This window comes from Streptomyces xanthophaeus (assembly GCF_000725805.1).
GTDB lineage: Bacteria > Actinomycetota > Actinomycetes > Streptomycetales > Streptomycetaceae > Streptomyces > Streptomyces xanthophaeus.
Genome location: NZ_JOFT01000011.1, coordinates 1 through 115,343, shown reverse-complemented (window position 1 = coordinate 115,343; position 115,343 = coordinate 1). Strand labels below are relative to the sequence as shown.

The following is a 115,343-nucleotide window of genomic DNA, read 5'->3' as shown; positions in this document are numbered from 1 at the left end:
TCGTTGGGGCCCCACGAGTCAGTGCGGATGAATTCGATGGCAAGACCGTCATTGGTGTTGAACACGGGATCTGCAGCGTGCACAGCGGCCGGGGCCGTCAGGGCAGCTCCGGCGAGGACGACAGCGATGAAGAGGCGCTTGGTGTTGGTCATGCCTCGCCAACGATCTTGATCGGCTGGGGTCATGCGCGATCCGCCGCCCCTTCGACCCGCTCCGCCGACCCTCCGGAAGGACCACCAGCCGCTACGGCACCACGATTTCGGTCTCACTAGACTGCCGCCATGGGCGAGGGGAACGCAGACATCGGCGTGGACATCGACAGTCATGGCTGGGGTGCCACGCGCTCCTGGGTGGAGAAGGAGCTCTCCGCGGCGGAGCGCATAGAAGGGGTCGAGCGGCTGCGTGGCGGCTGGACGTCGGAGATGCGCTGCCTGGATCTCCGCGGCCCGGACGGCCGGCGCTCACTCGTCCTGCGGTCCTTCGTAAAGCCCTTCTTCGTTCGGCACGCAGAGGGCCTGTTGAACCGTGAGGCGGCCGTCCTGCGTCTGCTCGGTGACACGGACGTGCCCGCGGCCACGTTTGTCGCGGCGGATGCCACGGCGCAGTATTGCGATCACCCCTCGTTGTTGATGTCCCTGCTGCCGGGTACCGTGCGCCTGAGCGATCAGGGTGCTGATGACCGCGCGGAACTGCTGGCGCGGCAACTGGTTTGCATCCACCGGCTGCCGGTGAGCACGCAGCAACGGCCCCGTACCTACCAGGCCTGGGCCTCTCCCGAGCGAGTGACGCTGCCCGCAGCCACCGAGCGGCCCGAGCTCTGGCAGCGAGCGTCGAAGTCATCCGCCGCGAGCCCCCGGCCCATCAGGGGTGCTTTCTCCATCGGGACTTTCATCCGGGCAACGTCCTCTTCACGGGCACCGGCGATGACCTCCGGATCAGTGGGGTCGTCGACTGGGTGGAGACCTCGTGGGGGCCGGCCGATCTGGACGTGGCTCACTGTTCGACGGCTCTCGCCCTGCTGCACGGGGTTCCCGAGGGCATGCGCTTCGCCGATCGGTACCTCGCTGCGGGAGGAACCCTGGCCGAAGACGGCACCGCCCATCTCTACTGGCGGCTGCTGGACGCGCTGGGTTTCGCTCCGGACGCGGAGAAAGTCGCTGTTCCCTGGCGTGAACTGGGCCGCGTCGATCTGACCCCCAGTGTCCTGACCCGAAGGCTGGAGGGGTACATCGAAGCCCTGTTCGACAGATATGCCTGAAACGAGAGCAAGCAACGAGGGCGACGTCGACGTCACCCAGATGACGTTCGGGGCGGGATCATCGGGCTCTCACTACCGGTGCAGCAGCGCCGCCGGGATTCGGGACCGGTCCTACTGGCTCGACACCTTCGACGTCGCCTACGGACCCGTCGAATCGGACGTGTTCCTGTCGGAGCCGACCGTTCTGGTCGATGAGTGCGGCCCGGTCCGACAGCGGCGGAGGCGATCCCGGGCTGGTCAGGACGCCTTCCCGGCCAGGCTCGCGTCAGGCGGATCTTGCAGGGGCAGATCCGGCCCGGCCCTGCCCTGCCCCCCCCGTGCCCGACATCTTCAAGAGGGGGTGTCACACATTGCACCTGTCCAGGTACTAAGCAACAGCCATCCGAAGCCGGTGGCTGTGCGCTTCACTGGACGCGCAGGAGAGGAGACGGGATGGAAGCCTCGGTGATGGCCGCCGGAGTGTGTGTGGTGGCCTACGTGTCCCGGTGCTTGATGGTGTGGTTCCGGGCTCGACGTGACGCGGACTCGGCCGTGTCCCAGCACCGTGCCGGAATGCAGATGGTCAAGGCGCTCCCGACGGGCAGCCGGGTGCGGATGCGCTCGGCTGCGGGGGACGAGGTCACGATAGAAGTAGGGCGGAAGGCGGCCCCACGGGAGCGGGTCCCGCGTGGCCGATGACATGTCGAGGCCGCGGACGGGACCGGCTACACGGGTCAGAACCGACCCCGGCACCCACGACTTCCAAGACGCCTACCGGCGCGAGATGCCACTGCTGACCCGCTTCGTCATGAAGCACGGCGCCGACCCGCAGGAAGCCGCCGATGCCGCGCACGAGGCCTTCACCACGGCCTATCCGCAGTGGGACGGCATCCGCTTCCCGGCACGCTGGCTGCGCACCGTTGCGGTACGGGTCTACTTCCGGGCCAAACTGCGTGAAGAGCTCCCGGGGGAGCTCCCCGAACTCCCCACGACACGAGCCCGGTCGTACGTACCGACCGACATCCAGCTGAGCGACCAGGAGCGGGAGGTCTACACCGCCCTCGTCGCGTTGCCGTCCCGACAACGGCAGGTCATGGCGTGGCACTACGACGGGTACACCGTCGCGGAGATCGCCGAGGAACTGGAGATCACCAAGGAATCGGTCCGACAGAACCTGTGTCGGGCCCGAGCCACGCTCAAGGCTCGCCTGCCCCGGAGAGGAGGTGCCCGATGAACGAGCACGAGGTGGACGCATTCACGGCCGACGACGACTCCGAGTTGGACGGCTGGCTGAAGAGCGCCGACCAGGCGGTGCTGGCCTCGCTGGAGGGTGGGATGGACCTCTCGGCCGGTCTGGCCGCGATCACCGGGCAGGACGCCGTGGTGACGGAGGAGAGCCCTGCGGAACCCCGGCAGGCCGACGCGACCGGTCGGGCCGGCGAGCACCGCGATCGGAAACGACGCCGCGGAGGACACGAGGGACACGAGGGACACGGGGGACGCGCGGGACGCGGGGACGGATTGGCCGGCGCCGCGAGCGGAACCGTCTTCTTCGGCGACAGCGTCACTGTGCACGGCGGCTTCGCCGACACCGGCATGGCGATCGGCCGGTCGGGATCCGGGGGAGCTCTGCCGGAGGCCCTTGCGCAGCTGCGCCACGCCCTCCAAGAGCTCCGGGGCCAGGTTCCCCCTTCGGTGGCCGAGGACATCGATGCCGCTCTGCCACACCTGATGGACGAGGATCCGCCGGAAGCCGCCGTATTCGTCGAACGCGTGCGGGCCCTGATGACCGTCAGCGCAATCGCCGCCGCGCAAGCAGGAGCGGTCGGCCAGCCGGTCCTGGCCGCGGTCGAAAGGGTTCTCGCCCTGTGGAGGTGATGCGCGGGGGACCGCCGGCCCGCCGGCCGGCCGGCGTACGCATGAAGGCACTCTCCTCGAGGGTCGGCTGCCGGGGTGTTGTCTCAGCGAGGCTTGATCGAGATGTCCGACTGGAAGTCTGATGCCATGGATGACCTCGTAGGACAAGACCTTCGCGATGTGCTGGCCGGAGTCGACTCACCGGACTGGTCCGTCAGGGCCGCTGCCGGTCGGCGCCTGGCGGCGGTGCCTCGCATCGAGGAGGTCGCCGATGTCCTGCACCGCCTTCTCCTGGACCCTCACGACACGGGAGTGACCTCCGATACCGCGGTGGCTCTGCTGGCCCGGAGGGACGTGGCAGGCCTACGTGCCCTGCTCCGGGCACGTGCGGTCGCGTCGAGCGACGGAACTGCCGACCAGCTCGATGCCGAACTCGACTGTGACGCGGGCTGGATGACGGACGAGGGCGGCGATCAGCTGATCGCGCAGCTCCGTACGCTGACGTCGGACGCGGACCCGGACGTCCGCAGCGAAGCCCTCTTGCGGCTCGCGCGCCTCAACTGAGCCTGGAGACGTGCTGGTCGTGCCTTCGCTGCCGCAGCAACCTCCGGTTGCGGCCGGGTGCGCACGACCCGGCGGGCGAGGGACGGACCGCCCGTGGTGTGGCCCCCGGCCGACGGCCGGCACGTCGCTCGGCCTCAGGTCGGTACCGACCCCGCCCTACCGGGCCGTCAGGGGTGCGTTCCCGGGGGTGGTCCGTCAGGTACGGCGGGGGCGGGGGCGGGGGCCACCACCTCGTGGTAGGCCTTCCAGATCAAGGGCGGGAAGGCGCTGCCCCGTTCGGAGTCGGGGCCGCCCACGCCCTGCATGGGCAGCAGTTGCGTGACGTCGGGCTTCGTACGGAACATGGCGACCGAGGTGCTGAGTTCCTCGGTCACGCCGATGAACCAGGCCGAGTTCATGCGGTCGTTCGGGCCGGTCTTGCCCGCCCAGGACGGAACGAAGGTCCGCTGGTCCGTCGGTGGCCCGATGGCGTTCCACCCCACGTGGCGCAGCGCAGCGCCGACGATCGTGGCCGTGTCGGCGCTCATGGCCCGGCGCGGCTTGGGCCGGCCGAAGCCTTCCACCGCGGCGCCGTTGCGTTCGACCTTGGTCACCGAATAGGGGTCGGTGGCCTGGCCCTTGTTGATGAAGGTCGTATAGGCACTGGCCAGCCGGATGGCGCTGGGGGTGGAGGTGCCGATGGAGAAGGTCGGCTCCAGTTCGGCCATGCTCTCCTCGCGCAGTCCCGACGCGACCGCGAGGTCCTTGACCTTCTTCAGGCCGATCTTCTTGCCGGCCTCCACGAACGGTACGTGGTCGGAGTCGACCAGGGCCGTGCGGAAGCGCGAGGCCGCCACGGACGTCTCCGGCGTCGGCGGGTGCGGGGGGAGCGGGGCAGAGCTTTCGGTCGGGGGCTGGGTGCCCTCGAGCTGCTCTTCCAGAGCCGCGGCGTACACGAAGGGCTTGAACGCCGAGGCCGCCGGCACGCCCGCGGTGTCCGCGTTGTTGGTGAAGTGCTCGATCGCGTCGGAGCCCCCGTAGACCGCGACGACCGCTCCGTCCTTGGGGCGTATCGAGGCGGCGCCGACCTGCACGTGCTGGTCCTCCGCCCGGTTCTTCGGGTCCAGCCGGTCCGTGCGCACCTTCTCGACGGCCTTGGCCAGCGCGGACACCTTGTCCTTCTCGAAGGTGGTGTGGATCCTGTAGCCGCCGCCGGCCAGATCCTCGCCGGTGATCCCGCCGCGGCTCTTGAGGTACTTGTTGGCGATGTCGACGAGGTAGCCGGTCTGCCCGGCCTGGCTCGTCGGCTTGACGGGAGGCTTCGGCTCGGGGAATTCCGTGTACTTCGCGCGTTCCGCGGCGCTCATCGAACCCGTGGCGACCTGACGGTCCAGGATCCAGCTCCAGCGGTCCTCCGCGCGTTCGTGGTTGTCGGCGCTCAGGGACGGGTCGAAGCTCTCCGCGCCCTTGAGGACGGCGGCCAGCAGGGCGCCCTGACTGGGGTTCAGGTCCTTGGCGGGGATGCCGTAGTACGCGTGCGAGGCCGCCTGGACTCCGTACGCGTCGCGGCCGAACCACGAGGTGTTGAGGTACCCCTGGAGGATCTCCGTCTTGGGTAGCACGTTGCTGATCTTCACGGAGAGGAAGACTTCCTTGATCTTGCGCTGGACGGTCTGGTCCTGGCTCAGATAGGTGTTCTTCACGTACTGCTGGGTGAGGGTCGAGCCGCCCTGGGTCTCCTTGCCCTTGGCGATGTTGACGGCGGCGCGGCCGATGCCCGTCACCGAGATGCCCGAGTCGCTGTAGAAGTCCTCGTTCTCCGCGGCGATGACGGCGCGCTGGACGGATTCGGGCACCTCGGCGAGGGTCACGTCCTGTCGGTTCACATCGCCGATGCTCACCATCCGGCTGCCGTCGGCCCAGTAGTAGACGGTGGCCTGCCGGCGCGCGGAGTCGTGCGGGTCCGGGATCTCGATGCGCGTGTAGACGACGATGGCGAGGGCGGCGAGGGCGCCGGCGAAGAGCAGGAACAGGCCGGAGAGCAGTTTCCAGGAGGGCGTCCAGCGCCGCCAGCCCCGGCGGCCGCGACGCGGTAAGTCGATGCGGAGGCGACGGGCCTTTTGGCCGGCTCCCGCGGGGTCCTTCGCGCGGTCCCGCGCGCGGCCCTTCGCGCGGCGCCCGCGGCGCCGTGTGCGCTCCGGGCGGTCCTCCGTCGGGGGCGGGCTTGCAGTGTCGTCCGTCCTACCGGTGTGGTCCACGCGGCGTTTGCGAGGCAGCCTCATACGGGATGCGGACCTCCTTGATCGTGAGCCGTCACTTCGGGGCGGTGACGGAACTCGGCAAGGAGGATGATCATATTGCGGCCATGGTTGGCTCGTTCGTGAAAGTTTTTGCGCGCGGCACCCCGCGCGCGGCCTGCACCGCCCGCCGTTCGCAGCCCGGCCCGCAGGTTCCTCGACCGCGGCCCCGACCGCGGGAAGAAAAAAGCGGCCCGGCCCTCCCGAGTGGTCTCGGGAGGGCCGGGCCCGTGTCATGCGCGGCCGGTCGCCGCCGTTCTCACCAAGGGCTCCGCACCCTGACGCCGAGGGCCCGGACGCGGTTCTGGGCCTGCGGGTCGAGCTTCAGCAGCAGGTCCTCGCCGACGACCCCGTCGCGCCGCCAGATGGTGCACAGGCTCTCCAGGCCGGCCTCGGCGACCTCCGGGTCCGCGTCGGCCGAGGTCTGCACCAGGGCTTCGACGACCGGCCTTCCCTGCAGTCCCGCGACCGCCCGTGCCGTCCTGGCCCGCTGCTCCGCGGGGACGGCCGGGTCGGCGAGCGAGCGCAGCGCGTCCGCGGTGTCGCGGGCGTCCTGGCAGGGCAGCACCCACACCAGGTACACGAGCTGCGCGCCGAGCACGATCAGGTACTGCAGCGGCGCGAGCAGGGCCACGGGCAGCAGCAGGAGCAGGGGCAGCACGATCAGCCAGCCGCCCCGGATCCGCGAGGGACCGCCGGTCGGCGGCTCGAACCGCCGGCCGGCCAGCAGGGCGAGGACGACCATGGTCACGACCGTGAGGAGGGTCCCCGCGATCAGCCCCGCCACCAGCCCCGCGCCGAGCGCTCCCCAGAAGGGATCGTCGCCCAGGACGGGCAGCACCAGGGCCGCGGCCACCCCGCCCGGAACGACGGTCAGGACGTAGCGTCGCAGGCAGAGCCACAGCCACTTTCCCGTACTCATGACGGCTTCCTCATCTCAGCAGTCCCTCTTGCAGGTGCCGTTGACCCACGTCCGGTGGTCACGGTCGTTGTAGACCATGCCGCCGAAAAGTGGGGCGGCGTCGTAACCGCTGGTGTGGGCCATGGCGTCGAACGCGCCCCACCGCGGTTTCTGGCCCTTCTGGTACTGCACGACCTCCATGTCCGGATACGCGTTGCCCGTGCGGCTCACGGTCACGGAATCCTTGGTGGGCGTGACCTCCAGCCAGTTGTCGACCGATCCCACCCACATGACCGGCTGTACGCCGTGCACGCTCAACTTGAGGCTCTTCGGGGTGGAGCCGTCGTTTCGGAGGACGTTCTTGCCGGTGAGCGTCCGGAGGGCACTGTGGTCGAACAGGATGGGGAGGGCCGGGACCATCTCGGAGGCCACGTCCACCTCCATCGGGGCGCCGCCGGTCGCGTACGACGAGACGGTGCGCTTGCCCGGCATGGTGTGGGACGGCGCCACGTTGAAGACGATCTCACCGGTGGCCGTGTCCCACCAGAGGACCATCCGGTAGGAGGCGTGGGGGTCGTCGGTCGAACCACGGTTGTCACCCAGCAGCATGGGGAACCCCGGGACCATCGACATGGCGTCATAGGTGTGGATGTAGTAGCGGACCATGATGATGCCGCGGTCCTCACCCGGGTCCATCCACGCGGTGAAGGTCTGGCCCCCCTTCTCCGTGCCGCCGTGCATCGCGTCGTCGGCCTGGTCGTAGACGGAGTTCTCCTCGTAGTGCTCCCGGACCTCGTCCTCCGGCATGTCCTCGATGTGCTTGCCGTTGGTCCAGCCGCCGCCGCCGCAGTAGCCGGCGCTGCCGCAGCTCTCGAGACCGGTCGGATCGCTGAAGGTGACCGGGCTGTTGTTCGCGTAGCTGTAGCCGTTGAGGGACTGGTGCTGGTCGAGGCTCAGTACGGGGTCGACGCTGAGGAACTGGCCCAGAGCGGTGTCGTATTCACGGGCGCCGACATGGGTCAGTCCCCTGGCGGTGTCTTCGGACTTGTCGAGGAACCGCTTGTCGTCCGGCCAGTTGGCCGCGGCGGGACCGCGTGCCGAGCCGAAGGGGGTGGTGTACCGCTTGGACACCGCCTGGGTGTCGTCCGCGGAGACCGCGAGGGAGGTCGTGCCGTGGGCGTCGCCGGCCACGAACGACAGCTTGGCGGTGCCGGATTCGTTGGTCAGGACCGCGGCCTTGACGCCCGAGATGCTGTAGGAGCGCGTACCCCACTTCTTGGCGCCCTTGAGGTGTACCTCGGTGCTGGGGGTGTAGAGGACGGTCTCGCCCGCCGGGTCGCGGCGGATGAGGAGCTGACCGTCCGCGTCGTAGACGTAGTCGGTGGCGGAGGTGCCCTCGGTCAGCTTGCCGAGCTTGCCCTCGGCGCTCCAGACGAGGTCCTGGGAGGTGGCGCTGCCAGGGGTTTCGGTGCGCTTGGTGGTGTTGCCGGTGGCGTCGTAGGTGTACTGCGGGGCGACACCCGCGCAGGTGCCAGCGGTGGTGGTGGACGCCAGGGCGTGCGGGCGGGCGGGGTCGTAGCAGTAGGTGCGGGTCTGCGGGGTGCCGGTGTTGGTCTTCTCGGTGGCCCGCTGGCCGGAGGCGGTGTAGGTGTAGCTGTTCCAGTAGGGGGCGGCGCCGTCGAGGTTGGCGGCGGTGCGTCCGGAGGCGGCGCAGTCCGCGGTCTTCGGGGTCCAGGCTTCGGTCAGGCGGCGCTGGGCGTCGTAGGCGAAGCACTGGTTGTCGGCCTTGGTGAAGCCGCTGAGCGGGGCCGAGTCGAAGATCGACAGGACGTTGCCGGCCTGGTCGTACTTGTAGGTCAGTTCCTGCAGCATGCCGTTGTGGGTCTGGTCGTTGACCGTGGACTTCAGCAGACGGCGGGTGCCCTCCTCGTAGGTGTTGCCGATGAACGTCTTGCGGACCCCGGCTGCCGCGGAGCGGGCCAGCGTCAGCTGCTCGATGTCACCGAGGGGGGAGTAGGCCACGTTCTGGACGTAGTCGGTGGTGCCGGACAGCCCCTTCGGGAGGCCGAAGGAGTTGTAGTTCACCTGGAGGGTCTCGGCGGGCAGGCCGCCGGCCGCGGGGGACACGGTGGTGTTGGGCGTGCCGTCGAGCCGGTAGGTCTCCGTGTGGTCGGAGGTCGCCGTGACGGCCCCCGAGGTCACGAGCGGGTCGTCGGACGGGAGGGTGAGACGGGTCGTCGTCGGACGGCCGAGGACGTCGTAGGCGGTGACGGACTTGCTGTAGGCCTTGCCGGTCAGACCGCCCACGTAGCGGATGGACTCCGACGGGGAGCCCTTGCGGACGGTGTCGTAGGTCCATGCCGCGAGCTTGGTGGCGTCGGACTTCGGGGACGTCCACAGGCCGGTCTTGCGGCCCATCTCGTCGTAGCCGTACTCCAGGACCGTGTTGCGCGCGTCCTTGGCGGTCGCGATCTGGTCCAGGACGGTGTACGTGGTGGTGTTCTTCCCCTTGTCGGGGTCGGTGGCGGTGACGGTGCGCCCGAAGAGGTCGTAGGTGTACGTCCACTTCGCGCCGTCGGGGCCGGTGACCGCGGCCTGCTTGCCGTCCTTGGTGTAGCTCTGGCTCACGCTGGTGTACGCGGTGCCGGGCGTGGTGCCGCCGTACGCCGGGTCGTTGGGCGTGGTGCCGCCGTAGGTGCGGACCTCCGTCGTCCGGCCGAGCGCGTCGGTGATCGTACGGGTGGCCGTGCCGCCCTGGACCGCCGTCTTGGCGGTCGAGTCGCCGGTGTAGCCCGTGGTGGTGGTCTGCTTCTTCACGCCGTAGACCAGCAGGTCCACGGCCGTGGCCCGGCCGAGGCCGTCGAAGACGGTCTGGGTCTGGGCGGGGGTGCTGCCGTACTCGGCCCGGGCGTACGTGCCTTCCGGCGCCTTGTCCTTGTCCCAGATGTCTGCGTACGACTCGTAGATCAGACCGCGCGAGTCGTAGCGGGTGTCGGTCAGGATGCGGCCGCCGTTCGGCGACGCACTCTGGGTCTGGAGCGGGCGCAGCAGCGCGTCGGAGATCGAGTAGACGGTCTTGTAGCTGCCGTCGGCGGCCAGGTTGCCCTTCGAGGTCCACGGCTGCTTGCCGCGTTCCAGCAGGTACCCGTACTTCAGGTTCGGGGTCTGGGACTGGCCGCGGTTGGGCAGCCAGGTGGCCGTGATCCGGCCGAGACCGTCGTAGGTGTTGTAGGTGGAGGCCATGTTGGCGTCGATGGAGCGCACGATCGAGCCGCGCAGGTCCGTGTAGGTGTACGACTTGTACTGCTGCCCGTTGGCGGCGAGCTTGGGCGAGGTGACCACGGCGACCTGCAGCGGACCGGCCGCGGCGGGCGTGTACGCGGTGGTGGTCGTGTTCCCGGCCGCGTCGACGGTGGTCAGCGGGCGGCCGAGCTTGGCCGCCGCCGTGTCGTAGCCGGTCCGGGAGGTGGTCTGCCAGCCGGCGGCGCCGGCCGGGTTGCGGTCGGCGGTGCCGCTGGCCGCCGGGTAGGACTGGGCACGCCCGGTCCAGGTGGCCAGGCCCAGGGTCGGGGTCTGGTTCGCCGACCAGGCGGTCGCGGCGGTGTCGTCGTACACGGTGGCCGTGTCCGAGAGCACGTCGCCGCGGGTCGCTGAGGTGGCCGGCAGGCTCAGCTTGTCGTCGGTGACGGAGCACAGGGCGCCGACGGTCCGGGTCCGCGAGCTGAGGGACGTGATGCCCTTCGCGTCATTGCGGGCGTACCAGACGCGGGTGCAGGTCTCGTCGCCCGTCTTGGCCGTGTCACCGTGCGAGGAGGTCTGCGTCCTCATGCCGTAGAGGTCGTCGTACGCGGTGTCGGTGCGGGTGGTGCGCCAGGTGTTGGTGGCGGTGAGGAGGGTGTGCGCGTACTCGGTCGCCGTGCCGACGTAGTGAGCCTTGGCGTTCCCGTACGAGGCCTGCCGACTCGCGGTCTCCTTGCTCCAGGGGTCGGAGACGGTGACGGAGAGGGCGCTGGCACCGTTGTAGGTGATCTGCTGGCGCTGGACGCCTGCGTACTGGTCGTCGTCGTTGATGTCGGGGATCGTCAGCCCGGTGACCGGGACGGCGGAGACGACGGTGGTGCGGGTGTCGGTCGTGCCCTTGCGCTTGTCGCCGCGCATGCCCTGCATGAAGACCTTGACGGTCTTGGAGCGGGTCTTGTCGGTGGCGCCGGTGTAGGCGGTGACCTTGCCGTAGCCGCGCCAGTCGGACCAGGTGCGCTCGTCCTCGGGGGTCAGCGGGTCGTCGTTGTGGTGCCAGGCCGGGTTGGCGTACTCGTAGGCGTGCTCGACGAGGTCGTTCTGGCCGGCCGGGTCGGCGATGGTGACGGCGGTGACGTTGTACTTGTGGAACCAGTCGAGCTTGGGGTCACCGCCGTTGATCGGCCAGTACACCGGGTAGCAGGACAGGGAGTTGTCGTCCTCCGCCGTCGGCATCTTCGTGCCCCGCTTGCACTCGGGGTCGGAGAGCGTCACCGTGGTGATCGCGCCCGTCTCCGAGGTGATCGTGTTGATGCGCGGACGGTTCAGCGGAACGATGTCGTCCCCGTCCGCGTCCACCCGGTTCGGACGCATGTGGTACGTGAAGTCCACCGGCGGGACGTCGGTCGTACCGCCGTTCTTGCCCGTGCGCTTGATCGACTTCAGGACCAGGGTCTGGTCACTGGTGTCCCCGAGGTCGCCCGGGTCGAGGTACTCCTGGGCCAGGTCGAAGGTGTCGACGGGTGCGTAGCCGTCGGGCTCGAGCGCGGTGGACCAGGCGTACGTGCTGACGCTGCTCATGCGCTTGCGGGTGAAGAAGTCCGGGGCGAGAGCACGGCAGTCGGTCTCGGACGCCGAGCAGATCGCCTCGAAGGGGACGTCGGGCCAGTCGTCCGAGTTGTCCTTCGTCAGGTCGTTGCAACTCGCGGCGAAGCAGCGTTCCTTGTTCTCGAAGACGACCTTGTGCGAGGCCGTCCCGCTGAAGAGGGTGTCGGCGCGCTGGCCGTAGCGGATCTCGGAGAGGTGGCCGCCGCGGGTGTAGGCCGCGAGCTTGGTCTTGTCCCCGTTCTTCGCGTAGTGGTTGGTCTCGGCCCCGTACCAGTAGGTGGCGGCGTTGCCGTGGACGTCCTGGACGAGGTCGAGGTTCCAGCGCCAGGCCTGGACCTCGGAGCGGCCCGCGAACGTGGAGCCCTTGCCGTAGCCCGGCTCGCCGGCGTCGTCGCCGAAGACCGGGACCGTCCAGGTGGAGTCGGTGCGCTCGGAGCCCGCACCGGGGAGCTTGTTCAGACCGAAGGTGTACGTCGTACCGTCACCGGTGACGACCTTCCAGTACTCGCCGTCACCGTCGCCGTTGTCGGCGCCGGTGCCCCGGGTGACCTGGGAGGCGTCGTCGTTCTTCATGCGCCACTTGCCGCTCGCGTCGTCCTTGACGAGCTCGGTGGCCTTGCCGTTCAGGACCAGGACGGCGTTCTCGTACTTCCAGCAGAAATCGTGCTTGTCGGCCTGCCCGTCGTCTTCGCAGGAGCCGTACCTGCGCTCGACGTAGGAGGACGTCAGGTCGAAGCCCTCCCCGACCTGGGAGCCCTGGTTGTTGGAGTTCGCCGTCCGGCCGTCGATGTTGGCGGTGCTGTACGAGAAGGAGAGCGCGGGCACCGGACCGGCCGCCGCCGGCGGGACCGCCAGCGGGTAGGACCAGGTGAAGGCGCCCGAGGAGGCACCTGACTCCCAGCTGGAGGAAGCGGTGAGCGGGGTCGCCGCGAAGTCGCCCCCGCCCTTGGGCGAGGCCGATTCCGTCGCCATCAGCGCGAAGACGGCCGGGCCCTTTGCCGCGGGAGCGGCGCCCCCGGCGGCCGGCGCCGATGCGCCCGCGGGGCCGCCGGACAGCGAGGCCACGTCGGCCGTCACGGTCTGGTTCTTCAGGCTGTTGACCGAGGGCAGCGGGGTGGTCTTGCGGCACTCCTGCTTCTCGGGTGTGGTCAGGGCGCAATCGGGCAGGGCGACCAGGCCGAGGCGCTGGGACCAGCCGCCGCCGACGGCCGAGGCGAAGGACCCGTAGTCGATGCTGACCTGCGCCGGACCGGAGGTGTCGGCCGCGGCGGAGAACAGCACGCCGGTGATGCCGGCCCGTTCCGCTGCCTTCTGGTCGAGCACCTTGACGGTGGACTTCCCGCCCCGGCCGGCCTGCGCCGGTGCGGCGGGCGCGACCGGGCCGCCGGGGCCCCCGGGACGGATCAGCGGGCTGTTCACCCGCGCGACGGGCCGTACGTCGACCAGCGGTCGGGAGCCCTTCCGCGCGGCCGAGGAGTCCTGGACCAAGGTGGCGGCCTTCGGCCAGGCGGCCTTGGCCTCCCGGCGGGCCCGCTCCGCCTGGGCCGTGTTGGCGGCCTGGTTCTTGGCCACCAACTCACGTGCTTCCTTGGCACCTTGTGCCTTGACCGCCCGGACCTTGGCGTCCTTGTGCGGGGCGGTCTTCGGGGCACCGGGACGGTCGGCTGCGACCGCGACGGGTGCGAGGGCTCCGGGCACCGTGAGGGCCAGGGCCAGGGCGACTGCCAGGGGCAGCCTGCGGCGGATTCCTCCGCCTGGTGAACGGCTGGACATGAACGCTCCAAGGAAAAAGGGGTGCATGAGAGCCGTGGCCGCCCCGTCGGGGCGGCCACGGCACATCCGTGACTGGGTTCGGGGCTGTCAGCCGGTGGCGCCGAGGACGACGCTCGATACCTGAGCGGAGTCCTTCATCGCGCCGGCCCACAGGCGCATGCCCTTGACCGCGCCGGGCAGGAAGTTGCCCCACGCGCTGTTGGTGAAGCCCTTGCCGACGGCGAGCTCGCCGCTGCCGACACTGGCCGTGTAGGCCTTGGGCTGGGCCTGGCCGACCGCGCCCACGTAGAGGGTGATGGTGCCGTCCTGGGCGTTGTGGACGCCGGTCACCTGGACGCCCGCGCCCAGTGCGGCCGGGCTGTCGCTGGCCACGGTGGTGCCGGTGCCGTCGGCCGTGAGCCGGCCGAAGCGCCACGTGCCCTCGACGAAGTCCCGCTGCTTGGACGGGTCCTGCTCGTCCGGCTCCTGCCGGACTCCGGTCTTCTCGAACCACAGGCCCCAGGAGGAGCCCGTGGTGGTGCGCTGGCCGATGACCTGGGCCTTGTAGCCGATCGGCTTGGTGAGGAGGGCCGCGTTGTCGAGCTTGGCCTCCGCCGTCACCGTGAACGAACCCGTGTCGTCGACGACCGGACCCGCGACGGTGGCCGCCTGGGTGGAACCGTTCAGGACCAGGGCGCCGCCCGTGACGGGCGTACCGGCGGTCGCGGTCAGGGCGCGGCCGCTGCCGGAGGTGTCGGCGTAGGCGGGGCCGGCCGTGGTGAGGTCCCAGGCTCCGGCCAGGTCCACGTGGGGCTTGCCGGTCGCCGGGTCGAAGAGCGAGGCGTCCTGCTTGACCTCGACGGCGCTCTTCTCGTCCTGCCAGACCTTGACCTCGTCGATCCGGCCCGGGAGCTGCTCCGACCAGGCAGCGGACTGCTTGGCGGCGCCGATCGCCATGGCTCCGGTGGAGGCGATGGGGTTGGTGACGGTCATCTGGCCCTGGAGCCGCCCGTTGACGTACAGCTTCGCCAGGTTGGTGGACTCGTTGTAGGTGGCGGCGACATGGGTCCACACCCCGGCCTGCGCCGGGTTCAGACCGTTCAGCCGGCTGATCGCACCGGTACCGCCCGCCGTGTCGTCCGTGGCCATCTGCATCGACCACGGCTGGCCGGCGGCGGCGGTGAGGGCGACACCGCTGAAGTTCTTGCCGCTCTGGCCCAGCATCGAGAAGGTGCCGTCCGTGCGGTCCAGGCGGGCCCAGCCCGCCACGGTGAAGGAGCCGCGCGTGTCGAACACCGCAGCGGAGCTGTTCGCGTACTGGCCGTTCGTCAGCTGGAGCGCGCGGTCCTCGTGCGGGGCGGGCGTCTGCACCCAGCCCCTACGGCCGGCCTCGGGGCGCTGGGCCCCGGCGGCGAGGTACATGTTGTTCCGGAGCGCCGGGTCGGTCGTCGAGGTGTCGACGGCCTGGCCGGAGGCTTCGTCGAAGGTCCAGTAGCCGATCGGGTTGGGGCCCTCCTTGACCACGAAGTCGACGATCTTCGTCGCGCCCCAGCGGCCCACGGAGTCCTTGGCCTTCACGCTCAGCTTCATCGTCCCCGACAGCGGCGGAGTGATCGAGAGGGTCGGGTTCGCTCCGGCGATCTCGGTCCACGTGGTGTCGGTGGCCAGCTTGTACTGGTAGGCCGTGACGGTGTCGCCGCTCGCCGGGGCGAAGGTGAACTGACCTGCCTGGCCGGGCTTGCCGGCTGCCGTGCACGTGGTGCTGGTGCACTGGCTGTAGGGGGTTCCGAAGGTGACGGTCGGGGCCTTGGGGGCGCTGGAGTCGACCTTGAAGTAGCAGTCGTTGCTGGGGGCGCTGGTCCGTTCGTGGCCGTCCGCGTAGGAGCGGGTCCAGGTGCGGAAGCGGTAGTGGGTGCCGTCCGTCAGTGTGGCGGGCGGGTCGCTGGTGACCTTGACGTTGTCCCCGACGAATCCGGAGGAGGGCCGGCTCACGTAGTCGGCGTCGCCTGCGTTGGCTTTGACGGGGGTCCAGGAGCCGTTGGTCTCCTTCTTCTCGGTCTGCATGAGGATGCGCAGCTGGGCGCCGGATTCGCCGCCCCACACGGTTTCGGTGATGGCGGTGATGGCCGGTGTCGGGTCGGAGACGGTCGACGGAGTGGCCGGATCCTTGGAGCAGATCTCTCCCGTGCCCGTGACCAGGCCGACGTAGATGGGGGTGTTGGGCTTGCCGATGTAGTCGACGGACAGGACCGCGTCGTTGCGGAAGCGCTTCCACGAGGCGGTGTCCGACTCGTCCTCGGCCCTCAGCTCCAGGTTCAGACGGTTGTAGCGGCCGTTGGCGAAGTCACGGACGGTGGGGGTGAGGTTCTCGTCCGGCTCGTCGGGCAGGTTGTCGGAGAACTCAACCGGGGCGGCGGGTGAGTTGGGATCACAGGCGGAGCCGCGCCCCGCCGACAGCCAGCGGTCGCCCATGAGGTCGGCGTAGTTGGGCTTGTTGCCCCAGGTCGTGTTCGGCCCGATCTCCCCGTCCATGCGGACCAGCCAGACGTTGCGGACCTCGCACTGGAAGGCCCACGGCTCGGTGACCCGGAAGCGGGCGGTCAGGACCTCCTTGCCCACCAGCTTGCTCGGCGAGAACTCGAAGTACAGGCGCTGTACGTATCCCGGACCGCAGTAGTAGCCGCCCCAGGAACCGCACTTGCCCATGCCCTTGCCCATGTTGTCGCTGCCGTTGTCCCAGTTCCAGAAGGACACACCGTCATTGCGGAGCGCGGTGTGCTCGGTACCGTCGTCCAGGGCTACGGACGGGTCGATGTACAGGGGGAAGGCTGCCGGGTCGCTCTGCTTCAGCAGCGCGGAATCCGGTACGACGGCCAGCGAGTCGGCATCGAGCTGGACGGGCATGTTCGCCGCCCCGGAACCGAGGGCCGGACCGTCGGCGGGCCGCAGGCCCGGGTCGGCGGCGGCGTTCGCCTTGGGCAGCGTGCCGCCCTCGCTCTTCGCGGCGGCCACCTTCTCCTTCGGCGACATGGCCGGGACGGTGTTCACGCCCTTCGAGTCCCACATCAGGGCCGGGGGCGCCTTGAACACGGGCTTGCCGTTGGCGTCCGTGGCGGACAGCCCGCCGTCCTGGGCGGAGTTGAGCTGGACGTCCTTCGCCGCGAGGTCGAACTCGACGCGCTGGAGCCTCGGGTTCTTGGCCGCCTCCGGCGTCTTGACCACGAGGACCTCGCGGAACCCCTTCAGGGTCGCCGTCATCCGCAGGTCGACCCCGGGCAGCACCTCCGGGTACAGAGCGCTGTCACCCTCGAGCACCGGCTTGGGCAGCTTCCCGCCCTGCCAGCCCAGGGACATCGACCGTCCGCCGTGCTCGATGGTCACCAGGCTCGCATCGCCGCCGCCCGAGAACCCGACCGAGGCGACGGCGGCCTTCGGGCCCACGGTGCCGTCCGGTCGGACCTCCAGCGTGGCGTCGGGCGCGACCCAGCCGGCCCCGTCCTTCGCCTTGACCCGGACCGGAACGGCCGAGGTGTCCAGACGGAACGACTTGCCGTCCGGATTCGCGTACGTCGTCGTGGACTCGGTGCGCTCGCCCAGCACTTCGACCGGCTTGCCGGACTCGGCCGCGGCTTTGAGTGCCTTCTCGCCCTCGCTCGCCGGCGGCGCCTGGGCCGTCGAGGCAGTGGCAGCGGCAGCCGTCGGTGCGTACCCGGGTGAGACACCCACGACGACTACCGCGCCCAGGGCGGTCGCTACGGCACGACAAAGCCGCCGACCCCTGATTGCAGACATGATCCCCCATCACCAGCGTGGCGCGCAGGTATCCCCGCTGCCACGCCAACTCATGATCCAGATATTCAGGGCGCAAACCTAGGTGGCGCTTCAACGGTCAGACAAGGAATTTAAGTTGGGGCATCTCCGACTGGCGGGAACCCGCCAGATCGCAAACGGGACAGAGGGTGGCATGCCTTGCGATATCGAAAGCGGAACCGATCAAACGGACCCCATGCCCTCCGCTTATGCGTTACGGCAAGTCGGGAAAGCCGGACTCGAATGTGATGGGTATTCGGACAGAGTCTTGAGCCGGATTCGAGTCGGATTCGAGTCCGTATCTATTTGGAATAGAGCGATCCGGATATTGCGACACGCCCCCCCCGTGCGCCGGGCCCGGAGTCGGGGTAGCGGTGCCCCGGGGGGATCGGGGCGTCGGTGCATCGGGGGCATCGCCTCGTCCGGCCCACACGGGGGTGGCCCGACCAAGTCGCCCTCACCCGACCGGTGTTCTCCCAGTTGAGCGCATCCCTCCGGAAGGCTGCACCCATGCCGGAGCCGAGTCGACGCCACCCGCGCGGACGAGGCGCAAGCTCCCGGTGCGGTGCGTACCGATCACCCCAGGCCCGTCCGTCACCTCGGCCGTCAGGCCGGCGTCCGCCGCCCCGACGGGTCTTATCGCCTGGGAACTCAAAAGCCTGGCGCCCGCGAATTTCCGGGTGCCGAGGCAAGGCGCTGGCGGACTACTGAGGAGCAGGGACACTCGCCGGGTCGCCGGGTATGTTCGCATTCAGGCTGGACGGATCACTTTCGGACAGCAGACGCCCGAATGCGGCGCCCCAGAACGGGCGTCCCGGCTGTCGCCCCGCACGGGGGAACGGCATCGTAGGAGCCCCGGGAATAGGAGTCGAAGATTCCGTAGATGCGGTTCGTGGATTCGGTTCGTGGACGTAGCCGGTCACGATGACGGCACCACAGGGCCCGGGCGGCCGGTCGCCCTCCGACGAACCGTACGAGCCGGTTGCGGCGTCCGCCGGCCCGCCGGTGAGTTCGCACAACGAGTGGGAGCCATTGGAGGAGGGTCGTCGCGGGGCGGCTCGACGGCGCCGTGTTCTCCTCCCGGCACCCGGTCGTGGCCTGCAACGTCCCGCGCTGGGCGGCACACCTGCAAGGGCTGGCGGCGGGCTCATGGACTACTTCAGGCGAGGAGCCCGCTGGACCGCTGCGCCGAGACCGCAACTCACCGCGGCCCTGTACGAGCTGGACCATCGCGTGCCGAAGAGCGGACCGCCACCCGGCCTGGCGCAGGCCCGGGCCGCAGAAGGCGGGATCAGGTGCGGTCGAGTCCGTAACGCTGGCAGAGCTGGTCGCGGCGGGCTGCATCCCCGCGGTACTTGTACTGGCCGTTTTCCGGGGAGTCCTGATCCGGCGCTTGGGAAGGCAGGGACGGCGCGCAGTCCCGGGAACTCCGGCGGATGGCCAGAGGGTCCGGACGTTGTGAACATGCCCTTCGGCGTTTCAATACACGGCGCCTACCAGATCCAGGACGTGGACCTGCGCCCGGGCGACCGCCTCCTGCTCCACACGGACGGTATGCAGGAACGTGACGCCGAAGCGGTCGACCTGCCCGGGCTCCTGCGGAGGACGGCCGACGAACACCCGCGTCACCACCTGACGAACCAGCCGGGCGCAACCGCTGTTTGCGCGGTGCATGAGAAGGCCCCCTGGCCTTCTCATGCAGGTCTGGGCCGACTCAACCCAGCCGGGCGGTGCCGGGAAGGCGCGCCGTCTGACAGTCGCGTCCCCCAGACGGCCGCTCTGCAAGGGCGGCCCACCCCGAAGCCTGACGCGACAGGATCACGCTGGCCGCATCCACGCGCCGCACCTTCCCGGCCGGGGGGGGGCTATCGGGTGCCAGGCCCGGCGCGGCGGTCAAGGATGCCATCCCCGAGTGGTCGGCGATAGGCCCAGCCGCCAGAAGGCGCCCAGGCTGAGTATGAGGACGATGCCAGCGGTCTTGGGGGATCTCATGCGCTGAATGCCGCTGGGCCCCGACCCAGGGGGAGGGAGTCGGGGCCCAGCGGGTGACGGTGGTCCGTCGGGTGTGCGGCTAGTGGCGGAAGGTGTCCTTGACGTCTTCCTTGGCCTGGCGGGCGTTGCCCTTGGCCTGGTCGGCGTGGCCCTCGGCGGTCATTCGCTTGTTGCCGGCCATGCGGCCCATGGCCTCCTTGGCCTTGCCCTTGGCCTGCTCGGTCTGTGCCTTGGCCTTCTCCGTGCCCGACATCGGGACCTCCTCGTGTAGTACCGGATTGGTCGTGACGCTCTCGTGCTCGCGATCGCCGCCCGTAAACCCCTGGCGCTTACGCAGGCTTCTCCGAGGCCCGCCGGAGGGCTGCTGCAGGAAGCATGTCAGCGGGCGTGGTGGATGCCCCGCTGGTGGGGGGAGTCCGGTCGGCCGGGGGTGGTGGCCCGGCGGCGTCTGCCGGGGGAGGGGTTGCGCCGGGGTGGGGCGCTGGGGGACGCGGCCAGGAGGGGAGAAGCGAGGCGGGAGCGCATCTTGCCCGCGGCGGCGCGTACCTCTTCGCAGCGGGCCTCTAGGACTCATGACAGGTTGGCAAGCCCCCGGCCCAGGTGCCGCAGCTGCACCACCCTGTTCCGGCGAGACGAGAACAACCGGTTCATGCTCCGGTCCGCCTTCGACGGCCGTACCTGGACCGCATCCGCCCACATCCCCGGCAGCGAGAACCAGCACGCCGCCGGCGTCGTCGAACACAACGGGAACCTGCACATGCTCCATGGGTGCAGGCGTCAGTGCGCGGCCCCTCCGCCCCAAGGGCACGCCCCCGTGTTGCCGGGCCTTTCGTGTCCAGCAGGCTGCTTCGGGGAACGGAGCCCCAGGCAGGCCGCGTAACGTTTCGCGTTCTCAGAAGACGCCTCCGTGTTCTCCAGCCTTGCGTCCACGTTCGCCAGGGGCCGCAGCGGGCGTGTCTCCGTAGGTGTACGCGGTCCGGACGTGCCCGTCGAGGGCGTGGACGATGACCTGTGCGGGCTGGTGTTCCTTTGCGTGGCGCCGGGCGGCGCCGATGGCGTCCTTCTGGGTGCGGTGCGGCTCGTGCAGCAGCCGTCGTCCTTCTCGACCCTCGACCTGCCATTTCACGCCCGCTGCCGCCGCCCGCTCGCCGGACGGCGAGACGTGGTAGACGGTCAGTTTCGATGCCATGATCGTTCACCTCCGCTGCCGAGCGGATTCCCGACGGGCTCGAAAGCCGGAATTTGCCGCGCTCTCCTGGGGGCCTGCCCTCATCTGGGAGGGCCGGTGCAGGCCGGGCGTGCCGAGGCCGCGGGCTGTCCGCCTACAAGGCCTGTGCCCGCACAGGCAGCCCCGAACCAGACCTCGCGCTGCGCGCGGTCGGGAGGCGGGAGGGAGGGGGCCCCGGATCAGGGCTGCCCCGTACGCGCTGCGGTCGAGCCGACCGCGCCGGCGCCTGGACCCGGTACCGTCCGCCGGGTGCCTGGATGCTCGGGGTCGGGGCTCCAGACGGCCCGCCGCCGCGTCATTCGATCAGCAGCGGACCGTCCAGCCGGACGACGTCGAGGTCCAGGCCGGCCTGCCGTAGGAACTAGAGTCGATCACCGAGGCCGGGCTCAGCCCTCCACCCTGCCGGTACCCGCTCACTCCAGCACGCGTAGGGCGTCGGGGGGGGGGGGGGGGGCAGGCGGGCGTCGGGTCCGTCAGACGATGTGGATCGTGAAGCGCCTCACGACCTTGGGGTCCGTGGCGATCGTGTCGGAGTGGACCGAGCCGCGAGCGTTCTCGTACTTCCCGGTGCCGCCGGTGATCGCGTTGTCGAAGGGACCCTGGTCGAGGTAGTTGAAGTACATCCCCTGCACGGTGAGCTGGCCGTCCGGGAGGGTGTAGGTCACGACGCACTGCTCCGCCTCATCGGCGCCGCCCCGGGTGGTGGTGCAGGTGCCGTGGGTCTCGCCGACCTTGTTGTGCGCCTCGTCGAAGAGGTCCGAGCGGACGACGACCTCATCGCCCTGCGAGACGCTGCCGGGGGTGACGGGGAAGCGGGTCAGCTGCTGCACCTCGCCCAGGACCGTGATGATCCGGCCCTTATCCCCGGCCTGGGCAGAGCCGGTGTCCGTCGCGGCGGCCGCTACGGGGGTGCCGGCGAGGAGGGTGACCAGCGTGGCCGTGCCGAGGCAGGCCGCTCTGATGGGGCGCATCATGCGACTCCTGAGGTTGATGTTCAGGAATGACCGGATGGCGAACTTCCATCCGATTCGGTTCGATTCCCTTCATAACCCCTACTCCGCCGCCGCACGGAGCACCCCGGCACGAACCACCGGCACAACAGCCGGTCGGACCAAAGGACAGTGTGACTGAGCGGCGTGGTCGATCGTGCCGTGTGCGCGAGCGTGGGAAAGGGGGGTCCCGGCTCGGCACAGGCAGGATCTTCGGGCCGCCTATCTGGTCGCTCGGGCCGAGCGGGGTTGCGCGCGCAAGGCAGGCAGCCGGGCGGCCTCTTCGGCTCCGGCCAGGCTCTCGCCCAAGGTCAGCAGCGAGAGGAGCCGCACCGGCCGGCCAGCGGTGGCAGCGGCTTCCAGTTTGTGGTGGCCGTCGAGGAGGAAGTGGGTCAGGCCCCAGTGCACGAAGTAGTCGTCTCCCCGGTCGATGGCGGGCTGGCACACGTCCAGTGTGGAAATCGCCACCGCCGTGGGGACCGTTTCCCGCTCCATGAGCGCGGCATACTCCTCGACGCGCTCTCTCTCGTTCCACGTCGGGGGAACCATGGGAAAGTCAGGTCCGCCCGGGCCTTTCGTGCGATGCCGGACACGCTGATCCGGCCTCCGTACCGGGCCGCGGCGTGACCGCGTTGACGGCCCCCCGTACCCGCTGCTCCTGGAGCGCGCCGGGGGCGTCGGCCGGGCCGAGCTGGCGGAGTGGGGCCAGGCCTTCCCGCTCGATCGGCCCGCCCAGGAGCAGACCGTGGACTACAGCTCCTAGCTGCCGAGGACGAAGGACAGCGAGACAAGGGGCGCCGGGCAGGGCTCGAACCCCGCCAAGCCGGAGCCCGGCCCGCCCGTCGCGCCTCGTCGTCGGCGGCGCTCCCGCCTGGTCTGCTGGAGACCCCGGTCCGGTGAGCCGGCTTACGCATACCGACGGTGGGCAGGGGCAGGCGTTGACCGATCGGTGAACAGCACGACGAGGCGATGGGCTGCTGCATGCGAAGCGTGGGCGTGGAGGAAGAACTGCTGCTGGCTGACGCGGAGACGGGGGAGCCGCGAGCCGTGGCGGGAGCCGTTCTCGCCGCGGCCGACCGGGCCGGAGCCAGCCCGGACCGGGCCGCCGAGGAGGGAGAGGAGCCGAGCCACACCTTCGAGGCGGAGCTGCAGGAAGAGCAGGTGGAGTTCGCCACGAAGCCGGTCACGGAGATGGGCGAGCTCCACGAGGAGATCGTGCGGTGGCGAGCGGAGGCCGCCAGACACGCGGCGACGGCCGGCGCGGTCGTGGCGGCGCTCGGCACCTCCCCGCTGGCCGTCCGGCCGTCCCTCTCCCCGGGCCACCGCTACGACTGGGTGTCGCGGCAGTTCGGCATGACAGCCCAGGAGCAGCTGACCTGCGGCTGCCACGTCCACGTGTCGGTGGATTCGGACGAGGAGGGCGTCGCCGTGCTGGACCGCATCCGCCCCTGGCTCGCCGTGCTGACGGCGATGAGCGCGAATTCCCCCTTCTGGCAGGGCGAGGACACCCGCTACGGGAGCTATCGCAGCCGGGTGTGGAACAGGCTCCCCGCCGCCGGCCCCGTGGACGTCTTCGGTTCCGCGGACCGCTACCACGCCGAGGTGAAGGCCATGGTGGACTCCGGTGTGCTGCGCGACAAGGGCATGATCTGGTTCGATGCGCGGCTCTCCGCCTCCTACCCCACAGTGGAGGTCAGGGTGGCGGACGTCTGCCTCGACGCTTCCACGCCGGTCCTCCTGGCCGCCCTCGTACGGGGCCTGGTGGAGACGGCGGCGAGGTCTTGGAAGGCCGGGGAGCCCGCGCCGCGGGTGAGTACGGGACTGCTCCGGCTCGCCTCCTGGCAGGCCGGCCGCTCGGGGCTGGACGGCCCGCTGCTGCACCCCGAGACCATGCGGGAGACCGGGCCCGCGACGGCCGTCGAGGCGCTGTACCGGCACGTCGGCGACGCGCTGGCCGACGCCGGCGACGAGGAGTTCGTACGGGCCGGCATCGCGGGCCTCCTGGAGCGCGGCAACGGAGCGCGCGTCCAGCGGGCCCTGTTCGGCTCGGAGGGGGACCTGGCCTCGGTCGTCCGGCACTGTGCACGGCGGACCATGGAGGGGTGACGCGGGTCGGGCAGGAACGACAGGCCGAATACCAGGCGTCCGCGGTCAGGGGTGGAGGAATTCCGTCACGTACCTGCGGGCCGCCTTCTCGCTGGTGCCGAGCGCGACCGCGACCTCAGCGAACGGAACCCGGCCGCCGAGACGGCGGGGGAGTTCATGGTCTGGTCCGGGGAACTCGCCTCCACCCGCCGCGCGGGCGGACAGCGTCTCTTCGACCTCGCCGAGCGGTCCATTCCCGCCGAGTTCCTGAACGACGGCCTGACCGATGACGAATGCCTCACCCGCCTCCCCAGCCATGCAGGGACCGTCCTCGGTGTGGCCACAGCCGATGACCTCGCCGACTACCTGCGTTTCCCCGCCGCCGTCGCAGCCCGTCTCCTGCCCGCCACCGGCCTCACCGGCTACACCGGCCTCACGAGGCTCACCGGCCTGCAGACCTTCGAGCTGGATCCTGTTGGCCGGATCACGTCCGTCGACGCCTCCCAGTGGACCGAGCGGTACGCCTACGACGAGGTGGGCAACCAGACCGAGGTCTCCTGGCCAGCTGCCCACCCCGGACATGAAGCCACGGGCAGCCGCGCCTACAGCGGGACGTCCATCACCCGGGCGGGCCGCGTGCGCTACGAGCACGATGCACTGGGCCGTACCACCCTGCGGCAGCGGACGCGGCTCTCCCGCAAGCCTGAGACCTGGTCTGTATTTCGGTGCGCTGCAGTTCGATGGGCCGGGTGCGGATCTGCCGCGGACGAACGGATGGCTGTTCCCGCCGTGGTCCTCGCGACGCTGTTCGTGCCGCCCTTCGGGGCGGCACTCGCGTTCATGGCGCGCTGGGACAAGGCCGGCCGGGCCGTGACAGTCGTCTTGGCCTCGGTCTGGTTCATGCTGCTTCCCGCCGCCGTCAGCTCGGGACAAATGCCTGTGCAAGACGATGCCAAGCCGCAAGTTCAGCCGGTTGTCACCGTCACGGTCACCGCCGCACCCTCGCCCCCGCCCGCGCCGGTGGTTTCGTCCACGCCCCCGGTGGCTTCCCCGTCTCCTCCCACGCCGCCCGCCCCCACAGCGAGTGCGCTGGCGTCGGCTGCCGCTGTCGCGCCGCCGCCTGCTGAACGGCCGCCGCTGCCGCGGCCAGCCGCGGCCGACGACGGCAAGACCCCAAGCCGGGCCGACGCCCCCGCGATCACTCGACCCTCATCAAGCGGCGGTAGCTCCAGCAGCTCCGGCTCCGGCGGGGGTGTTTCGTACCGGAACTGCAGCGCCGCCCCCGAGGCTGGAGCAGCGCCGATCCGCCGTGGCGATGCGGGTATGGATCGCACCTCGACCGTGACGGCGACGGCATCGCCTGCGAGTAACCCGGAGATGGTGACGGATGGCCGAGCACCTCGTCGTTGACAACCTCGCCCAGCTGGACGAGCAGACCACCACGGGCCCGGTCGGCGATTCACGCCTGCCGGGTGCTGCGCCCTGGTTCAGCCGGTGGGGTGTTGGCGTTGTGGAGGGGGCGGGAGGCGATGAGGATGTCGGCAATGTGGTGGGGGCAGTTGCGGGTGTGCCAGGTCACCGTCAGGTGGTCTCCCGCGGAGCTCAGGGTTCGCACGCCGCCGGTCTCCACACTGGCTCTGCAGGTACGGCACGGCAGGGTGCGGATCAAGGATTTCAGCATGGCCGTGCCCTTTCCCCAGGTGGTGGTGCCACCGTATCCCCGGGTCTTGTCCGTGGCCTCGCTGTCCGCGCCTCCGAGCGCCACCTCAGCCAGACGCCTCACGGCACGGGGGTGTCTTGGTGGACTCCCTGGCTGCTCTCTCAGGGGGTCTGTCGGGTCATCACATGTAGCGGCTCTAAGGGATGAAGATGCTGCGCAGAAACCGTTGGCCACGTCTTGGGTGCTGCTACCAATTACCCTGCGTTCGGAACAGAGCTGGAAGTCCATCTCGAGTTCGGGCGTGAATCCCATTTCTTCAGCACGAACGGATTTCGCCCACATGACTGTCGCCCTCCGCAAGACGCTCGCCCTCACAGCGCTGGCGCTGACCGCGTCCCTCCTGCCTGCCACAGGGGCGCAGGCCGCGGCAACCGCCGCTCCGGCCCTGCGTGCTCCCGGGCTCTACTGCCTGGCGAATGCCTGGAGCACCCCCAACGTCTCCACGAAGCCGTGTGACCCGAAGGACCAGGGCCAGCACTGGACCGTCTCGGGCCACCAGATCTCCCTGACCGATGCTCCGGCCTACTGCCTCGCCAACACCTGGAACGCCGCGGACGTCTCGGTGAAGCCGTGCAACCCGAAGGACCAGGGGCAGTACTGGAATGTCTCGGGCCAGCAGATCGCCCTCAGCTACGCGCCGGCCTATTGCTTCGCCAACACGTGGAGCACCCCGAACGTTTCGACCAAGGTGTGCGACGTGAAGGACGCGGGCCAGCGCTGGGTGATCTTCAAGAACCAGATCAGCCTCGCCGCCGCCTGACCCCTTGCCGCATGAGGGACGTTCCCGGCCGGTACTCGTAAGCCGGCTGCATTGACGGTCCCGGCTGTCAGGGGTCTCAAGGAGTCCTGACAGCCGGGACCGTAGTCGCCACGCCCGCCGGGTGTTCCGGCCGCGTGCAGCGCCGAGTGCCCGCGGTCCGTGGACGTCGGCGCCCACCGGGCCGTGGACGCCCGCACCCGGGCCCGCTCCGGCTTTCGGGACGCCTTCCCGCTGTGTGTGGGATCGGCCGATGTCCGCGCACCATCTCGTTCTCCGGTGCCGGCAAGAAGCGGTCCTCAGTGGGTGGGGCGTAGGGTGGGGTTGAGGGTGAGGCGGTTGTCGGTGGGGTGGTGGCCTTCGGGGCTGAAGGGGGGTACCGCTGAGGGGAGGCAGTCGGCGATGAGCAGGCAGTCGTGGTGGCGGTCTTCGGCGGTGGCCGCTACCAGGGGTTCGCCGTCGGGCGCCCAGATGCCGGAGTTGCCCTGGTACTGCCAGGCGCCGGCGGGGACCTGTTCCCAGCCGCGGCGGTTGGCGTAGGCGATGAACAGGCGCCAGATGCTGGCCATGGCCGGGATGATGTGACGGGTGGCGTCCTGGTACGGGACCTGGCTCATGGTTCCGTCGGCCAGGCGGAAGTGCCCGTCCGCCGCGGTGGGGCCGAGGACGATCTTGGCGCCCTGTTCGGCGAGGTACTGGTAGAGCGGCGGGAACTCACACTCGTAGCAGTTCAGCACGCCCACGCCGATGCCGTTCAGGCTGACCACCGGGGGTAGTTCCTGGCCGAAAGAGTAGTTGCGCCGCTCGGCCGCCCCGTACAGGTGGGTCTTGCGGTAGTTCGCCGCCACCAGCCCATCGGAGGCGATCACGCTGATCGAGTCGTAGAACGCGTCCCCGTCCCGCTCGGGGTAGGGCAGGACCACGGCCAGGCCGTGCTCCTTGGCCACCAGCCGCGCCCGCTCGATAGAGGGCCCCTCACGGTGCTCTGCCAGCTCCCGGCACAGCTCGGGGCCGATCGCGTAACCGGTCGTGTACTTCTCCGGGAACACCACCGTCTGGCAGTCGTAGTCCGCTGCCAGCGCGGCCACCTCGGCGAGACGCTCCAGGTTCTGCTCAACTGCCTCCCGGCTCCCGACCGGGCCCTGCCCCTGGTACAGGGCCACCCGCAGCCCTTCACCTTCAGCTGGCGCAGCACGCCGGGCAGAGCGGAACACGACACGAACAGGCTGCGACATCGACAACGGGATCCTTCCGCGAATGCCGGTCCGGGCGACCGCCACCGCAGCCAGAACGATTCAGCACACCATCGGACACCACGACAGGGCCGTAAGCTTGTTCTTTTTCTTCTGACCTCGACGCCGAAGGTTGAGCGGACAGCCGCGTGACCGTTGACCTGTGACGCGCCACAGCGCGCTGACCTGGCAAGATGCTCCCATGGAAACTGGGTTCCCCTGGGGGTCTACACCAACCGTCGATCTCCGCCTGTGGCGTGCTGACGCGATCGTGCTGTTCGACTGGCTGATGAGCACCGACCTGAACACCGTGCCGATCACGCACCCGGCTCAGAAGCAGGCTCTCGCAGACCTGCTGGCACGCCTGGAGGAGGTGGACATCATCGAGTCCACTGGTGAAGAGATCGCTGCAGCCCAGGCCGAGGTGGCCAAGAGCATGGGTTGGTAGGGACTCGCTCGAGGTTCGGGTCCCCTCGAAGGGCGCCTCGAACCGCGTCGCTCACATGGAGAATCACCGGACATGGGGGCGGCCTTCGTCTGATCATGTGCTCCGACCAAGGTGCACGTGACCACGACGAAGGCCGTGAGGTGAGTCTGCTGCCTGATGCTGTTCGGAGGGAAGCGTTCGCGGAGGCGTCACGCTTCCGGGGCGAGTTCTACGAGTGTCTGGCCGCTCGGCGCGACGAACTGTTCGAGTTGGTGGACGCGGTGCTGTGTGCCGATGGTGCGGTGAAGTCCCCGGTGGACTTGACCCTTCTGCCCGAGCACCGTCGTGGGCACGGAGCGATGTACGGCGGCCTGAACCACGGCAGGATCGACGTCGACCGGCTCCGGACGCTGCTGGCAGGGCTGCCCCTGCCGCGGTTCGACGGCGGACGCCTGGTCTTGGCGGTCGATGTGTCACCGTGGCTCCGCTCGGACGCGCCGTGCTCAGCCGACCGACTGTTCTGTCACGTCTACGGCCGCGCGAAAACGGCCTCGCAGTTCATCCCGGGCTGGCCCTACTCCTTCGTGGCCGCACTGGAGCCGGGTGCCACATCCTGGACCGCGATCCTGGACGCGGTCCGGCTCGGACCGATCGACGACGCGACCGCGATCACCGCCGCCCAGCTCCGAGGAGTCGTTGAACGACTCATCACCGCGGGGCAGTGGCAGGCCGGGGACCCGGCCATCGTGATCGTCAGCGATGCCGGCTACGACGTCACCCGCCTGGCCTGGGTCCTGCGCGACCTGCCCGTCGAGCTGGTCGGCCGGGTCCGCTCCGACCGCGTCATGCGCCTGCCGAAACCACCGAGGATGCACGGCGTCAACGGCCGGCCGCCCAAGCACGGCCCAGAGTTCCGCTTCACCAAGCCGGAGACCTGGCCCGAACCCGCGATCACCACGGTCACCGACACCACCAACTACGGCAAGGCCGAGACCCAGGCGTGGGACCGCGTCCATCCAAGGCTCACCCACCGCTCTTCCTGGCTCGACCACGATGGTGAACTGCCCTTGGTCGAAGGAACGCTGATTCGGTTGAAGGTCGACCACCTGTCGAAAGACCGGGACGCCCCACCGGTGTGGTTATGGTCCTCGAAGACCAGCGCGACCCCGGACGATGTGGATCGTTTCTGGCAGTCGTTCCTCCGCCGCTTTGACCTGGAGCACACGTTCCGCTTCGTGAAGCAGACCCTGGGCTGGACCACCCCGAAACTCCGCACCCCCGAGGCTGCGGACCGCTGGACCTGGATCCTGATCGTCGCCCACACCCAGCTCCGACTGGCCCGCCCACTCGCCACGGACCTCCGTAGGCCGTGGGAGAAGCCCACCAGCCTCGACCGGCTCACCCCGGCCCGGGTCCGCCGAGGGTTTCGGAACATCCGCGCTCACCTCGCCTGCCCGGCCCGTGTTCCCAGACCCCGAGGCACCGGACCCGGTCGGCCACCCGGCGCCAAGAACAAACACCCGGCACCCCGCTACGACGTCGGCAAAACCGTCAAACGACCCGAGACCCTCAAGGCCATCGGCAAGCCTGGAAGATCTTGGTAGATAAAGAACAAGGTAAGTGCCTGTGTTCAATCTTCCGGGCAGTTTTTCCCCAGGTCGGGATTCGAACAGGGCTGATTCGCGGGGGCCAGCAGCGGAGCTCAGCCGACTGGTGAGGGCCGTTCGGGTCTGGCGAGATACGGGTCAAAAGGGCAACGGGATGATCTTGAAGCCACCGTGGAGCCTCTGGTCCAGAAGTGATGGCGCCCTGGCCAGTGCGGTACCGGCATCGGAGGGATCGTCCCCGCCAGCCTCATCGGCAGCGGCCGCGATCTCTGGTCTGCTGCTCCGGTCGGCAGTTTGTCTCACTGTGGAGGGTGATATGGCGGATTTTCCTGGTGTTTCGACCTCGTCCATTACGACGGATTCTTGGGAGCCGTTCGTCGAGGAGGGCCGGGAGATGGGGCAGGTCCATTTCCTGGTGCAGAAGGAAGGCGGCCTGATGGGTGGCCTGTGGAGGACCGACCCCCAGATCGGCGCGGAGATCCCCTACAACGTCACGGGTTCCGACACCTTCCATGTCCTGCAGGGTGAGGCGGAGCTGGAGACCCCCGACGGCCAGAAGATCGACCTCATCGCCGGGGGCATCTACTCCTTCCCGGACGGGTTCAGTGCGACCTGGCGCACCCGCTCGCCGTTCGTGAAGTTCTTCGTCATCGCCTGACCACGGTTGCGGCAATGGCCGGCGCTATCGGCGCCGACCGGACCGCCACAGCAACCGGACGGCCTGAACACCCCGGCCGACAGCACCATCCCGGAAGAGGGCACGTCGGCCGCTGTCACCGACCAACGACGGCGACCGTGTGCGCCTCGCGCCGGAAGACCGAAGGGATCCAGTAGTGAGCAAGGCAGAGTCTCGTCCGGATGTCGTGATCATCGGTGGTGGGTTCGCCGGTGTGACGGCCGCGCGTGAGCTGACGATGCGCGGACGTCGCGCGGTGCTGGTCGAATCACGTGACCGGCTGGGCGGCCGGACCTACACGAAGGACCACGACGGGCACGCCATGGAGTTCGGCGGCACCTGGGTGCATCCCCTGCAGCCGAATGTGTGGGCGGAGATGCAGCGCTACGGCATCGAGACCGAGCCGCTGCCGGTCGCGGAAGGGCTGCGGCAGGCGGTCGTGTCAGGCGGACGTGTCGTGGACCTCTCCGACGAGGACGTCGCACGCGCCATGGAGCTGCTCAACCAGTTCTGCTCGCCGGGCGCGGAACTGTTTCCGGAGCCGTTCACAGAGGCGTGGGGCCCGGATCCGCAAGGTATCGGCGACCGGTCGTTCCGCGAGCAGCTGGAGACGGTGAAGGCCGACCCGGTGCTCTACGACTGGCTGGAGTCGATGTGCTGCGCGGTCGCGCTCGGCCCGCTCGACAAGTCCGCCGTCACCGAATACCTGCGCACCTACGCCCTGTCGGGGTGGAGCGCCGAGCAGGCATCGGCCGCCCTGACGGCGACCAAGCTCGTGAAGGGCACGCGCGAGCTGATCGACGGCATTGCCGGGCACGCCACGCTCACCGACTTCCGCCTCAACTCGCACGTCACGCGTGTCGTCCAGAGCGACGGCGAAGTACGCGTCGAACTCGCGGGCGGCGACACGATCACCGCGCCCACGGCTGTGATCGCGCTGCCGGTGAACGTCCTGAACAGTGTGGAGTTCGAGCCCCGCCTGTCCGACACCAAGCGCAGGGCCGCTGAGGAGCGGCACGCCGGCGCCGGCCGCAAGAGCATCGTCAAGGTCAAGGGCGACATCGGGAACGTGAGCGTCCTCGCCCCGGAGGCCTACGCGGTCAACTGGGTGGTCACCTACGCGAAGGGAGGCCCGGAAGGCACCTGGGTCGTCGCGTTCTCCAGCGACCCGGACCGCCTGCCCATGTCCGCCTTCGACGACACCGCCGGCATGCAGGAAGCACTCCAGCCCCTGCTCCCCGGCGTCGAGGTCGAATCCATCGTCGGATGGGACTGGTCCAACGACCCGCTCTCCCTCGGCACCTGGTGCATCTACCGACCCGGACAGCTGGCCAGCATCCTGCCCGACCTGCGCACCACCGAGGGGCGGCTGTTCTTCGCGGGCGCCGACTCGGCCATCGGATGGCGCTCCTTCATCGACGGCGCGATCCAGAGCGGCTACCACACCGCCCGCCACATCGACGACTACCTGAACAACGGCAGCCGGTAGGCCAGAGCGCCGCTGGACCCCGACCTCCTCGGACTGGGGCCGCGCCGCCCAGGTCCGAGAGGCGAGTCACGGGGCTGGCGGCGCGCTGCCGCTCCCCCCACCGGGACCGGCAGGCTGATCACGGCGTTCGCGGCCTCGCTGGACCGCGTTGGCCAGGAGCCGGGCCGCCACGCCGAGCAGCAGCAGGTTCAGCGTGATCTGTCCCGTGGTCAGCAGCCGGGCGGTCTCGCTGCGTGCGGTGATGTCGCCGAACCCGACCGTGCTGAACACGGTCATCGCGAAGTACATCGCGTCGGTGCGCGACAGGGGTTCGCTGAAGCTTCCCGGGGTGGTGTGTTCCAGCAGGAAGCATGCGGTGGCATCGAGCAGGATGAACAGCGGCACGGTGATCGCCATGGCCTCCATGGCCTTCAGCCCGGGCTGCGGAGCGAGTGTGATCTGGTAGATCTGCCAGGCCAGGAGCCCCGCCACAGCCGCGATACCGCCGAGGAGCACCAGAACGGTGGTGGCCGTGAAGGCCGAGTCCATGGGCAGCAGGTAGTAGGCGGTCACGAGGAGCGCCGCGGTTACCAGCGAACGCACTGAGGCGAGCAGTACCTGCCGATGGTGACGACCCGAGTTTCCGTTCACGACTCCACCCCGACCGCAGCGCATGCCCTGCCCCCAACCTCCCTGGTGAGACGGGCCATGCGCGGCAGGCGCACCAGGAGTTCACCGGTTTGGCCGCTCGCGCGTCCGCGATGTCATTGCCGCAACAAGGGGGAGGGGCCACAAGGGTGGTCGGGAGCGGAAACCGCAGGGGCGCACGGTGCCGCCAACCGGGTCCGGGGTGATCAGTGTTCGATCATGAGATCGGCATGTACGGCCGCATCGTCCCGAGGAGTGGGTGATGACCGCTTCCGGCTCCGGCCGCGAGTCCGCCTCGACCAGTGGGTGGGACGTCCGCCTGTACTGGCGGTGGATCGGCTACAACACGCTCGCGTTCATCACCGTTCTGACCGTCGGGTTCCTGCTGATCCTGCTGGGCAACGACGTGCTTCACATGAACCTGGCCAGCCACAACGTGATTCTTGCGCTCCTGATCGCGACTCTGGGTGCCGCGCTGTTCGGCGGAGTCCTGGGAGCGCTGCAATGGCTGGTCGTCAAGGAGCGGGTCCCCATCCCGCGCAAGGTGTGGATCACTTCCAACGTCGGTCCGGCACTGCTCGCATGGCTGCTGGTGATCATGCCCGCCGTGATCGGCGCGCAGGACTCCCACGAGACGGTCTCGACGGCCTACCTGCTGGCCGCCAGCCAGAGCCTGGCCCTGGGACCCCTGCTCGGCCTGTCCCAGTCACTGGTCCTCCGCAAGCTCACCACACGCTGGAAATGGTGGATCGGAGCCAACCTCGCCTCCTGGCTCATCGTCGACGCCGTCATCTACCTGCTCTCCCGATGGACCGACGACCTCAACGTCCTCACCGGCGACGGATCCCTGATCGAGGTCTACCTGACCCTGATCGCCACCACGCCCCTGACCGGCAGAGCCTTGCTATGGGTACTGGCCCCCACCGCCCTGACCCCGGCCCGTTGACGCCGGATCACGTACAAGAGGGCAGGCCACTCCTTCACGGGCGGCTCTCGCGCCTGCTACGGGGCGGGGGCGAACCCCACCTCCGTGCCGCCACAGCCGGCCGCGATGTCGTACAACCGGTCTTGCTCGGCCTCATCCACCGCGAGCCCCCGCCGGAGCTTCGTCGCCGTCCACGCGGCGTGGTACCGGGCATAGGGGCACTCTGGCTCGCCCCGCGATCACCTCTCGGTAGAACTTCTGAAGGACAGACATCCTGGAACTCAATTCGCCCAAATGAGCCCAGGAAGGTGCAGTTAACACGTCACCGACAACACGGGCCAGTCTGCGAAGGGGGCCACGTGGCGACCTGCGATCTGACCGTGGGGGCGGGGCGGGGGAGGTCATGGCGCTGCTCCTCGGTGGGGGGATCCCTATATTCCGTCATCTGTTCGATTTTCTGCGCGAGTGGCACGCTCAGGTCAGTGGTAGGTCTTGCGACTGTGCGTGATAGGTGGTGCTTGAGCACGCTACTTGGTGCTGTGCGCGACAGATGGCCCGCGCTGGGCGGCAGGTGCACGCTGAGCTGGGTTTCGCAGTTCACGATGGTCTGCGGCGTGCAACCCCCTGATTGCTGCGCCCCTGCCTGGCCGGCCCTCGGCCACGTCGCCCGCGACTTGTACGCGCTCTGGGGGTCCAGCCAAGGTGAGCCCAAAAGGGGCAGTGAGATGATCTTGAAGCCGTGAGGTCCCGGCCCGCCACCCGTTCGGCTCGGTGTCGTTGGTGGTGATGTTGACCATCGTCTGGAGCCTGGGGTGGGTTGTGACCTCGATCGAACGGACCGCGTATCCGCGGTTCAAGCGGCTGATCACCGCGTACCCCTGGACGGCGCCACCCTCTAGCCGCTGATGACCGTCGCCGAGCAGTGGCCCGACCCGTGGTTCGAGCCCTGGGAGCCCGCCGCGCCCGCCGGCTGAGGGATACGGGCCGTCAGAAGTCGTGCCTCAACGGCCGAATGGGGTCGAGGCGCTCTTGCGGACCGGTCCTACGCTGGAGGCATGGCCACCGATCCCTTGCTGAGACAAGGCCCCGACTCGACGGATCTGGTCCTGCACGTCGGGCCGGCCGGGCCGGCGTGGAACGTGCTGACCTCGGCGGGGCCGGCGCTGTTCGCTCCGCTCGCTCTGGGCGTGCCGACCCTGCTCGTCGCCTTCTGGATGGCGCTGGCTGGGGCGCGGGCGTCGACTGTGTTCGTGGTGGTGGGGGTGATCGCCGGGCTGGAGTACCTGCTCGGCTGGCTGGCGCTGGCCTTTTCCCGGGCCCGGGACATCCTGCGGGTGGAGTTCGCGCCGGCCGGGGTGCCTGCGTCCCTGCGGTTGGTCCGCGGTGCCGGGCCGGACGACTGGCTGCCCGTCGACACCCTGCGCGAGGTCCAGCTGACGCACAAGGTGGTGGAGCCGTACCAGGGGGACCATAAGCCGGCCGTCTCCACGCTCGCGCTGGAACTCGTCCTGCGGGGCGGCCGGGAGCGGCTCGCCCCGCTCCCGTTCGGCGGCGACCCGCAGCGGCTCGCCGACGCACTGGAGGCCCTACTCGGCCCGGCTGCGGTCGTGGTGGAGCTGCGCACCGAGCGCAGCACGCGCGATGAGCCGCGGTCCCACTCGACCTGGTTCTCCGGAGGTTCGGCCTCGGCCAACTCGGGTGGCGGCTGACCCCGGGCTGCCCGTGGCGCTCCCCGGCCGGGGAGCGCCCGTCGATGCAGCCGGCGGCAGGCGGTGCGGGGCAGCCTGCCGCTGCTTGGGCGCGCTTGAGCCGCCGGGCCGGCTCGGCCGCAGTCGGGTCCTCCGGCCACGGGTGGAGGGGTAGCGGCCGCGGAGCCCTCAGGACTTCAAGATCATCCCATTGCCCCTTTGGCGCGTATCTCGGTCACACCCTTCTGTGCATCGCAGTTGTCCATCGGTGCCACCTGTCGCGCACAGTCACACACGACCGATACATCCCGCCGGTCCGAGGAGGACAAACCCGGCCTCGACCATCTGGGCCTCGTCCGTTCTCAGGACTGATCGGGACTTCGATCAGTCCGACAGGCGAACCGCGGCCTGGGGAAGACCCAGGAGGCCGGCCCCACGGAACCGGACGCCGCCCCGACCAGGTGCCAGGTTGCGGGCGGCGTGGCGTGCGAGCCCGCCCACTGAGCTCGGCTGCGGCTGGTCGGTGGATCGCGGGGCGGTGTGACGGTGTGTCCGGGCGGCAGGACCGGAAGGGTGTGGCTTGATCGGCGGGCGGTCCCGCGCAGGGGCCGGAGTACCAGCCGACGTCCGTGGCACGTCCTGGGTGCCGCGGCCCTTGCCGAGGAGCACCGATCGTGACACTGATCCTGCAACATCAGGCATTCCCACGCGGTGCCGGGGGTGGGCGGCCGCCGCGCCCGGTCCGGCGTGCCGCTCTCCTGCTCGCCACGGCGGTTCTGCCGGCAGCGCTACTGGTGGTGCCCACCGCCACCCCCGCCGCGGCTGCACCCGTGACCGTCACCTTCAACGCGGGCGCCGACCAGCCCTTCACCGTCCCTTCCGGCGTCACCCAACTGACCGTCTCCGCCACCGGCGCCGCAGGCCAGAACGCGCCTAACGGTGGCACGGGCGGGAGCGCCGCAACCGTCACCGGCACCCTGACCGCCACCCCGGGCACCACCCTGTTCGTGAACGTCAACACCGGCGGCGGACCGGTCACCGGAAACTTCCCGGGCGGCGTCGGCGGCGGCTCCAGCGACGTCCGCACCTGCAGCTCGGCCGCCGTCGGCTGCACCCTGACCGGCAGCCCCGGCATTGACCCCCGCCTCATCGTCGCCGGCGGCGGAGGCGGCGGCGGCTACGGTTCCGCCATCGGTGACTTCCAGGTCCCCGAGGCCACCGGCGGGGACGCCGGCAACACCGGAGGCGACGGCGGCGACAGACCGCAGGGCGGCGGCGGCGGTGGCGGAGGCACCCAGACCACCGGCGGCACCGGCGGAGCCGCATGCTCGCAGAACCCAACCACCGCCGGCACCGCCGGTACGTCCGGCACCGGCGGCACCGGCGGCACCGGCTTCGGGGGAGGCGGCGGAGGCGCCGGCTGGTTCGGAGGCGGCGGAGGCGGCGGCTGCGGCCAGATCAACAGCGATGCCACGGCAGGTCCGGGTGGTGGCGGTGGCGGGTCGAACCTCGTCCCGCTCGGTGGTACCCCCGGACCCGCCACCGGCCCGGCCCAGGTCACCATCACCTACGAACCGGCCCCGCCGACCTGCGCGACCGCCACGGCCACCATCACCGGCACCAACCGCAACGACGTCCTGACCGGCACCCCCGGCAACGACGTGATCTTCGCCCTCGCCGGGAACGACGTGGTCGACGGACGCGGCGGCAACGACCTGATCTGCGGCGCCGACGGCAACGACGCCCTCACCGGCGGTGACGGCAACGACCGCGTCGAGGGCGGGAACGGCAACGACGCTCTCACTGGCGGCAACGGCAACGACACGCTCATCGGCGCCAGCGGCAACGACTCCCTGTCCGGCGGCGCCGGCAACGACACCAACGACGGCGGCCCCGGCAACGACGCTCTCAACGGCGGTCCCGGTACCAACACCAACGACGGCGGACCCGGCCACAACAGCTGCACCAACCCCACCACCGGAACCGGCTGCAACAACTGACCAACGATCACTGGAAGCGGGCCCCGGCACGTCCCCCGCCACAACGGAGACCGACGCACGGGGCCCGCTTCAACGCTCCGCGACGCAGCTCCCGAACGCCCAGGGAGGCCCTGCCACCTATGGAAAGAGGTTCAGACGCAGCTTCCGAGAGGCCGTTTTGGCATGTATCGCCTCTGTTTGGGGTGATTCTCAGGGTGGGTGATCGCGGTGCGGGGTGGGTCTTGTTCCTGTCTCATCCCAGAACGTCCGGCCTTGGCCGGCTGCGCGCTTCCGGTGCTGCGGCTGTGCGCCTGGGCGCACTCGGTGCGGCGCGGTACGCCGGAACATGGCAAAGCGACGTCCGTATCCGAGCGATCTGTCCGATGCCCGCTGGGAATCATGGACGCGATCTTGTATGTCGACCGCACCGGGGTCCAGTGGCGCTACCTCCCGCACGACTTCCCGCACTGGAACACACTGCCTACGGGTATTTCGCCAAATGGGCCGACGAGGGTGTGTTCGCCCAGCTCCACGGCCCGCTCAGGCAGCTCCTGCGGGAGAAGGAAGGCCGGGACACAGAGCCTTCGGCCTGCGTGATCGATGCCCAGAGCGTCAAGACGTCGTCCACCAGCGTTCACGCCTCCGGCCAGGGCATCGACGCCGGGAAGAAGATCGTCGGCCGGAAGCGGAGCATCGTCACCGACACACTCGGCTTTCTCCTCACAGCCCTGGTCACCGCGGCCAGCGTGCAGGGCTCCGTAGTCGGCACCCAGCTCCTGGACCAGGTCGCCGCCCACCACCCCCGGGTCCGCAAGGCATGGGTCGACGGCGGCTACCGCCAGCACCTCGCCGAGCACGCCGCCACCCTCGGCATCGACATGGAGATCACCGCCCACACCCCCGGGACCAGGGGTTTCACCCCGATCCCGAAGCGGTGGGCAGTCGAGCGGACCTACGGCTGGCTCATGCTCCACCGCCGTCTGGCCCGCGACTACGAAACCCTGACCATCCGCTCCGAAGCCGTGATGCACATCGCCATGACCGGCCTCATGGCCCGCAGCCTCACCCGCGATAACGCCATCTCCTGGCGCGACCCGAAGAAGGCCGCCAAACGGACCATCCCGGAATGAAACTACGGACGAAAACGACCTCTCTGCGGGCTGCCTTCTCGCTGGTGCCCAGCGCGACCGCGACCTCCGGGAACGGGACCCGTCCCGCCGAGTATGCCGCGGGCTGCGTCCGCGTCTGCCTGAGCGATGACGTACTGCAGATCAGCGACTGCCCTCAGAGCGGCCAGAGGCTCCCGGACGGCATGCTCGGCAAGGCGGCCGCTCGCATCGGTGAGCAGCACCGGTCAGGTCCGTGGGGCGGACCGGCGGTGTGTTCTTCGCTGGCGAGGTTGCCACTCACTCCGAGGTCGTCCCGCGCTTCCTGATGGAAACGGTTGGTGGCCGCGAACGCATCCGCGTTCTGCTTGCGCCAGTCCTCCGAAGTTCCGTCCACGGCCGCCGGCGGGAGGTGAGGAGGTCAGCCGGTGCAGCCGGGGACGCTGCCGGGCGGGAAGCAGTTGTTCGGTTCGTTGTCGCGCACCGTGGAGTTGTTCAGCGTCACCGTGCCGCTGAAGTAGAAGATGCCGCCGCCTTGGTCTGTCGCGCTGTTGTCGCGCACCGTGGAGTCTGTCAGCGTCGCCGTGCCGCCGTTGAAGATGCCGCCGCCGTCGTTTGTCGCGGTGTTGTGCTTCACCGTGGATTCGGTCAGCGTCAGCGTGCCGGTGTCGAGGATGCCGCCGCCGTTGAAAGCCGTGTTGTGCTCCACCTCGGAGTTGTCCAGCGTCAGCGTGCCGCCGTCGTTGAGGATGCCGCCGCCGTTGTTTCTCGCGGTGTTGCGCTTCATCGTGGAGTTGTTCAGCGTCAGCGTGGCGACGCGGCCGCTGTTGAGGATGCCGCCGCCGTTGGTGGCCGTGTTGCGCTTCATCGTGGAGTCGTTCAGCGTCAGCATGCCGCCTTCATTGCGGATGCCGCCGCCGCTGTCGGCGGTGTTGCCCTCCACCGTGGAGTCGTTCAGCGTCACCGTGGAGTCGTTCAGCGTCAGCGTGGCGGCGCCGCTGTTGAAGATGCCGCCGCCGCGGTTTGTCGCGGTGTTGCGCTTCACCGTGGAGTCGTTCAGCGTCACCGTGCCGCCGGCGTTGTTGATGCCGCCGCCGTCGGAGGCGGTGCCGTTGGTGATGGTCAGCTTGTCCAGCCGTACCTGGACGGCTCCGGTGACCGTCACGGTGGAGCCGGCCTGGTTGCCGTCGAGGACCGTGCGCTTCTGGCCGATCAGGGTCAGGTCCTTGGTGATGCTGAAGGGGCCGGTGCAGGTTCCCTTCACCCGCAGCGTCGCCCCCGGGGCGGCGCTGGTGATCGCGGGCTGCAGGGCTCCGGGGTTGTCCTTGCAGTTCACCACGGTGTCGGCCGCAGCCGCAGCCGTGGCCGGCACCGCCCCGGCCAGGCCGACCGCCCCCGTCGTCACCACCATCGCCCCCGCCGCCCATTGGCGCCACTCAGCCCGGGTTGTTCGCATGAGCATCCGTCTCCTTCTGTTCGCTCTGTTCAGCGCGCGGGCACTTCCGCGCCCGGCTTGCGTCCTTCTGCAAGGAGCGCGGCCTGAAGCCCCACCGTCAGGCATGGGGTGCCCCGGGCGGGCGGAGGCCGCTCCGGAGACGGCCCCGTATCCTCTGAACGGCCGGGGACGATGACCGGCATGGCCCACGGGCGGCGGGAAGCGGGCCGAGCAGAGGGCGGATCGTGGAGACGGGCAAAGCAGCAGTCCGCACGACCCGGCACCGCACCCGACCCGCTCCGGCAACCCCCGGCCCATCCCGGCCAGCCGGCTGCGCCCCGGCACCCGGGCCAGGAAGCGGGGGAGCGGGGGATACCCCGCTCCCGCTGCAGTACGAGCGAGCCGTCCTCGCCGGCAGGGTGCTGGGGGAGAAGCTACGCACCGCCACCGCCGTTCGGGACCGGGCGTACGACATCGCTGCACACCAGCCGACGGTGATGCCCGAGGTACAAGTACTTCGTCGCGTCCACCGACGCCTCGGGCGAATTCTCCGTCCCCTCCGGCAGCACCACCGGAGGCGGCCATGCCGTACCTGAATGGGGTTCCAGCACCTCCTACGAGATCGGTGACGCAGTGCTCTATAGGGGCAACGTCTACCGGTGTCTCCAACGACACACCTCGAACGTCAGCTGGACCCCTACCGCTGCCGTGACCTTGTGGAAGCGCTCCTAAACCGAGGCGTTGGTCAAGGTCGACAGCTGCCTGCAAGCCGGGCATGAGTAACCGTCCAAAGGCTTCGCCCTCGATGTGTTGACCGAAGGCGGGGAACCGAACGCATTGGAATCGCTCTGAAGAACCCGGTAGGCAGGAGGCATCGGCGGGCAGTCTCCCGCGCGGCGCGACCGTGCGGGACCTGTTCTCCGAGCCCGGACACCGGGTACCCGCCAGGCCCTCTCGGAGTCGACTTCCACGAGGGCACCTGCGCCGTGTCCTTGCCATGGTTGTACGCGTTGGTGGGGTGACGCGTGCGCGGGGCTGGACCTCCACGTTGGGTCCTGTGCGGTCCGAGGCTTCGATTCCTGCGTGGCGTCGGAGCCGCGTCATTTTCCCCGGCGCCGAAGGTCCCTGGCCTCCCGAGCGGTCGGGGCCTTCGTGCTTTGGGCGCGGAGAGGTGCGGGCCGTCAGTGGTGGGCGCTGCCGGACCGGGGGCCCAACCACGGTGCCGGTCCGGCAGCGCCGGGAGCGCGTCGGCGGTGCCGTCGCGGGGGTCTTGGGGTGAGGTCAGCGGGTGGGCCAGGGGTAGCGGCAGGCAAGGATCGTCCACTCCTCGTCCGCGCGGCCCGGCACCGGGCGGCCGGCACTCTCCCATTGCCCGGCGAGCTCGCTGAAGATCGGCTCCAGCTCGGGGCGCAGAACCGTTTCGCTCCTAGGGTGGGCCACACCGCTGACGGGCGTGAGCCGCATCGTTGTGGCCATGCCGGGTTCAACGGCGCCGGGGCCGTTCGGGTTACCCCCGTGCCATGCCGGGGTTGAGGGAGCGCAGGGCGATGCGGGCCTGGTGGGCATCCAGCAGGATCCCGAACTCCTCGAAGGCGATCGCCATGACCTCCTTGTCGGTGGTGCGCTGTCCTTGTGGGGTGCGGCGGGCGGCGAGGTGGGCTGCGCCGCGGGCCAGGATGACCTCGCGTTCTGCGGTGTCGAGGCTCTGGTCGTTGAGCGCGGCCAGGACCTGGCGCCACAGCGTCACTGGGCCCCTCCCTGCCCGAGGGCGTGGCGCTCCAGGCGGTGCATCAGCTCCGGGTCGGTTTCGCTGCCCGGGCCCGTGATGCGGGCGGGCCTGGGGCGCCGCTGCTCGATCACCCGGGGTTCGGGGGCCGGCTCCTGCTGTTCCGCTTCGGCCAGGGCCCGGTAGAGGGAGGCTACGGAGGGGGAGGTACCGGCGTTCTTCCCGGTCTTGATGGTGAGCTTCTTGGCGATCTCGGGGAACGGCGACCCCGCCGACACGATGGGCCGGGCCGTCGAGATGCTCGGCACCACGTAGGGCTTCCTCCGGAAGCCCTAATGCCGGCATCCCCGTTGCGCGGCTGTGGCCAATTCCCTCGCTACCTGTCCCACTTGCCGACAAGCCACGCCTTGGCAACCCCTTGATGCCACCTGACCAAGTACTACGAGGGGGTGTCGATGATCGGACTGCTAAGGCTGACCAAGATCACTCAGCAGCCTTGGGTGCATCACGTATGCACCCACCTGCGTACGCGATTGTGAGGTCATCGTCGACGTGTGAAACGGCTCCAGAACCCGTCGACCGATATCTCTTCCGGTAGTGCGTGACACGCCCACGTTCACCCAGGGACGGATCCGATGGCGCCCCCGGCCGCCGCCGGACGCTAGGCGTGTCCGCCCTTGCTGGGAGGCTCGGGAATGCTTCTATACGCTGGTCGGATGGCGAATGCGGGTGTGCGAGAGTCCGGCGGTGTTCCGGACGGGTACGGTGAACCGAACCTTCATGCGTTTGCCGTGCAGTTGCGGCGCTTGAACGGGGAGATCAACCGCCTGGTCCATGGATTTGCTCACGGCCAGGGGCTGCACCCCACGGATGTGCAGGCCTTGTCCGTCATCCTCGACAGTGCCGATCCCCTCACTCCAGGCCGCCTGCGCGAGCACCTTGGCCTGACCTCGGGCGCTGTCACTGCCTGCCTTGACAGGCTCGAGCGGGCGGGGCACATCGTGCGCTCCAGGGAGAGTGAGGACCGCCGCGTCGTGCACATCCGCTACGCGGAAGCCGGCAGGGCAGCAGCCCGCTCCTCCTTCGCGCCGCTGGCAGCGGCGACCGACAACGCCCGGCAGCGGTTCACCGCGCAAGAGCTCGAGGCCGCGCTGCGGTTCCTTGCGGCGATCAATGAGGAACTCGGCGACCTGCAGGTGCCGGGCCGCTGATCCCGGCCGGGGCCTGGTACAGCCCGATCAGGGCCGGGTGCATCCTGATCGGTCACTTCCGGAGAAGAACGGTACGTGCGCACGGTTCCGCTGGATCCCAGGCGGAGGCGTGTCTTCCGCGTGATCTAATCTATTTCAATCATTGAGATACTTGATCAGTGAGTTAGATTCGGATCCCAGGAGCAGAGTCATGCCCACACGCTCAAAGCGGTTCACCCGATGGCTGGTCCCCGCCGTCCTGGTCGTCATCTGGCTGCTCGTCGGAGGCGGGCTGGGCCCGTACGCGGGCAAGCTCGGCGAGGTGGCCACCAACGACCAGGCCGCATTCCTGCCCCGCAGCGCGGAGTCCACCCAGGTCGTCGAGGCGCAGAAGGCCTTCCGGCAGGACGAGACCCTCCCGGCGGTCGTCGTCTGGACCGCCAAGAACGGACAGGGCAAGCTCACGGATCAGCAGGAGGAGCAGGCCACCCGGGCCCTGGCCGGTCTCGGCGGCACCGACACGGCGGCCGCACCCTCCACGCCCGCCGTACTCTCCGCCGACGGCGAGGCCTTGCAGGGCGTCGTCCAGCTGAAACCCGACCTCGGCGAAGAACTGCCCGCGGCCCTGCAAGAGATCGAAGACGCCGCGTCCCAGGTGCCCGGGACCCTCGCGCAGGTAGCGGGCCCCGCAGCCACCCAGGCCGACCTCACCGACGCGTTCGCAGGAATCGACGGCCTGCTGCTCGTCGTCGCCCTGATCACCGTCCTGCTCATTCTCCTCCTCGTCTACCGCAGCGTGCTCCTGCCCTTTGTGATCATCATCGGCGCGGTGTTCTCCCTGGGGCTCGCCTGCGCCATCGTCTACGTTCTGGCGGACCACGGCGTCGTCCGCGTCGACGGACAGGTCCAGGGGATCCTGTCGATCCTCGTCATCGGCGCCGCCACCGACTACGCGCTGCTGCTCACCGCGCGCTTCCGCGAGGAACTCTCGAACCGCGACGACCGCTTCGCCGCCATGCGTGCGGCCCTGCGGCAGTCGGCCGGCCCGATCGCCGCGAGTGCCGCCACCGTGGCCCTCGGCCTGCTGGCCCTGCTCCTGAGCGACCTCACGAACAACCGCGCCCTGGGACCCGTAGGAGCCATCGGCATCCTGTGCGCCGTCCTGAGCACCCTCACCTTCCTGCCCGCCGTCCTGATCCTCCTCGGCCGCGCCGCCTACTGGCCGGCCAAGATCCGCACGGCAGGCAACAAGGGCACCAGCCACGGCATCTGGGAAAGCGTCGCAAGCCTGGTCGACCGCGGCCCGCGCAAGGTCTGGGCGATCAGCCTCGCTGCGCTCCTGGCGTGCGCCGCTTTCGCGCCGACCCTCAATGCCAAGGGTGTGCCTCTGGACGAAATCTTCGTGAACGACGCCCCCTCCGTTGCCGCCCAGCAGACCCTGAGCCGACACTTCCCCGGAGGGTCCGGCAACCCCGCGGTCGTCATCGCGGACGAGGCCCAGCTGGCGAAGGTCACGCAAGCATCCAGGAGCACCAAGGGCGTCGCCTCGGCCGTCCCGGTCAGCGCCGCAGGGCCCGCGGGGGGAGCTCCTCTCGTGGTGGACGGACGCATCCGCCTCAACGCCACCCTCGAAGCTCCCGCGGACAGCGAAGAGGCCCAGGAAACCATCGTCCGGCTGCGCCAGGCCGTCCACGCGGTCCCGGACGCCAATGCGCTCGTCGGCGGCTACACCGCCCAGCAGTACGACACCCAGCGCACCGCCGAGCACGACCGCAGCCTCATCATCCCGGTCGTCCTCGTGATCATCCTGGTGATCCTCATCGGTCTGCTCCGCTCGCTGGTGATGCCCCTGCTCCTGGTCGCCACCGTCGCCCTCAGCTTCGTGGCGACCCTGGGCGTCTCCGCGCTCGTGTTCCAGCAGTTCCTGGGATTCAGCGGAACCGACTCCTCCGTGCCGCTCTACGGATTCGTCTTCCTGGTTGCACTAGGCGTCGACTACAACATCTTCCTGATGTCCCGTGTGCGGGAGGAGTCCCTGGTGCACGGCACCCGCAAGGGAGTACTGCGCGGGCTCGTCGCAACCGGCGGCGTGATCACTTCCGCAGGCGTCGTCCTGGCTGCCACGTTCGCTGCGCTGGGCGTCATCCCCCTGGCCTTCATGCTCCAGATCGCGTTCATCGTCGCCTTCGGCGTCCTCCTCGACACCCTCATCGTCCGCTCTCTCCTGGTACCTGCCCTCGTCCGGGACATCGGCCCGGCATCGTGGTGGCCCGGCAAGCTCAGCCGCACCTCGGAGGAGGCCGACGCACAGCTCTGAGCCGGTGGCGCCGGAGCGGAGGTCTCACGGCAGAGGAGCCGCGCCGGGGGAGAGGCCGCACGGAGGAGGAGCCGCGCCGGCGCATCACCCCCGGCGCCGGACGTTCACGGCAGTCGCAGCCAGGGTCGTGCAGACGTCCGTCAGCCAGCGGCTCACTCGGCCAACCGACATGAAACGGTCGTATGGTGGCCGGGTGAGGCTGCACCAGATCGCCACAGCCGCCGAGACGCCGCCCCCGTCGGACACCTCTGCCGACGTAGGGCTGAGCACCGGCGCCGTAGCCCTGCGACTCGGCGTTGCTCCGGCCACTCTGCGCTCGTGGGAACGCCGCTACGCCATCGGCCCCACTGCAGAACGCGTCACCGGCAAGCACCGCCGCTGGCTTCCGCAGGACATCGCCCGTCTGGAGGAAATGTGCCGCCTCACCTCGAGAGGCGTACCCCCGGCCGAGGCGGCGCGAGCCGCACGACTGGCCGGAACCCAAACTGTGAGCCGCACGCTCCCGGCCGAGACGGACTCCCAGCCGCGCACCCCCGGCGGCCGCGACGTGCTCCCGCTGGGGCAGGCGCGCACCGAAGCCCGAGGACTGGCGCGAGCAGCGGTCCGGCTGGATGCCGACGCCGTGGAGAGCCTCCTGCACGCCGCCCTCATCGAGCACGGCTGCATCACCGCATGGGAGGAGATCATCGGGCCGACCCTCCATGCCGTCGGCCGGAAATGGGCCTCGGCGGGGGAGCGCTACGTAGAGGTGGAACATCTCCTGTCCTGGCTCGTCGCCACCGCGCTGCGCCAAGTTCCCCGCAAGACCCCAACCCTCGAAGCGCCTCCGGTGCTCCTGGCCGGAGCGCCGGGTGAGCTGCACAGCTTGCCCCTGGAAGCGCTGTGGGCGGCGCTCGGTGAGAGCGGGCTACCTGTACTCATGTTCGGCCCCGCGGTCCCGGCGGACGCACTGGGGGAGGCCGTGCCAAGGGTGGGACCGTCGGTCGTAGTGGTGTGGGCCCAGAGCCGGTCAACGGCCACCCCCGACGTCCTGAGCACCGTGAAGGACATCGAATGGGGACTCATGGGCGCCCGGTCTCGCCCGAGGCTGTTGCTGGCAGGGCCGGGCTGGAGCATCCTCCCGGACACCGGTTCACGCCAGCTCACCGGCCTCAGGTCGGGACATGCCTGGATCGAGAGCCTGCTCTCGAAATGGAAGAGTACTGACGCTGCTTGAAGATGATCACGGAGCGGACGGTGTAGGCGCTACGGCCGTATGACGACTCCACACAGCCTGGGTTTCATGCCCGCAGGGCTGGACAGGTCCGCAACCCCGGGCGGCCGGATGTCCGCCCGCGTTCTCACCTTCCTCCGACCGCACCACTTGCCGGGCCTGCGGTTCTGTGGGGGAAGGCGCCGTGCCGAGCTCCCGTGCCGGCCAGCTGATCCACCATGCCGCTGACGGCCGGCAACGGGTCTGCCCCTGGAGGCAGGGTCGGCGGGTGCCCGCGCACCGGACGATCGGCGAAGCCCGTGTCGAGGTGTGGCGGGCGGAAGTCGAACACGCGCAGTCCGCTGTGCCGAACTTCCCGGCCGAGTACGCCCAGCCAGCAGCTCAGTGCCGTTTTGGACGCCGCGTAGTCGGCGGTTGCACGCATCGGCGTGTCCACGATCGCACCGGTCACCGCGGCCAGGAAGCCGTCCACGGCCACGAGACCGACTGCCGACCGCAGAACCGGCGCGGGGCACAGTACGTTGACCTGGAACAGATGCTCTGCCGCAGTGTCCGGCAGCTCCTGTACGAGACCGAAACCGGCTACTCCGACCGTGACCAGGACGCCGTCCAGTCCTCCGAGCTGTTCGTGCGCCCATGGAGCGAGCGCAGCGCATCCGTCCGTGTCGTACGCGTCCATCCGGCGTGCCGGTCGCGCTCCCAGCCGGGCAGCCCGCTGCGTGAGCAGCCCGGGATCTCTTCCGGCCAGGGCGACCAGGGCGCTGCGGGCGCACAGCTCCGGTGCAGCAAGGCCGCCGAGTACTGCCGTCGCCCCGACGGCGAGCACGCGGGCACCTGTCAGGTTTGTCCCCGTCATGGCCGGGCGGCGTCGCCCACGACGGACGCGCCTACCTCCCTCGGGTGCGGGGCTGAGGTTTCCCAGATGACGTGCCGTCGCCGCCTGCGGGGGAGCTCTGAGGGGCAATTGGCCGGAGAATCCAAGGATTCCGGCGGCGACGACGGTGGCGCCACGCACGAAGGCCCCGGCGGGGGATACGCCCTCCGCCCGATGGTCCACCGTTCGCTGCAATCAGAACCATGAGGTCGCTCCTCACCTTCGGATCCTGACAGCTCAGGATCGCTCTCACGCATCGTGAGGGAACCTCGCGCGTTAGTGCGCACATTCGCTTCATTCGAATATTGTGGTCGGCTGGATTCCGTTGGCCGTGTCGATCTGGCCCGAGGTGGCTGGTTCTGGGGGTTCTGCTCATTCGGGCTCTAGGGGGTATTCCATTGATTGAAAACGGCAGTCCCCTACGTGCGCCAATTCGTTCATCAGGTTTCGTGTGAATCTATCAAGTGTGAATCCCCTTCCCGGGTGGCCAACCGGATTCATGTGTGGTGACGAAGTGTCTGTGGAGGGTGCCCTACCCTCCACAGCTCCCTCGTCGGAGGAGGAAGTCATGACTGTTCAGCACGTGCGCCGTACGGCCGCACTGGCAGCAGCTGCATTCACTATCCCCGTCGCGCTGGGGGTGGCGGCCCCAGCCTTCGCCTATCAGGCCGACCCGTACGGCCCGGCCTGTGCATCCGTCCCCAAGGAAGGCTCGGGCAGCCTGGACGGAATGGCCAAGGACCCGGTCGCTACTGCGGCGTCCAACAACCCGGAACTGTCGACGTTGGTGGCAGCGGTCAAGAAGGCTGGTCTGGTCGACACGCTGAACAACGCCAAGGACATAACCGTGTTCGCGCCGACCAACGCGGCATTCGCGAAGATCCCGAAGGCGGAACTCGACAAGATCCTCGCCGACGAGACGCAGCTGACGAAGATCCTTACCTATCATGTCGTGGGCGAGAAGATCACACCTCAACAGCTCGACATGGGCTCCTTCAAGACCCTCGAAGGCGGATCCCTTACCACGGCTGGATCGGGTGAGAACTTCACCGTGAACGGTGAAGCGAAGATCGTCTGCGGTGATGTCCAGACCGCCAACGCCACGGTCAACGTCATCGACTCGGTCCTCACGCCGAAGTGAACACAGCCGTACGGTGCCGGAATCGGTCCCGGGCGCGCTGATGGGCTGCCCCCGGGACCGCTCATCGCGTGGTGTCAGCAGCTGGTGACGGGGGTGCCGTTGTACAGGTTGCTGTCGGTGACGCCGTTGGTGACGCTCCTGAGGTAGTAGCCGCAGGCGGGGCGGTTCTTGAAGTCGTAGTTCTGGCCGGAGGTCAGACGCCAGATTTTGAAGTTCGAGAAGGTGAGGGGCTGTCCGGAGACTGCCTTCTCGGGCTGGTGGTCGCCGAGGACGACGTAGGCATTGGCTCCGGAGAGAGTGGCCAGGCCGTTCTTGTCGATGTACAGGGAGCCGCCCTCCTCGACGCCCACGCCCCAGGCCTTTCCGCCCGGGGTGAGGCCGTCCTTGAGTGCGCGGGCGACGAAGGCCATGGTGCGGCCCATGCGGTCGCGGGTGACGAAGTGGGAGTCGTTGATGGTGCCCGCGTAGTTCGGCCAGTCGAACATGCCGGTGGTGAAGGTGGCGTACGAGTCGTAGGGGTTGGCCAGGGCCTCGCTGGAGGTGATGCTGCCCTGGCAGGCGTCATACACGACGGAGCTGTTGATGTGGTGACCGGCGCTGCCGCCGCCTGAGCCGCCACCCTTGGCCACGACCGACTGCACGGAGGCCCGGAGCGAGGTGGCCTTCCAGGCGGCGTACTTGCACTGGTCTCCGCCTGCGAAGTAGACGAACTCCGCTTTGCGGATGTCGGTGTTGGCCTGCGTGTTGTTGCCGTCGCTCGCCTTGGTGAGTGTCCACGTGGTGCAGGAGTTGATGCCGCTGAGGTCCATGACGTCATCGCACTCGGGTGTTCTGCTGCCTGAGCCCGGCGTCGACGCCGCGAGCACGACCACGTCCAGGGACCCGGTGCCGCCGCGGATGGCGTTGACGGCCTTGGCCATGGAGTCGGGGACGATGCCGCCGGATCCGTTCATGGTGAATGCGGGGCCCGACCAGCTGGTGCGGCTGACATCGGAGGAGCTGCCGAGCCGGATGCGGCTGGCTGCCGCTTGTGCAGGATCGGCCTGTACGAACCCGCTGGCGACAACGGCCAGCGCGGCAGTCAGACAGGTGGTGACGAGGTGGAGTCGTCGGCGCCGCGCCGGGGAGGCGGCACTGGGCGACGGAGAGGCGTGGTGCCTGAAGGGACTCATCGGTCCTCCGTGAGCAGAGGTGAGGGGATTCGCAGCGAGGCGGCGGGCCTGACGCTGCAGGTTGCAGAAACGGAAAGTACAGGCCAGTCGCGAGATGCGGTAGATGTAACGCGAGAACTGCCCTGCAGCGCGGGTGCTTCGTCGATCTGTCCAGATAGCGTGCGTGTGCGTGCCTGCCCGGCAAGGCCACACGCGCCGTTACCTTGATGAAACATGCGTTACATCTAGCCAGGCGATGGCTGTGCATGTAATTTCTTCGCTTGTCAGACGGCGACACGCACAGTCGTCGCCGCCCGGTCTTCCGAGAGGCTTATCAGTGATGCCAGCCCCGTCCTCCCGTCGCCTGGCGACGGCCTCCGCCCTCTCTGTGGCGATCCTCTTGACGGTCTCGGCCTGCGGGGACAGCGACTCTGACAGGGCCGCCAAGCTGCCCGCCACCGCATCCGTCGCCGGTGTGCAGATCACCAAGGACGCGGCGCTCCACGCCGCCCTGCCCGAGAGCATCAGGAAGTCGGGCGAGGTACGCGTGGCCACCGATGTGCCCTACGCACCCTTCGAAATGTTCGTGGCCGAAGGGAAGCCCGAACTGACCGGACTCGACTACGACCTGGGCCAGGCCCTGGGCGCGAAGCTGGGTGTGAAGTTCACCTTCACACCGCAGAAGTTCGACGGAATCGTGCCCGCCGTCCAGGCGGGGAAGTTCGACGCGGCGATGTCGGCGATGACCGACAACAAGGAGCGGCAGGCCGTGGTCGACTTCGTCGACTACTCCGTCTCCGGCTCCGGGATCATGGTGGTCAAGGGCAACCCGGAGAAGATCACGACCCTGAACGACCTCTGCGGCAAGAAGACCGCGGTGCAGGCGGCGACCAACCAGCTGGACCTGCTCAAGGAACACCAGTCGAAGTGCAAGGCCGCCGGCAAGGGCGAGATCGACATCCAGACCTTCCCCAAGGACTCCGACGCCCAGCTCGCCCTGCGCTCCGACAAGGTCGTCGCCCAGGTGCAGACCAAGCCCGCCGCGGGCTGGACCGCGAAGACCGCAGACAACGGCAATGCCTTCGAGGTGGTCGACGACCCGGCCGCCGCCGGCGGCTACGGAGCATCACCGAACGGGATCGCGGTCTCCAAGAAGCTTCCGGAGCTCAGCGACTCCATCCAGAAAGCACTCCAGGCACTGATCGACGACGGCACCGTCACCAGGATATTCGACAAGTACGGCGTAGCCTCCATCGCCCTCAAGGAGGCCACCAAGAACGCGGCGGTGGACTAAAGATGACCACCACCACCGCTCCCGCCGACATCGACCGTCCGGCACCCGAGCAGCTCACGATCGTTCCGCTGCGCCACTACGGACGCTGGATCGCCGCCCTCGCGGCCGTCACCGCTCTGGTGGGCGTGGCCGGCTCACTGGCGAAGAACGGCAACCTCCACTGGGAGATCGTCGGCCACTTCCTCTTCGCCGACCTCATCTTCTCCGGGCTCGTCACCACCCTGTGGCTCACCGTGGCAGCGATGGCCCTCGGGCTCGCCCTGGGCACCCTGGTCGCCGTGATGCGCCTTTCGACCAATCCGGTGCTGTACGGGATGTCGTCCCTCTTCGTCTGGTTCTTCCGCGGCACACCACTCCTGGTCCAGATCATCTTCTGGGGATACGCAGCAGCCCTCTACCAGTACGTGATGATCGGTATTCCGTTCACCGACATCACGTTCTTCCAGATCGAGACGAACTCACTGCTCACACCGGCCGTCGCCGCACTGCTGGCCCTCGGACTCAACGAGGCCGCTTACGCCTCGGAGATCGTCCGGGCCGGCATCCAGTCGGTCGACCCCGGCCAGACCGAGGCGGCCCATTCCCTCGGTATGCGGCCGGTCCTGACGATGCGCCGGATCGTGCTGCCCCAGGCGATGCGGGTCATCATCCCGCCGATGGGCAACGAGACGATCAACATGCTCAAGATGACAGCCCTGGTGTCGATCATCTCGGCTCACGACCTCATGTCCAACATCCAGGACGTATACGCACAGAACTACCAGGTCATCCCGATGCTCGTCGTGGCCAGCCTCTGGTACCTCGGGCTGGTCACCCTGCTCAGCATTCCCCAGGCATGGCTGGAGCGCCGTTACGGCCGAGGAACCGGGCGAGGCGGACACGTCTCCCCGCTGCGCCGCATGTTTGCCGGCGCCCTCACCCGACCCGCTCGTGCGAAGAAGGACACCAAGGAGGCGGTCCGGTGAACGTCCCCATGGTCCACGCCCAGGGCGTGCGCAAGCACTTCGGGAAGCTCGAGGTCCTCAAGGGCATAGACCTGACCGTCGGACGAGGCCAGGTGTGCTGTCTTCTGGGACCCTCCGGCTCGGGCAAATCCACCTTCCTGCGCTGCATCAACCACCTCGACAGGGTCGACGGAGGCAGGCTCGCCGTCGACGGGGAACTGGTCGGCTACCGCCAGAACGGCCTGCGGCTCCATGAACTGCGGGAGAAGGAAGTCGCCGCGAGACGCCGTGACATCGGTATGGTCTTTCAGCGGTTCAACCTCTTCCCCCACATGACCGCCCTCGAGAACGTCATGGAGGCCCCGGTCAACGTGTGCGGGGTCGACAAGACGCAGGCCAAGGCCGACGCACACGACCTGCTGGAGCGGGTGGGCCTCGGTGACCGGGCCGGGCACTACCCGGCACAGCTGTCCGGTGGACAGCAGCAACGCGTAGCCATCGCCCGCGCCCTGGCCATGAAGCCCAAGCTCATGCTCTTCGACGAACCCACTTCTGCGCTCGACCCCGAGCTCGTCGGGGACGTACTGGACGTGATGCGGCAGCTCGCGGCCGACGGCATGACGATGGTCGTCGTGACCCACGAGATCGGCTTCGCACGCGAGGTGGGTGACACCGCCGTCTTCATGGACGACGGAGTCGTGGTCGAATCCGGCGATCCCCGCCAAGTCCTCGTCGAGCCCGAGCAGGAGCGCACCCGCGCCTTCCTCTCCAAGGTCCTGTGACCGCCCCCTCACGGGAGCAGCTCCGCACCACCGCGCTGCTCCCGCACGCCCAAGCGCGCCTGGAAGGCTACCTGGCTGACCTGGCCCAGCTGGTCGCCATCGACTCGGGCTCGTACAGCCCCGCCGGCGTGAACCGGATGGCCGACTGGACCTGGGAACGGCTGAACAGGCTCGGATTCGACGTCGAGCGCATCGCTCCCGCCCCCACCCACGGTCACCCGGTCGGCGACGTGATCGTCGCTCGTAAGAGGGGCGACCTGCCGGTGAGCGAGGGAGGACGCCGCGTACTGCTCGTCGCGCACCTGGACACCGTGTTCGAAGAGGGCACCGCAGCCACACGGCCCTTCGAACTCGACGGCAACATGGCGCACGGGCCGGGCGTCAGCGACGACAAGGGCGGACTCCTCGCAGGGCTCACCGCGCTGGAGATCCTCCACGAGACTGGCGCACCGATGTACGCCGAACTCGTCTTCCTCGCCACCCCGGACGAGGAGATCGGCTCACCCGCGAGCCGCCCGGCCACCGAGGCGGCGGCGTGCGGAGCCCACTTCGCCCTCGCCCTGGAATGCGCGCGGGAGAACGGCGACGTGGTCATCGCCCGCAAGGGAGTCGCCGACTTCCGGGTGACGGTCACCGGCCGGGCCGCGCACGCCGGCATCGAGCCGGAACGCGGGGCGAACGCCGCCCTGGCTGCCGCCCACCTGGTCGTGGCCCTCCAAGCACTCAACGGCCACTGGGACGACGTCACGGTCAACGTAGGCGTCGTCCGCGCGGGGACCCGGGCGAACATCGTCTGCCCGGAAGCCGAACTGCGGGTCGAAGTACGTTCGGCCACAGCCGCCGGCATCGGAGCGGCCAGGTCCGCGATCCAGGCCGCCGCCGCACGACCCGCCGTGCCCGGCACCACCGCCACGGTGGAGCAGCTGGACCTGTGCCCGCCCATGGAGGACACACCCGCCTCGCGCCGCATGTTCGACCGGGCCAGGAAGATCGCCGCGGACCTCGGGGAACCGCTCGGCGGCGCGGCGACGGGCGGCGTGGGAGACGCCAACTTCATCGCGGGCATCGGAGTGCCCACCCTGGACGGGCTCGGTCCGGTCGGCGGAGCCGACCACACCCCCGAGGAATGGCTGGACACCTCCACCGTCCCCGTCCGGGTCGCGCTCCTCGCGTCCCTCATCGCCGAACTCGGAGACAGCCGCACCGGTTGACCCCACCTATCCGTCCCGTACCGGTTTGATCGCGCCATTGCCCGGTACGGGGCCCGCTCCCGGCAGCCCGGTCCACCACCACGCACCGGCTGCCGGACCGCGCCGGGACCGCGGCAGGCCCGCGCCGCCGCGGTCCCGGCCACCACCGACCCCCATCCACAGGAGGCACCACATGCGCGTCCCGACCGGAGCCCGCCGCACCACACTGGCGGCCGGCACCGCTCTCCTGCTCACCCTCGCCCTCGCCCCGTCGGCGGGCGCCGACAGCACCCGCCATCCGGGTGGCCGGGGTTCGCTCGTCCTCGTCGGAGGCGGACTGAAGGCCGACAACGCCCAGGTCTACGGCGAGATCATCAAACGGGCCGGCGGAGCCTCGGCCAGGATCGGAGTGATCACCGCCTCCTCAGTTCCCGCCAGCCAGGACCCGCACGCCGCCGACCCGGACAAGTGCAGCAACTCAGAGTGCAACGGCGCCTACTACGCCGGCCTGTTCGAACGGCACGGCGCCGCCGACGCCCAGTGGATACCCGTCGACCTCGACCACATCGCCGACGCCGACTCCGACGAGGTCGTCCGGCAGGTCAACTCCATGACCGGCTTCTTCTTCGGCGGCGGCGACCAGTACCGCTACGTCACCACCCTCCTCCACGGCTCCGCACACACCGACTCCAAGGTCCTCGCCGCGATCCGCGCCAAGCTCGCCGCCGGCGCGGTCGTATCCGGCTCCAGCGCCGGAGCGCAGATCGCCGCCGGAGCCGACATGGTGACCGGAGGCGACTCCTACGAAGCCCTGCGCGACGGCAGCAGCCCGGGCTACTTCGACGACGCGACACGGCTCGGCTACCTGCCCGCCGGAGGCTTCGGCTTCCTGAACTCCGGACTCATCGACACCCACACCGGCGCCTACGGCCGCGAAGGCAGAGCCCTGCGCCTCGCCGCCGACACCGGCCACGACCGCGTATACGCACTCGAGGAGAACACCGCACTGATCGTCGAGGATCCGAGTACGCCCCAAGAGCGCCTGCGCGTACTGGGCCCGCAAGGAGTCTCCATCCTCGACCTCCGGCAAGCCCGGACCCGCAGGAGCACCGATGGACACTGGTCCCTCACAGGTGCCCGCTACAACTACCTGACCGACGGCGACCGCTACGACCCCAACCGCTGGCACGTAAGGCCCGCCACCGGAAAGCGCCCCCTGAAACCGGCCTCCGGTGCACCCGTACCCGCCAACCCCGACGCCTTCTACTCCGTGGCCAATCCGGCGGGTGTCCCCTACTCCTTCCTGGGCACCGCCCGCGCCCTTGCGGCCACCAGCTCCCAGCGCACAGCGACCGCCAGCACCTTCGAGAGCGGACCGCAGTTCACCGTGACCCTCAGCAAGCAGCCCGGGTTCGCGGCCTGGACCAGCGACGGCGCCAGCGCGCGCACCGTAGCTGGCCTGCGCATAGCCGTCGCCCCGGAGTGACTCAGCCCTGACGCACCCCTGGTCGACAGGGTCCGGCCGGACAGACGGAGGGGGACGGCCGGGCCCCGCCCCCTGCATGGCGGCAGTAGGCTCGACCTGCCACCTTGCCCCGTCCCGAAACACTCGAAGGAAGATCCCGCGAATGGCCGCAGGCACGCTCGCCGACGAAATCCGCCTCAAGCTGGGCGATGTCAGCCCCGCCGAACGCAAGGTCGCACGCGTGCTCCTCGCCGGCTACCCGTCTGCTGGATTCGAGACCATGGCCGTCCTCGCGGAACGCGCCGCCGTCAGTGCCCCGACAGTCCTGCGCTTCATCAACCGGCTGGGCTACCGAGGGTTCCCTGACTTCCAGGCCGCACTGCGCGAGGAACTCGACGCGCGCAACGCCTCTCCCCTTTCCCTCTACGAGGCCACTGACTACGGGCGCATCAAGGGCGGACCGAACGAAGACGTCTCCCTTCTCCAGCGAGGCAGCAACGTGTTCAGCTCGGCAGTGGCGCAGACCCTCGCCGAACTGCCGCCGCACGATCTGGAGCACGCGACCAGACTGCTGTCCGACAGCAAACGCCGGATTACCCTGGCCGGCGGACGCTTCACGAACCTGTTCGCCCAGTACCTCGGCCTACATCTGATGCAACTGCGCGACGACGTGCGTTTCCTGCCCGACCGGGACGTCGAACGCACGGCAGTATTTACAGCTCTCCACCGGCGTGACATTTTCGTCGTCTTCGACTACCGGCGCTACGAGCAGGACAAGCTAGCGATGGCAGAACTCGTCCAGGCACAGGGCGGCAAGGTCATCCTCTTCACCGACACGTGGCTCTCACCAGCGGCTACCCATGCCGAGGTGGTTCTGCCAAGCCAGGTCGCTGCGCCCTCCCCCTACGACAGCCTGGTTCCCACCCTCGCAGTCATTGAGACAGTCGTCGCCGGAGTGCTCACTGCTCTTGGCGAAAACGCCCACCAGCGGATGCGGCAAGGAGAGGACACAGCTCGCCGAATGGGCCTCTATTAAACCTGCATCCCGTTTCAAAGGAGCGCCGCGGGGTTTCCTCCCGCACAGTGAGCTTCTTCGATGTGGCCACCGATCGTGTGACGGTCCGTGAAGCGAAACGAGCGAGGTCCCCGGGCTGTTGATCGAGATGTCTGACGTCTCGATTACGCCGATTCAGCGTCCTACGGACTCCCCAACCGGAACGGGCCACTTCCCCGGTTCCGGTTGGAGAGTTGTCGTGTATCAGGCGGCTGATTTCGCCCCGATGGCGCTAGCGTCGTGCGCGGCTCCGGTGTCTTTGAGCGGTGACACCGCTCGGCTGGCCCGGGCCTGCTCCTACGTACGTGTTCCGCACCCAGAACCGACGACGCAAGGGGAATCGATTCCATGACCGTCAAAGCAGCACGCCGCACCATGTCGCCGCGTCGCTCCGCCGCCCGCACGGCGGCCGTGGCGGCCCTGTCCGCCGCCGCGCTCCTCGGCGGTGGTCTCACGGCCCAGGCCGCCGCACCCACCCGCACGACGGGCGCGGCCGTGGAGCTCGCGCCGGCCGGTGCGCTCGCCACCCAGTGCTACTACAAGGTCAACGCCAGCGGCGGTCTGCTGATCCGCAGCGGTCCCGGCACCGGCTACTCGGTCGTCGGGTCCTACGCCAACGGCTCCACGATCCTCGCGTCGGCGTCCACCACCAACGGTTTCCGCAAGGTGGGCACCAACCGCTGGGTCTCCTCGGCGTACACCGTCCGCATCGTCAACCTTCCCTGCGAGTCCTGACAGGGACCGCGCCGAGGACACCGTTCCCCAGCCCCTCAACGGGCTGCCGGCCGCCGGAAAACTCCCCGGCGGCCGGCGGCCTGTGCGCTGCCTCCGACCGGCCCCCGACTTCATCACTGAGCTTCTTCAGCGTTGCAGCTCCAGTGTGAGGAGGGCCTTGGCGATTGACGTCATGCGGTTGGGACCACATCGGGACCTGCGGAAGATCCGCCAGGGCTTCAGGGCCGGGTCTGCTGAGGCCGCTGCGCGAGCATGGTCCCGACGCGCGGCGAGCAGGTCGACGACCGCGCTGATGACGGCGCCTTCGACCACAACTACGGCAAGATGTGGCCCGGAACCTACTTCTGGTGCCCCGCCCCCACTCTGCACGGCGGCTTCACCGCCGACGCGGAGAAGGGCTGCACCTGGATCGTGCGCCCCGACAGCGATCTCGTGGACTGGTCCACCTCCGAGGCCCGTGTCGTTGTGCAGGGCGAAGCCACCACCGGGATCCAGGCATCCGCACAGCGCCCTGCCGCGCTTCGTGGAACCGGTCCGCTCGCGCAGCACCGGACCTTGGGAGAATCCCTCCTACCAATGAGTTGGTGCAGCGGTTCAGGCCATCAGGTGGATCAGTCTGCTGGCCGCTTGGGCGGGACCGCGTGAGCGCACGTGCCGGCGCAGTTCATTGAGGGCGTGTCGGGGTGCGTTCAGGAGCGTGGAGACAGCACGGCCTGCGCTGCCGGCGTCCAACCCGTTCGGGTCGAGACACAAGCCCACCCCCGCCCTTTCGGCATCGTGAGCGATGGAGAACTGGTCGCTGGAGAAGGGGAGAAGGAGGGCGGGCACTCCGGCGGCCAGGCACTCGGTGAATGAGTTGTTGCCGCCGTGGTGGACCATCGCATCCACCCGTGCAAGCAGCGCCTGCTGCGGTACGGTCGCCGCGACCGAGACCCGCGGTCCGGCCAGTGCGGTCAGCGAGTCAGCACGGTCCCCGGCCGCAAGGATCACCGAGGTGTCCTGGCGCTCGGACAGGATCCCCCGGGCCACTGCCTCCAGTACGTCATGCCGGGCCGAGAGGAATGTGCCCAGCGCCACCAGCACCACACGTCGGCCCCCCAGCCGTAGCCTGCGCAGTTCGGATTCCCAGAAGGGTCCGGGCCCTTCTGGTTCGGCGCGAGTGAAGTGCCCGCTGAAAACGTACTCCGGTCCTTCGGGGCGCGAGGGGAGCCAGTCCAGGCGCGGATAGTGCAGAACGACTGCTCGGGGTGAACACAGCGTGAACGCCCGCCTCGGTACGGGTCGGTGTGGCGCGTGAAGGGAGACGAACCGTGCGAAGAACGCGGTGAAGGAGCGGTCGTTCAGCAGTGCTTCCTCGCGCAACGTGCGCAGGCCGGCGGTCGCCGGCCGTACGGCGTCCGGCCACGCATAGGGAACTCCGAACAGCGCGTCCGGCGCGGCCGACAGATAACTGGGATGCCCCGGGCAGAACGTCGCGTACTGCAGGTCCAGGCAGTGCAACGCGAGGGTGACGGAGTAACTCAGCTGGTCCACCACGTACCAGTCCGCCGGCCGGCGGGCGTGCAGTGACCGCAGGTCCTCCAGCACCCGCTCGGGTTCAGCGAGCATGTCGGCCCTCCGATGGCGAGCCTGAACCAGCAGTGCGGGAACAGCCCCGGCGAGCGTGGCATCGAGGAACTCCTCCAAGCGCCGCGATTCGTCTTGACCCTGCACCGTGCGCCGAGCGATTCCGGTATTCGCATTGCTCGTGACCGTCAGCGGGGTGAAATCCACCCCCGCGGCTGCAGCCAGAGGTGCGAAGGCTTCGGCGCAGGCGAAAGTGACCTCCGCCCCCGCTGTTTGGAGCTCTCCCGCCAGCACGGACAGCGGGGCCGCGTGCGAATGAAACGGTGGAGCGATCACGGTGACACGCGGCACGAAGGCCTCACTTCCGGCAGAGGACTGTCCTGCTGTCTTCGGTCGGAGGCGGGCATCCGGAGGCAGCACGGTGGCTGGTTGCCCCGTCCTTCGCATCCAAAGCTGTGAACGCGGCGGAATCAGCGGTGACCATCCGCCCAAGCGAGAGCAGCGCCCCATGGACGCAACCACCCCGCAGGAAGGGCTCGACCCCTTTGTAGCGGCCCGACAGGGCTTCTGGGACACCAAAGAAGCGCCGCGGACGCCCGCGACATTCGGAACACTGGCCTCCTTCCTCAACGCCGAGTACCGCCCGTGGGACGACGACCATCCGGCCGACCGCCTGCCAGATCCCGGCGACAGGAAGACAGCCCTACTACGTCGCACCCTGCGCCTGAGTGGGTCCGTCGACCCCGAAGAACTCCTGGCCGTCACCCTGAACGCAGACCAACGGCTGCGCAGCACCGTCATGGAAGCCTGGCCGCTGTCGCTACGTAGCCACGGGACTGAGTCCGTCCGCCGCACACTCACCCAGGAGATCCTGCACTGTACCGACCCCGAAACGTTGGCTCACCTGATCGACCTCGCCACCGCGGGTCGGCTCCACATCATGGATGCACCCAGGTGGGCTTCCCGCGCCAGACAAAGCCCCTTGAACGAAAGGCCGGCCAGGTTTGCCCTGTGGCGCCATCTCGCGAGCCAACCCGCGTGTCGGCACCTACTCCCGAAGCCCGATACCGCGACCGAGGACTATGAACGGCTGCTCCTTACGGCCGCCACAGGTGAGCACCTATTCGAACCTCCTGCACTGCCGCACGCAGCCGGCCTGCTGGTGGTCCAGTCGATGCTGCTCGGTGAGATGGACAACCCCGGAGAGGGGAGCAGCGGCGGTCTCGGAGTCCTCCTCGCCGGTCTGGGCGACGCGCTCGCGCGGACGGAGGGCATCGATGCCGTCATCACCCTCGTGACGAAGGATGCGGGTGAGCTCCTGGCCGAGCCCACCCTCCTGCGAGGTCGCGGACCGGGACACTGGACTCTCAGCCTGCCGACCGACCCACACGCCGGGATAGGGCCAGCGGGCGACGCAAGCGCGCTCACCTGGTGGACGCGCATGCTCCTCGACAGGCTCGGACGACGTCCCGACCTGGTCCATGTCAGGTACGCCGACGACAGATCCCTGGCAGTTGCCGAAGCCGCGCGCGAAATTGGCACCCGACTGGTCTTCACCGCCACCCCCGACCCGCACCGCCGCGTCAGCGAGCGGCACGCGGGACGAACGGTCACCGGCGACACCTCAATGGAGGACCTTTGCCAGGACCTGCACCGCGTCTTCGTGGCCGACAGGATCGTCGATCGTGCCGACGCCGTCGTCGGCATCCCGGGCCCCGGCGGAACAGCCGAGTTGGTCCGCTACTTTCCCCAACTTGCAGTCGCACGCGGTGGACGAGGACCGCTCGCGCCACCGGAGGGGATCACCGTCTATCAGCCCGCCGCCGGCGAGACCCAGAGATCCGAGCAACTGCTGGAAAGGCTCTTCGAGACCGGGCTGCCGTCTGCGCTCGACGCTGACGAGCGCAGCCAGCCCGTCATATTGACCGTGGGGCGCCTGCACCCGCTCAAACAGCAGCACGTTCTGGTGCATGCATGGATCGAGTCCGCACTCCATCTCCGCTCGACGCTCGTGATCGTGGGCGGATCCCCCCACGTGGATCGGGCGGATTCGGGAGAGCGGCAAGTGCGGAAGGCCATCGCAGATCTCGTAGCGGCGACCCCGGCTGCCTCTTCGCGGCTGGCCATGGTGGCAGCGATGCCCAACACCGAAATCCGCTGTCTGGAGCGGGCGCTGGCCCGCTCTGGAACTACGGGCAGGGCCTACTACGTCTGCCCGAGCGCGAAGGAGGAGTTCGGCATCGCCGTACTCGAAGCCATGGAAGCAGGCCTGCCGGTCGCAGCCACAAGCCGTGGCGGAATTCCTCACTACTTGGAGGACATGGCCAACGGTCTCCTCCTGGATACCTCGTCGTCCAGAGCCCTGGCCGAAGGGCTTGAGCGACTGCTGTCCCTGAAGCCCGAGATTCTCGATGCCATGGCGTGCCGGGCTCGGGCAACGGTTCGCGAGAGCTACTCGATCGACGCGGCGGCATCCGCCTTCGCCTCCGTCTACACGGACTTACCCGGGATCAAAACCACTGCTCCCAAGGCGTAACTGGTTGAGCGTGGCCGGACTCCCGGCTTTCCGGGGTGAGGAACGGGTCCGGCACTGGCGGGTGCGGGGCCCGTTCCCCACGGGCCGGCGGACGTGCTGGCCGGCGCGGGTAGAGGGGGAGAGCAATGTCGACGACCTGCCGGTTTTGCGCCAAGCCGCGGATGTCCTATGCGTATCAGTCAGCTGACTTGCCCCACCGCTCTGCGTGACGACGTGCAGTCGAGAGCGCGGCGCGCAGCCATTCCTGTCGGATGCATCCGGCGCCGGTCTGCAGAGCGAAGAGTAGATGCAGTCTCGGGACGCTCCGTGCAGAGACGGAGGCGCTAGAAGGGGCGAAATACAGTGATCACGGTACAGCGCAGCTTTATCGTCGGAATTCCGCTCGAAGACCTAGTCGCCTACCTTGCGGACTTCAGCCATGCCCGAGAATGGGACCCGGGCACCGTATGGTGCGTCCGGATCGGCGAAGGGCCAGTAAGGCCTGGTGCCACCTGGCAGAACACCTCCACTCGCGGCAGCAGCGTTCGCTCTTCCCACTAGCACTGGGCGTGGCAACCCAGGTATTTGCTGACTCTCATCAGACGGACCCGTATGGGGTGGCCCGCGCATCGTGTTCGCACCGACCGACGAGGCGATTCCGAAGATCCTGAAGGCTGATCTGGACAAGATCCTGGCCGACAAGCCGGAACTGACCAAGATCCTCACCCACCACGTGGTGGGCGAGCTCGACGAGGGTTTCCTTCAAGACCTGGAGGGTGGTTCCCTGACTACTGCCGGATCCGGAGAGAGCCTCACGGTCGACGGTACGGCGAAGATCGTCTGCGGCGGCGTCCAGGCGGCCAACGCCACGGTCAACAGCATCGACGCCACTGTTGAGCCGATGTGACAAGACCGCCTGACATTCGGTGCCCACCTGCCAGGCGGAAGCTCCTGCCTGAAAGCGGGGGAGTCCTACGAGAAGGGGCGGTGAGCGTGAGCATCCGAATGTGTGGAGCGGTCGCGTCGCTCCTCGTCGGCCTGGTCCGAGTTGGTTGGATGCGGGCATGAGTTCAGTGCACTGGCTGTTCGGAGACCAGCTCGGCCCCCACTTCACCGCCACCTCCGGGGGCGGGACGGCGAGGAACGTCCGGTGGCTGCTGATCGAGTCCCTCGCCGTTCTGCGGCGGCGCCGGTTCCACCGGGCCAAAGCCCATCTGGTGCTCAGCGCCATGCGCCACCGGGCGGCAGACCTGGGTGAGCGAGCCCAGTACGTCAAGGCGGAGACCTACCGGGAAGGTCTGATCCAGGCCGTCGGTGACGCACCCGTCTCCGTCCACCACCCCACGTCCCGTGCCGCCCTCGCCCTGGTGACGTCGCTCCCGCAGGTTACCGTCCACCCGGCCCGCGGCTTTCTGGTCGGACACCGGGAGTTCGCCGACTGGGCAGCGCGGCAGAAGGGCCGACGGCTTCTGCAGGAGAACCTCTACCAGCACACCCGACGCACCCACGACATCCTCATGGAAGGAGACGGGCCGGCGGGCGGACGGTGGAACCTGGACCACGACAACCGCGAGCCACCGCCCCGCGGCCGAACCACGCTCGGTGCGCCGCCTCCGTACCGGCCCAGGGAGGACGCGATCGACGAAGGGGTCCGGCGGGACCTGGACCGCTGGGAACGCGAGGAGGGCATCACCTTCGTGGGGCGCGACGGCCCCCGCCTCTTTCCCGCGAGCCGCCGCGAGGCACTGGCCGCGCTCGACCACTTCGTCACCCATAGGCTCGCCGACTTCGGCACGCACGAGGACGCCATGCTGGCCGCCGACCCCGTGATGAGCCACAGTCTGCTGTCCTCCTCCCTCAACCTCGGCCTCCTCGACCCGTGGGAGTGCGTGAGCCGGGCCGAGGAGGCCTTCAGGGCCGGGCTGGTACCGCTCAACAGCGCCGAGGGCTTCATCCGGCAGGTATGCGGCTGGCGCGAGTACGTGTGGAACCTCTACTGGCACCTCGGCGAGGACTACCGCCACCGCAACGAACTGCGCCACACCACGCCGGTCCCGGCATGGTTCGCCGAGCTGGACGCGGACGCCGTGGGGGCCCGCTGCCTGTCCACGGTGCTGGCGCAGGTACGGGACACAGGGTGGACGCACCACATCCCCCGCTTGATGGTCCTCGGCAGCCACGCCCTGCAGCGGGGGTGGGATCCGGAGGAGGTGACGGACTGGTTCCACCGGTGCTTCGTGGACGGCTACGACTGGGTGATGCTGCCCAATGTGGTGGGCATGTCCCAGTACGCGGACGGCGGGCGGATGACCACCAAGCCCTACACCTCGGGCGGCGCCTACATCCACCGGATGAGCGACCTGTGCGAGGGCTGCCGGTACCGGCCCACGGACCGCAGCGGCGAACGGGCATGCCCCTATACCGTCGGCTACTGGTCCTTCCTGAACCGGCATCGCGCACGACTGGAGGGCACCCCCCGCATGGCCCAGGCCGTGAAGGGCCTGGACCGGCTCCGCGACGTCGAGCAGGTAATCCGTGCACACCGCGCGGCCGACGACACACCACCCTGAGCCCAGTTCCTATCCCTCAGGCACGTGAACGAGAAAGACTTCGTCCACGAAACACCACGCCCAGGCCTCGTCGGGATCCATCGACAGGACCACAGGGTGTCCCGTCTGCGCATGATGGGCGTACGCGTGCCGCCCGCGCGAACTGTCACAGCAACCGACGTACTCGCACGTCGCACACCACCGCAGCCGGGCCCAGGTCCACCCGCGTTCGCGGCACCTCGTGCACACCCCCACCGGTGCCGCCGACTGTCCGGGCAGCGCGGTGAGGTGGGAGCACGTCAGGCCTCCTGGAGGGGTGAGCTGTGGTGCCGGAGGCCGCTCGGGGCCGGGGGCCGGCCAAACTGGCTTGGTATGTGAGAACACAGGGGCCTGGCATCGGTTCTTGATCTAGATGTCCGGAAACGTTGATGAGGAACTGGCAGCACCCCAGAGGGGTTGGCTCAGGCGTGTCAGCGCGGACGGACATGATTCGGCTGTGGAACTGAGACCGGAGTTGTCGCCCCCGCCGGTGAGTCGGCAGCGGCTGGATGAGCTGTGTGCCGAGGTGGAGCGGATCGCTGACCTGCTGGAAGCGCGCCCGGAGGCGGCGGGCGAGGCAATCGCGGCCTTCAACGCGATGACCGGGCACGACTGCGTGGCCCTCGACTTCGCCGAGTACTACGGCAGCAGGAGCCTGGAGGAGTTCGGGAGGGCGGCGGCCCGGCCGGCGCGCCCCACGGTTTCGGACATCACCAGGGACGAGCTCGTTGAGATCGTCCACAGACTCCTGGAAGCCGACGCGGAGAGTGACTACTATCTGCGGTTGCTGGAGGCGAATGTGTCGCATCCCCGGGTGAGTGACCTGGTCTTCCACCGCTCGGATAACCTTCAGGCCGCGTCTGCGGGTCAGATTGTCGATGAGGCTCTGAAGTACCGACCGATTGCGCTCTGAACGGCGTGGGAGGTCGGTCGGCCGTGGCCTGATCGATGACCTCACGGTTCGGACAACACCTTCGTTGTCATCCAGCTCGACGAGGACGACCCTGTCTGGTTCGCTTCGCGGTCCTGGACGAAGGCGGGGTCCGCCGCGACACCACCCGCCGCGAACAGGATGTCGCTACCGAGGCAAGCATCGACCAGATCGCCCGTGACCTCACCATCTGGATGGCCGCCCGCGACTTCCCCGGACGACCCACCCAGCAAGCCAGCAACTTCTAAAGCACGCCCTGGGCCGGGGATGGGGCGACTGGTCTCCGGCGTCGCTGTGGTGGGCTGTTCGGGTGACAGAGCATCCGTCATTTGGTGTGGGTGCGGGCTTTGGTGAGGAGTTGCTCGGCGGTACCGGGTGTTGACGCCGTAGCGGGCGGCGAACGCTGCCGCGGTGACCTCCTACCCCTGGCTGTTCCCGGAGGCGGTCAGGGTAGTGGCGCGGGTCCACCATTGTCGTCCTTACCGTTCGGTCCCTGAGCCGAGGATTCCGTTCACGGCGTCGGAGCGGACGCCGGAAGCGGTGAGGCCGGCTGTGGCGGCTACCTCGGCGTCGGTCAGCAGGCCGGTGTGGTGCGGGTTCTGGGGGAGGGAGGAACTGGTTTCCGGCGAGGTGGGCGTTTACGTGGGCGGTGTCTCAGCTGCGGGTGCGGGGCGTCCCAGATGCGGTCGCAGTGTTCCTCCTTGAGTAGAGGTTTACGGCCGCCGGCTCCCAGGCGAATCGGGCGATGCTGCCCCGGGATTGAAGCCGTCCTCGTTGCAGACGGGAAGATCCACATGACAGAATTCGAACAATGAACGACGACGGGGAGTACATACCTTCACCGCAAGGGCGCCTGAGACTTACTGATCTGGCAGCGCCGGACGGCCTGCGCGATCCGGTTGTGGGAGCGCCGCCGGCCAGGACCGAGATGCCGCTCGGGGACGAGGCGGTGCCCGCTCAGGCGTCCGCCCCGGCGGTGCGGGAAGCCGAAGACGACGGTGTGGCCGCAGCGCTCCGCCAATTCGCGGTACTGCTCGGTGAGTTTCGGCGTACGGCTGTTCTGGTGCCGTTCGACGATCAGGACAGTATGTGGACCGCGGACATGAACGGGGTGCGGTGGATCTGTGCTTTCTCGAACGAGGAGGCGCTGGCCGCGTTTGCGCGTGCACGGGGGGAGGCCGGTCGGGAGTGGGAGTACCGGACGGTGCTGGGTGCGCGGCTGCTGGATGCGATGGTGCCGATGCTGCCGGGTCCTGGCGGTGTCGCGCTGGACGCGGGTAGCGCTGACGGCATGTTGTTTCCGCCGGTCAGGGGCATCGTTCCTGATGCGGTCGCGGTGGACCTGGAGGGGGCAGCACAGTGAGTGGCGGGGAACCGGGTCTGGACGCGCCGGCGCAGGCGTTGGCGGAGATCGTGACGGGCATCAACCTGGCGCATTCCGAGCTCAAGGACCTCGGCATGACCGGCCAGGCGACGGCAGGACGGGGCTTCTCCGGCCTGGCCCTGTCGGGGCTGGAGTTGGGCGACGCCGGGCTGACGGCTGAGTTCAAGACGTTCTGCGACCGCTGGGAGTGGGGTGTGCGGGCGCTGACCATCCGCGGGAACGACTTCGCGCTGAAAGTGGGCCTGTCGGCCGGTGCGTACGCGGAGCAGGAGCAGTACGTCAAGGACTCGTTCAAGATCGCGGTGAACTCGGTGAACGGGAACCCGCACCTGACCGAGGACGAGGTCAAGCAGATGAGCTGGGACAAGATCAGCAAGCAGACCATGTTCGATGGCGCGGACTACAGTGCTGGATCGTTTTCCCAGGCCCACCAGGAGGTCAAGCAGACCTGGAAGGACACCGGGTACGACGTGATGGACGCGCAGTTGGACTCGATGCAGCGCAACGGGCTCATGGACCCGGCGACCCGGGCCAGGATGGACCAGGAGATGCTCGACACGTTCGACCCGTCCCAGGGCGTCGTCGAGCAGGCCGAGCAGCCGCGCTGGGGTGACAACTGATGGTCAGCTGGGACGACCTGGGCAGGCTCACCGACAAGGGCATCGATCTCGTCGACAAGGGGATCGACAAGGGCAAGGAACTCCTCGGCGAGGGCATCGACAAGGGCACCGATGCCCTCGGCGCGGGCCTGAAGAACGTCGGAGCCGAGGACTGGGCGGACTCCGTCGAGGACTGGGGCGACGAGACCGCCTCCTCCCTCGGGGCCGAGGTCGGCGAGCAGCAGCTCGGCCAGACCGAGGAGCCCAACGAGCTCATCCACGGGAACCCCGGGAAGATCGGCGAGTCGGTCAAGAACCTCCGCGACTTCCAGACGGCGTTCGACCTGGTCGGTGCCGGGATGAAGAAGCTCGACTCCGGGCAGTGGAAGGGCGAGGCGGCCAACAGCTTCCGCGAGAACATCCAGACCCTGCCCACCGACTGGCTGCACGCCGCCGACGCCTTCGAGAACGCCGCCCAGGCCCTGGAGACGTACGCGACCGCGGTCACGACCGCCCAGGGCAAGGCACGGGAGGCGATCGACCTCTACAAGGAGGGACAGGCGGACCGTCAGAAGGCCGCCGACGCCTACAACAAGAAGGTCGACGCCTACAACGACGCCCGCAACGGTGACAGCCCGCTGCCCCACCCCGGAGAGTTCTCCGACCCCGGCGAGAGTAAGCGGCAGCGCGCCCAGGAGATCCTCAAGGCCGCGCGCAGCGCCCGCAAGGAGGCCGCCGACGCGGCCAAGAGCGCGGTCACCGCCGCGATGGCCCACGCCCCGAAGGAGCCCACCGGCCGGGAGAAGGCCAAGCTGGAGCTGGCCGACTTCGCGCTCGGTCAGGGCGTGGAGATGATGCACTTCGGCGGCGGCATCGTCAAGGGCGCCGCCGGGCTGGTCAACTTCGTACGCGCCATCAACCCGGGCGACCCCTACAACATCACGCACCCGGCCGAGTACTACGAGAACATCAACATGACCCTGGCCGGGCTCGTGTCCACCGCCGCCAACCCCGACCGGGCCCTGAAGAACGCCTGGGACGCCGCCAAGGGCGACCCCGCTGAATTCCTCGGCCGGCTCGTCCCTGAACTCATCGGCACCAAGGGCGCCGGCGTACTGCGCACCGGCCTCAGAACCGGAATGAAGAACGGTCTCAAGCACGGGGTCGATGGGGAGACACCGGGTTCCGCGCGTAATGGAGTCGAGAACCCCGCCAATGCGTCCCGCACGGAAAGAGCGGCCGAGAACGACCCCTCGGACCCGATCGACCTGGCTACCGGCGCCATGTACTTGCCGCAGACGGACATTGCGCTCCCCGGCACGCTCCCTCTGGTCTTCCGTCGCAGAGTCGCGTCCGACTACGGTGCGGGGCGTTGGTTCGGCCCCTCCTGGTCCTCCACCGCCGACCAGCGCCTGGAGATCGACTCCGAGGGGGTCGTCTTCGTCTCCGATGACGGCCTGCTGCTCTGCTACCCGCACCCCGCCCCCGGTGTCCCCGTCCTGCCGAGCCACGGCCCGCGGTGGCCCCTCGAGCGCGACCAACACGGGGACTACACGGTCACGGACCAGGACACCGGCCGAGTACGGCACTTTGAGACCCGTCACCCGAACGAGGCCCTGCTCACCCAGATCGACGACCGCAACGGCAACTGGATCAGCTTCGATTACGATGCCTCCGGCACACCGAAGGCGGTCGTCCATCACGGCGGCTACCACCTGAAGCTGACTACCGGGCAGGGGCGCATCACCGCCCTGCACCTCGCCGGTGCAGCAGCTGACGGCAGTGACCAGGAGATACTCCGCTACGGCTACACCGAGGGCCAGCTCACCGAAGTGGTCAACTCGTGCGGGCTGCCGCTGCGGTTCACCTACGACGAACGCGGCCGGGTGACCTCATGGACCGACACCAACGACAGCCGCTATGAGTACGCCTACGACGAGAACGACCGGTGCGTCGCCGAGGGCGGTGCCGAGGGCCATGTCTCCCTCAGCCTGGAATACGGCAGCGACCCGGACACAGGGCAGCGCGTCACGAAGGCGACCACCAGCAGCGGCGCCGTTCATCGGTACCTCGTCAACGACGCCCTTCAGATATCAGCGGAGATCGACCCGCACGGTGCGGTCACGCACTTCGAGCGCGATCGGTACAACCGGCTGCTCTCCCATACGGATCCCCTCGGCCGCACGACACGCTTCACTTACGACGACTCAGGCCACCCCACCACGGTGGTACGGCCGGACGGCCGGGAGCTGTCAACCGACTACAACCCGATGGGGCGCCCGACACGGATCACCTATCCCGACCGGACGTCCGTCCGCCGGGAGTACGACGAACGCGGCAACGGAACCGCGGTCGTGGACACGACCGGCGCTGTCACCCGTTACATCTATGACCAGTCCGGCCACACCACTGCGATCGCTGACGCACTCGGCAACACCACGCACATCCAGAACAACAGAGCAGGTCTGCCCGTCCAGGTCATTGATCCCCTCGGTCACACGACTCGGATCGAGCGTGACGGGTTCGGCCGCCCCACCTGCGTCGTCGATCCGGCCGGCCATACCACTCGTCTCGTTTGGACTCCGGAGGGCAGGCTCGCTCGCCGTATCGATCGAGACGGCGCCGAGCAGACGTGGGCCTACGACGGCGAAGGGAACTGCCTCACGCACACAGATGCCATGGGTGCGGTTTCCCACTTCGAGTACACACACTTCGACCTCATGACGGCTCGCACCGGTCCCGACGGTGCGCGGTACGAATTCCACCACGACCATGAACTCCGCCTGACCCGGGTACGCAACCCGTCAGGTCTGACCTGGGACTACGAGTACGACGCCGTAGGCCGTCTGGTGTCCGAGAGCGACTTCGACGGACGGACCGTCAGGTACGCGCGCGACGTCGCCGGCCGCCTCACCACACGCACCGATTCAGCGGGCTGTGTGGTGCACTACGAGCGTGACGTGCTCGACAACGTGGTCTCCAAGAATGCCGACGGACGCTGGACGACGTTCGAGTACGACCTTTTCGACCAAATAACCCGAGCAGTGGGACCGGACGCGACGCTCACCTGTATCCGCGATCGACACGGACGGCTCAGGTCGGAGACGGTGAACGGTCGTACGATCAGGTATGAGTACGACGCTCTAGGTCGCCGCGTGGGCCGCATCACGCCCAGTGGTGTCGTCAGCAACTGGACCCACGACGCCGCGGGCAGGCGCGTCTCACTCACGACGTCGGACCGCTTGGTCACCTTCGAACATGATGCCGCGGGCCACGAGACCGCCCGCCACATCGGGGAGTCCCTCACTCTGACGTCGCAAGTCGATGCCATGGGCCGCCTCGTCGGTCAGCAGATAACGAGCCGCGGCCGCGGGATCCGGCGCCGCGACTACTCCTACCGGGCGGACGGGAATCTCGTCGCTCTTGTGGACCAGCAGTCGGGTGCGAAGAGGTTCGACCTCGACGCGTCCGGCCGTGTGACGGCCGTCCATGCCTCGGACTGGACCGAACGGTACGCCTACGACGAGGCCGGAAACCAGACCGCGGCAGACTGGCCGGCCTCCCATGCCTCACCGGAGGCAAACGGTCTCCGGTCGTACAGAGGCACCGCGCTCCTCGAAGCCGGAAACGTCCGATACGAACACGACGAACTCGGCCGGGTCACGGCCCGGCAGAAGAAACGTCTCTCACGCAAGCCGGAGACCTGGCGCTACACATGGGACGCGGAGGACCGGCTCTCGAGGGTCACGACACCGGACGGCGCGACCTGGCGATATCTCTACGATCCGCTCGGCCGTCGCGTCGCCAAACAGCGACTGGGCGATGACGCCTCCACGGTGCTGGAGCAGGTCACTTTCACCTGGGACGGAGCAAGCCTGTGCGAGCAGGTCGCTTCCGCACCTGACTTGCCCCATCCGGTGGCCATCACCTGGGACCACAACGGGGTGCGCCCCCTTGCCCAGACCGAGCGCCTCCTCACGGCGGACGATGAGCAGGACGTGGTTGACGAGCGCTTCTTCGCCCTGGTCACCGACCTCGTCGGCACTCCCAGCGAGATCATCGACGAATCGGGCCACGTGGTGTGGCAGTCCCGCAGCACCCTGTGGGGCATCACCGCCTGGCACGGTTCCAGTACGGCGTACACACCGCTCCGCTTCCCGGGCCAGTACTTCGACCCCGAATCCGGCCTCCATTACAACTACTTCCGTCACTATGATCCGGAAGCGGCGCGCTACCTCACCTCTGATCCACTCGGACTGACGGCGGCGCCCAATCCGTCCGCCTATGTACACAATCCCCTGACGTGGTCCGACCCTCTCGGTCTGGCACCTGAGTACCGGCCACTTCGAGAGGGTTACACGTCCCAACCGGGCTTCGACAAGGATCCGTACAGCAAAGAGGTTGTAGACAAGCGCATCCAGTTCATGCGCGATCTCTACGGCATCAAGGATCCTGACGCCAAGGGGATGATCGGAGCCAATGGCACCCAGATCACGAGCAAGACCCTCTGGAATCACGGACAGTATCGTATCGACGTAGAGAACCCGGATCCCGGCGGGCGGGCAGGTCAGCTGCACTTCCAGGACCAGGGCAACAAGGGCGCCAAGTATCAGTACGATTTCGAAACGGGGAAATTCGAGGGGCTGCCACGCTCCATCGAAAAGGCCGTGGGTAATACTCCAGGATTCATAGGAGCGATCAGAAAGGGCCTCTCCGCTCTCGGCGAGGGATAGCCATGAAAATCAATGACAAGATGACCCGGCTTCTGGCGGAGCACCCCCCAACGGGGCTGACCGACGCGGACATCCCATCCATGTTTCTTGAGGTCAGGGACGAAGGTTGGTCCTACACCCCCAACGGCGCACGCGTACTGACCGGACTGATCCCGGAAACCGTCACCTCGTACTTCGACGTGCTCCAGGAAGAAACGTCGATCAACGGGCGTGGCATGATCGACTACGATCTCCCGCCGGCGGAGTCCGAGCGGACGGGGCCCCTCCTCAGGAGGTGTCTCGCCTATGCGTTCGGATGTCTGGGCGAGGCGGAGAAGAAATTCGGGGACCAGGAAGTCCACTCCTACGTCATCCTCTCTATGGGTGGAGTCGACGACGATCTCCTTACTGCCACCGTGACCTTCTGCACATACGACCCGAACACCGCGCCCTACATTCGGGACATCGAGAACGTCCAGGACGCGGCTGTCGTCGAGCTCACGGTGACGGACCGCGAGATGTGGCACTGACTTACCGCCTGCCCACCTGAGCTGCCAGTCTGTTCCCTCATGTTGTGAGGCTGCAGTGATCTTGGCTGCCATGAGGTGACCGGTGCTGCCGTCAGGGGCCTGTCGCGAGCATTGCTGGCTGCCATGGGCGTGCCTGTTCACACGTACAGCGCCCGCCGCTCGGCCCTGCAGGCCTCGCACGGCGAGTTCTCCTTGGTGGCGGTGACGGTTTGCTTGAACCGCAGCAAGGCCGACCAGGACTCGGCGCAATAGCTGCCGCCGACGGAAGGGTGTCGGCGTACTCATGAATGTTCGCCCGTACGTCCTTGAGCCCATTCATGAGTACGCCGACAACTTCCGCCTCATATAGCGGCCGCTCGTCGCCGAGGAGCGCCCAGTTGAGCGGGTACTCGGCCGCCCCGCGCCATCCGCACGAGCATGCACCCCGCAGCGTCGCCGCCCTGGGCTGCCGGAACCACCCGTCATGGGCATGCCACAAGGTTGTCGCCGACACGTCCCCGCCACTACCGACGTCGAAGTAGACCGGACCCGGCTCACTCCCGTCCTCCAGGACCACACCCACTGAACTCGGAGCGGTCGCTTTGCCAGCCTGCCCAAGGTGAACGGTCCGTGTACGCCCGCACCGTCGTCGGCCGGCCAACAGCTGTTCTTGTTGCCTGCCGGCCTGGACCTGCCCTGGGCCTCCGGAGTCGTCGAAGGCCACGTCAACTGGATCCCCCCGGCTGTTCGCTCGTCCAGGCTGATTTTTGATGGTCTATCTGAAAGGGCCGGTATGCCGCACGATCGTGTTCAGGAGCTGTCCGACCAGCTGGTGGCTAAGAGGTCCTAACAGAAGCTGCTGACCATGTGACTTTCGGTCCGGCTGGTCGTTGGTCTGGCCGTGGGGAAGCGTCAGTCGCGACCGTGGATCGTGTCGGATGAACTGTGGTCGCTCATAGAGCCGTTGCTTCCGGATCCGGGACCGAAGCAGGTGGAGGGACGCCCTCGGGTGCCGGACCGGCAGGCACTGTGCGGGATCCTGTTCGTGCTGCATACCGGGATCCAGTGGGAGTACCTGCCGCAGGAGCTGGGCTTCGGATCAGGCATGACCTGCTGGCGGCGTCTGGCCGCCTGGAACGACGCCGGCGTGTGGGACCAACTGCACCTGGTACTGCTGAAGAAGCTGCGGGCCGCGAAGAAGCTGGACTGGTCACGGGCGGTGATCGACTCCTCCCACGTCAGGGCCGCTCGGCGGGGCCCAAAAGCGGTCCCAGCCCGGTCGACCGAGCACGTCCGGGCAGCAAGCACCACCTCATCGTCGACGGTCAGGGCATCCCACTCGCCGTCTCCCTGACCGGTGGAAAGGATTGCCCGGTCCCAACAGCTCACCGCGCCGCTGGCCGCCCAGGTCGCGCTCTTCCTTCGAGCAGCCGACCCAGCCGCTGGAGCCCGCACTCCTGATGGCGAGCCGTACCGGCGCACGGGTGAGGGCATGGTGGTGGAAGTCGCGGCCGGAACGACGCGGCACGCCGTAGTCACGGTGGTGCGCGTCCATGACTGACGCGCACCTATCGACCGGACCTTAGTGAGCCTGGGAAGGCAGGCTCCGGCTAGGGCTTCTGCTGGGCCTGTTGGACTGCGGTACGGCACGGGACGCAGAGCGAGTTCTCTGGGGGCGGTGGTGTGGCGCGAGGCGGTAGACAGTTGTTGTGCAGCTCAGCGCGCGAGATGCCAACGGTAGTTGCTGCAACAGGTGTGGTGCTATCGCCGGTTCGAGTGGTCCGTCAGGTCGGGTGTCGGCATACGTGGGCGAGTACCGATGGCTGTGACGGCGGCGATGATCGACAGGACTGAGAGCAGCGCGAAGAGCGCTGGATAGCCGCCGAGCGGCCCGGCCAGGACTGCGCCAGCGAACGGGGCGAGGGCTGCTGCGGCGCGGGCGGGTGCGCCGAGGAGTCCGGAGAGTCGGCCGTAGTGGGTGGTTCCCCAGCGGTCGGTGACCGAGGTGGCCTGGAGGAGGGTGAGGTTGCCTCGGACCACCCCGGCGACGACGGACACGGCGATGAGAAGGGCGTAGGGGCCGGCCGCGGTGGCGAAGGCGGCGGTGGTCAGTGCGCCGAGCCCGATGAGGGCGACGGTGCGGGTGGTCACGCCGAAGCGTCGGGAGAGGGGCGCGTAGAGGGTGCGGCCGAGGGTTTGACCTGCGCCGCCGAGACCGAGGACCCATGCGGTCTGGCTGGTGGTGTACCCGCGTTCGAGCAGGAGGGGGACGAGGCCCATGACGACCGCGTACATCGCGAACGAGGACAGGGTGAACGTAGCGGCCAGCAGCCAGAACGCCCTGCTGCGCACGACTGCTTCACTGCCCCCTGTGGCGTGCGGCGGGCTTGGAGGGGCTGGCGGCCAGGGGGCTTTCAGGGCGAATGCATGGGCCGGGACGGTCACAACGGCGAGGATGCCGGCGAGCACCACGTAGGTGGCGCGCCAGGACATGTGGGCGGCGAGGAGCGCGGTCAGGGGTGCGAAGACGGTGGAGGCGAGTCCGCCGGCGAGGGTGACGATGGTCAGCGCGCGGATGTGGTCGGGGGCCCACCAGCGGGTGAGGGCTGCGAAGGCGGGCTGGTAGAAGGTGGCGGCCATCGCCGCTCCGGCGAGCAGCCATCCGGTGAGGAAGACGGCCGGGTCGGGGGCGGCGGCCACGAGCAGCAGGCTCAGGGTGCCGAGGACGGATCCGGCCGTCATGACGGTGCGGGGTCCTCGGTGGTCCAGGATGCGGCCGACGTAGATCCCAGCGAGGGCGGAGACGAAGAGGGCGGCGGAGAAGGCGGCGGTGGTCGTGCCGGTGCTCCAGCCGGTGTCGGCGGTGATGGCCGGGTTCAGGACGGGGAAGGCGTAGTAGAGGATGCCCCAGCTGGTGACCTGGGTGAGGCACAGGGCGGGCAGGACGGCGCGGGGCCGCGACCGGTCCCCTGCGCCGGTCGCGGCCCCGCTGCTTTGAAGTTCGGTCACTTCGGTCAGCAGCCGCCGGAAGCGGGCACGCCGCCGATGGTGAGGGTGGCGGGGGCCGCGCAGCAGCCGCCACCGGTCTCCTCGGCGGCCTGGGGCTGGTCGAAGAGACCCATGGCCAGGAAGGTCGGGGCGCGGCCGTAGGACTTCATGCCGACGAGGTAGACGTCCTTCTCCGGGTGGGAGAGCTCGCCCACGCCGTGCGGGTAGACAGTGCCGCACGAGTGCTGATTGGGGTCGATCAGCGGGGCCAGCTCGACCGGGGCCTGGAGGCGTTCGTCCAAGCCCAGTCGCAGCTCAGCAGTGAACGACAGGTCGGGGCGCAGGCCGGTGAGGACGATGACCTCGTCGACCGCGTCCAGGCGGCGGCCGTCCTCGGCGACCAGGACCAGGCGGCCGTCGCTGTCGCGTTCGACGGCGTCGGTGCGGAAGCCGGTGACGGCGTCGGCGTAGCCCTCGTCGACTGCGGCCTTGGCGGCAAGGCCCAGGGCGCCGCGGGCGGGGAGCTGGTCGGCGCTGCCGCCGCCGAAGGTGGAGCCGGAGATGCCGCGGCGCAGGATCCAGGTGGCGTGCGTGCCCGTGCCGTCTTCGGCCTTGGCCAGGTCGGCCAGGTAGGCGAGAGCGGTGAAGGCGGAGGCGCCGGAGCCGATGACGGCGGTGCGCTTCCCGGCGTACCGGGCGCGGACGGCCGGGTCCTTGAGGTCGGGGATGCGGTAGGAGATCCGGTCGGAGGCAGCCTGCTCGCCGAGGGCGGGGAGGCCGTCGCCTCCGATCGGGCTGGGGGTGGACCAGGTGCCGGAGGCGTCGATGACGGCGCGGGCCAGGATCCGCTCCTCGGTGCCGTCAGCGTTGACGACGCGGACGGTGAACGGCTGCTGCTCGCGGTCGGCGTCGACGACACGGTCACGGCCGGCGCGGGAGACGCCGGTAACGGTGGCGCCGTACCGGACGCGGTCACCGAGGACGTCGGCGAGGGGCTGGAGGTAGAGCTCGGCCCAGTCGCCGCCGGAGGGGAAGGTGGCGCCGTCGGGGGCGGTCCAGCCGGTGGGGGCGAGGAGCTTCTCGGCCGCCGGGTCGACCACCTCGGACCAGGTGGAGAAGAGACGTACGTGGGCCCAGTCGCGGGTGGCGGTGCCCGCAGTGGGGCCGCCTTCGAGGACCAGGGGGGTCAGGCCGCGGGCGGTGAGGTGGGCGGCGGCGGCCAGGCCGACGGGTCCGGCGCCGATGACCACGGTGGGCAGGTCGGCGGTGGTGGCAGGCGCGTTCACGGCAGGCTCCTCGTTTGTTTCGACATCCGTCGATGGCTTGCGTTGCCAGCATGCCACCTACTTCGATGAGCGTCAACATAGACATTCATCAAATCGGGGGTTGTTGTGGAGCACGTGGACGTCGCGGTCATCGGAGGCGGCCAGTCGGGCCTGGCAGCCGCGTACGCACTCGCCCGGCAGGGCCTTGTGTCGGTGGTCCTGGAGGCGTCGGCGCAGGCGGCCGGGTCCTGGCCGCGCTACTACGACAGCCTGACCCTGTTCTCACCGGCCCGGTTCAGCGCGCTGCCCGGCATGGCGTTCGGCGGCGATCCGGACGGCTATCCGCACCGCGACGAGGTCGTCGCCTACCTGACCGCCTACGCCCACCGCCTCCAGGCCGACATCCGCACCCGCCATCGCGTCGTCGCGGTCAGGGTGAACGGCGACGGGTTCACCATCGCGCTCGAGAGCGGCGGGCACATCGCGGCGCGTGCGGTCATCGCAGCGAGCGGGAGCTTCGGCCGCCCCCGCCGTCCGGCACTGCCGGGCCTTGAATCGTTCACCGGTCAGGTGCTGCACGCGGCCGACTACCGGGGTCCTTCACCGTTCACCGGGCAGCGCGTCGTCGTGGTCGGGGCGGGCAACTCCGCGGTCCAGATCGCGGCCGAGCTCGCCCGGGTAGGCCGTACGACGCTGGCGACCCGGGCGCCTGTGAAGTTCGCCCGCCAGCACCTGCTCGGCCGGGACCTGCACTTCTGGCTCACCCGAACCGGCCTGGACACCGCACCGCTGGGGTGCCTGCTGCGTACCCCGCCGGCTCAGCCCGTCCTTGACGACGGCCGCTACCGCGCCACCTCGGACGCCGGCACCCCCGACCGCCGCCCGATATTCCAGCGTGTAGACGGCGAGAAGGTCACCTGGCCCGATGGAGCGGCAGAGACGGTGGACGCGATCATCCTTGCCACCGGCTACCGCCCCGACCTGCCCTACCTCGCCGGCCTCGACGGCGCCCTCGACACCGGGGGCCGGCCGCTCCACCGCAGCGGGCGCTCCTCGTGCCACCCGGGCCTGTACTTCGTCGGGCTGGAGTGGCAGCGCAGCCTGTCCTCGAATTCGCTGCGCGGCGTGGGCCGGGACGCCGAACGCGCGGCCCGGCAGCTGGCCGCCCACCTGCGGTCCCGCTGACACCGTCGCACCCTGGCTCCCTGCTTCGACATGTGTCAACATAGACGCATGTCGAATGTGAAGGTACTGCCGCTGCTGGAGTCCGAGAACGTCGCACCGTGCTGCCCGCCCCTGACGGAGCGCCCGCTGACGGCCGAGGAGGCAGAACGGGCCGCCCTCATGTTCAAGGCACTCGGCGACCCGGTGCGCCTGAGGCTCTTCTCCGCCGTCGCCTCCCACGAGGGCGGTGAGGCGTGCGTGTGCGACATCTCCGACGTCGGCGTCTCCCAGCCCACCGTCTCCCACCACCTCAAGAAGCTGCGCGAGGCAGGACTGCTGTCCTCCGAGCGGCGCGGCACCTGGGTCTACTACCGGGTCGAGCCCGCGGTGCTCGCCGCCATGGGCCAGCTCCTGACCCGCGCGGCCGCCGCATGAGCATCACCATCACGCCGATCACCGAAGCCCACGCGGACGAAGTCCTGGCGATCTACCAGGCCGGCATCGACGAAGGCAACGCCACCTTCGAGACCACCGCCCCGACCTGGGTCCAGTTCGACGCCGCGAAGACGCCCGAGCACCGCTTCGCCGCCCTCGATGCGGACGGCAAGGTCCTGGGCTGGGTCGCCGCCTCCAGGGTCTCCGACCGATGCGCGTACGCGGGCGTCGTCGAGCACTCCGTCTACGTTCACCCCGGCGCCCGTGGCCGCGGCGTTGCCCGCTCCCTGCTCCAGGCGCTCATCGCGTCGACGGAAACGGCCGGGATCTGGACGATCCAGTCAGGGATCTTCCCGGAGAACTCCGCCAGCCTCGCCGTCCACGCCCGAGTCGGCTTCCGGGTCATCGGCACCCGTGAGCGCATCGGCCGTCACCACGGCGTGTGGCGTGACGTGGTGCTGCTGGAGCGCCGCAGCCCAGCAGTGGACTGACGCCATCCGCACTGGCGTGCGGCAGCACCGCCCTAGCCTGTGTTGCTGCCCAGAAGTTGACGGATCTCGCGGGCGGCGTCGCGGGCTGTGCGGCCGACGCCGATGAGGGTGGCGGAGGCCGGGCCGGTCCAGTCGCCGTAGCCGAGCAGGTGCAGGCGCGGCTCATCCACGGCGCGGGTGCCGACGGTCGCGATGTGGCCTCGGGTGCCACGCAAGCGCAGGGAGGCGAAGTGCGCGAGGGCGGGGCGGAAGCCGGTGCACCAGATGACCGCGTCCGCTTCCCCGACGGTGCCGTCCGCCCATTCCGCGCCGGTTTCGGTGAGGCGGCTGAACATCGGCTTCGCGTGAAGGAGACCCGCGTCCCGGGCCGCCTGGACAGAGGGCACGGCGACGATGTCGCCGAGGGAGGCGACGCCGCCGGTGTCGGTGCGGCCAGCGTCCAGCGCCTGGCGGCGGGCGGTCGCGGCGTCGAAGAGCGCCCGGCCGTCGATGTCGTCCGCAAGGTAGCGGGGCGGGCGCTGGGTGACCCAGGTCAACTCCGCCGTCCCCGCAAGGTCGGCCGCGATCTGGGCGCCCGAGTTTCCGCCGCCGACCACGATTACCCGCTGTCCGGTGAACTCGGCGGGACTGCGGTACTGCACGGTGTGCAGCTGGCGGCCGGTGTACTCGCGTCGGCCGGGGACGGAGGGCAGGAAGGGGCGGGTCCAGGTGCCGGTGGCGCTGATGACCGCCCGGGCCTGCCAAGGACCGCAGTCAGTCTCCACCCGCAGGAAGGGGCCGTCGCGGTGTACGGCATCGACCCGCACGCCGCGCTGGACCGGCAGCGCGTACCGCTTCTCGTAGTCGGCGAGGTAGGAGACGACATGGGCCGCGTCTGGGTAGACCTCGCTTTCCTGTGCGGGCATGAAGCGGCCGGGCAGGGAGGAGTAGGCGGCCGGGGAGAACAGGTGCAGGGAGTCCCAGGTGTGCTGCCAGGCCCCGCCCGGCGCCGTCTGGGCGTCGAGGATGACGTGCTCGATGTCCAGGCGGCGCAGGTGATAGCCGGCGGCGAGCCCGGACTGGCCACCGCCGACCACCACCACATCCGCGTGCTGCGTCATGCCGCGGGCTGCCCCTGCTCGGTCTTGCCGCGCATGAAGATGACCGCCACCAGGGCCAGGCCCACGACCGCGCCCACGAGCTGGACCCCTATGAAGGCCGGCACGGAGGCGGGGGCGATGCCCGCGAACGTGTCGGTGAACGCGCGGCCGACGGTGACGGCCGGGTTCGCGAAGGAGGTGGAGGAGGTGAACCAGTACGCGGCGCCGATGTACGAGGCAACCGCGACGGGCGCGAAGCGCAGCCGGTCGGTGCGGGCCAGACCGAAGATCAGCAGGATCAGCCCGGCCGTCGCCACGACCTCGCCGAGGAGGAGGTTCCCGGCGGAGCGGTCGTGGGTCGACCACTTGACCAGCGGCTCGCCGAACATCGCGTCCGCCAGGATTGCCCCCGCGATGGCGCCGACGATCTGGGACGGCACGTACACGGCCAGCTCGCGGCCGTTCACGCCTGGGCCGCCGCGGTGGGCGGTCCACCACTCGGCCAGGGTGACGGCCGGGTTGAAGTGCGCGCCGGAGACCGGGCCGAGGAGAGTGATGAGGACGCCGAGGCCGAAGACGGTGGCGGTGGAGTTGGCCAGCAGCTGCAGCGCCACGTCGTCGGTGAGCTCGGTGGCCTGGATTCCGGAGCCGACCACGACCGCGACCAGGGCGGCGGTGCCGACCAGCTCGGCGGCGGCGCGGGCGATCAGCGGGGTGCGGGGCGGGGTCGCGCCGGGCGCCGGCTGGGGAGCGTCGGCGGCTATGGCGCTCTCCGCTGCGGGGGCGGCGACGGGCTCGGTGGCGGTCAAGACAGGTTCTCCTCGGGCAGGTGAGGCAAGACGCGGAAGGCTATGGGCAGGACCGCTTGAGGTTCGCTTCGGCGGTGGCACGCGCGGTCTGGGCGAGGTCGGCGAACTGACCGGCGAGCTGGGCGATGACCTCCGGGCGCAGGCGGTAGTAGATGAACCGTCCGCATGGCTCCGTCTCGACGACTCCGGCCTCTCTGAGCACCTTCAGGTGGTTGGAGAGGTTGGTCTGCTTGGCACCCGTCTCCTCCACGAGGTGGGTGGTGCACAGGGTTTCCTTGGCGAGGAGGGTCACGATCTGGAACCTGAGCGGGTCGGCCAGTACCCGGATCAGTTCAGTGTCGACTGACGTCATCATGTGCTGATACTGTCACATCATTCCGGCCTGATACCAGTCCGGGCTGAGTCATGGGTCGGGCCGGCGGCCGGCAGACCCTGGTTGATGAAGGAAGAGAAGATGTCCTCCACCCCGCTCGCGTCCGTACTGTTCGTCTGCATCCACAACGCAGGCCGCTCCCAGATGGCAGCCGGCTTCCTGCGTCACCTCGCCGGCGACCGCGTCGAGGTCCGCTCCGCCGGTTCCGTGCCCGGCGAGCAGATCAACCCCTCCGCCGTGGCCGCGATGGCCGAGCTGGGCATCGACATCTCCGACCAGAAGCCGAAGGTGCTCACCCCCGAGGCCGCCCAGGCGTCCGACTACATCATCACCATGGGCTGCGGCGACGCCTGCCCGTACTTCCCCGGCAAGACCTACCTCGACTGGCAGCTCGAGGACCCGGCCGGCCAGGGTGTCGAGGCCGTGCGCCCGATCCGCGACGAGATCAAGGGCCTCATCGAGGGCCTGATCGCCGAGATCGACGCCAAGAAGCAGGGCTGATCCCGTGACCGACGCGACCACCGCCGACGATGGCATACGCGACGTCATCATCATCGGCTCCGGCCCCGCCGGATACACCGCAGCCCTCTACACCGCCCGCGCGCAGCTCAAGCCGCTACTGTTCGGCAGCTCCATCTTCGTCGGCGGGTCGCTGACCACGACCACCGAGGTAGAGAACTTCCCCGGCTTCCCCCAGGGCGTCGACGGCCCGGACCTCATGGACAACATGCGGGCCCAGGCGGAGAAGTTCGGCGCCGAGATGATCGACGACGACATCGTCTCCGTCGACCTCACCGGCCCCATCAAGGAAGTCACCGACTCCGAAGGCACCGTCCACCGCGCGAAGACGGTGATCGTCGCGACCGGCTCCGGCTACCGCAAGCTCGGCCTGCCCAAGGAGGACGAGCTGTCGGGCCGCGGCGTGTCCTGGTGCGCCACCTGCGACGGGTTCTTCTTTCGCGACCGCGACATCGTCGTGGTCGGCGGCGGCGACACCGCCATGGAGGAAGCCACCTTCCTCACCCGCTTCGCCAAGTCCGTCACCGTCGTCCACCGCCGCAGCACCCTGCGCGCCTCCAAGGTCATGCAGAACCGGGCCTTCACCGACGACAAGATCTCCTTCGCCTTCGACAGCGAAATCGCCGAGATCAAGGACAAGGACGGCATGCTGACGGGCGTCGTGCTGCGCGACACCTTCACCGGCAAACTCCGCGATCTGGACGTGACCGGGTTGTTCATCGCGATCGGGCACGACCCGCGCACCGAACTGTTCACCGGCCAGCTCGACCTCGACGACGAGGGCTACCTGAAGGTCCAAGCACCCTCCGCCCGCACGAGCCTCCCCGGCGTCTTCGCCGCCGGCGACGTCGTCGACCACACCTACCGCCAAGCCATCACCGCAGCCGCCTCCGGCTGCGCAGCGGCCCTCGACGCCGAGCGCTACCTCGCCGCCCTCAGCGACCAGGTACAGGACGCGGCCGACGTCCTGGCCTGAACCGTCAGGCCAGCCTGGGAACCCGGGCACGGACCGTCGGTCGACAGGATGCGGCGGACCGTGCCCGGGTTCGCCCGTGCCGGACGTGGTCGGGCTATCCGCGCTGATTCAGGGCGCGGGTCAGGTCCCGGTTCGCGGCCCGCGCGGCGTCGAGTTCGCCCTGGCAATCTTCCAGCGTCCGCTTCAGTTCGGTGTTGGTCTGTTCCAGCCGGGTGATCGTCATCTGGAGCTCGGCCACGCCCGTAGGAGGACCCAGCATCACCACGGGGAACGCCCGCATCCGCAACTCCCGCATCGAGTCGTGCAATAACCCGCCGCAGAGCCACACCCTCCGAGAACGAGTCCCAGGGGCTCAACGAACCCACCTCACTCCACGTCACGCCACAGCTGACCCACCCCAAGAGAAAAGAGCGACGCTCCCACCCCGTAACGGCAGGTCGCAGCGTGGCACCGACAACACGGGCCAGTCTGCGAAGGGGGCCACGTGGCGACCTGCGGTCTGACTGTGGGGGACGGGGCGGGGGAGGTCATGGCGCTGCTCCTCGGTACGGGATCCTCCTACTCCATCACCTGTTCGATTTTGTTGGCGAGTGGCGCGCCGGTAGCGGCTTCGGGGGCTGCCCCGGGGAGCCTTCGAGGGGGAGGGTATGCGGGGTGCGCATGTGACCCGTTGCGTCCCCGGGGGCCCGCTCGTTGGAGCGATCATGAACTACAAGCGCATTCTTCCGGTTTTGGCGGTCACGGTTGGGTGGCCGCCATCGCCCTGCTGACGGGCACCGGAAGCGTCTTCACCGCCCAGGGACTGTTCTTCTCCGGCGCCGCGCTGATCACCTTCGGCGGCGCCTGCGCGGTGCTGGCCTTCGTCGCCCAGCAGGCCGTGCAAACCTACGGCTGGCTCAGCGTCAAAGAGATGGTCAGCGGTCTCGCTCTGGCCGAGACGACGCCGGGACCACTGATCATGGTGGTGCAATTCGTCGCGTTCATCGGCGCCTACCGCGACCCCGGCGGCCTCGACCCGTGGGCCGCGGCTCTGCTCGGCGCCCTGCTCACCACCTGGGTGACCTTCGTGCCGTGCTTCCTGTTCATCTTCCTCGGCGCCCCCTACATCGAGCGCCTGCGCGGCAACCGCAAGATCTCCGCCGCCCTGACCGGCATCACCGCAGCCGTCGTCGGCGTCATCGCCAACCTCGCTCTCTACTTCGCCGAACACGCCCTCTTCACCGGCGTGAAGGCCAAGACCTTCGGCCCTGTGCGCATCGCCCTGCCCGACCTGACCATCCTGCGCCCCGCCGCCCTGGCGATCACCGTGATCGCGGTGCTGCTGATCTTCAAGCTCCGCTGGAGCGTCCTGCGCACCCTTGGCATCTGTGCCGCCCTCGGGCTGGGCGCGGCCCTGGCCGGCCTTCCCGGTATCTGAGCCGTGCCGGCGGCGAAACCGCTACAGGGCGGCGGCGGGGACCGTTGCCGTGGAGGAAGCGTCGCGCATGCCCATGCGCAGGTGCTCGACGTGGAAGAGGGCCTGGTCCAGGAGCTGGGCGACGTGGTGGTCATAGAGGGTGTAGACAATCGAGCGCCCCTGCCGCTCACCCGCCACCAGTCCGAGGTTGCGCAGCAGGCGGAGCTGGTGGGAGCAGGCCGAGGGCTCCATCTCCACGGCTTCGGCGAGCGCGGCCACCGCGCAGGGCCCTTCCTGGAGCCGGGCGAGGATCCGCAGCCGGGACGGGGTCGCCAGCGCCTGGAGAGTGGCGGCGACGTCGGCGGCCCCCGCCGCGTCGAGGCGTTCGCGGGTGGTGGCGCGGTGTCCGCCATCGATGTCGTGGCCCATGGGAGCCATCTTACCCCCTACATATGAAGACCTGTTCATGTGTTCCGGTATGGTGGTGTGACCGGCCCGGCCCTGACACGGTTCCGCGCCGTGCTGCCCCGCACCCTCTCCCGGAAGGCGCCTTCGCCGTGAGTACCCACCACGACCACAACCAGGATCACGGCCCGGCCGCCGGCCCCGGGCACCCCCACGACCACAGCCATGGAAGTGCGGGTTCTCGCTGGTCCCGGCTGCGCCATCAGGTCACTCATCTGGTGGCCCCGCACAGCCACGAGGCGGCCGACAAGGTCGACTCCGCGATGGAGACCTCCAAGGAGGGCATGCGCACCTTGTGGCTGTCGTTGGGCATCCTGGGCGTGACCACGGTCATCCAGGCTGCGGTGGTCGCCCTGTCGGGGTCGGTGGCCCTGCTCGGCGACACCATCCACAACGCCGCCGACGCGCTGACCGCCGTTCCGCTGGGCATCGCGTTCGTACTCGGGCGGCGGGCGGCGAACCGCCGCTACACCTACGGCTACGGCCGTGCCGAGGACCTCGCCGGCATCGCCATCGTGCTGACCATCGCCGCGTCCTCCGCCCTGGCCGCCTACACGGCCATCGACCGGCTCCTCAACCCGCGCGACGTCACCCACCTGTGGGCCGTGGCCGCCGCCGCGCTCAGCGGGTTCATCGGCAACGAGTGGGTGGCCCGCTACCGCATCCGCACCGGCCGCAAGATCGGCTCCGCCGCCCTGGTCGCCGACGGACTGCACGCCCGCACCGACGGCTTCACCTCCCTCGCCGTCCTCCTCGGCGCCGGCGGAGCGGCCATCGGCTGGAAGTACGCCGACCCCATCGTCGGCCTCCTCATCACCCTCGCCATCCTCGCCGTGCTCCGCGGCGCGGCCCGCGAGGTCTACCGCCGGCTCATGGACTCCGTCGACCCCGCACTCGTCGACCAGGCCGAACACGCCTTGCGTGCCGTGGACGGCGTCCGCGACCTGGGCCAGGTACGGATGCGGTGGATCGGCCACGCCCTGCGCGCCGAAGCCGACATCGTCGTCGACCCCCGGCTGAACGTCGTCCAGGCCCACGAACTCGCCGTCGCCGCCGAACACGCCTGATCCACGCGGTACCGCGGCTGACCGCCGCGACTGGCCACACCGACCACACCGGCAGCGCCGACCAGCACGCGGTACTCGCGCACCACGGCGCCGGCTGACCCGCTCGAAGTCCACCACGGACCCGTCCCCGGTGGCCCACGAAGGTCACCGGAGCCGCCAGGGCCGACTGGACCCGGGATCCCCTCGTCTGCTCGCTCAGCGGCGGTGTGGCGCATGCCGTCTCGGGGCGCCGGTGCTCGTGGGCCGCTTGCAGCGCACGTGACCGGATTCGAGCCGCTCCTCAGGATCGACGTTCGCGCATCTTGCCGACCGTTTCCATGGTGTGTACGGCCGCGGCCTTGAGCTGAGGCCGCTCCCGCACGAAACGGCGGACAGCACGGGACGGTTCGCGGCTGAGCCAGTGAAGGGCCGCGCCGGGCCTGGGCCGTAGAAGAGCCCCTTCGTGAACCGTCAGCTCCCGTGTCTTGAGTGCATCCTTGTAGGCGGCATCACCCCTGCCGAGGTCGAGCATCCCGATCCCCGCGGAAGCGGCCGCTTCGATCATGCGGAGATGCAGAACCAGACCGGGGGAGAACTTCGCGAAGCTCCGGTCGTAGGAGGGGAACCAGCACGACAGGACGGTGCGTGAGCGCAGGCCGAAGTGCGCGGCGACGGGCCTGTCACCCGCGTACAGCACCGACAACACGCCCGAGCAGGCGGGCGCGGCGGTGTCCGCGAGGATCCGCACCAGGTTGGTGATCCAGGTCTGGGCGAACCGGTCGCGGCGGCCTGTTCGACGGTACTGAGCGGACTTCCACGCCATCAGCGTCCGCAAGGCCTCAGGGTTTCGTTCGTCGAAGACGAACTTCAGCGGCCCGACGTGCCGTCCCAGACGGCGATCCTGCGCCAGCGTCGACTTGAGAAACTTGCGGGACCGTGTTCGAAGCACTGTCTCGTACTGCGCGTAGCCGGCGCTGAGGTCGATGACGGGTGAGGCGAACCGCCCGGTCACGAAGGGCAGGAACAAGTCCTGACCGCTTTCGAGATGGTTGAACTCCCAGACATCCAGGGCACTGGCCCGCAGCAGTTCGCGCGGATCCACCTGCAGGCCCGACCGTAGGACAGCGCCTTGGCAGTCGGAGACGCCCAGGCCGATCGCACGACCACGACCCCACCGGCCCCGCTCGAAAGGGAAGAAGCCGGCGGACTCGCCGTCCTGGCGCACCACCGCAACCCTGGCACCCCGCCGGACACGGCCGACCGCCCGGCAGAACTCCGAGCTCATGAAGGGATTGGCCACGGGCGCCGTCCCGGCCCGCACCTCGCCCCACAGCTCCACGTCGGTCGGGCTCATGTCGTCAGGGTGAATCACTTCAATGCGTTGGGTGGTCACGTCGGCTCCTGCTGCTCGGACTACTCACGGGGGCCGTGACCGATCTGCCGCGACGGCTTCCGGCCAGGCCGAGAACAACGGGCGCACAGGCATGGCCCGGCGTCTTCGGTGAGCCGGGCAAGGTCGTCCCCCCCCCCGCAGACCCCGCGTGACGGGGAAGCGGAGCCAGGATGCGTGGGCGCCTACGGCCTCATGCCTGCCGAATCGCCGGCAAGCGTGGGCGAAAACGGCAAGGGGGACCGCGGCGCACGACCGAATCGGCCAGAAGAATCTCGTGAGGGGATTCACCCCTCTTGCCGCGCGTCGGGCCGGTGAACGGTCGCAGGCCCCGCACATCTGTCTGGGTGGCCCAGGGGGCGAACAGAGCGCGCAGGCATTCAGCCACGGAGCCCAGCGTCTCGTGCACCGCGCTCACAAGCCACGAGCAAGAGTCGTCGGCGGCGTGCAGGGCCCAGCCGACGGCCAGAGTCAGGGCGAGGTAGGACATGCCCCACAGACCGTCGTGAAGAGAAACCGGCGCGGACCCAGGATGATCCCCCCAGTGAGCGAACCACCAGCAGGTGACCGCTTGCGCAACGGCCATGGCGCCCAGACCGGAGCTCAGCGAGCCCGGCCTTCCGGCTCGCGGCAACGCCACAGCGAACAGCCCCAGGAGAGCAATCAGACATGCGCTGACCGACGGAGTGCCGCCGAACATCAAGTGATGCCCTGCGGCTGACAGGACCGTTGCCAGCACGGCAAAAGAGGCAGCCCTCGTCACCCCTCTTCCGGACGCCGAAGCGAGAGGAGGAAGGAGAGACGAGGAGAACAGGAACGAGCAAGCCGTCATCAGGTCCCATACTCGGTGAGCGGCTACCCCCTCGCCGGGGAACGAGACGACTGCCGTACCCGAACGTGCGACCTACGGCACCTCCGAAAGGGTTCCCTCAGATACAGGTCCTGCCAACTGGTCCGCTCTCTGCGTGACGGCGCCGGTTCCTGTCCGCGGCCCTGGTAGGCAACTTCGTGGTGGTGCAACTGGTCATCGCCGCGATGTTCGCCTTCCTGCCCGCCGCCCAAACCGTGCGGATCGGTGTCCTGCTGGCTCTGCTGTGACCGTGCGTGGACTACGTGATCATCTTCTTGGCTGGCCGGCGGCTCCAGCCGCCGCCTGCTCGCCACGACCCCGCCGCTGCTCGTCGCGCAGATGCTCCAGCTGCCCGGCTTCCTGCACCCGCCCACGCACTCGCAGCGATCTCCCTTGGCTCAGCTCCCCGAACCATGCCGAATACCGCGCACTTCGAATAGCGCGCCCCGCCAGCTGGGGCTTCGGCGTGGACCACACCGAGGCGTGAGGCGTACGCGAACGACCAGGGCCAGGCCGCCTCCCTGGTCGCGGTGACGGCCCGCTCGAACCGGCAGAAGGCCGACCAGGACCCGGCCCAGTGGCTGTCCTCGTCACCGGAGGCGCTGTGCCGGTACGGCGCGGAGTGGACGGCGACGAAGCCGCGCTGGGGCCTGGCCGTCGACGAGGCGGAGCGGGAGCGGCTGTGGGACATCGCGGCCGGCTGCGGCGGCACGGATGTGGAGTTCACACCCGCTCCATAGCAAGGCCTGCAGCGCTGAGGGCCGTCACCAGGTGTGGGTGGCGGCCCTGCTGGCCAGAGGCGGCGGCTTTTCCGCTGGTGTGCTGTTGAGAAGAGGCCTGGGGCGAAGGAGGCGGATCAGGTCCGTGTCGGAGGAAGGCCTGAGGGGCTGTCGGAGGCGGACGGGACCTCTGCAAGAAGGCTGCCGTCGGCGCCCCCAGGGGCGTTCGCACATGACCCGCGACGACCGGGGTGTTCAGCGTCCTGTGCGGACCTGCAGAAGGGTTATGGCCCAGGGCTCAGTTGCCGTGACCACTCTGGCTGACGACTTGGTAGATGCTAGGGCGGCGGCGCCGAGTGCGACGGGGACGAGCACCCCGGCTGGTGAAGCGGTGGCTGCGGCCATGGCGATCGGGACGGCGGCCATACCGGCTGCGACCACTGCAGCGCACTTGCCTACCGTGCTGATCCCTGTATCGCGGGGCTTGGGGCGCGAGAGTTCTGCGAGTTGCCGGTTCAGCCTGGCCATCCGGCTCGGCCTGGAGGTGGCATAGGCAGGGACCGCCGGGGTCGCACGCGGCCCGACCGTGACGGGGTACTGCGTCTTGCTCGCCACGCGGGAGTCGGGACGGGCTTCGGGCATTGTGATGTCCACGGCCCTGGATACCTTCTCCCACGTCTTCTGCCACGCCGCGTCATGGTCGAAGGCCCCGCATCCGTGGAGGAAGGCGAGGAGCTGACGCTCGTCGACCGGGAGGCTCTGACGGGTGACGATGCGGCCCACGGTGCTCACCGACAGCGCGAACGGGTCGCCGCTCTGGTCGCGGATTTCCCGGTAGGAGGGTGCGCCCGCCGCCTCGTAGACGTACTGGAGCGCGATGCTGAGGTCTCGCCGGTCGCCGATGAGGTCGATCCGCGGTGGCCGCAGGGTCTTCAGGACCCCGCGTTCCTGGATGCGTGCTTCCACGCGGAGTGCCAGCATCAGGACGAGGACCTCGTGCCCGGCTCCGCACGCAGTGACGAACTCGGTGATCGTCTTGGCTTCCGGGATTGTGTTGCCGGATGCAGCCCGCTTGAGCGTGGCTGACGAGACCTGTCCGCTGGTCTTAGCGAGCTGGTCGAAGGTGAGGCCGGTGGACTCGCGCAGAGCGCGGAGCCGCTGCGCGAGCTCGGCCAGGGCGGGAAGGGTGGTTGCGATCGGCTTCGATGTGCGTCCCACTGTCCTGCCCCTTTCAGCTCTTGCCGGCGGCGCCGAGCACGCCGCGGACGAAGGCCTTGGTGATGCGGGTGACCCGGCGTCCGCCGGTGATCACCGCGATGTAGGTGGCGCCGAGCGCGGTACAGCCGCCGAGGAGCTGGAGGACCTCGACGACGGGGGCCTGGCCCAGGAGGAGCAAAACCGTGCCGCATACCGTCAAGACGATCATGGGCAGTACGTAGGCGAGGGTGACGCCAGGGCCGCAGTCGTCGGTAACGGCGGGCGGCTGGTGTGTGGAGCCGGTGTCCAGGACACCGCTGGTGTTCGACATCGGATGATCCCTTCAGGAGCCTGAAGGAGGGTGCCGACGCTCGGCGCCGGCACTCTCGTGCGACCGGATGCAACCCGGGCGGCCACGGCAGTTGACGCTGCCGTGTACGGGTACAGCCAGTGTCCAGCACGAACCGTGAGGACGGTAATACAGAGCGAGACGGCTAAATCTCATATGCCCGACTAGTCGGAATATTGGCTCACCTGCGGATAAGCCCGCAGAGGAATAGGCGAGTTGGGGCCAGTGGAGGCCATCCAGGGGGTGCCGGTGCGGGCCTTGACCGGGGAAGTCCGCAGGCCGCACGGCAGCCAGTGAATTGGCTCATGAGCGTCCCAGCTCGGCTTGCCGTCCCGGCGTCCCGGCAGGCATGGTGGGACGCAGATGAGTCCTTGCGGGACTTGCAGGCCCTGAGCGACCGGATGCAACCAGCCGACCAGGCCTTTCGGTGAGACCGTGTTGACGCGCGGCTCCCCGCCGTCGTGGGCCGGCGTCTTCTACGCCGGCCCCGACTCGTCCCCCGCTGAAACCGAAGGCCGCCCGCGACCTTGCCCACCACCTCAACCGGGCCGCCGCCGGCCATCCCGTGGGCCGCCCTGCGATCTACCATCCCCTGGGACGGCCGCGAATCACCGACCCGATGCGCGTTCTTCGAGCTGGCCGCGGAAGCCAGCACGGACACCCTCCATTACGGCCGGAAGGTGAAGAGGGGCGGCAGGGTTGCCGCCCCTCTTGTATGGCTAAGGGCTGTTCCGTGCCTACTGACCGGGGTGGTTGCCTCTGACTGATGCGATCAGGTCTGGTTCGCTCAGGTGGGCGCGGTTGATCCGCCCACGGCCTCGGATGATGCCTTGTGCGGCGAGTCGCTTCCGAAGTGGGCGGGGTGCGAGGGCGTCGTTGAAGCTCTCGATGAGGCCTCGGCCCGTATCGGCGAACTCGTAGCGCGTCGCGTACGTTTTGCCCGCGTGCTGCCATTCGCAGCGGACCAGCGGGCGCGCAAGGATGGCCTCGAACCAAGCAGCTGTCCGTTCTGCCAGTTCTCCTGGGCTTCCGGCGGCTGTGAAGGTGAACTCAGTCGCCTCCTCCGGCAGCGAGAAGAGCTGATTGTGGAGCTTGTCTGCATGGACGGCGGTCCCGTTGAAGTGGGCGCCCACGGTCAGGATCCCCTGGTTGCGCTGCGGATCGACGATGTCCAGCCAGACGATCAGCTCGTGATCGTAGGCGTGGGCCGGAGGCACCACGGCTGTGTCATCCGGGTAGACCAGCCAGGAGCGAGCACGTTCGGCGAGAACGTCCGCGAACGCGCGTTGTGCGACGTTCAGATCGTCTTCGTCGTACTCGAACCAGGGGTTCTCTTTCATGGCCGCACTCTATGTGCGGCCCAGGCCCGCGGTCAGGGCGAGCTGCTGCGTGGTGAGGTTGTTGCGGTGCTGCTCCTGGCTGACGATCCATGACCCGGCCCGGTGCTCCACGCCGTTGGCGGCTGTTTGGCGTGCCCGCGTTCCGGCATGCAGCCTTCGGGCTTCCGGTACCGCGTGAGGGGTTTGGGTAGCCGTCTGGGCGCTTGTTCATGCCGTGCCTGTCGGGGAGGCGCCTTCGAGGCGGCCTTGTGTGCCTCTAGGCACTGTTTCTCGGATCTCCTGACGTGAGTGGGGTGTTGGGGTCAGGCTTGCCGTATGGGCCGTGGGGATCTGACGAATGCGGAGTGGGAACGGCTTGAGTCGTTCCTGCCTCCTGGTGGTGCTCGTGGGGGCCGGTGGAGTGATCACCGCCGGGTGATCAACGGGGTGCTCTACCGGGTCCGGACGGGTGTGCAGTGGAGGGATCTGCCGGAGCGGTTCGGGCCCTGGGAGACCGTCTACAAGCGACATCGCCGCTGGTCAGCGGATGGAACGTGGACGATGCTGCTCTCTCGGATCCAGGCTGCCGAGGATGCCGCGGGCCGGATCGACTGGGAGGTGCCGGTGGACTCGACTGCGGTGCGGGCCCACCAGCACGCCGCCGGCGCGAGGAGGACACCGGCGGCCACCGATCCTCAAATGGGGCACGCTCGGGGGACGAACCAGGTCGATCCGGTGCTGCGGAAATTGGCGGTACGGCTCGAGGAAGTGGTCAGATCGGCGAGTGCCCGGGACGCTCCCGCGGCGGATTCACCACCAGAATCCACCTCGCCGCGGACGGACGGTGCCGGCCTCTCGCCCTCGTCCTGACACCCGGACACTACGGCGACGGCCCCCAGCTCGAGCGCGTCCTCGAGCAGGTCTCCGTACCCCGTCCCGGAGCTGGCCGGCCCCGTACCCGACCCGGCCATGTCCTGGCGGACGAGGCCTACACGTCCGTCCTGGAAGAACGCCGTCACCTGCGACGACGAGGAATCCGGCACACCATCCCCGAACGCCTCGACCAGCAAAGACACCGCAAGAACCGCGGTTCACGCGGCGGCCGCCCCACCGGTTTCGACAGCGAGCGATACAAGAAGCGCAACACCGTCGAACGAGCCATCAACCGCCTCAAGGGCTTCCGCGCCGTCGCCACCCGCTACGAGAAGCGTGCCTACATCTACCTCGGCACCGTCACCCTCGCAGCCCTCCTCATCTGGCTTCGAACATGATCCAAGAAGCAGTGCCTAGGCTACCCGCAGCAGCAGGAAGGCCAGTTCCGGGTCGGCGTCCGCGCGGCCGGCGACATGGGACCCGCCGCCCGTCTGCAGGGCAAGCAGGTAGTCGAAGGCGCGCTCTACCTGCTTGGGGGTGAGTGGCGTACGGGGCGGGATCAGGTAGGGCATGGAGGAACAGGGTGGCCGCCGTGTCGATCAAGGCGGCTCCCCTGCAGGGTGGAGTCGCGGGCCTGTGGATGCGGGACGATGCTCTCTCCCTCCTCCGTAACGGGCGAAGCATCTGGTCAAGGGGCCACAACGGATGGTCAAGGGTCATACCGGCCCCCCTTGTCCGGGTGTTGTTCCGGGGGGTCGACGGGGAGGTGGACCCCCTTGTCCGGGTCGGCGGGCACGGTGTTTCCCCTGGACACGCTTCGCTGCCGGGCACCGTCAGACCGCGGTCAAGGGGTCGTTTTGCACGCTCTCCTTCCACGGCCCCGGTGTGGGGCGGTGAAGGAGAGCGAAGGAGAAGTGACGATGGCGACCATCCACTGCCGTCCAGGAGGCGGCCCGCGGCCGTCGGCCCGGCCGCGTGCCGAGCTGGGCGCCGGCAGGCCCCGCGTCGGCTGGGCATGCCGAAGGGGGCTCCTTGAGGGGAAACTTCGGATCCTCCTTCGGAATCCCCTTGGGTACCGGACCCCCGGCGGGGTGGGAAACATGCTGGTCAGTGTGCGAATCGGCGAGAAATTGGCAGCGTCACATCCCTCTCCTCTACTCCTGATGTCAGTAGTAGAGGAGAGCGTCGGGTTCCGGGAGGCCCGCACGCCTTCCCCGGCATCGCACGGCCGGCAGCGGCCGGCTCGCCGCCGGTCGCGAGCAACGAGGGAGCACAGTTGATGGCGGGGAAGCGGAAGACCAACCCGGCGGGGTCTACGAACAGTTTCCGCGGCGATGTGCTGCGCGTGCTCGGAGTGCTGAAGGTGGCCATGGCCGATCAGATCCAGCGGATCGGCGCCCCGCACCTGAACTACCGGCACACCGAAAGGAAGACCCCGTCCGAGCAGAAGACCCCCGTACCGCCTCGCACACCGGCGCGCTCTCCGACATGCGCAAGCACGGCCTGTCCGAGACGGGCGGCTCGACCGAGACGGGGGAGAGGCTGCGAAACCTGACCCTCAAGGGCTTGGAGGCTGCCTCCCACGAGCTGCGGCGCCCGGTGAGCGAGATGGGCTCCACCGCCCGCGGCGCGGGCTCCAGCGGCGGCTCCCACCCGATGGCCGTCAACGAGACCGTAATCGCGATGCTGCGCCCGAAGCCGGACATGGCCAAGCTCGCCGAGGATCCGCCCGAAGTGCGGGCGGCGGCCCAGGCCGCCTTCGACGCACCTGGTGGCATCGGCACGATCGCCTCGTACTGGACCGAGGTCCCGCTGCCCGCCACCGGTACGTGGAACGCGCCCGGCAAGGGCGGCGCCCAGGCCGACATCGTCCTCACCGCCCCGCAGGTCAAGGTGCCGCTGCTGTTCATCGAAGTCGACAACTGCCACGAGACCGCGGAGGAGCTCGCCCTCAAGTTGGAGAAGTACGCCCGGTTCTTCCGGCGGAAGGTGAAGGACACCGACGGCAAGGAACGCCCGATGTGGCTCACCCGCTGGACGGCCCCGGCCACCTGGTCCGGCGACATGATCCATCCACCTGTGCTGCTGGTGTTCAACCGCGTCGGCGAGCGCAACCCCAACCGCACGATTCCACGCTTGCAAGAGCTCACCCGGCATCTGTGGGAGGGCGAGCGGCAGCAGGACGGACACCACGACTACGACGGGAGGATTCCGATCATCGCGGTCGGGCTGCGCAATCGCCGCGAGCACGGACCGACCGGCGCCGTGTTCGCCCGCTTCGGCCGTGCACACCCGCAGTCGCTCCTGGAGGCGATCGGCAATCCCCGTCGTGAGGCGGCCGAAGCCCGGGCCCGGGACGAGGCCAGGGCACGCCAGGAGAAGCACCAGGCACAGCTGCGGCGGGTGGCCACGGCGCAGGCTGAGAAGAAGGCAGCCGAGCGTGAGGCACGTCGTCCCGTCTGCGCCGACTGCGGGGCGCAGTTCACCAACGAACGGTGGGAGGTGGCCGGCGCGACGGACTGGCGAGTTCTGACGGACACCCACCCGCACCTGTGTGAAGGCTGCAAGCAACGGGCCGTCGTCGCCGACGGTCAAGCGGCCGGCAAGCAGGAGCAGCCTGAGCCGATGAGTCGCGGTACAGAGCAGTACGACTTCCAGCGTTGGACCAGCCGCCCTGTCTGCATCGAGTGCGGTGCCCAGTTCACCGACGAACGGTGGAAGGCGGTCGAACGCGGCGGCTGGGGTGTCCTTTCCCAAGAGGCCAACCCGACCTTGTGTGAGGACTGCGACGAGCGGTACGAGGCCGACATACGCCAAGCCTGGTCGGACTGGCCCCAGCAGGAGCAGCAGGAGCAGCGGGAGCGGGCCCTGCCTGAGCAGAAGGCCGGCGGATGGCTCTCCCACTTCCGCCCCGGGCAAGCCTCCTGACCGTCGGGCAAGCTTCCTGGTGGCCGGGTGGGCAAGCCCCGGGGATCGTGGGCAAGCCACCCTCGAACGGGGGGCTTGCCCGCGGCTGCCGCAGGGCGCTGCGCTGGAACTGCGCCCCGGTGATTTCCGGCGGTGCGGCTGCGGTGGGAGCCGGCTTGGCCCGCGCCGCCCCTTCCGCACCGTGTGCCGGTCGGGAGGGTTGCACCGGAGGTTGCCTGTACAGGGGGCTGGACGGTTGCTCTCAGCGGGGGACCGGGGAGTAGGTCCGGAGGTGTGAACCCCCGAAACCGCCTGACCTCTGTTCTCCCAGGTCAGCCCCTGTGGGCAAGTCGGTTTCGTTAAACGACACCTGTTTCCACGCGTAGCCGTGGAAACAGGGAATGGTTCATTGCCCGGCCCGGCGGCGAGGACGAGACGCTAACGACGCCCATGCTCTACGTTCCCGCTCGCCTGGTCCCGTGACCGCGTCTCCATCCGGGAGACGGCACACGCCCAGGCAGGAAGTATGAGCACCATGACGTATCTCGAGGATGGCCTGCGCGTACGGAACGGCTTCGCCGAAGGGCCGCTGGCCGACTCGACGCTGCGCCGCGCAGCTCATGCCGGGCAGTTCCTGGACGGACTGCAGGAGCGGGCGGAGTCGATGACGGACGCGGAGCTCCGCGACGGGGGACCACGCACTGCGGTACTTCATACATCTCAGCGCAGCTTACGGCTGCGGCGGCCGGAGCGCCGAAGGTGCATCCCCAGGCCGATCAGGGCCGCGGCGAACACGGCGATGCCGATGATGAGCAGGTAGAACAGCCCATCGGCGACGGCGCCGATGATGCCCAGCACAATTGCCACGATGACCAGGAGCAGGAAGAGCGTCATGACCGGGTACCTCCTCGATGGGCTGGTCAGCGCCGGGCGAGCTGCCGCTCACCTTTCGCGCCCGGCTGGTAGGGCAGACCGTAGTGGGCGAACACCGCCGCCTCGTCCTCGGTGGGCAGAACGTCGTCCGTCCCGATCGCCGGACACTTCTTCACCAGCGACCGGTCGTAGTCGACCTTGACGTAGCCCGGCCCGACGATCGCGCCGTTCAGCGGGACGAAGACCAGGTGGCGGGGGGTGGGCAGTCCGACCAGGACGGTGGCCATGGCCGGCTCGTCGGTGCTGGTGTCCACGGAGACGGCCTCCAGCGTGCCGATCTTGGTGCCGCCGGCGTCGACGACGTCGTGGGTGCGCCAGTCACGGATATCCGCGATTCGGATCATCCCGGGTTCCCTTCGCAAAACGGCGGTGTACCCGAAGAGGGCACTTCTCCGGGTGCCCCCGCAGAGCCCGCCCAGACCAGCCTGAGCACTTCGCCGCGTCATTGCGGGCTGCCGGTCACGGCTTCCGGGCCGCCACCTGCCCCGCTTCACCGCCGACCTGGACCGCCTCGGGTCGGGCAGGGCGCGGGTGACGTCGCCCTGGGCGGCCATGCTGACCAGGCCCCCGTCCGTCGATCTTTGGTGTGCTCGGGAGTACGCGACTGGAAGGTGAGGGAGTTGGCTGTCCGGCGGAGCAGCGGATAGGTTCTGCGGCACGAACAGATGCGGGTACGCCGGTATCTCCACGCGGATCGCGCGTGGTGAGCGGGGCGTGCTGCCCGGGGTGACGTACGAACGGCTCGTCGGGGAAGCCTGCCCGGCTAGAGCCGGACGACGGCACCTGGCACGAGGGGAAGGCGCCCGCCTGATGAGCAGCCCGCCAGCACCCGCGTCCGAGCCGGGCGGCGGCGACCGCACACCGCTGCCCAGCTGCGCGACAGAGCACCCTCCACACCACGTGCGGACACGCCAGGCAATCACACCGCCCGCGCCGCCCGCGCGTGACCTGCCGGGCTGGCACCACATCGCCACCGCTCTGCGGCGGACACCTGCCTCGGTGTGGAACGACAACGTGACCGACTTCGCTGCCGCACTCACCTATTACGCGGTGCTCGCGCTCTTCCCGACACTCCTTGTCACGGTCTCACTGCTGGGAATCGTCGGCGCCTCGACCACCGACAACCTGATCAGTAACGTGATCGCTGTCGTGCCGACCGAGTCCCGCCCCGTCATGCAGAGCACGCTGCAGGGCATGGCGGAACAGCACACAGCTGCTTGGACGCTGGCCGTCTTCGGCATGATCGGCGCCCTGTGGTCCGCCTCCAGCTATCTGGGGGTCTTCCGCCGAGCCCTGCACGTCATGCACGGCACCGAAGACCTGCGACCGGCGTGGCGGACGGCACCACGGCTGGTCATGACCGCCCTGGTGCTGCTGATGCTCCTGGTGTCCAGTGCCCTGGTGCTCATCCTGACTGGCGAAGCGGCCCGCACCGTCGGCCGGCTCGTGGGCATGGGCAGCATGGCCGGCACCGCATGGAACGCGCTGAAATGGCCGCTCCTGCTGTGCCTGGTCGCCATCTTGGTGCTGGTGCTGTTCCGATCGGGCCCGGCCGGGACTCGTGGCGTGCGGCAGAGGCTTCTGGGAGACGCTCTGGCCGTGGCCCTGTGGCTCGTCGCCTCCGCGGGCTTCGCCCTCTATGTCTCACACGTCGGTACTTACAACCGGTTGTACGGATCGCTCGCCGGAATCATCGTCTTCCTGGTGTGGCTGTGGCTGTCCAACCTGGCACTCCTCACCGGTGCCCAGTTCAATGCCGAACTGGCCAAACTCCGCCGTCGGTGACCGACAGGGCATGAGCCCACTCGCCTTCCGGGCCACATCTGGCAGGAGATCGCACCCCTGATGCATGGTGCTCGACGAGCGGGCTGCTCCGTTCGGCCTCACAGTTCGGAGTGACCCTCAAGTCCAGGGAGTCCGGGCAGAAAGTCGGCACTCCCTGGGGGAGGCACCGTTGTCTTGATAGCCCTGTCTGTGCCCGTGTCCATGATGGTCCTGATGCTCGGGATGGACGTGTTCGAGAACTTCATGTCTCAACCGCCCGCGCAGGGCACCGACCGGCGGCAACCATCCGCTGCTGGGGAGCCAGAACGTCGGGTGGAGGCAGGGCCGTCACGAGCCCTCGCAAGGGCTGGGCCTTCTTCGTCCAGTTGTCGGTGCGGGGGCCGTAGCGGCTCAAGCGCCGGGTCATGAGGGTGACAGCCGCCGGGAACGGTCTCGCGTGCGGTGCGCCCGTTTCAACGATGTCGGCGCTTTGCGGCAATGCCGCCAGGCGGGGGAAGCGCTGCGGGGGCTTTATCGGGCCAGGAGGGCGTGTACGGTCTTGCCGCCGGACGGCCGGCGGGTTACCGCGGTGGTGCGGGCGAGGCGGTTGACCATGGGCCAGCCGAAGCCTCCGGCGCCGCCGTTCAGATCGGGGGTGCGCATGCGCGGCACCCGCGGGCTGCGGTCGTGGACGGCCACCTCGATGCGGTCCGGGTGCGCGGTCAGGTCCAGGGTGCAGGTGCCGCCGCCGTGGCGCAGGGCGTTGGTGACGAGCTCCGAGACGACCAGGACTACGGTGTCTGCGGCCTCGGCCGCGATCGGGTGCACGAGGAGGTCGAGGAAGTCCCTGGTGCTCTCGCGGGCGTCGGCGACGGAGGGCGTGGATCGGGCGGTTGCGACGTCGATGCTGATCGTGTCCATCAGGTCACCCTGGTCTCTGGATCGTCCCTGCCCGGTCCTGCCTGTGCGGTGCTTGTGCCCCGGCTTGTGGTGAATAACCCGGCGGCGTCCCGCCCTGGCGTCCGCCGCTGTTCGAGATCGATTACCTCATCGTCGAACGCATGGAAATCTATGCTGGCCGGAGTAGACATTGGGTGGTGGTGTGGTTATGGTTTCTCTCGTAACGCAGAGAGACAGCAGGGCCTGGCAGAGACGAACTGCCGGGCAGCAGGACCCGCAGTACAAGTAATTGCAGTTCAGCAGGGCGGTGTGGTCGTGGAGTGTCGAAGCCGGAGCTTGTGCAGGATGGCGACGGGACTGGCGGCCGGACCGGGTGGCCCGCGGTGATCAGGGGCCGCCGTGAGCAGTACCGCGGTTAACGCAGGTGGCAGTACCCGCAAGTGCAGTTCGCAGTACCAGCAGTTCAGGTAGTTCGCAGTACAGCAGCAGTGAGAAGTACCAGCGGTATGCAGTACCCAGCAGTGAAGTACAGGAGCAGTACCTCGGTGAAGGCGTCGGCTGCGGGCGCGCGCACCGGGAGGTTCGGCAGTGGGGTTCTAAGCCAGAGCAGACGCAGGACGGGCGACGGGGCTGGCTGCCGGAGGGCGGCGCTGTGACAGGCCGCCAGCAGTACAAGCAGTTCGCAGTAACAGCAGTGCGTATCACCAGCAGTATCAGTAGGTGCAGTACCGCAGTGAGAGCAGTACCCAGCAGTACCGGTTGTGAGTGAAGTGATCCCAGAGGGATGAACGGAGGAGTTGAGGCGCCATCAGGATCGCCCGGACGCCACGCGAGTCCGGGTGCCGCAGGACATCGATAGTGAGGTGGTCTCCGGTCACGCATCCGCGATCCCTGCATTCCCGGCGAAGCTCAGGTCGGGTCGGCGGAAACAGAAGGCCGGCGCAGTATGAGGGCCGGCAGATGGTGTAGCAGTTCCTTCGGGGCCCGGGTGCCAACAGGCACCCGGGCCCCTCCACGCGTTGCCCAGAGAGGTGCAATGACCGCAGACGACACCTTCGGCCGTCTCGATGACGACTTCCCCGCCTACACCATGGGCCGGGCCGCCGAGATGCTCGGCACCACCCAGGGCTTCCTCCGCGCCATCGGCGAAGCCCGACTCATCACCCCGCTGCGCTCCGCCGGCGGACACCGCCGCTACTCCCGCTACCAGCTGCGCATCGCCGCCCGCGCCCGGGAGCTCGTCGACCAGGGAACCCCGGTCGAGGCCGCCTGCCGGATTGTCATCCTCGAGGACCAGCTCGAAGAAGCCCAGCGCCTCAACGCCGAGTACCGCCGCGCCGCCGGTCCGGCGAACCCGGCGGCCGCGGCCTGACACCGCACCCACGCCCGCCGGACACCGGCGGCCCCGGGCCGGCCCACACCCGGGTGTACCGAGGCCGAACTGCCGGACATCACCCCGCCGCTCGCATTACAGGTCGCCTTACTGCAGTAGTTTCAGGGCTGCAGTCGCCAGTCTTTCGGCGGTGAGATGTCGTTTGTCGGCCGGCAGGATGAGATGGCTGATGGTCATGCGGACGATGACGTCGGCGGCCATCTCCACCGACTCTGTGTGCTGGTGGGGGTATCGCGCGGCCAGCCAGCTCTGGACGAGGGTTTGGCCGGCGTCGAAGATTGGGTCTGCCCGGGCGGTGAGGTAGGGCAGGAGGCTGTCGGAGCCTTTTCGGGCGGCTGTGATGACGGCCCGTATGAGGGGCTGACTCTCGGCCTCCTGGAGTACGTAGAGGATGGCCGCCCGGAGGCAGTCATGGGAATCGGGTACACCGGGATAGAGGGCATCGGCCACACCCGTCAGAAACTGCTGGGTTTCGAGGACTACCAGCGCACGACCCAGGCCGGCGCGGTTGCCGAACTCCTTGTACACCGAAGGGCGCGACACTTCGGCGCGGGCGGCGACGGCCGAGAGGCTGACCTGATCCCAGCCGGCTTCGCACGTGAGGTCGCGGGCGGCTTCCAGTACGCGCTGCCTCATCTGTTTGCGCCAGGTAACGCGCGGGGGGTCTGGTACCGGCCCACCTGTGCGTGTCGCCGCTTCGATCCGGTGCATTGCCGCCGCCATGGTGGCCAGTCTGCCAGGGGCCGCAGCCCGTTCGGCGAACCGGGCTCGGGAGCGCGGGTCCGGCGGGTTCGGCGGGCGCGCGGTGGAGCCGGCCCTTGGAGAGGGGGCGGGGCCGGCACCACGTCTTTAAGGTCCACAAGTGATGCGAAGGGATCAGGAGCGCTTGCGCCGCACCGCGAAGAGGAGGCCGCCGCCGAGGGCGAGGACCCCCGCAGCGATGCCGAGCGGGAGCGCCGGGTGGGACCCGCCTGTCTCTGCGAGGGGACCGCTTCCGCTGTGCGGCTTCACCCCCGAACCGCCATCGCTGCCGGCGGTGGCTTGCGCGCCCGTTGAGCTGGCGAGGTCACTTCCGGCGGACTGGTCGCCCCCGGCGGGGGCGACATTTTGCCGGCCGGGGGAGGACGCCTCGGAGGCACTCCCTGCACCGCTGCTGCTCTTGGCGCCGAAGCCGTAGGCGCCCCGGTCGGGCGTGCCGCCGGCGCGGCGGGCTCCGGTGAAGTCGGTGGTGACGGCGGCGAACGGCGTACCCGAGCCGGCGGCGGGGGAGCCTTCGCGCAGTCGGAAGTCCGCGTCCGCTCCGGTGCCAGTCTTGGCGAGCTCCGGATCGGCGATGACATCGTTCGTGCCCTGGACCTCGGGGGCCTTACCGCCGAAGTAGACGTTGTAGTCGTAGGTGACGTCCACATTGCGGGACTTGCTGTTCGTCGCCTGCCCCGGCCGGCCGTACGCGATGTTGTTGAGCAGCCGCACATCGGTACTGTCATGCGCGAAGATGTTGGCGTAACTCTCCATGCGGGTGCTGCGCCCGTTTGCGTAGGCCGTGTTGTGGACGATGTCGACGTGCTGGCTCTTGTAGGAGTGGATGCCGGAGCCGCCGTTGTCGTAGGAGAGGTTGTTGGCGACCAGTACGCGTCCGCTGTAGGCGGGGTGGTCGGCGTCGCCCTTGAGGGTGTCGATGATGATGCCGTTGCCGTCGGAGTAGCAGCCGCACTTCTCCCATTTGATCTTGGTCTCGTTGTCGTGGACGCGGTTGCCGGTAACGCGGATCTTGTACGTCCCGGCGTCGCCGCCACCCACGTCACGCGGGGTGAGGACGGAGATGCCGCTGGTTGCGTACACCGCGTACCAGGAGGTCCCGTACACGTGGTTGCCCGAGATGGTCACGTGGTCGGAGTCGATGGCTGATATGCCGCCGCCGGCGCAGTCGTGCACCTCGTTGCTGGTCACCTCGATGTGGTGCGACAGCGCGCCCGTGGACCGGTTCTTTTCCACGGCGATGCAGTTCGTGTTGTAGGTGGGGTCACCCTTCTTCGACTCGCGCTCTGCTCCGGCCAGGGTGAGGGCTGCGTTGTTGCCCTTGACCTCGAGGTTCTTGATGGAGATGTAGGAGGCGCCGTAGACGCTGATGCCGTTCCACGCCTTCACCGGGTGGATCACCGGATGGTGGCCGGGATGAGCGGTGAAGGTGATGGGGGCTCCGGGGAGGCCGGAGCGCTTGATGGTCAGTACGTTCGAGCTCTCCGAACGCTCGGAGTACGTGCCGTTCATGATCGAGACGGTGTCGCCCGGCTCGACGCTGTCCGCGGCCTTCTGGAGGGTGCGGAAGGGAGCCTGGGTGGAGGTGCCCGCGTTGCTGTCGTTGCCGCTGGGGCTGACGAAGTACGTGCGGGCCGCGGCATGCGCAGTACCGGCTCCCACGGTGGCGAGGCCGAGCGGGGCGGATGAAGCGAGCAGTGCTGCGGTCAGGGCGAGGGTGCTCGTGCGTTTCATTGTTGCCTGGTCTCCCAGTTTGTCCTGGCGAAGCGGATGGTGCCCTCCGTAAGCCGTAGCCGAGCACGAGGGGCGCGCGCAAAGGATGCATGTAGTCCGTATCGCCGCGCCGGGGCAAGGCGCCGGGCAGTGGGGCCCGGAGGCGATGCGCTCCGAAGTCCGCTGTATGGGGGGGGAGTTACTCGAGTGACAGTCCCAGACTCGAAAAATGAACACAACCCCGGACTATGTGTAAACGTTCTGACGGTACGTCATTTCACTGCTTTGGCCGGGCCGACGCTGTTTAGGGCAGCGGGGTGCCGGCCTGCCGACCGAGGCTCGGAATCCGGGATGGGCTGGGAGCCGTCCGGGAGGCTCCAGGGAGCGCCCGAGCTCCGCGCCGTCCTGTTCCTGGACTGGCACGGTGACGGCCGCGGGTACGGACAGCACGACTGCACCGGCTCACCCGTCGTCTGACCGGACGCAGTGCGGGCCGCCACCCTCGCCGGATGGCGGCCCGCACTGCTGCGCTCACTGTTCGCCGGGGTCGGGGCTCCAGACGGCCGCCCGCCGGCGCGCCACTCGACGAGCAGAGGGTCGTCCAGGCGGACGACGTCGGGGTCCAGGCTGGCCCGGCGGAGGAATTCCAGGAGGTCGGCGGGGCCGAGGGCGCGGCCGAGGATCTCGCCGTCGCAGCGGACGCGGCGCCCGCCCTGGTTGTCGGGCGGGTAGACGACCACGCGCAGGGCAGGGCTCATCCCTCCACCCTGCTGGTACCCGGTCACTCCAGCACGCTCAAGGCTGTGTCCGGGCGGCAGTGGGTGCATGCGGGTATCCCTGCGGCCAGCAGGTCTCGGATTTGCTCGGGGGTGGCGGGAGCAGACAGACACCGTTCTCAGCTTCCGTACGGAGCCTGCCGCAGAGCCTTGCACACCGCGCACAAGGGGTTCTCTGGGGGAGCAGATGTGGCACGAGGCAGAGGACGGAGAGTCTGTGCAGCTCAGCGCGCGGAGTGCTCACCGTAGTAGCTGCAGCAGGTGTGGTGCTATCGCCAGTTCGGGTGAGTCGTTCTTTCCCGCTGTGGGGGTGGCCCCAAGGGCTGCGGCAGTGGGTAAGAACTCTCCCGCAACTGGGCGGCGACGCCCCCGTACCCGCTCCAGGATCGGACCATGTCAGTGGCTGGTGACAGGATCCAGGGGGTGCTGATCGAGTCACTGCCGGTCCGCCCGGGCTTCTGGTGGGCCTGACGGCTTCGTCACCGGGCGCTACTCCTGGGGCACGCTCAGCACGTACCACATCCGCATGGAGGGGCGGTTGCGCACGTAGAGGTGGGGTCCGCGGCCGACAGGGCGGGTGTACCGGCGCACCGGATCGCCGTTAGGCCAGGTCAGCTCGCCCCTTCCGGTGATCACCGCCCCGCCGTCGGTCAGCCGGCAGTGGTGGACCTGTCGCAGGTGGGTGTGGGCCGTGCCGCGCTCGGAGCCTCCGAGCAGCAGCAGGCGGTCGCCCCGGACGGCGAGGCCCCACGCATCGGCGACGGGCAGCCTCCGGAACCGTACCGGCTCCCCGGCCCGCAGCTCGGCCAGGGGCGAGCCGGGGCCGTAGACGGCCCGGACGACCGAGTCCGTGACGTTGAGCCCGTCGATCTCGACCACGACGTGGTGGGGCTCCGGCGGGTGGAAGCCGTGTTGGCGGTTGCCATCGGTGTCCCACCGGACCAGGGCGCCCGCGCCGATGGGGTCCCCGTAGACGCCCTCGTCGTTGTAGCCGGTCCAGAGGGACGCCCGGCCGTCCGCCACCATGTGCTGGATGCCGGAGCCCAGCGAGAAGCGCCGGCGGGAGCGGCCCCGCGGGCCGAAGATCTGAGCGTTGTGCCGGTCCCGGCCCACCGGGCCGAAGCCGTACAGGACGAACTCGTCCCGGGTCAGCGCGTCGATCTCCCACGGTACCGAGGCCACGCCGTACAAGGTCTTCTCGCAGACGAGGTCCCCGTCACGGACGACGAGGAGTGCGTCGAAGGGCAATTGCGGTGGCTCGACGGAGCGCCAGCCATGGGGCCCGAGCTGGAATCGGGCGTCATCACACATCAGCCAGAGGGCCCTTCCCCACGCGTCGATCGTGGAGGCCAGCACCTTCTGTTCGTCGTACTGCCGAGGCAACAGTGCGTAAGGCCGCAGCGCCACCTTGGTCAAAAAATCACCTCGCGGGCGAAGGAACAAGTAAGCCCATGATCACATACGCCGTGTCGGGGCCGCGCCGGGCCCGGTGCCGGTCACGGCACAGCAATGTGCAGGGACGGGGAGTGTGCCGAGCGGCCGATCCCGGAGTGGTTCGGCGAGGACGATGCCGATGCCCTGTCCGAGATTTCTTCGATCCCGAACACTGGCCGGTGTCCAGGATGCTGGCCGAAGACAGTCCCGGAACTGTCGTGATCTGCCGCAACCTGGTCGGCGACTACGGCACCGACTACCTCGGGCCTCCTCGCCGGTGGCCTCCATCTGGCAGATCCCGGCTGTTCGCGAGCTCGTAGATCTGCCCCAGCACACCACGTGGCGCCGCACCAGCAGTGACCGCGTACGACAGCAGCCCCCGCACCGCGACCAGCACACCCGATTGATACGCCGCTCGCCCCGCACCGGCGCCGCTCCGGGACCGGGCTGCACCACCGGCACCACCCCGTCCCGGCGGGCGGCGTGTACTTCAGCCAGGCCATGAACAGGCGCATATCTCGACCTGCCGCGGGCCGCTGCCGGCCCGTCGCCTTGCACCACCTCAGGTACAGGGTGACCCCGCCGGCGTACGACGTCGTCAGCTCGGCCCGGTCCCGCCCGAACCGAAGGTTCCGCAGCCAGTGATCGGCCACGGGGACGACCTCCAGGCCGTCATCAAGGACTGTCCAGTACCTCTGCCCAGACGGCATCACCACGGGAAATGCCCGCATCAGCAACTCCAGCATCGAGTCGTGCAACAACCCGTCGCAGAGCCACACCCCCCCGAGAACGAGTCTCAGGAGATCCACGAACCCACCTCACCCCACGTCACACCACAGCCGATCCACCCCGAGAGAAAAGGGGCTCGGTCCCACCCCGTAACGGCAGGTCGGAGCGTGGCTTCGCTGCACCAGTCAAGGCGAGCCGATCTGAACGGCATCAATAGCCGGCGTGCACCAACGGGTGGGCGGCGGTCACCAGTCGCGGCTGGAGTTCGCGCCTTCGAAGGCGCCGGTGCGGGCCGCCGCCGCGGAGGCCGCGGCGGCGCGGCGCGGCAGCGTCGGGTCCGGGGCGGTCCGGAGCAGCAGCAGTTCGTGGTAGAGCGGGGCGGTCGCGGCGACCAGCAGCGCCCGGCTGTCGGCCGGGCCGGGCAGCTCGCCCCGGGCGGCCGCGCGGGTGACGACCACCGCACAGCGCGCGTAGCGGTCCTCCCAGAACCGCGACAGTGCCGCTGCCGCTTCCGCCGACCGGAACCCGGCGGCGATCAGGGCCGTGGTCACGTTCGGCCCGCCACCCGCCAGCGCCTCGTACACCTCCTGGTTGAGGGCGGTCAGGTCGTTCTCCAGCGACCCGGTGTCCGGTGGGCTCCACGTGTCGTCGGACGCGGCGTCGAGTACGTCGGCCAGCAGGCGACCGACGTCGCCCCAGCGCCGGTAGACGGTCGTGCGGTGGACGCCGGCGCGTTCCGCGACCGCGTCGACCGTGAGCCCGTCGTACCCGGCCTCCAGGAGCAGCGCGCTCACCGCCTCCAGCACCTGGGCGCGGACGCGGGCGCTCCGGCCGCCCGCCCGGCGCCGTGTCGTGGCCGGTTCCTGTCGGCCGGAACCTTCGCTTGCCTGCGCAGGGGAATTCATGTCAGCATTTTAACGCAACATTCGTCGCTTTAAAGGAGAACTCCCGTGCTCATCCACCACGCCACCGCCCACCACACCGCCGCCGCGACTACCCCCGAACCCCTGGAGCCGCCCCATGACTGCACAGCTCTCCGCATCTGACCTCACTAAGTCCTACAACGGCCGCCTGGTCCTCGACTCCGTCGACTGCTCCGTCCCCGTCGGCGAACGCCTCGGCATCGTCGGCGAGAACGGCTCCGGCAAGTCCACCCTGCTCCGGCTGCTGGCCGGGTCCGAGCGCCCCGACCGCGGCGAGGTCGTCCTGCACGCCGAAGGCGGCGTCGGCTACCTCGCACAAGAAGAGGACCTCACCCCGCACCTGACCGTCCAGCAGGTGGTCGACCGCGCCCTCGCCGAGCTGCGTGCCCTGGAGCGGGACCTGCGCCGGATGGAGGCCCGTATGGCCGACGGCGACGCCACCGCCGAGACCCTCAGCGCGTACGCCGACACCCTCACCGCCTTCGAACTGCGCGGCGGGTACGACGCCGACGCCCGCGTGGAGCGCTCCCTGCACGGCCTCGGCCTGCCCGCCCTGCCTCGCGAGTCCACCGTCGGCAGCCTGTCCGTCGGCGAGGTCGTACGTCTGCGCCTCGCCGTGCTGCTTGCCGCCGCCCCCGAGGTGCTGCTCCTGGACGAGCCCACCAACCACCTCGACGGCGCCGCCCTGACCTGGCTGGAGGACCACCTGCGCGCCCGATGCGGCATCACGGTCGCCGTCTCCCACGACCGGGCCTTCCTGGAACGCGTCGCCACCTCCCTCCTGGAGGTCGACGGCGACCTGCACCGGACCGTGCGGTACGGCAACGGCTACGCCGGCTACCTCGCCGAGCGCGCCGCCGACCGGCGCCGCCGCGCCGAGGCCCACACCGCCTGGCGGGCCGAGGCGGCCCGGCTGCGCGAGTCCGCTGCCGTCACCGCCCACCGGGTGGCGCCGGGGCGGGCCATGAAGGACGGCAACAAGATGGCGTACGACCGCGCTGCCGGCCGGGTGCAGCAGTCCCTCGCGAGCCGGGTCCGCAACGCCGAGGAACGCCTTGCACGGCTGCTGGCCCGGCCGGTGCCGGCCCCCGCGGACCCGCTGCGGTTCACCGCGGTACCGCGCAACGCTGCCACGGCTGCCGCCGACCCCGGAACGCCCGCCGGTTCCGGGGACGCGCGACGGGTGCTGCTGGCCGCGGCGGGCGTCGCGGTCGAGGGGCGGCTCGCGCTGGTGGACGTGAACGTGCCGGTCGGCGGCCGACTGCTGGTCACGGGCCCGAACGGGGCGGGCAAGAGCACCCTGCTGCACGTACTGGCCGGCACCCTGGCCCCCGACCGCGGGCAGGTCGTACGGCACGGCCGGATCGGACTGCTGGGCCAGCACACCGATGCCGGCACGGGCCGCGGAACGCTGCTCGCGGCCTACGCCGAGGGCCGCCCCGGGACCCCCGAGGAGCACGCCGAACTACTCCTCTCACTGGGCCTGTTCGCCCGCGACCGGCTGTCCGCTCCCGTCGGCTCCCTGTCCGTCGGACAGCGGCAGCGGCTGGCCCTGGCCCGCCTGGTCACCGAACCGGCCGACGTCCTGCTGCTGGACGAGCCCACGAACCACCTCTCTCCCGCGCTGGCGGAGGAGCTGGAGGAGGCCTTGGCCCGGTTCGCCGGCGCGGTGGTCGTGGTCAGCCACGACCGACGGCTGTGCGCCCGCTGGTCGGGCGACCGGCTGGCCCTGCACGCCCCGGCACCGGAACCAGCCGCAGCCGCCACCTGCCCGTGACAACGGCCCCGCCCCTCCCTGCCCTGCCGATAGGACGCCCCCACTTGACCACCTCCGTAAGCCCGCTGGGCACCCTCGCCCTCCCCACCCCGGACTCCGGCCCGTACGCGCTCGCCGTCGGACCGGACGGCCGGCTGTGGTGCACCCTCGTCCGCACCGGGCGCATCGCCCGCCTCACCCCGTCGACCGGCAGCGTCGAGGAGTTCGTACTGGACTCCGCCGACTGCGGCCCCACCCTGATCACCGCCGGACCGGACGGCGCGCTGTGGTTCACCCGGTACCGCGACCACCGGATCGGCCGGATCGCGGTGGACGGCGAGAGCCGCTCGTACGAGTTGCCCGGCGGCGCGGGCGGCCCGTACGGGATCGCGGCCGGCCCCGACGGTGCCTTGTGGTTCACCTGCACGAAATCCGACCGCATCGGCCGGATCGGCATAGACGGCCGGATCGTGGAGTTCCCGCTGCCGTGCGAGGGGGGATTCCCGTCTTTCCTCACTGCGGGACGCGACGGGGCCCTGTGGTTCACCCTCAACCAGGCGAACGCCATCGGCCGGATCACCGTCTCCGGCGAGGTTCGGCTCCACCCCCTGCCCACGCCTGGCGCCGCCCCGGTCGGGCTCGCGGTCGGCCCGGACGGGAGCCTGTGGTTCGCCGAGATCGGCGTCGGCCGGATCGGGCGGCTCACGACCGGTGAGACAGCAGGCGTGGAGTTCGCCGAGTTCGCGCTGCCGGAGGCCGACTGCCGCCCCCACGCCGTCGCGGTCGCCCCGGACGGGACCTGCTGGTTCACCGAGTGGGGCACCGGCCGGATCGGCTCCGTCACCCCGGACGGCAAGCTCACCGAGCACCCGCTAGCGGCCCCCGACCGCGAACCCCACGGTCTGGCCTTCGCCCCGGACGGCACGCTGTACGTCGCCGAGGAGCACGGCGGCATCTCCCGCTGGGAGGTGCGCCGCCCTGGAAGCGTGCCAGAAGGACCCGGTTGAGCCGACCGGTTCAGCCAGGCACACTCGCCCGATGAGCCACAGCACACAGCCGGGCCGCTGGGACCGGCCCCGGTGATGCTTCGCTCGAGGGTGTTCGTGTGCACGGCGTCAATGCGAGCCCACCGGACGGCCGGGCTCCCGCGCTGACTGTCTCCACCCCTGTACGCAGTCCGGCGAGGAGATGCTCATGTGACGCAACGGGCAGACACCGCGCCGGGTACCTGCCTGCCGACCTAGTCGACGTGCTTGCGGAGGTCCTGAACACGAACGATCCGGTGGATGTCGCACTCCGAAGACAATCCCGTACCTCAGCGTCCAAGGGCGCTGCACATGCGGGTGCGGTACCGCCTACTTCGAACTCGACACCAGCGAGGTGGAGCCTGCACCCACCGGCCCCGGCACTGTCGTGGCGGCCGAAGCGCAGCTCGTCACCGAGGCCGGCGAGTGCCCCGGTGAGGTCCTGGTCTTCACACAGGGCGGCTACATGTCGTGGCTGGAAGTCTGTTCATGGAGTGACGACATCGAGGTGACACTGGCGGGCGCGCGTCACTGGCTGCAGTTGCAGACACGCTCTTGATCCGAACGGCCGGCGTCCAGCGTCAGACCGCATGGCCCCGAGCCTTGAGCCGCTCTGCGGGACAGCCCTCAGGAGTGGGATGGATCGGGTTGCAGCCCGCGGCGGTCTGGGAAGGGCCGCGCAGTGGGGCGGGTGGCGGTGACCAGGCTCGGTGAGAGCCAGGCGGGGCAGCCCGAAGCGCAGGAAGGGTGCTCATGCAACCGTGGCATGGCCGGGTCCTCCCGGCTCAGAGGTGGGACCTTCCACCCAAGTTGCCAGCAGAACAAAGCCACGCAGATTTTGCCGGGCGGACGTTGGCGGTCCCAGACGAGAACGGTCAGGGCTATGTAGAGCTGAACATCGCCCCGGCGCGCACCTACCGCGTCGCGATGAACGAGTTCCTCGCGGGCGGCTGCGACGGCTTCGCGGCCCTCGGCCAGGGCGCGAACAAGCTGGTCGGCGCCTTCGACCTGGACCTGTCCAACTCCTACCTGGCGGCCCACTCCACGGCCGCCGCACCGCTGACCCCGCCGGCGACGGAACGGATCACGATCATCCAGTAACTTCCCCTGGACGAAGGGGCGGTGGGCCTGCGGCCTGCCGCCCCCTTCTCATCGGCTCCCGCACGGGCCAGCCGATCCGGCCGACCGACCAGGTCCAGCCCATAGAGTAGGCAGCTGGTAGCTGGACGCACCCCCTTAGCAGCCCTTGAGGAGCCCGCCGGGTGAGCAACGTACTGAGTATGAACAGCGTCCGGGGAAGGGTCCAGGACCCGGGGACGGTCAGGGATTCGATCGACTTCACCGACGGTTCGGGACCGGCCCGCGTGGTCGCGTACCCGGAGCGCGAGCTGCCGCCGGGCGGCATACCCGCCTATCTTGCGGCCCGCAAGAGCGGCGCCCGCGCCTTCGTATTGTGGGCCGACGAACACCGCCGGGAGCGGGTGGCCACGGTGGTGACCCAGTCCGCCGCCGGCGGTGTCGCCACCTTCCAGGTCCTCGGTGCGCACGGTGAGCACATCGGCACGATCGTGCGCGAGAAGACGTTCCGAGGCAGGGGCCTTCGCACGCGCTGGACCGTGACCCCGCCCGGCGGCCCCGATGCGGTGGGCTACAAGGGCCGGATCGTGTGGTGGTTCGTGTGGTGGCTGTGTCTGCCCCTGATGGTGCTGATCGTCCTCTTCTCCATCCTCGACAGCTCCCCGAGCGTGGGCGGTGCCGCGCGCGGCCCCCGGCGCATCCGATGACGTGCGGGCGGCAGGATGCCCCTGGAGTTCAGGTCCGGCGGCGACAAGCTGCACCTGCACGAACCGGACCTGGACTGGCGGCTCGGGGCCGCGCTGGTCGCCCTGGTACGCAGCTTCAGCTCCATCAGGTGGGACGCCATGAAGAAGTGAAGGGTGGTGTTCCGGGGCCGCGCACAGGAGAACTGGTCCCATGGCCGACCAGCAGCCTCCCTCCCACTGGCCCTGGCCGCCCGGTGCGCCCGGCGTGTACGCGCCACCTCAGGCCCGTGATGCCACCGCTTCCTACCGGCGGTGGGCGGGCGTTCTCACCTGGACCGTCGTCGTCGCCCTCATGGCGGTCGCGCTCGTGGTGAGCATCGTCTTCCTCGTATGGGCGGACCAGGACACGCGGAACGCCGCCCGCGGCTACCTCGCGCTCGTTCTCTGGGTCGGAATCGCCGCAGGGGTCCCGGTCCTGATCGGGGTCGCGGTCCCCGCCCGAGGCATGAGGCGTCGGGTGCTCGCCGAAATCTTCCTGCCGTGTGGACACACCGCGACCCGGTTTCCCCTCGCGCCCTTGGCACGCCGGGGCGTTGTCCGACCCGGACCGTACTCTGGCCGTCGTCCGCACCCCTCAGGAGGTACGCCCCGTGGATCCCGCAACCGCAGGCTTCATCGCGTCCGCCACGGCCCTGCCGTCCGCCGCACTCGCGGTGCTGTGCGAGGAGTTCTTGGAGCGGTGGCCTCAAGGAGGTCGTGAGGGCAGCCTGGCGGCGCGGGTGTCCGCCTCGGAGCACTCTGCGATCGACCACGCCGTCAGATCGGCGCTCCTTCCCCGGGTTGTCGAGCTGGAGCAGGTCCACAAGAGCCTTCACTCGGACAGCAAGTCCGCCTGCGTCATCGCCGCACGGGCTGTGCACAAGCGGACGAAACTGACCGAGGCCCAGTACCGTGCGCTCCTCGACCCGTTCACGTCGGCCGGCCTCCCTGTACCCGACAGGGACACGCTCCCGCACCGGGGCGGCACCCCGTGACGGCCCCCGGCGCAACGCGCAGCTACCGGCTACTGCGCGGTGAACGTGTCGTTTTGGAGATCCGTGGTGAGCCGGGGCTCTTGGTCAGCACCTCTCTTCCGCCGCCTGTTGCGGGGGATCCCCCGGTGATGCATGCGTTCGCGACCGCCAGCTTCCACATGGCTGAAGCCGAGGGGGAACTCGGTGCGCTTCTGCGCGAGTCACCCGACCTCGATGCTTTCCTCGAGGCGGCCGACCGTACCGGCTACCGGGTCGAGTCGATCGACACAGCGCGTACCGAAGCACGTTGGTGTCTTCCTGCTGGCTGAGGACGTCCTGGGGCTGGACCTCTTCCAGGCCGGGGGCCCTTGGCGGGGGCTGCTGACCTGGCCCTGGTTGCTCTCATTCGTTGGCACGCTCACCATCGCCTGGCGCGCCATCCGGCCGCACGCGCGGCTTCGTGCCCTCAGGGTCGTGGGTCTTCTGTGCGCCGTCATTTTTCCGCTGGTGCTGCTAGGGAACGACGTGGTCTCGGCGGGCCGCGTCAGCAGCTTCGAACGTGGTTGGTGGGTGCTGCACCTTGCTGCGCTTCTGGGGTTGGGGGCGTTCGTCGCCATGGACCTGGCGCTCACCCGGGGCCGTGTCGGCAAGTTCTGACCGTCGGCCGCCGGCAATCCTTTCGATCACCAACACAGGGGGAATCTTGAACAGCCGTACCGTATTCGCTGTCCTCACCGCCACGGCCGGCGCACTCGTACTCGCCGGCTGCTCCGACACCCAGGAGCTCTCGTACGGCGCCAAGGCGAAGAAGGACAATCTGGAGGTCAGCGTGGAGCGCGTGGTCGCCGGGACCTCCGACGACTTGTCCGTGCTCAAGGACGCAGCCCAGTACCAAGGCCGTACGCCGTACTACGTCCACTACCGCGTGACCAAGACCGACGCCGACGACGTCAGCGGACCCTCCTTCGACGTCACAGCGGACGGCGACCTGCTGACCCGGCTGAACATCATGAGCGCCTTCCCGCAACCCATCGTGGGTGCGGACGGCAAGCTCAGCTATAAGGACGCCCCGAAGTTCGACAAGTGCCTCGACGAGCACGACCCCAGCAAGTTCAAGCAGGCCCCGGCTGGCGAGAGCTACGAGGCCTGCTCCGTCTACCTCGCCGCATCGGGCTCCAGCACGGCGCCCGAGAAGGTCGAGTGGGTCAAGGGTGGCCTGCTGCGGCGCAGCGACGACGAGGCGTTTGCAGTCTGGAAATGAGCCCGCCCCAGTGACTTTGGAGGTGACCACCGACGGTTGTCACCTCCAAAGCCACCTGTACTTCCCCTGCGTGGCCTCTCCACCTTCCAGAACCCATTTCTGAGCTGGGTGACGCGGTGCGCGGTGACCTCGCTGCGCAGGAGGCAGCCGTCGGCGGGCCTGTGGTTCACGCGCTGGGCGCCGGGCACGTCGAGGGCGTCGAGGTCGCTGCTGCTGGGGTGGAACTGCAGGAGTCCGCCGTTGGTGCGGCCGCGGGTGAGGTCGTACGGAGATGACCTTGTCCGTCAGCACGGCCGTGAGCACCGCAGTGCTCACGGCCGTGCCGACGGGTGCCGCGCGTGCGGTACCCAACAAGGGCGGCCTGCAGTTCGCCGCGCTGCAGTTCGACGAGCGGTCATGTCGTAGGCCGCCCTTAGCCTGTCGCCATGCAGACCACTTTGATGATCTACGACGGCACCGCTCCGGCAGACTCCGACGTCTCGCGTACCGGGGGCGTGCCGCTGGCTCCTGCAGGATTCACCTGGCCCATGTGCGGTTGTTTCTGCGGAGGGCCGCTGCAGTTCTTCGCCCATCTCCCCGTCGAGGACGCTGTCCTGTCGGTGTTCGTTTGCCAGAACGATCCTGGCGCGTGTGCAGTCTGGGACGCGGCTTCCGGAGCGAATCGCGTCTACTTGTTTCCCCGGTCGGAACTGCAGCCGGTAGCCGTGCCCGGGACGGGAGTGACGCTGCTGCCCGCGACCTCGGCCATCCGCACCCACGTCGTGACGGTCCAGCCCGAAGACACCAACGACCACGATGACGAAGACGAACTCGAGCCTGACGCGTACGACCTTGCCCGCTCGGGATGGAAGTGGGAACCCGAAGAACGGTTCGGGAAGCAGCGCGAAGTCCTCGGGTCGCTCGGAGGGAGCCCCTCCTACCTCGAGGACGACCGACTACCCGCCTGTCCCTCCTGCGCGGGTACGATGGAATTCGCGGCGCATCTCGAGGAAGGGATCTCCTGGGAGAGCGCGATGAACCTCGGCGGCCAGCTGGGCTACGTCTTTGTCTGTCGTGCTTGCCGCAAAGGCGCCTTCCTGACGGATTGAGCACACCGGACGCCAAGCATTTGGTCCCAGGGTGTTCCACTCGGATGACACCGGACTGGCCGAGGGCCGCAGCCGCTCGTCCTCGGACGCTACGGCCTGATCGTCCCCATGACCACTGTGCAGACGTACGGGAGGGCGTGCAGCCTCCAGCGGCAGCCGGGATGGCGCGGTGTGGCCGTAACCGGGAAGCTGCTGAATCGTTTATCCATATCGTCGCGTCAGATGCACAACCGCTCCCCCCTGCGGTGCCGCGACTGGCCCCGGGACGCCCCCTGTCCCGGGGCCTTGTTCCGATCTGACGGGCAGGTGCGGTCGCGCTGTCACGAGGGTTCTCATGATGTTGCCCTGCCCGCCTTGAGCTGCTGAGAGCATCTCCGGGTACGTGAGAGGTCCCGTCCGCCGCCGGTACCGGAGGGCGGGCGATGGAACCGACGACACGATGCCGCCCTCCGGCGGACTGTTCCCATTGGAGATCATCTTCTGCGGCTTCTGTAGGGCCACTGCGGCCACAGTCGGAGCGCGCACTCTCGGAGAGCCAGGCGCGGGCCGGCAAGCCGCTCCCGGACGCCTTCCGCCTGGAGACGAAGCCCGGCCTCGCTAAACGATGCGCCCGATGCCCCCAGGCGGTAGTCAGATGTCCAATAGGCGGAGTTTCGGTGCTTCAAAGTCGTGGTACGAGATCACGCCCTGGTCACGCAACACGGCGGGCTTCAAGAGCTCGTCGGCGCCCGAAGGCGTGGCGATCGTGGGCCGGGACGCGTGGTGCGCTGCGATGGCCGTGTCCAGGGGCGAGTGTGAACTGTCTTCGCGACGCCCATGCTGCTCGGCCTTGAGCGATCGTTTTATCGGGTGAGGGCGTAGGGCCACCCGGGTGAGCAGCTGTGGGTAGCCGTATCGCGGGGTACTGCTTGCGGGCTACAACCCGGAGGTGACCCCGGTTCTGCGGGTCACGCACCGGCGCACCCTCTTCGTCCCGCCACCTGTGCCCCATCGGGCAGGGGTGGCGGCGCGTTGCCGCGCGCCCCATTTCGGAGCTGGAGCTGTTTCTTGATGAAGACCATGACGACTCGGCGTGCGTTCGCCACGGCCGTACTCGCCCTCGCCGCTCTCGTACAGGCAGCGGTACCCGGGCAGGCGGCGGCGCCTGGACAGGCGGTGCAGGAGCCCGCGGTACCGGCGGCTCCCGTACAACAGGCCGCCGCAGCCGCCCTGCCAGGTCATGAGGTATTCCGCGGGGGACCGGTGACGGTGGACAACTTCACCCGCCTGACCCTCGCGTGCCCGGCGGGCAACGTCGTCGTGGGCGGCGGCGGGGAAGCGCACGGCCAGGCCGGAGTCCTGATGGGGAGCTTCCCCAGCACCGTCGGCGGCGCGCATGGATGGAACGTGGTGGCCCGGCAGGTCGGGCAGGCCAAGGTCAGCGCCTCCGGCTACGTGATCTGCGTCAACAGCGCCGCCCTGCCCGGCTACCAGCTCATCCACCTGCCCTCGGCCGACATCGCGAACCGCAGCTCGCGCGAGGCCGTATGCCCGGCGGGCAAGGTGCGCCCAGTTCGAGCGGGCCCGCCTCCCGTGGGTCGGCATCGGCCACCCCTGCGACGCCTCCCTCGTCGCCCACCATTCCGCCGGCGCCCACGCCCGCACCGATCCGGCTGCCGCGTCAACGTCCTCTGGGCCCTCCTCCGCGACGGACGGTGCTACGAGCTCACGCCACCGACCGCCCTCGCGGCTTGACAGACCGCATTAGGAATCAATACGCCGCTCACCGAGCTGTGCTCGGTGAGCGGAGCCTGGCGGACAGGCTGGCTGGTGACAGGGATGTCGCCGTGCAGGCAACGGCTCAGGGCTTGGTCGCCGGGATCGGCCATCACGTCTGCGAGGCCTGCCGTCCCGCCTGACAACAGGCCTGTGTTTCTGTGCCGGCGGCCTTCCACGGCGCCGAGGATGGGATCGAAACGTGTCGTCAACTGATGCCCTGCTGTTCAGCACGTGCTCGGGTGGTGGCGAGTCGGTAGGCCAGAGCACAGGTAGCGACGCTCGGCAGATTCCCGATGGTGGGCCGCTGCGCACGGATCCGTCGGGCCAGTGCGACGGCAGCGCCGACGAATACGCAGGGCGCCAGGATCCGAGCAAAAAGCACGACCAGGAACAGAAGACTCTCCATTCTGGGTCAGCCATCGCCCGGACAAGATGGGTTCCGATTCTCCGTCGAGCAGACCGCCGGTGGCCTCCGCCGTGAGGAGCAGGCCGAAGCCGAAGGTGTCGATGCCGCGACGGTCGTGCGCGAAGAGGGCGAGTACGGGTTCCACGGCGATGAAGGCGATGTTCCCGACCGTCGGACGCAGCGCGAGCCCGAGCAGCAGCCGGTCCCGGAAGACGTACGAGGCGCCCTGGGAGGCCAGGCTTCCCTGCCTGCCAC

Annotated in this window: 93 protein-coding genes and 16 pseudogenes (1 of these 109 running past the window's edge); 67 read left to right on the top strand and 42 right to left on the bottom strand. The window is 69.1% G+C overall.

Features of this window, described 5'->3' with window-relative positions; all coding sequences use genetic code 11:
* Positions 1-152 carry the start of a hypothetical protein gene (locus IO30_RS0103940; protein WP_031139267.1) on the bottom strand. Its footprint begins 283 nt before the window's first position, so 152 of the gene's 435 nt are visible here — the first part of the coding sequence; the start codon lies at positions 150-152; its stop codon lies beyond the left edge, outside the window.
* 129 nt (positions 153-281) lie between these two features.
* Here IO30_RS0103940 and IO30_RS47820 point away from each other — a divergent pair.
* The 4 genes and pseudogenes from IO30_RS47820 to IO30_RS41655 all read left to right on the top strand — a co-directional run bounded on the left by IO30_RS47820 (position 282) and on the right by IO30_RS41655 (position 3,658).
* Positions 282-1,258, top strand: a pseudogene (locus IO30_RS47820) (phosphotransferase family protein).
* 679 nt (positions 1,259-1,937) lie between these two features.
* Entirely contained in the window at positions 1,938-2,471 is a 534-nt protein-coding gene (locus tag IO30_RS0103915) for an RNA polymerase sigma factor (RefSeq protein WP_037892976.1), read from the top strand.
* A complete protein-coding gene (locus tag IO30_RS46680) occupies positions 2,468-3,115 on the top strand; it encodes a hypothetical protein (protein WP_051901850.1) in 648 nt (215 codons plus the stop codon). The genes IO30_RS0103915 and IO30_RS46680 overlap by 4 nt, the downstream gene beginning before the upstream one ends.
* 102 nt (positions 3,116-3,217) lie before the next feature.
* Positions 3,218-3,658, top strand: coding sequence for a hypothetical protein (locus tag IO30_RS41655; protein ID WP_157853070.1), 441 nt, complete (start codon positions 3,218-3,220; stop codon positions 3,656-3,658).
* A 167-nt stretch (positions 3,659-3,825) separates the two neighbouring features.
* Here the strand turns inward: IO30_RS41655 and IO30_RS0103900 are convergent, their stop codons facing one another.
* The 4 genes from IO30_RS0103900 to IO30_RS0103885 form a co-directional block, all read right to left on the bottom strand.
* Positions 3,826-5,919 (bottom strand): transglycosylase domain-containing protein, encoded by a 2,094-nt coding sequence (locus IO30_RS0103900; protein ID WP_078904525.1) that lies wholly within the window; start codon positions 5,917-5,919, stop codon positions 3,826-3,828.
* A 274-nt stretch (positions 5,920-6,193) separates the two neighbouring features.
* Positions 6,194-6,856, bottom strand: a complete 663-nt coding sequence (locus IO30_RS0103895; RefSeq protein WP_031139251.1) for a hypothetical protein — start codon at positions 6,854-6,856, stop codon at positions 6,194-6,196.
* 15 nt (positions 6,857-6,871) lie between these two features.
* Positions 6,872-13,453, bottom strand: coding sequence for an RHS repeat domain-containing protein (locus IO30_RS47545; RefSeq protein ID WP_051901846.1), 6,582 nt, complete (start codon positions 13,451-13,453; stop codon positions 6,872-6,874).
* 87 nt (positions 13,454-13,540) lie between these two features.
* Positions 13,541-17,158: a laminin G domain-containing protein gene (locus IO30_RS0103885; RefSeq protein WP_051901843.1), complete on the bottom strand. Its 3,618-nt coding sequence runs from the start codon at positions 17,156-17,158 to the stop codon at positions 13,541-13,543.
* Positions 17,159-18,166: 1,008 nt separating this feature from the next.
* On the opposite strand from IO30_RS0103885, the pseudogene IO30_RS46665 reads away from it, so the two are divergent.
* Positions 18,167-18,389: pseudogene (locus IO30_RS46665) on the top strand (amidinotransferase); the annotation flags it as partial.
* A 311-nt stretch (positions 18,390-18,700) separates the two neighbouring features.
* A pseudogene (locus IO30_RS42915) lies at positions 18,701-18,868 on the top strand (SpoIIE family protein phosphatase); the annotation flags it as partial.
* 445 nt (positions 18,869-19,313) lie between these two features.
* On the opposite strand, the gene IO30_RS42910 reads toward IO30_RS42915, so the two are convergent.
* From IO30_RS42910 to IO30_RS0103860, 4 genes and pseudogenes are all read right to left on the bottom strand, one after another.
* Positions 19,314-19,487, bottom strand: coding sequence for a CsbD family protein (locus tag IO30_RS42910; RefSeq protein ID WP_078904017.1), 174 nt, complete (start codon positions 19,485-19,487; stop codon positions 19,314-19,316).
* A gap of 639 nt (positions 19,488-20,126) precedes the next feature.
* A complete protein-coding gene (locus tag IO30_RS0103870) occupies positions 20,127-20,423 on the bottom strand; it encodes a DUF2188 domain-containing protein (protein WP_031139244.1) in 297 nt (98 codons plus the stop codon).
* Positions 20,424-20,935: 512 nt separating this feature from the next.
* Positions 20,936-21,433 carry an allene oxide cyclase barrel-like domain-containing protein gene (locus tag IO30_RS0103865; RefSeq protein WP_234321706.1) on the bottom strand — a complete coding sequence of 166 codons (498 nt, stop codon included), beginning with the start codon at positions 21,431-21,433 and terminating at the stop codon, positions 20,936-20,938.
* A 240-nt stretch (positions 21,434-21,673) separates the two neighbouring features.
* Positions 21,674-22,003: pseudogene (locus IO30_RS0103860) on the bottom strand (hypothetical protein); the annotation flags it as partial.
* A 429-nt stretch (positions 22,004-22,432) separates the two neighbouring features.
* Here IO30_RS0103860 and IO30_RS0103855 point away from each other — a divergent pair.
* The 3 genes and pseudogenes from IO30_RS0103855 to IO30_RS47985 form a co-directional block, all read left to right on the top strand.
* Entirely contained in the window at positions 22,433-23,557 is a 1,125-nt protein-coding gene (locus tag IO30_RS0103855; protein WP_031139238.1) for a glutamate--cysteine ligase, read from the top strand.
* 51 nt (positions 23,558-23,608) lie between these two features.
* Positions 23,609-23,926 (top strand): annotated as a pseudogene (locus IO30_RS47990) (DNA glycosylase AlkZ-like family protein); the annotation flags it as partial.
* Positions 23,927-23,977: 51 nt separating this feature from the next.
* Positions 23,978-24,250: pseudogene (locus IO30_RS47985) on the top strand (hypothetical protein); the annotation flags it as partial.
* Between the two features lie 745 nt (positions 24,251-24,995).
* Here IO30_RS47985 and IO30_RS45200 read toward each other — a convergent pair.
* Positions 24,996-25,151, bottom strand: a complete 156-nt coding sequence (locus IO30_RS45200) for a hypothetical protein (RefSeq protein WP_157853069.1) — start codon at positions 25,149-25,151, stop codon at positions 24,996-24,998.
* 385 nt (positions 25,152-25,536) lie between these two features.
* Between IO30_RS45200 and IO30_RS45195 the strand changes: the two genes are divergently transcribed.
* Positions 25,537-26,016: a ricin-type beta-trefoil lectin domain protein gene (locus tag IO30_RS45195; protein WP_051859318.1), complete on the top strand. Its 480-nt coding sequence runs from the start codon at positions 25,537-25,539 to the stop codon at positions 26,014-26,016.
* A 296-nt stretch (positions 26,017-26,312) separates the two neighbouring features.
* On the opposite strand, the gene IO30_RS0103830 is transcribed toward IO30_RS45195, so the two are convergent.
* The gene (locus IO30_RS0103830) at positions 26,313-27,176 is read right to left on the bottom strand and encodes a nitrilase-related carbon-nitrogen hydrolase (protein WP_202205058.1); all 864 of its coding nucleotides are present in this window, start codon (positions 27,174-27,176) and stop codon (positions 26,313-26,315) included.
* A 232-nt stretch (positions 27,177-27,408) separates the two neighbouring features.
* Here IO30_RS0103830 and IO30_RS0103825 point away from each other — a divergent pair, with 232 nt between their 5' ends.
* From IO30_RS0103825 to IO30_RS0103810, 4 genes are all read left to right on the top strand, one after another.
* Entirely contained in the window at positions 27,409-27,693 is a 285-nt protein-coding gene (locus tag IO30_RS0103825) for a hypothetical protein (protein ID WP_237403333.1), read from the top strand.
* Between the two features lie 140 nt (positions 27,694-27,833).
* Positions 27,834-29,276, top strand: coding sequence for an NF041680 family putative transposase (locus tag IO30_RS0103820; RefSeq protein WP_037893056.1), 1,443 nt, complete (start codon positions 27,834-27,836; stop codon positions 29,274-29,276).
* A gap of 397 nt (positions 29,277-29,673) precedes the next feature.
* A complete protein-coding gene (locus tag IO30_RS45190) occupies positions 29,674-29,937 on the top strand; it encodes a cupin domain-containing protein (RefSeq protein ID WP_031139224.1) in 264 nt (87 codons plus the stop codon).
* Positions 29,938-30,112: 175 nt separating this feature from the next.
* A complete protein-coding gene (locus IO30_RS0103810) occupies positions 30,113-31,444 on the top strand; it encodes a flavin monoamine oxidase family protein (RefSeq protein WP_157853068.1) in 1,332 nt (443 codons plus the stop codon).
* A 66-nt stretch (positions 31,445-31,510) separates the two neighbouring features.
* Here IO30_RS0103810 and IO30_RS0103805 read toward each other — a convergent pair whose 3' ends face one another.
* The gene (locus tag IO30_RS0103805; protein ID WP_037892972.1) at positions 31,511-32,026 is read right to left on the bottom strand and encodes a potassium channel family protein; all 516 of its coding nucleotides are present in this window, start codon (positions 32,024-32,026) and stop codon (positions 31,511-31,513) included.
* A gap of 307 nt (positions 32,027-32,333) precedes the next feature.
* Between IO30_RS0103805 and IO30_RS0103800 the strand changes: the two genes are divergently transcribed.
* The 4 genes and pseudogenes from IO30_RS0103800 (at position 32,334) to IO30_RS40035 (ending at position 37,793) form a co-directional block, all read left to right on the top strand.
* Entirely contained in the window at positions 32,334-33,017 is a 684-nt protein-coding gene (locus IO30_RS0103800; protein WP_031139218.1) for a hypothetical protein, read from the top strand.
* Positions 33,018-34,051: 1,034 nt separating this feature from the next.
* On the top strand, positions 34,052-34,705 hold the full coding sequence (locus tag IO30_RS0103785) for a hypothetical protein (protein WP_031139216.1): 654 nt from the start codon (positions 34,052-34,054) through the stop codon (positions 34,703-34,705).
* 776 nt (positions 34,706-35,481) lie between these two features.
* On the top strand, positions 35,482-36,684 hold the full coding sequence (locus IO30_RS47540; RefSeq protein WP_157853067.1) for a calcium-binding protein: 1,203 nt from the start codon (positions 35,482-35,484) through the stop codon (positions 36,682-36,684).
* 325 nt (positions 36,685-37,009) lie between these two features.
* Positions 37,010-37,793, top strand: a pseudogene (locus IO30_RS40035) (IS5 family transposase).
* 397 nt (positions 37,794-38,190) lie between these two features.
* Here IO30_RS40035 and IO30_RS0103770 read toward each other — a convergent pair.
* Positions 38,191-39,225: a right-handed parallel beta-helix repeat-containing protein gene (locus IO30_RS0103770; protein WP_157853066.1), complete on the bottom strand. Its 1,035-nt coding sequence runs from the start codon at positions 39,223-39,225 to the stop codon at positions 38,191-38,193.
* 585 nt (positions 39,226-39,810) lie between these two features.
* On the opposite strand from IO30_RS0103770, the pseudogene IO30_RS47980 reads away from it, so the two are divergent.
* Positions 39,811-39,936: pseudogene (locus IO30_RS47980) on the top strand (carbohydrate-binding protein); the annotation flags it as partial.
* A gap of 549 nt (positions 39,937-40,485) precedes the next feature.
* On the opposite strand, the gene IO30_RS0103765 reads toward IO30_RS47980, so the two are convergent.
* The 3 genes from IO30_RS0103765 to IO30_RS46275 are packed head-to-tail and all read right to left on the bottom strand — an operon-like array spanning position 40,486 to position 41,241.
* Positions 40,486-40,680 (bottom strand): hypothetical protein, encoded by a 195-nt coding sequence (locus IO30_RS0103765; protein ID WP_031139210.1) that lies wholly within the window; start codon positions 40,678-40,680, stop codon positions 40,486-40,488.
* A gap of 31 nt (positions 40,681-40,711) precedes the next feature.
* Positions 40,712-40,951 (bottom strand): hypothetical protein, encoded by a 240-nt coding sequence (locus IO30_RS0103760; RefSeq protein WP_031139208.1) that lies wholly within the window; start codon positions 40,949-40,951, stop codon positions 40,712-40,714.
* Entirely contained in the window at positions 40,948-41,241 is a 294-nt protein-coding gene (locus tag IO30_RS46275) for a hypothetical protein (RefSeq protein WP_031139206.1), read from the bottom strand. The genes IO30_RS0103760 and IO30_RS46275 overlap by 4 nt, the downstream gene beginning before the upstream one ends.
* A 405-nt stretch (positions 41,242-41,646) precedes the next feature.
* Here IO30_RS46275 and IO30_RS0103750 point away from each other — a divergent pair, with 405 nt between their 5' ends.
* From IO30_RS0103750 to IO30_RS0103740, 3 genes are all read left to right on the top strand, one after another.
* Positions 41,647-42,141, top strand: coding sequence for a MarR family winged helix-turn-helix transcriptional regulator (locus IO30_RS0103750; RefSeq protein WP_031139204.1), 495 nt, complete (start codon positions 41,647-41,649; stop codon positions 42,139-42,141).
* Between the two features lie 190 nt (positions 42,142-42,331).
* Positions 42,332-44,437, top strand: coding sequence for an MMPL family transporter (locus IO30_RS0103745; RefSeq protein WP_031139202.1), 2,106 nt, complete (start codon positions 42,332-42,334; stop codon positions 44,435-44,437).
* Between the two features lie 199 nt (positions 44,438-44,636).
* Positions 44,637-45,653, top strand: a complete 1,017-nt coding sequence (locus IO30_RS0103740) for a MerR family transcriptional regulator (protein ID WP_245234086.1) — start codon at positions 44,637-44,639, stop codon at positions 45,651-45,653.
* Positions 45,654-45,777: 124 nt separating this feature from the next.
* Here the strand turns inward: IO30_RS0103740 and IO30_RS42875 are convergent, their stop codons facing one another.
* Positions 45,778-46,476: an SDR family NAD(P)-dependent oxidoreductase gene (locus IO30_RS42875; protein ID WP_157853065.1), complete on the bottom strand. Its 699-nt coding sequence runs from the start codon at positions 46,474-46,476 to the stop codon at positions 45,778-45,780.
* 616 nt (positions 46,477-47,092) lie between these two features.
* Between IO30_RS42875 and IO30_RS0103730 the strand changes: the two genes are divergently transcribed.
* Complete coding sequence (locus tag IO30_RS0103730) at positions 47,093-47,665, top strand: fasciclin domain-containing protein (protein WP_031139197.1); 573 nt, start codon at positions 47,093-47,095, stop codon at positions 47,663-47,665.
* A gap of 74 nt (positions 47,666-47,739) precedes the next feature.
* Here IO30_RS0103730 and IO30_RS40030 read toward each other — a convergent pair whose 3' ends face one another.
* Complete coding sequence (locus IO30_RS40030) at positions 47,740-48,837, bottom strand: hypothetical protein (RefSeq protein WP_031139195.1); 1,098 nt, start codon at positions 48,835-48,837, stop codon at positions 47,740-47,742.
* A 367-nt stretch (positions 48,838-49,204) separates the two neighbouring features.
* Between IO30_RS40030 and IO30_RS0103720 the strand changes: the two genes are divergently transcribed.
* From IO30_RS0103720 to IO30_RS45180, 7 genes are all read left to right on the top strand, one after another.
* Positions 49,205-50,110, top strand: coding sequence for an ABC transporter substrate-binding protein (locus IO30_RS0103720; protein ID WP_037892965.1), 906 nt, complete (start codon positions 49,205-49,207; stop codon positions 50,108-50,110).
* Positions 50,111-50,112: 2 nt separating this feature from the next.
* Positions 50,113-51,075, top strand: coding sequence for an amino acid ABC transporter permease (locus IO30_RS0103715; RefSeq protein ID WP_031139191.1), 963 nt, complete (start codon positions 50,113-50,115; stop codon positions 51,073-51,075).
* A gap of 8 nt (positions 51,076-51,083) precedes the next feature.
* Positions 51,084-51,836 carry an amino acid ABC transporter ATP-binding protein gene (locus IO30_RS0103710; RefSeq protein WP_031139189.1) on the top strand — a complete coding sequence of 251 codons (753 nt, stop codon included), beginning with the start codon at positions 51,084-51,086 and terminating at the stop codon, positions 51,834-51,836.
* Entirely contained in the window at positions 51,833-53,047 is a 1,215-nt protein-coding gene (locus IO30_RS0103705) for a M20 family metallopeptidase (protein ID WP_031139187.1), read from the top strand. Before IO30_RS0103710 ends, IO30_RS0103705 begins: the two co-directional genes overlap by 4 nt.
* A gap of 172 nt (positions 53,048-53,219) precedes the next feature.
* On the top strand, positions 53,220-54,512 hold the full coding sequence (locus tag IO30_RS0103700; protein ID WP_031139184.1) for a cyanophycinase: 1,293 nt from the start codon (positions 53,220-53,222) through the stop codon (positions 54,510-54,512).
* A gap of 142 nt (positions 54,513-54,654) precedes the next feature.
* The gene (locus IO30_RS0103695; RefSeq protein WP_031139182.1) at positions 54,655-55,527 is read left to right on the top strand and encodes a MurR/RpiR family transcriptional regulator; all 873 of its coding nucleotides are present in this window, start codon (positions 54,655-54,657) and stop codon (positions 55,525-55,527) included.
* A 366-nt stretch (positions 55,528-55,893) separates the two neighbouring features.
* Positions 55,894-56,280, top strand: coding sequence for an SH3 domain-containing protein (locus tag IO30_RS45180; protein ID WP_031139181.1), 387 nt, complete (start codon positions 55,894-55,896; stop codon positions 56,278-56,280).
* A gap of 126 nt (positions 56,281-56,406) precedes the next feature.
* Here IO30_RS45180 and IO30_RS47975 read toward each other — a convergent pair.
* Positions 56,407-56,556 (bottom strand): annotated as a pseudogene (locus IO30_RS47975) (IS5/IS1182 family transposase); the annotation flags it as partial.
* Here IO30_RS47975 and IO30_RS45850 point away from each other — a divergent pair.
* On the top strand, positions 56,533-56,925 hold the full coding sequence (locus tag IO30_RS45850) for a hypothetical protein (protein WP_167347235.1): 393 nt from the start codon (positions 56,533-56,535) through the stop codon (positions 56,923-56,925). The pseudogene IO30_RS47975 and the gene IO30_RS45850 sit on opposite strands and share 24 nt — an antisense overlap.
* Here the strand turns inward: IO30_RS45850 and IO30_RS0103685 are convergent.
* Positions 56,875-58,197 carry a glycosyltransferase gene (locus tag IO30_RS0103685; protein WP_031139179.1) on the bottom strand — a complete coding sequence of 441 codons (1,323 nt, stop codon included), beginning with the start codon at positions 58,195-58,197 and terminating at the stop codon, positions 56,875-56,877. The two genes, IO30_RS45850 and IO30_RS0103685, sit on opposite strands and share 51 nt — an antisense overlap.
* A gap of 157 nt (positions 58,198-58,354) precedes the next feature.
* Here IO30_RS0103685 and IO30_RS0103680 point away from each other — a divergent pair, with 157 nt between their 5' ends.
* The 3 genes from IO30_RS0103680 to IO30_RS0103670 all read left to right on the top strand — a co-directional run bounded on the left by IO30_RS0103680 (position 58,355) and on the right by IO30_RS0103670 (position 62,931).
* Positions 58,355-60,382: a glycosyltransferase family 4 protein gene (locus tag IO30_RS0103680; protein WP_051901837.1), complete on the top strand. Its 2,028-nt coding sequence runs from the start codon at positions 58,355-58,357 to the stop codon at positions 60,380-60,382.
* Between the two features lie 610 nt (positions 60,383-60,992).
* The gene (locus IO30_RS0103675; protein ID WP_051901835.1) at positions 60,993-61,268 is read left to right on the top strand and encodes a fasciclin domain-containing protein; all 276 of its coding nucleotides are present in this window, start codon (positions 60,993-60,995) and stop codon (positions 61,266-61,268) included.
* 157 nt (positions 61,269-61,425) lie between these two features.
* Positions 61,426-62,931, top strand: a complete 1,506-nt coding sequence (locus IO30_RS0103670) for a cryptochrome/photolyase family protein (RefSeq protein WP_031139173.1) — start codon at positions 61,426-61,428, stop codon at positions 62,929-62,931.
* A 9-nt stretch (positions 62,932-62,940) separates the two neighbouring features.
* Here the strand turns inward: IO30_RS0103670 and IO30_RS42860 are convergent, their stop codons facing one another.
* Positions 62,941-63,159, bottom strand: coding sequence for a UBP-type zinc finger domain-containing protein (locus tag IO30_RS42860; RefSeq protein ID WP_234321720.1), 219 nt, complete (start codon positions 63,157-63,159; stop codon positions 62,941-62,943).
* A gap of 247 nt (positions 63,160-63,406) precedes the next feature.
* Here IO30_RS42860 and IO30_RS0103665 point away from each other — a divergent pair, with 247 nt between their 5' ends.
* From IO30_RS0103665 to IO30_RS0103635, 7 genes and pseudogenes are all read left to right on the top strand, one after another.
* The gene (locus IO30_RS0103665) at positions 63,407-63,862 is read left to right on the top strand and encodes a hypothetical protein (protein ID WP_031139171.1); all 456 of its coding nucleotides are present in this window, start codon (positions 63,407-63,409) and stop codon (positions 63,860-63,862) included.
* Between the two features lie 48 nt (positions 63,863-63,910).
* Positions 63,911-64,128, top strand: a pseudogene (locus IO30_RS46650) (hypothetical protein); the annotation flags it as partial.
* 563 nt (positions 64,129-64,691) lie between these two features.
* Positions 64,692-65,243, top strand: coding sequence for an SseB family protein (locus IO30_RS0103660; RefSeq protein ID WP_245234082.1), 552 nt, complete (start codon positions 64,692-64,694; stop codon positions 65,241-65,243).
* The gene (locus tag IO30_RS0103655; protein ID WP_031139167.1) at positions 65,240-65,884 is read left to right on the top strand and encodes a hypothetical protein; all 645 of its coding nucleotides are present in this window, start codon (positions 65,240-65,242) and stop codon (positions 65,882-65,884) included. Before IO30_RS0103660 ends, IO30_RS0103655 begins: the two co-directional genes overlap by 4 nt.
* A complete protein-coding gene (locus tag IO30_RS0103650; protein WP_051901833.1) occupies positions 65,884-70,596 on the top strand; it encodes a putative T7SS-secreted protein in 4,713 nt (1,570 codons plus the stop codon). Before IO30_RS0103655 ends, IO30_RS0103650 begins: the two co-directional genes overlap by 1 nt.
* A 2-nt stretch (positions 70,597-70,598) precedes the next feature.
* Positions 70,599-71,105, top strand: a complete 507-nt coding sequence (locus IO30_RS0103645) for a hypothetical protein (RefSeq protein WP_107066837.1) — start codon at positions 70,599-70,601, stop codon at positions 71,103-71,105.
* Positions 71,106-72,012: 907 nt separating this feature from the next.
* A pseudogene (locus IO30_RS0103635) lies at positions 72,013-72,443 on the top strand (IS5 family transposase); the annotation flags it as partial.
* A gap of 402 nt (positions 72,444-72,845) precedes the next feature.
* Here the strand turns inward: IO30_RS0103635 and IO30_RS0103630 are convergent.
* Both IO30_RS0103630 and IO30_RS0103625 read right to left on the bottom strand, forming a co-directional pair.
* Entirely contained in the window at positions 72,846-74,093 is a 1,248-nt protein-coding gene (locus IO30_RS0103630; protein ID WP_037892956.1) for an MFS transporter, read from the bottom strand.
* A 5-nt stretch (positions 74,094-74,098) separates the two neighbouring features.
* Positions 74,099-75,358, bottom strand: a complete 1,260-nt coding sequence (locus tag IO30_RS0103625; protein ID WP_031139157.1) for an NAD(P)-binding domain-containing protein — start codon at positions 75,356-75,358, stop codon at positions 74,099-74,101.
* Between the two features lie 105 nt (positions 75,359-75,463).
* On the opposite strand from IO30_RS0103625, the gene IO30_RS0103620 reads away from it, so the two are divergent.
* Genes IO30_RS0103620 through IO30_RS0103610 form a run of 3 tightly spaced genes read left to right on the top strand, consistent with a single transcriptional unit; the run spans position 75,464 to position 77,427 of the window.
* Complete coding sequence (locus tag IO30_RS0103620; protein ID WP_031139155.1) at positions 75,464-76,522, top strand: flavin-containing monooxygenase; 1,059 nt, start codon at positions 75,464-75,466, stop codon at positions 76,520-76,522.
* Positions 76,523-76,570: 48 nt separating this feature from the next.
* The gene (locus tag IO30_RS0103615; protein ID WP_031139154.1) at positions 76,571-76,936 is read left to right on the top strand and encodes an ArsR/SmtB family transcription factor; all 366 of its coding nucleotides are present in this window, start codon (positions 76,571-76,573) and stop codon (positions 76,934-76,936) included.
* Complete coding sequence (locus IO30_RS0103610) at positions 76,933-77,427, top strand: GNAT family N-acetyltransferase (RefSeq protein WP_031139152.1); 495 nt, start codon at positions 76,933-76,935, stop codon at positions 77,425-77,427. Before IO30_RS0103615 ends, IO30_RS0103610 begins: the two co-directional genes overlap by 4 nt.
* A gap of 32 nt (positions 77,428-77,459) precedes the next feature.
* On the opposite strand, the gene IO30_RS0103605 is transcribed toward IO30_RS0103610, so the two are convergent.
* From IO30_RS0103605 to IO30_RS0103595, 3 genes are read right to left on the bottom strand one after another with little or no spacing between them, the layout of a single operon-like run.
* Positions 77,460-78,527, bottom strand: coding sequence for an ArsO family NAD(P)H-dependent flavin-containing monooxygenase (locus tag IO30_RS0103605; RefSeq protein ID WP_031139150.1), 1,068 nt, complete (start codon positions 78,525-78,527; stop codon positions 77,460-77,462).
* Entirely contained in the window at positions 78,524-79,315 is a 792-nt protein-coding gene (locus IO30_RS0103600; RefSeq protein ID WP_031139148.1) for an aquaporin, read from the bottom strand. Before IO30_RS0103600 ends, IO30_RS0103605 begins: the two co-directional genes overlap by 4 nt.
* 40 nt (positions 79,316-79,355) lie before the next feature.
* Entirely contained in the window at positions 79,356-79,670 is a 315-nt protein-coding gene (locus IO30_RS0103595) for an ArsR/SmtB family transcription factor (protein ID WP_031139146.1), read from the bottom strand.
* A 99-nt stretch (positions 79,671-79,769) separates the two neighbouring features.
* Here IO30_RS0103595 and IO30_RS0103590 point away from each other — a divergent pair, with 99 nt between their 5' ends.
* Together IO30_RS0103590 and trxB are read left to right on the top strand one after the other, a co-directional pair.
* Positions 79,770-80,189, top strand: a complete 420-nt coding sequence (locus IO30_RS0103590; RefSeq protein WP_031139144.1) for an arsenate reductase ArsC — start codon at positions 79,770-79,772, stop codon at positions 80,187-80,189.
* A 4-nt stretch (positions 80,190-80,193) separates the two neighbouring features.
* Positions 80,194-81,183 carry a thioredoxin-disulfide reductase gene (trxB, locus tag IO30_RS0103585; RefSeq protein ID WP_031139142.1) on the top strand — a complete coding sequence of 330 codons (990 nt, stop codon included), beginning with the start codon at positions 80,194-80,196 and terminating at the stop codon, positions 81,181-81,183.
* Positions 81,184-81,277: 94 nt separating this feature from the next.
* Here the strand turns inward: trxB and IO30_RS0103580 are convergent, their stop codons facing one another.
* Positions 81,278-81,421 (bottom strand): hypothetical protein, encoded by a 144-nt coding sequence (locus tag IO30_RS0103580; RefSeq protein ID WP_167347234.1) that lies wholly within the window; start codon positions 81,419-81,421, stop codon positions 81,278-81,280.
* A gap of 510 nt (positions 81,422-81,931) precedes the next feature.
* On the opposite strand from IO30_RS0103580, the gene IO30_RS0103575 reads away from it, so the two are divergent.
* Positions 81,932-82,600, top strand: a complete 669-nt coding sequence (locus tag IO30_RS0103575; protein WP_245234075.1) for a chromate transporter — start codon at positions 81,932-81,934, stop codon at positions 82,598-82,600.
* A gap of 21 nt (positions 82,601-82,621) precedes the next feature.
* Here IO30_RS0103575 and IO30_RS0103570 read toward each other — a convergent pair whose 3' ends face one another.
* Positions 82,622-83,008: an ArsR/SmtB family transcription factor gene (locus tag IO30_RS0103570; protein ID WP_031139136.1), complete on the bottom strand. Its 387-nt coding sequence runs from the start codon at positions 83,006-83,008 to the stop codon at positions 82,622-82,624.
* Positions 83,009-83,238: 230 nt separating this feature from the next.
* Here IO30_RS0103570 and IO30_RS40025 point away from each other — a divergent pair.
* Positions 83,239-84,209 (top strand): annotated as a pseudogene (locus tag IO30_RS40025) (cation diffusion facilitator family transporter).
* A 182-nt stretch (positions 84,210-84,391) separates the two neighbouring features.
* Here the strand turns inward: IO30_RS40025 and IO30_RS0103560 are convergent.
* Complete coding sequence (locus IO30_RS0103560; RefSeq protein ID WP_031139134.1) at positions 84,392-85,483, bottom strand: GNAT family N-acetyltransferase; 1,092 nt, start codon at positions 85,481-85,483, stop codon at positions 84,392-84,394.
* Positions 85,484-86,429: 946 nt separating this feature from the next.
* Here IO30_RS0103560 and IO30_RS42850 point away from each other — a divergent pair.
* Both IO30_RS42850 and IO30_RS0103550 read left to right on the top strand, forming a co-directional pair.
* A pseudogene (locus IO30_RS42850) lies at positions 86,430-86,696 on the top strand (arsenic resistance protein); the annotation flags it as partial.
* A gap of 86 nt (positions 86,697-86,782) precedes the next feature.
* Positions 86,783-87,070 (top strand): annotated as a pseudogene (locus IO30_RS0103550) (HNH endonuclease); the annotation flags it as partial.
* Positions 87,071-87,304: 234 nt separating this feature from the next.
* Here the strand turns inward: IO30_RS0103550 and IO30_RS0103545 are convergent.
* From IO30_RS0103545 to IO30_RS0103535, 3 genes are all read right to left on the bottom strand, one after another.
* Entirely contained in the window at positions 87,305-88,267 is a 963-nt protein-coding gene (locus tag IO30_RS0103545) for a helix-turn-helix domain-containing protein (RefSeq protein ID WP_031139130.1), read from the bottom strand.
* A gap of 13 nt (positions 88,268-88,280) precedes the next feature.
* Positions 88,281-88,577, bottom strand: coding sequence for a hypothetical protein (locus IO30_RS0103540; RefSeq protein WP_031139128.1), 297 nt, complete (start codon positions 88,575-88,577; stop codon positions 88,281-88,283).
* A gap of 755 nt (positions 88,578-89,332) precedes the next feature.
* Positions 89,333-89,935, bottom strand: coding sequence for a hypothetical protein (locus tag IO30_RS0103535; protein ID WP_031139126.1), 603 nt, complete (start codon positions 89,933-89,935; stop codon positions 89,333-89,335).
* A gap of 315 nt (positions 89,936-90,250) precedes the next feature.
* Between IO30_RS0103535 and IO30_RS42845 the strand changes: the two genes are divergently transcribed.
* A protein-coding gene (locus IO30_RS42845; RefSeq protein WP_425338101.1) for an IS5 family transposase occupies positions 90,251-91,185 on the top strand; the annotation gives its coding sequence in 2 pieces (ribosomal slippage) (positions 90,251-90,704 and positions 90,704-91,185; 936 coding nt in all).
* A gap of 15 nt (positions 91,186-91,200) precedes the next feature.
* Here IO30_RS42845 and IO30_RS45175 read toward each other — a convergent pair.
* On the bottom strand, positions 91,201-91,359 hold the full coding sequence (locus IO30_RS45175) for a hypothetical protein (RefSeq protein WP_157853064.1): 159 nt from the start codon (positions 91,357-91,359) through the stop codon (positions 91,201-91,203).
* 916 nt (positions 91,360-92,275) lie between these two features.
* Here IO30_RS45175 and IO30_RS42840 point away from each other — a divergent pair.
* Positions 92,276-93,715, top strand: a complete 1,440-nt coding sequence (locus IO30_RS42840) for a replication-relaxation family protein (RefSeq protein WP_167347237.1) — start codon at positions 92,276-92,278, stop codon at positions 93,713-93,715.
* Between the two features lie 699 nt (positions 93,716-94,414).
* On the opposite strand, the gene IO30_RS45845 is transcribed toward IO30_RS42840, so the two are convergent.
* The gene (locus tag IO30_RS45845) at positions 94,415-94,588 is read right to left on the bottom strand and encodes a hypothetical protein (protein WP_167347236.1); all 174 of its coding nucleotides are present in this window, start codon (positions 94,586-94,588) and stop codon (positions 94,415-94,417) included.
* A gap of 26 nt (positions 94,589-94,614) precedes the next feature.
* Positions 94,615-94,971, bottom strand: a complete 357-nt coding sequence (locus IO30_RS0103505; RefSeq protein WP_031139122.1) for a PRC-barrel domain-containing protein — start codon at positions 94,969-94,971, stop codon at positions 94,615-94,617.
* Between the two features lie 556 nt (positions 94,972-95,527).
* Between IO30_RS0103505 and IO30_RS0103500 the strand changes: the two genes are divergently transcribed.
* Positions 95,528-96,412, top strand: a complete 885-nt coding sequence (locus IO30_RS0103500) for a YihY/virulence factor BrkB family protein (protein WP_031139120.1) — start codon at positions 95,528-95,530, stop codon at positions 96,410-96,412.
* A gap of 510 nt (positions 96,413-96,922) precedes the next feature.
* On the opposite strand, the gene IO30_RS0103495 is transcribed toward IO30_RS0103500, so the two are convergent.
* On the bottom strand, positions 96,923-97,312 hold the full coding sequence (locus tag IO30_RS0103495) for an ATP-binding protein (protein ID WP_031139118.1): 390 nt from the start codon (positions 97,310-97,312) through the stop codon (positions 96,923-96,925).
* Positions 97,313-98,327: 1,015 nt separating this feature from the next.
* Between IO30_RS0103495 and IO30_RS0103490 the strand changes: the two genes are divergently transcribed.
* Positions 98,328-98,663 (top strand): MerR family transcriptional regulator, encoded by a 336-nt coding sequence (locus tag IO30_RS0103490; RefSeq protein WP_031139117.1) that lies wholly within the window; start codon positions 98,328-98,330, stop codon positions 98,661-98,663.
* Positions 98,664-98,771: 108 nt separating this feature from the next.
* Here the strand turns inward: IO30_RS0103490 and IO30_RS0103485 are convergent, their stop codons facing one another.
* Both IO30_RS0103485 and IO30_RS0103480 read right to left on the bottom strand, forming a co-directional pair.
* A complete protein-coding gene (locus IO30_RS0103485; protein ID WP_078904514.1) occupies positions 98,772-99,407 on the bottom strand; it encodes a TetR/AcrR family transcriptional regulator in 636 nt (211 codons plus the stop codon).
* A 153-nt stretch (positions 99,408-99,560) separates the two neighbouring features.
* Entirely contained in the window at positions 99,561-101,177 is a 1,617-nt protein-coding gene (locus tag IO30_RS0103480) for a right-handed parallel beta-helix repeat-containing protein (RefSeq protein WP_051901830.1), read from the bottom strand.
* Between the two features lie 330 nt (positions 101,178-101,507).
* On the opposite strand from IO30_RS0103480, the gene IO30_RS47535 reads away from it, so the two are divergent.
* A complete protein-coding gene (locus IO30_RS47535) occupies positions 101,508-101,633 on the top strand; it encodes a hypothetical protein (protein ID WP_280824506.1) in 126 nt (41 codons plus the stop codon).
* A gap of 304 nt (positions 101,634-101,937) precedes the next feature.
* On the opposite strand, the gene IO30_RS47530 is transcribed toward IO30_RS47535, so the two are convergent.
* The 3 genes from IO30_RS47530 to IO30_RS0103465 all read right to left on the bottom strand — a co-directional run bounded on the left by IO30_RS47530 (position 101,938) and on the right by IO30_RS0103465 (position 105,000).
* A complete protein-coding gene (locus IO30_RS47530; RefSeq protein ID WP_267886483.1) occupies positions 101,938-102,042 on the bottom strand; it encodes a DUF6233 domain-containing protein in 105 nt (34 codons plus the stop codon).
* 379 nt (positions 102,043-102,421) lie between these two features.
* Positions 102,422-103,348: a hypothetical protein gene (locus IO30_RS0103470; protein ID WP_031139113.1), complete on the bottom strand. Its 927-nt coding sequence runs from the start codon at positions 103,346-103,348 to the stop codon at positions 102,422-102,424.
* A 992-nt stretch (positions 103,349-104,340) separates the two neighbouring features.
* Positions 104,341-105,000: a TetR/AcrR family transcriptional regulator gene (locus IO30_RS0103465; protein WP_051901826.1), complete on the bottom strand. Its 660-nt coding sequence runs from the start codon at positions 104,998-105,000 to the stop codon at positions 104,341-104,343.
* A 115-nt stretch (positions 105,001-105,115) separates the two neighbouring features.
* On the opposite strand from IO30_RS0103465, the gene IO30_RS0103460 reads away from it, so the two are divergent.
* From IO30_RS0103460 to IO30_RS41635, 12 genes and pseudogenes are all read left to right on the top strand, one after another.
* Entirely contained in the window at positions 105,116-106,795 is a 1,680-nt protein-coding gene (locus IO30_RS0103460) for an ABC-F family ATP-binding cassette domain-containing protein (RefSeq protein ID WP_031139111.1), read from the top strand.
* Between the two features lie 44 nt (positions 106,796-106,839).
* The gene (locus tag IO30_RS0103455; protein WP_245234073.1) at positions 106,840-107,781 is read left to right on the top strand and encodes a Vgb family protein; all 942 of its coding nucleotides are present in this window, start codon (positions 106,840-106,842) and stop codon (positions 107,779-107,781) included.
* A 373-nt stretch (positions 107,782-108,154) separates the two neighbouring features.
* Complete coding sequence (locus tag IO30_RS46635) at positions 108,155-108,358, top strand: hypothetical protein (protein WP_245234070.1); 204 nt, start codon at positions 108,155-108,157, stop codon at positions 108,356-108,358.
* 338 nt (positions 108,359-108,696) lie between these two features.
* Positions 108,697-108,900, top strand: a pseudogene (locus tag IO30_RS0103445) (bifunctional metallophosphatase/5'-nucleotidase); the annotation flags it as partial.
* A 161-nt stretch (positions 108,901-109,061) separates the two neighbouring features.
* Entirely contained in the window at positions 109,062-109,583 is a 522-nt protein-coding gene (locus IO30_RS40010) for a hypothetical protein (RefSeq protein WP_245234069.1), read from the top strand.
* Between the two features lie 15 nt (positions 109,584-109,598).
* Complete coding sequence (locus tag IO30_RS47525; RefSeq protein WP_280824501.1) at positions 109,599-109,733, top strand: hypothetical protein; 135 nt, start codon at positions 109,599-109,601, stop codon at positions 109,731-109,733.
* 479 nt (positions 109,734-110,212) lie between these two features.
* Complete coding sequence (locus IO30_RS0103435; RefSeq protein ID WP_031139108.1) at positions 110,213-110,596, top strand: hypothetical protein; 384 nt, start codon at positions 110,213-110,215, stop codon at positions 110,594-110,596.
* A 125-nt stretch (positions 110,597-110,721) separates the two neighbouring features.
* Positions 110,722-110,904: a hypothetical protein gene (locus IO30_RS45170; RefSeq protein ID WP_157853063.1), complete on the top strand. Its 183-nt coding sequence runs from the start codon at positions 110,722-110,724 to the stop codon at positions 110,902-110,904.
* A 67-nt stretch (positions 110,905-110,971) separates the two neighbouring features.
* Positions 110,972-111,232 carry a hypothetical protein gene (locus IO30_RS45165; protein WP_157853062.1) on the top strand — a complete coding sequence of 87 codons (261 nt, stop codon included), beginning with the start codon at positions 110,972-110,974 and terminating at the stop codon, positions 111,230-111,232.
* A gap of 46 nt (positions 111,233-111,278) precedes the next feature.
* Positions 111,279-111,836: a hypothetical protein gene (locus IO30_RS0103425; protein WP_031139106.1), complete on the top strand. Its 558-nt coding sequence runs from the start codon at positions 111,279-111,281 to the stop codon at positions 111,834-111,836.
* A 425-nt stretch (positions 111,837-112,261) separates the two neighbouring features.
* Positions 112,262-112,924, top strand: a complete 663-nt coding sequence (locus IO30_RS0103420; protein WP_031139105.1) for a YwqG family protein — start codon at positions 112,262-112,264, stop codon at positions 112,922-112,924.
* Positions 112,925-113,983: 1,059 nt separating this feature from the next.
* The gene (locus IO30_RS41635; RefSeq protein ID WP_157853061.1) at positions 113,984-114,658 is read left to right on the top strand and encodes a hypothetical protein; all 675 of its coding nucleotides are present in this window, start codon (positions 113,984-113,986) and stop codon (positions 114,656-114,658) included.
* 248 nt (positions 114,659-114,906) lie between these two features.
* Here IO30_RS41635 and IO30_RS46630 read toward each other — a convergent pair.
* A pseudogene (locus IO30_RS46630) lies at positions 114,907-115,343 on the bottom strand (hypothetical protein); the annotation flags it as partial.

Bases quoted from the DNA above. Each gene is read 5' to 3' on its own strand.
- IO30_RS0103915 (WP_037892976.1), top strand. From the start codon at position 1,938: ATGTCGAGGCCGCGGACGGGACCGGCTACACGGGTCAGAACCGACCCC.
- IO30_RS46680 (WP_051901850.1), top strand. From the start codon at position 2,468: ATGAACGAGCACGAGGTGGACGCATTCACGGCCGACGACGACTCCGAG.
- IO30_RS41655 (WP_157853070.1), top strand. From the start codon at position 3,218: ATGTCCGACTGGAAGTCTGATGCCATGGATGACCTCGTAGGACAAGAC.
- IO30_RS0103900 (WP_078904525.1), bottom strand. From the start codon at position 5,919: ATGAGGCTGCCTCGCAAACGCCGCGTGGACCACACCGGTAGGACGGAC.
- IO30_RS0103895 (WP_031139251.1), bottom strand. From the start codon at position 6,856: ATGAGTACGGGAAAGTGGCTGTGGCTCTGCCTGCGACGCTACGTCCTG.
- IO30_RS47545 (WP_051901846.1), bottom strand. From the start codon at position 13,453: ATGTCCAGCCGTTCACCAGGCGGAGGAATCCGCCGCAGGCTGCCCCTG.
- IO30_RS42910 (WP_078904017.1), bottom strand. From the start codon at position 19,487: ATGTCGGGCACGGAGAAGGCCAAGGCACAGACCGAGCAGGCCAAGGGC.
- IO30_RS0103870 (WP_031139244.1), bottom strand. From the start codon at position 20,423: ATGGCATCGAAACTGACCGTCTACCACGTCTCGCCGTCCGGCGAGCGG.
- IO30_RS0103865 (WP_234321706.1), bottom strand. From the start codon at position 21,433: ATGCGCCCCATCAGAGCGGCCTGCCTCGGCACGGCCACGCTGGTCACC.
- IO30_RS0103855 (WP_031139238.1), top strand. From the start codon at position 22,433: ATGCGAAGCGTGGGCGTGGAGGAAGAACTGCTGCTGGCTGACGCGGAG.
- IO30_RS45195 (WP_051859318.1), top strand. From the start codon at position 25,537: ATGACTGTCGCCCTCCGCAAGACGCTCGCCCTCACAGCGCTGGCGCTG.
- IO30_RS45190 (WP_031139224.1), top strand. From the start codon at position 29,674: ATGGGGCAGGTCCATTTCCTGGTGCAGAAGGAAGGCGGCCTGATGGGT.
- IO30_RS0103800 (WP_031139218.1), top strand. From the start codon at position 32,334: ATGACCGCTTCCGGCTCCGGCCGCGAGTCCGCCTCGACCAGTGGGTGG.
- IO30_RS0103785 (WP_031139216.1), top strand. From the start codon at position 34,052: ATGGCCACCGATCCCTTGCTGAGACAAGGCCCCGACTCGACGGATCTG.
- IO30_RS0103770 (WP_157853066.1), bottom strand. From the start codon at position 39,225: ATGCGAACAACCCGGGCTGAGTGGCGCCAATGGGCGGCGGGGGCGATG.
- IO30_RS0103765 (WP_031139210.1), bottom strand. From the start codon at position 40,680: ATGGCCACAACGATGCGGCTCACGCCCGTCAGCGGTGTGGCCCACCCT.
- IO30_RS0103750 (WP_031139204.1), top strand. From the start codon at position 41,647: ATGGCGAATGCGGGTGTGCGAGAGTCCGGCGGTGTTCCGGACGGGTAC.
- IO30_RS0103745 (WP_031139202.1), top strand. From the start codon at position 42,332: ATGCCCACACGCTCAAAGCGGTTCACCCGATGGCTGGTCCCCGCCGTC.
- IO30_RS0103730 (WP_031139197.1), top strand. From the start codon at position 47,093: ATGACTGTTCAGCACGTGCGCCGTACGGCCGCACTGGCAGCAGCTGCA.
- IO30_RS40030 (WP_031139195.1), bottom strand. From the start codon at position 48,837: ATGAGTCCCTTCAGGCACCACGCCTCTCCGTCGCCCAGTGCCGCCTCC.
- IO30_RS0103715 (WP_031139191.1), top strand. From the start codon at position 50,113: ATGACCACCACCACCGCTCCCGCCGACATCGACCGTCCGGCACCCGAG.
- IO30_RS0103710 (WP_031139189.1), top strand. From the start codon at position 51,084: ATGGTCCACGCCCAGGGCGTGCGCAAGCACTTCGGGAAGCTCGAGGTC.
- IO30_RS0103700 (WP_031139184.1), top strand. From the start codon at position 53,220: ATGCGCGTCCCGACCGGAGCCCGCCGCACCACACTGGCGGCCGGCACC.
- IO30_RS0103695 (WP_031139182.1), top strand. From the start codon at position 54,655: ATGGCCGCAGGCACGCTCGCCGACGAAATCCGCCTCAAGCTGGGCGAT.
- IO30_RS45180 (WP_031139181.1), top strand. From the start codon at position 55,894: ATGACCGTCAAAGCAGCACGCCGCACCATGTCGCCGCGTCGCTCCGCC.
- IO30_RS45850 (WP_167347235.1), top strand. From the start codon at position 56,533: ATGGTCCCGACGCGCGGCGAGCAGGTCGACGACCGCGCTGATGACGGC.
- IO30_RS0103680 (WP_051901837.1), top strand. From the start codon at position 58,355: ATGGACGCAACCACCCCGCAGGAAGGGCTCGACCCCTTTGTAGCGGCC.
- IO30_RS0103670 (WP_031139173.1), top strand. From the start codon at position 61,426: ATGAGTTCAGTGCACTGGCTGTTCGGAGACCAGCTCGGCCCCCACTTC.
- IO30_RS0103660 (WP_245234082.1), top strand. From the start codon at position 64,692: ATGAACGACGACGGGGAGTACATACCTTCACCGCAAGGGCGCCTGAGA.
- IO30_RS0103650 (WP_051901833.1), top strand. From the start codon at position 65,884: ATGGTCAGCTGGGACGACCTGGGCAGGCTCACCGACAAGGGCATCGAT.
- IO30_RS0103645 (WP_107066837.1), top strand. From the start codon at position 70,599: ATGAAAATCAATGACAAGATGACCCGGCTTCTGGCGGAGCACCCCCCA.
- IO30_RS0103615 (WP_031139154.1), top strand. From the start codon at position 76,571: ATGTCGAATGTGAAGGTACTGCCGCTGCTGGAGTCCGAGAACGTCGCA.
- IO30_RS0103610 (WP_031139152.1), top strand. From the start codon at position 76,933: ATGAGCATCACCATCACGCCGATCACCGAAGCCCACGCGGACGAAGTC.
- IO30_RS0103605 (WP_031139150.1), bottom strand. From the start codon at position 78,527: ATGACGCAGCACGCGGATGTGGTGGTGGTCGGCGGTGGCCAGTCCGGG.
- IO30_RS0103595 (WP_031139146.1), bottom strand. From the start codon at position 79,670: ATGATGACGTCAGTCGACACTGAACTGATCCGGGTACTGGCCGACCCG.
- IO30_RS0103590 (WP_031139144.1), top strand. From the start codon at position 79,770: ATGTCCTCCACCCCGCTCGCGTCCGTACTGTTCGTCTGCATCCACAAC.
- IO30_RS0103570 (WP_031139136.1), bottom strand. From the start codon at position 83,008: ATGGGCCACGACATCGATGGCGGACACCGCGCCACCACCCGCGAACGC.
- IO30_RS0103540 (WP_031139128.1), bottom strand. From the start codon at position 88,577: ATGTCGAACACCAGCGGTGTCCTGGACACCGGCTCCACACACCAGCCG.
- IO30_RS0103535 (WP_031139126.1), bottom strand. From the start codon at position 89,935: ATGAAAGAGAACCCCTGGTTCGAGTACGACGAAGACGATCTGAACGTC.
- IO30_RS45175 (WP_157853064.1), bottom strand. From the start codon at position 91,359: ATGCCCTACCTGATCCCGCCCCGTACGCCACTCACCCCCAAGCAGGTA.
- IO30_RS42840 (WP_167347237.1), top strand. From the start codon at position 92,276: ATGCGCAAGCACGGCCTGTCCGAGACGGGCGGCTCGACCGAGACGGGG.
- IO30_RS45845 (WP_167347236.1), bottom strand. From the start codon at position 94,588: ATGACGCTCTTCCTGCTCCTGGTCATCGTGGCAATTGTGCTGGGCATC.
- IO30_RS0103505 (WP_031139122.1), bottom strand. From the start codon at position 94,971: ATGATCCGAATCGCGGATATCCGTGACTGGCGCACCCACGACGTCGTC.
- IO30_RS0103495 (WP_031139118.1), bottom strand. From the start codon at position 97,312: ATGGACACGATCAGCATCGACGTCGCAACCGCCCGATCCACGCCCTCC.
- IO30_RS0103490 (WP_031139117.1), top strand. From the start codon at position 98,328: ATGACCGCAGACGACACCTTCGGCCGTCTCGATGACGACTTCCCCGCC.
- IO30_RS0103485 (WP_078904514.1), bottom strand. From the start codon at position 99,407: ATGGCGGCGGCAATGCACCGGATCGAAGCGGCGACACGCACAGGTGGG.
- IO30_RS0103480 (WP_051901830.1), bottom strand. From the start codon at position 101,177: ATGAAACGCACGAGCACCCTCGCCCTGACCGCAGCACTGCTCGCTTCA.
- IO30_RS47535 (WP_280824506.1), top strand. From the start codon at position 101,508: ATGGGCTGGGAGCCGTCCGGGAGGCTCCAGGGAGCGCCCGAGCTCCGC.
- IO30_RS0103465 (WP_051901826.1), bottom strand. From the start codon at position 105,000: ATGAATTCCCCTGCGCAGGCAAGCGAAGGTTCCGGCCGACAGGAACCG.
- IO30_RS0103460 (WP_031139111.1), top strand. From the start codon at position 105,116: ATGACTGCACAGCTCTCCGCATCTGACCTCACTAAGTCCTACAACGGC.
- IO30_RS47525 (WP_280824501.1), top strand. From the start codon at position 109,599: ATGCCCCTGGAGTTCAGGTCCGGCGGCGACAAGCTGCACCTGCACGAA.
- IO30_RS0103420 (WP_031139105.1), top strand. From the start codon at position 112,262: ATGCAGACCACTTTGATGATCTACGACGGCACCGCTCCGGCAGACTCC.
- IO30_RS41635 (WP_157853061.1), top strand. From the start codon at position 113,984: ATGACGACTCGGCGTGCGTTCGCCACGGCCGTACTCGCCCTCGCCGCT.